General features: G+C 55.3%; 113 protein-coding genes, 6 pseudogenes and 1 riboswitch (1 of these 120 only partly in view). Of the genes and pseudogenes, 81 read left to right on the top strand and 38 right to left on the bottom strand.

Features of this window, described 5'->3' with window-relative positions; genetic code table 11:
- Both HMPREF1144_RS07085 and HMPREF1144_RS07080 read right to left on the bottom strand, forming a co-directional pair.
- Nucleotides 1-105 carry the 5' end (the start) of a DUF1349 domain-containing protein gene (locus tag HMPREF1144_RS07085; protein ID WP_227500425.1) on the bottom strand. 459 nt of this gene lie to the left of the window's left edge, so only the first 105 of its 564 coding nucleotides appear in the window; it begins with the start codon at nt 103-105; its stop codon lies off the left edge, out of view.
- An 8-nt stretch (nt 106-113) separates the two neighbouring features.
- Nucleotides 114-713, bottom strand: coding sequence for a dienelactone hydrolase family protein (locus tag HMPREF1144_RS07080; protein ID WP_009652199.1), 600 nt, complete (start codon nt 711-713; stop codon nt 114-116).
- Between the two features lie 209 nt (nt 714-922).
- Between HMPREF1144_RS07080 and HMPREF1144_RS07075 the strand changes: the two are divergent.
- From HMPREF1144_RS07075 to HMPREF1144_RS07055, 5 genes and pseudogenes are all read left to right on the top strand, one after another.
- Nucleotides 923-1,820: pseudogene (locus HMPREF1144_RS07075) on the top strand (LysR substrate-binding domain-containing protein).
- Between the two features lie 98 nt (nt 1,821-1,918).
- A complete protein-coding gene (locus tag HMPREF1144_RS07070) occupies nt 1,919-2,515 on the top strand; it encodes an NAD(P)H-dependent oxidoreductase (protein ID WP_009652175.1) in 597 nt (198 codons plus the stop codon).
- A 21-nt stretch (nt 2,516-2,536) separates the two neighbouring features.
- Nucleotides 2,537-3,337 carry a carboxymuconolactone decarboxylase family protein gene (locus HMPREF1144_RS07065; protein WP_009652211.1) on the top strand — a complete coding sequence of 267 codons (801 nt, stop codon included), beginning with the start codon at nt 2,537-2,539 and terminating at the stop codon, nt 3,335-3,337.
- A 4-nt stretch (nt 3,338-3,341) separates the two neighbouring features.
- Nucleotides 3,342-3,770: a cyclophilin-like fold protein gene (locus HMPREF1144_RS07060; protein ID WP_009652125.1), complete on the top strand. Its 429-nt coding sequence runs from the start codon at nt 3,342-3,344 to the stop codon at nt 3,768-3,770.
- A gap of 232 nt (nt 3,771-4,002) precedes the next feature.
- On the top strand, nt 4,003-4,839 hold the full coding sequence (locus HMPREF1144_RS07055; protein ID WP_004851030.1) for an alpha/beta fold hydrolase: 837 nt from the start codon (nt 4,003-4,005) through the stop codon (nt 4,837-4,839).
- Between the two features lie 41 nt (nt 4,840-4,880).
- Here the strand turns inward: HMPREF1144_RS07055 and HMPREF1144_RS07050 are convergent, their stop codons facing one another.
- Complete coding sequence (locus HMPREF1144_RS07050) at nt 4,881-5,099, bottom strand: YdcH family protein (protein ID WP_009652282.1); 219 nt, start codon at nt 5,097-5,099, stop codon at nt 4,881-4,883.
- Between the two features lie 146 nt (nt 5,100-5,245).
- Between HMPREF1144_RS07050 and HMPREF1144_RS07045 the strand changes: the two genes are divergently transcribed.
- Nucleotides 5,246-6,139, top strand: a complete 894-nt coding sequence (locus HMPREF1144_RS07045) for an oxidoreductase (protein WP_004851026.1) — start codon at nt 5,246-5,248, stop codon at nt 6,137-6,139.
- A gap of 36 nt (nt 6,140-6,175) precedes the next feature.
- Here the strand turns inward: HMPREF1144_RS07045 and HMPREF1144_RS07040 are convergent, their stop codons facing one another.
- On the bottom strand, nt 6,176-6,424 hold the full coding sequence (locus HMPREF1144_RS07040; protein WP_009652204.1) for a hypothetical protein: 249 nt from the start codon (nt 6,422-6,424) through the stop codon (nt 6,176-6,178).
- Between the two features lie 360 nt (nt 6,425-6,784).
- Here HMPREF1144_RS07040 and HMPREF1144_RS07035 point away from each other — a divergent pair, with 360 nt between their 5' ends.
- Genes HMPREF1144_RS07035 through HMPREF1144_RS07005 form a run of 7 tightly spaced genes read left to right on the top strand, consistent with a single transcriptional unit; the run spans nt 6,785 to nt 12,089 of the window.
- Complete coding sequence (locus tag HMPREF1144_RS07035; protein ID WP_004851020.1) at nt 6,785-7,756, top strand: phosphotriesterase; 972 nt, start codon at nt 6,785-6,787, stop codon at nt 7,754-7,756.
- A gap of 9 nt (nt 7,757-7,765) precedes the next feature.
- Nucleotides 7,766-8,506, top strand: a complete 741-nt coding sequence (locus tag HMPREF1144_RS07030; protein ID WP_009652198.1) for a creatininase family protein — start codon at nt 7,766-7,768, stop codon at nt 8,504-8,506.
- Nucleotides 8,499-8,942, top strand: coding sequence for a PTS sugar transporter subunit IIA (locus HMPREF1144_RS07025; protein WP_009652194.1), 444 nt, complete (start codon nt 8,499-8,501; stop codon nt 8,940-8,942). The genes HMPREF1144_RS07030 and HMPREF1144_RS07025 overlap by 8 nt, the downstream gene beginning before the upstream one ends.
- A 25-nt stretch (nt 8,943-8,967) precedes the next feature.
- Nucleotides 8,968-9,255: a PTS sugar transporter subunit IIB gene (locus tag HMPREF1144_RS07020; protein WP_004851015.1), complete on the top strand. Its 288-nt coding sequence runs from the start codon at nt 8,968-8,970 to the stop codon at nt 9,253-9,255.
- A complete protein-coding gene (locus tag HMPREF1144_RS07015) occupies nt 9,252-10,562 on the top strand; it encodes a PTS ascorbate transporter subunit IIC (RefSeq protein ID WP_004851013.1) in 1,311 nt (436 codons plus the stop codon). The genes HMPREF1144_RS07020 and HMPREF1144_RS07015 overlap by 4 nt, the downstream gene beginning before the upstream one ends.
- Before the next feature lie 16 nt (nt 10,563-10,578).
- Nucleotides 10,579-11,319: a sugar isomerase domain-containing protein gene (locus HMPREF1144_RS07010; RefSeq protein WP_009652212.1), complete on the top strand. Its 741-nt coding sequence runs from the start codon at nt 10,579-10,581 to the stop codon at nt 11,317-11,319.
- A 14-nt stretch (nt 11,320-11,333) separates the two neighbouring features.
- Nucleotides 11,334-12,089 carry a GntR family transcriptional regulator gene (locus HMPREF1144_RS07005; protein WP_004851009.1) on the top strand — a complete coding sequence of 252 codons (756 nt, stop codon included), beginning with the start codon at nt 11,334-11,336 and terminating at the stop codon, nt 12,087-12,089.
- On the opposite strand, the gene HMPREF1144_RS07000 is transcribed toward HMPREF1144_RS07005, so the two are convergent.
- Nucleotides 12,086-12,211, bottom strand: coding sequence for a helix-turn-helix domain-containing protein (locus tag HMPREF1144_RS07000; protein ID WP_009652257.1), 126 nt, complete (start codon nt 12,209-12,211; stop codon nt 12,086-12,088). The genes HMPREF1144_RS07005 and HMPREF1144_RS07000 overlap by 4 nt on opposite strands.
- A gap of 195 nt (nt 12,212-12,406) precedes the next feature.
- Nucleotides 12,407-13,462 carry an SDR family oxidoreductase gene (locus HMPREF1144_RS06995; protein ID WP_009652181.1) on the bottom strand — a complete coding sequence of 352 codons (1,056 nt, stop codon included), beginning with the start codon at nt 13,460-13,462 and terminating at the stop codon, nt 12,407-12,409.
- Nucleotides 13,463-13,559: 97 nt separating this feature from the next.
- On the opposite strand from HMPREF1144_RS06995, the gene HMPREF1144_RS06990 reads away from it, so the two are divergent.
- A complete protein-coding gene (locus HMPREF1144_RS06990) occupies nt 13,560-14,447 on the top strand; it encodes a LysR family transcriptional regulator (protein WP_009652248.1) in 888 nt (295 codons plus the stop codon).
- 71 nt (nt 14,448-14,518) lie between these two features.
- Entirely contained in the window at nt 14,519-15,187 is a 669-nt protein-coding gene (locus HMPREF1144_RS06985) for a class I SAM-dependent methyltransferase (protein ID WP_004851003.1), read from the top strand.
- Nucleotides 15,188-15,300: 113 nt separating this feature from the next.
- On the opposite strand, the gene HMPREF1144_RS06980 is transcribed toward HMPREF1144_RS06985, so the two are convergent.
- Complete coding sequence (locus HMPREF1144_RS06980) at nt 15,301-15,537, bottom strand: tautomerase family protein (RefSeq protein WP_004851000.1); 237 nt, start codon at nt 15,535-15,537, stop codon at nt 15,301-15,303.
- Between the two features lie 61 nt (nt 15,538-15,598).
- Between HMPREF1144_RS06980 and HMPREF1144_RS06975 the strand changes: the two genes are divergently transcribed.
- From HMPREF1144_RS06975 to map, 3 genes are all read left to right on the top strand, one after another.
- Nucleotides 15,599-16,066 carry a winged helix-turn-helix transcriptional regulator gene (locus HMPREF1144_RS06975; protein WP_009652162.1) on the top strand — a complete coding sequence of 156 codons (468 nt, stop codon included), beginning with the start codon at nt 15,599-15,601 and terminating at the stop codon, nt 16,064-16,066.
- 113 nt (nt 16,067-16,179) lie between these two features.
- The gene (locus HMPREF1144_RS06970; protein ID WP_004102160.1) at nt 16,180-16,398 is read left to right on the top strand and encodes a ParD-like family protein; all 219 of its coding nucleotides are present in this window, start codon (nt 16,180-16,182) and stop codon (nt 16,396-16,398) included.
- Complete coding sequence (gene map / locus HMPREF1144_RS06965; protein WP_004850994.1) at nt 16,379-17,158, top strand: type I methionyl aminopeptidase; 780 nt, start codon at nt 16,379-16,381, stop codon at nt 17,156-17,158. Before HMPREF1144_RS06970 ends, map begins: the two co-directional genes overlap by 20 nt.
- A gap of 49 nt (nt 17,159-17,207) precedes the next feature.
- On the opposite strand, the gene HMPREF1144_RS06960 is transcribed toward map, so the two are convergent.
- Entirely contained in the window at nt 17,208-18,530 is a 1,323-nt protein-coding gene (locus HMPREF1144_RS06960) for an NAD(P)/FAD-dependent oxidoreductase (protein ID WP_009652250.1), read from the bottom strand.
- Nucleotides 18,531-18,839: 309 nt separating this feature from the next.
- On the opposite strand from HMPREF1144_RS06960, the gene HMPREF1144_RS06955 reads away from it, so the two are divergent.
- The 11 genes from HMPREF1144_RS06955 (at nt 18,840) to HMPREF1144_RS06905 (ending at nt 30,566) form a co-directional block, all read left to right on the top strand.
- Nucleotides 18,840-19,739 (top strand): polysaccharide deacetylase, encoded by a 900-nt coding sequence (locus HMPREF1144_RS06955; protein WP_009652258.1) that lies wholly within the window; start codon nt 18,840-18,842, stop codon nt 19,737-19,739.
- A 68-nt stretch (nt 19,740-19,807) separates the two neighbouring features.
- The gene (locus HMPREF1144_RS06950) at nt 19,808-20,212 is read left to right on the top strand and encodes a nuclear transport factor 2 family protein (protein ID WP_004850988.1); all 405 of its coding nucleotides are present in this window, start codon (nt 19,808-19,810) and stop codon (nt 20,210-20,212) included.
- Nucleotides 20,213-20,277: 65 nt separating this feature from the next.
- On the top strand, nt 20,278-21,861 hold the full coding sequence (locus HMPREF1144_RS06945) for an ABC transporter substrate-binding protein (RefSeq protein WP_042927169.1): 1,584 nt from the start codon (nt 20,278-20,280) through the stop codon (nt 21,859-21,861).
- Nucleotides 21,862-21,981: 120 nt separating this feature from the next.
- On the top strand, nt 21,982-22,944 hold the full coding sequence (locus HMPREF1144_RS06940; protein WP_004120231.1) for an ABC transporter permease: 963 nt from the start codon (nt 21,982-21,984) through the stop codon (nt 22,942-22,944).
- 9 nt (nt 22,945-22,953) lie between these two features.
- Entirely contained in the window at nt 22,954-23,922 is a 969-nt protein-coding gene (locus HMPREF1144_RS06935) for an ABC transporter permease (RefSeq protein ID WP_004120233.1), read from the top strand.
- A 12-nt stretch (nt 23,923-23,934) separates the two neighbouring features.
- A complete protein-coding gene (locus HMPREF1144_RS06930; RefSeq protein ID WP_004120235.1) occupies nt 23,935-24,918 on the top strand; it encodes an ABC transporter ATP-binding protein in 984 nt (327 codons plus the stop codon).
- Nucleotides 24,915-25,949, top strand: coding sequence for an ABC transporter ATP-binding protein (locus HMPREF1144_RS06925; protein WP_004850982.1), 1,035 nt, complete (start codon nt 24,915-24,917; stop codon nt 25,947-25,949). Before HMPREF1144_RS06930 ends, HMPREF1144_RS06925 begins: the two co-directional genes overlap by 4 nt.
- On the top strand, nt 25,950-27,140 hold the full coding sequence (locus HMPREF1144_RS06920; protein ID WP_009652189.1) for an amidohydrolase: 1,191 nt from the start codon (nt 25,950-25,952) through the stop codon (nt 27,138-27,140). It begins immediately after the preceding gene.
- A complete protein-coding gene (locus HMPREF1144_RS06915; protein ID WP_009652261.1) occupies nt 27,140-28,630 on the top strand; it encodes a chlorohydrolase family protein in 1,491 nt (496 codons plus the stop codon). The genes HMPREF1144_RS06920 and HMPREF1144_RS06915 overlap by 1 nt, the downstream gene beginning before the upstream one ends.
- Entirely contained in the window at nt 28,623-29,849 is a 1,227-nt protein-coding gene (locus tag HMPREF1144_RS06910) for an amidohydrolase (RefSeq protein ID WP_009652141.1), read from the top strand. The genes HMPREF1144_RS06915 and HMPREF1144_RS06910 overlap by 8 nt, the downstream gene beginning before the upstream one ends.
- 18 nt (nt 29,850-29,867) lie before the next feature.
- The gene (locus tag HMPREF1144_RS06905; protein WP_004120246.1) at nt 29,868-30,566 is read left to right on the top strand and encodes a GntR family transcriptional regulator; all 699 of its coding nucleotides are present in this window, start codon (nt 29,868-29,870) and stop codon (nt 30,564-30,566) included.
- 332 nt (nt 30,567-30,898) lie between these two features.
- Here HMPREF1144_RS06905 and HMPREF1144_RS06900 read toward each other — a convergent pair whose 3' ends face one another.
- The 6 genes from HMPREF1144_RS06900 to HMPREF1144_RS06875 form a co-directional block, all read right to left on the bottom strand.
- Nucleotides 30,899-32,011 carry a M20 family metallopeptidase gene (locus HMPREF1144_RS06900; RefSeq protein WP_009652265.1) on the bottom strand — a complete coding sequence of 371 codons (1,113 nt, stop codon included), beginning with the start codon at nt 32,009-32,011 and terminating at the stop codon, nt 30,899-30,901.
- The gene (locus tag HMPREF1144_RS06895) at nt 32,011-32,766 is read right to left on the bottom strand and encodes a glutamine amidotransferase (RefSeq protein WP_004850971.1); all 756 of its coding nucleotides are present in this window, start codon (nt 32,764-32,766) and stop codon (nt 32,011-32,013) included. The genes HMPREF1144_RS06900 and HMPREF1144_RS06895 overlap by 1 nt, the downstream gene beginning before the upstream one ends.
- Nucleotides 32,767-32,779: 13 nt before the next feature.
- Nucleotides 32,780-33,859 carry a phosphotriesterase gene (locus tag HMPREF1144_RS06890; protein WP_009652136.1) on the bottom strand — a complete coding sequence of 360 codons (1,080 nt, stop codon included), beginning with the start codon at nt 33,857-33,859 and terminating at the stop codon, nt 32,780-32,782.
- A gap of 3 nt (nt 33,860-33,862) precedes the next feature.
- On the bottom strand, nt 33,863-34,864 hold the full coding sequence (locus tag HMPREF1144_RS06885) for an ABC transporter permease (RefSeq protein WP_009652241.1): 1,002 nt from the start codon (nt 34,862-34,864) through the stop codon (nt 33,863-33,865).
- 18 nt (nt 34,865-34,882) lie between these two features.
- Nucleotides 34,883-35,629, bottom strand: coding sequence for an ATP-binding cassette domain-containing protein (locus tag HMPREF1144_RS06880; protein ID WP_161506311.1), 747 nt, complete (start codon nt 35,627-35,629; stop codon nt 34,883-34,885).
- A 380-nt stretch (nt 35,630-36,009) separates the two neighbouring features.
- Nucleotides 36,010-37,032, bottom strand: a complete 1,023-nt coding sequence (locus HMPREF1144_RS06875; protein ID WP_004850959.1) for a LacI family DNA-binding transcriptional regulator — start codon at nt 37,030-37,032, stop codon at nt 36,010-36,012.
- A gap of 344 nt (nt 37,033-37,376) precedes the next feature.
- On the opposite strand from HMPREF1144_RS06875, the gene HMPREF1144_RS06870 reads away from it, so the two are divergent.
- Entirely contained in the window at nt 37,377-38,330 is a 954-nt protein-coding gene (locus HMPREF1144_RS06870; protein ID WP_004850957.1) for a substrate-binding domain-containing protein, read from the top strand.
- Nucleotide 38,331: 1 nt separating this feature from the next.
- Here HMPREF1144_RS06870 and HMPREF1144_RS06865 read toward each other — a convergent pair whose 3' ends face one another.
- Nucleotides 38,332-39,204 carry a PfkB family carbohydrate kinase gene (locus HMPREF1144_RS06865; protein WP_009652160.1) on the bottom strand — a complete coding sequence of 291 codons (873 nt, stop codon included), beginning with the start codon at nt 39,202-39,204 and terminating at the stop codon, nt 38,332-38,334.
- Nucleotides 39,205-39,230: 26 nt separating this feature from the next.
- Here HMPREF1144_RS06865 and HMPREF1144_RS06860 point away from each other — a divergent pair, with 26 nt between their 5' ends.
- Both HMPREF1144_RS06860 and HMPREF1144_RS06855 read left to right on the top strand, forming a co-directional pair.
- On the top strand, nt 39,231-40,076 hold the full coding sequence (locus HMPREF1144_RS06860; protein ID WP_004850952.1) for a BtpA/SgcQ family protein: 846 nt from the start codon (nt 39,231-39,233) through the stop codon (nt 40,074-40,076).
- The gene (locus HMPREF1144_RS06855) at nt 40,076-40,720 is read left to right on the top strand and encodes a TenA family protein (RefSeq protein ID WP_009652240.1); all 645 of its coding nucleotides are present in this window, start codon (nt 40,076-40,078) and stop codon (nt 40,718-40,720) included. Before HMPREF1144_RS06860 ends, HMPREF1144_RS06855 begins: the two co-directional genes overlap by 1 nt.
- Before the next feature lie 23 nt (nt 40,721-40,743).
- Here HMPREF1144_RS06855 and HMPREF1144_RS06850 read toward each other — a convergent pair.
- Nucleotides 40,744-41,413: pseudogene (locus HMPREF1144_RS06850) on the bottom strand (Tn3 family transposase); the annotation flags it as partial.
- 4 nt (nt 41,414-41,417) lie between these two features.
- On the opposite strand from HMPREF1144_RS06850, the pseudogene HMPREF1144_RS06845 reads away from it, so the two are divergent.
- The 4 genes and pseudogenes from HMPREF1144_RS06845 to lysM form a co-directional block, all read left to right on the top strand.
- Nucleotides 41,418-41,825 (top strand): annotated as a pseudogene (locus HMPREF1144_RS06845) (helix-turn-helix domain-containing protein); the annotation flags it as partial.
- A gap of 221 nt (nt 41,826-42,046) precedes the next feature.
- On the top strand, nt 42,047-42,442 hold the full coding sequence (locus HMPREF1144_RS06840; RefSeq protein WP_042927159.1) for a hypothetical protein: 396 nt from the start codon (nt 42,047-42,049) through the stop codon (nt 42,440-42,442).
- A gap of 198 nt (nt 42,443-42,640) precedes the next feature.
- Nucleotides 42,641-43,201 (top strand): nucleotidyltransferase family protein, encoded by a 561-nt coding sequence (locus tag HMPREF1144_RS06835; protein WP_004850942.1) that lies wholly within the window; start codon nt 42,641-42,643, stop codon nt 43,199-43,201.
- Nucleotides 43,202-43,444: 243 nt separating this feature from the next.
- Nucleotides 43,445-43,894: a peptidoglycan-binding protein LysM gene (gene lysM / locus HMPREF1144_RS06830; RefSeq protein WP_009652149.1), complete on the top strand. Its 450-nt coding sequence runs from the start codon at nt 43,445-43,447 to the stop codon at nt 43,892-43,894.
- 121 nt (nt 43,895-44,015) lie between these two features.
- On the opposite strand, the gene pgtP is transcribed toward lysM, so the two are convergent.
- On the bottom strand, nt 44,016-45,407 hold the full coding sequence (gene pgtP, locus HMPREF1144_RS06825; protein ID WP_009652152.1) for a phosphoglycerate transporter PgtP: 1,392 nt from the start codon (nt 45,405-45,407) through the stop codon (nt 44,016-44,018).
- Nucleotides 45,408-45,813: 406 nt separating this feature from the next.
- Between pgtP and pgtC the strand changes: the two genes are divergently transcribed.
- The 5 genes from pgtC to HMPREF1144_RS06800 all read left to right on the top strand — a co-directional run bounded on the left by pgtC (nt 45,814) and on the right by HMPREF1144_RS06800 (nt 53,344).
- Complete coding sequence (pgtC, locus tag HMPREF1144_RS06820) at nt 45,814-47,034, top strand: phosphoglycerate transport regulator PgtC (protein ID WP_009652245.1); 1,221 nt, start codon at nt 45,814-45,816, stop codon at nt 47,032-47,034.
- A gap of 11 nt (nt 47,035-47,045) precedes the next feature.
- Entirely contained in the window at nt 47,046-49,040 is a 1,995-nt protein-coding gene (gene pgtB / locus HMPREF1144_RS06815; protein ID WP_161506312.1) for a two-component system sensor histidine kinase PgtB, read from the top strand.
- On the top strand, nt 49,030-50,280 hold the full coding sequence (gene pgtA / locus HMPREF1144_RS06810; protein ID WP_009652214.1) for a two-component system response regulator PgtA: 1,251 nt from the start codon (nt 49,030-49,032) through the stop codon (nt 50,278-50,280). Before pgtB ends, pgtA begins: the two co-directional genes overlap by 11 nt.
- A gap of 349 nt (nt 50,281-50,629) precedes the next feature.
- Nucleotides 50,630-51,913: an HAAAP family serine/threonine permease gene (locus HMPREF1144_RS06805; RefSeq protein WP_009652134.1), complete on the top strand. Its 1,284-nt coding sequence runs from the start codon at nt 50,630-50,632 to the stop codon at nt 51,911-51,913.
- A 63-nt stretch (nt 51,914-51,976) separates the two neighbouring features.
- A complete protein-coding gene (locus tag HMPREF1144_RS06800) occupies nt 51,977-53,344 on the top strand; it encodes an L-serine ammonia-lyase (protein WP_009652239.1) in 1,368 nt (455 codons plus the stop codon).
- Nucleotides 53,345-53,416: 72 nt separating this feature from the next.
- On the opposite strand, the gene HMPREF1144_RS06795 is transcribed toward HMPREF1144_RS06800, so the two are convergent.
- Nucleotides 53,417-53,857, bottom strand: a complete 441-nt coding sequence (locus tag HMPREF1144_RS06795; protein WP_009652280.1) for a helix-turn-helix domain-containing protein — start codon at nt 53,855-53,857, stop codon at nt 53,417-53,419.
- 329 nt (nt 53,858-54,186) lie between these two features.
- Here HMPREF1144_RS06795 and HMPREF1144_RS06790 point away from each other — a divergent pair, with 329 nt between their 5' ends.
- The 8 genes from HMPREF1144_RS06790 to HMPREF1144_RS06750 all read left to right on the top strand — a co-directional run bounded on the left by HMPREF1144_RS06790 (nt 54,187) and on the right by HMPREF1144_RS06750 (nt 61,755).
- A complete protein-coding gene (locus tag HMPREF1144_RS06790; RefSeq protein ID WP_004850925.1) occupies nt 54,187-55,044 on the top strand; it encodes a MurR/RpiR family transcriptional regulator in 858 nt (285 codons plus the stop codon).
- Between the two features lie 132 nt (nt 55,045-55,176).
- Nucleotides 55,177-56,520 (top strand): aspartate aminotransferase family protein, encoded by a 1,344-nt coding sequence (locus HMPREF1144_RS06785; protein ID WP_009652219.1) that lies wholly within the window; start codon nt 55,177-55,179, stop codon nt 56,518-56,520.
- Nucleotides 56,517-57,068, top strand: a complete 552-nt coding sequence (locus HMPREF1144_RS06780; RefSeq protein ID WP_009652153.1) for a carboxymuconolactone decarboxylase family protein — start codon at nt 56,517-56,519, stop codon at nt 57,066-57,068. Before HMPREF1144_RS06785 ends, HMPREF1144_RS06780 begins: the two co-directional genes overlap by 4 nt.
- 132 nt (nt 57,069-57,200) lie before the next feature.
- Entirely contained in the window at nt 57,201-57,953 is a 753-nt protein-coding gene (glnH, locus tag HMPREF1144_RS06775; RefSeq protein WP_009652238.1) for a glutamine ABC transporter substrate-binding protein GlnH, read from the top strand.
- A 52-nt stretch (nt 57,954-58,005) separates the two neighbouring features.
- Complete coding sequence (glnP, locus tag HMPREF1144_RS06770; protein ID WP_004137039.1) at nt 58,006-58,662, top strand: glutamine ABC transporter permease GlnP; 657 nt, start codon at nt 58,006-58,008, stop codon at nt 58,660-58,662.
- 2 nt (nt 58,663-58,664) lie between these two features.
- Nucleotides 58,665-59,387 (top strand): glutamine ABC transporter ATP-binding protein GlnQ, encoded by a 723-nt coding sequence (gene glnQ, locus HMPREF1144_RS06765; protein WP_025106350.1) that lies wholly within the window; start codon nt 58,665-58,667, stop codon nt 59,385-59,387.
- Between the two features lie 19 nt (nt 59,388-59,406).
- A complete protein-coding gene (locus HMPREF1144_RS06760) occupies nt 59,407-60,429 on the top strand; it encodes an acyl-CoA--6-aminopenicillanic acid acyl-transferase (protein WP_009652201.1) in 1,023 nt (340 codons plus the stop codon).
- A gap of 543 nt (nt 60,430-60,972) precedes the next feature.
- A complete protein-coding gene (locus HMPREF1144_RS06750; RefSeq protein ID WP_042927187.1) occupies nt 60,973-61,755 on the top strand; it encodes a BPL-N domain-containing protein in 783 nt (260 codons plus the stop codon).
- A 26-nt stretch (nt 61,756-61,781) separates the two neighbouring features.
- On the opposite strand, the gene HMPREF1144_RS06745 is transcribed toward HMPREF1144_RS06750, so the two are convergent.
- From HMPREF1144_RS06745 to HMPREF1144_RS06735, 4 genes and pseudogenes are all read right to left on the bottom strand, one after another.
- A complete protein-coding gene (locus tag HMPREF1144_RS06745) occupies nt 61,782-62,369 on the bottom strand; it encodes a TetR/AcrR family transcriptional regulator (RefSeq protein ID WP_009652159.1) in 588 nt (195 codons plus the stop codon).
- A gap of 238 nt (nt 62,370-62,607) precedes the next feature.
- Nucleotides 62,608-62,709, bottom strand: a pseudogene (locus HMPREF1144_RS33910) (amino acid ABC transporter substrate-binding protein); the annotation flags it as partial.
- Nucleotides 62,704-63,104 (bottom strand): annotated as a pseudogene (locus tag HMPREF1144_RS06740) (ISNCY family transposase); the annotation flags it as partial. The pseudogenes HMPREF1144_RS33910 and HMPREF1144_RS06740, both read right to left, overlap by 6 nt.
- 342 nt (nt 63,105-63,446) lie before the next feature.
- Nucleotides 63,447-64,358 carry a LysR family transcriptional regulator gene (locus tag HMPREF1144_RS06735; protein ID WP_004850911.1) on the bottom strand — a complete coding sequence of 304 codons (912 nt, stop codon included), beginning with the start codon at nt 64,356-64,358 and terminating at the stop codon, nt 63,447-63,449.
- Between the two features lie 153 nt (nt 64,359-64,511).
- On the opposite strand from HMPREF1144_RS06735, the gene HMPREF1144_RS06730 reads away from it, so the two are divergent.
- Nucleotides 64,512-65,711: an MFS transporter gene (locus HMPREF1144_RS06730; protein WP_009652121.1), complete on the top strand. Its 1,200-nt coding sequence runs from the start codon at nt 64,512-64,514 to the stop codon at nt 65,709-65,711.
- 62 nt (nt 65,712-65,773) lie between these two features.
- Here the strand turns inward: HMPREF1144_RS06730 and HMPREF1144_RS06725 are convergent, their stop codons facing one another.
- The gene (locus HMPREF1144_RS06725) at nt 65,774-66,697 is read right to left on the bottom strand and encodes a LysR family transcriptional regulator (RefSeq protein WP_004850908.1); all 924 of its coding nucleotides are present in this window, start codon (nt 66,695-66,697) and stop codon (nt 65,774-65,776) included.
- 170 nt (nt 66,698-66,867) lie between these two features.
- Here HMPREF1144_RS06725 and HMPREF1144_RS06720 point away from each other — a divergent pair, with 170 nt between their 5' ends.
- From HMPREF1144_RS06720 to HMPREF1144_RS06710, 3 genes are all read left to right on the top strand, one after another.
- Nucleotides 66,868-67,911, top strand: a complete 1,044-nt coding sequence (locus HMPREF1144_RS06720; RefSeq protein WP_009652188.1) for an SDR family oxidoreductase — start codon at nt 66,868-66,870, stop codon at nt 67,909-67,911.
- A gap of 104 nt (nt 67,912-68,015) precedes the next feature.
- Entirely contained in the window at nt 68,016-68,735 is a 720-nt protein-coding gene (locus HMPREF1144_RS06715) for an SDR family oxidoreductase (protein WP_042927182.1), read from the top strand.
- Nucleotides 68,736-69,065: 330 nt separating this feature from the next.
- A complete protein-coding gene (locus HMPREF1144_RS06710; protein WP_009652249.1) occupies nt 69,066-70,265 on the top strand; it encodes an MFS transporter in 1,200 nt (399 codons plus the stop codon).
- A gap of 351 nt (nt 70,266-70,616) precedes the next feature.
- Here the strand turns inward: HMPREF1144_RS06710 and HMPREF1144_RS06705 are convergent, their stop codons facing one another.
- Entirely contained in the window at nt 70,617-71,615 is a 999-nt protein-coding gene (locus tag HMPREF1144_RS06705; RefSeq protein WP_009652244.1) for a helix-turn-helix transcriptional regulator, read from the bottom strand.
- Nucleotides 71,616-72,016: 401 nt separating this feature from the next.
- On the opposite strand from HMPREF1144_RS06705, the gene HMPREF1144_RS06700 reads away from it, so the two are divergent.
- From HMPREF1144_RS06700 to HMPREF1144_RS06660, 9 genes are all read left to right on the top strand, one after another.
- Entirely contained in the window at nt 72,017-72,910 is an 894-nt protein-coding gene (locus HMPREF1144_RS06700) for a transporter (RefSeq protein ID WP_009652220.1), read from the top strand.
- Nucleotides 72,911-73,447: a group I truncated hemoglobin gene (locus HMPREF1144_RS06695; protein ID WP_223226625.1), complete on the top strand. Its 537-nt coding sequence runs from the start codon at nt 72,911-72,913 to the stop codon at nt 73,445-73,447.
- 133 nt (nt 73,448-73,580) lie between these two features.
- Nucleotides 73,581-75,095: an amidase gene (locus HMPREF1144_RS06690; protein ID WP_009652184.1), complete on the top strand. Its 1,515-nt coding sequence runs from the start codon at nt 73,581-73,583 to the stop codon at nt 75,093-75,095.
- A 23-nt stretch (nt 75,096-75,118) separates the two neighbouring features.
- Nucleotides 75,119-75,727 carry a nitrile hydratase subunit alpha gene (gene nthA, locus HMPREF1144_RS06685; RefSeq protein ID WP_009652266.1) on the top strand — a complete coding sequence of 203 codons (609 nt, stop codon included), beginning with the start codon at nt 75,119-75,121 and terminating at the stop codon, nt 75,725-75,727.
- 15 nt (nt 75,728-75,742) lie between these two features.
- Entirely contained in the window at nt 75,743-76,396 is a 654-nt protein-coding gene (nthB, locus tag HMPREF1144_RS06680; RefSeq protein WP_009652216.1) for a nitrile hydratase subunit beta, read from the top strand.
- Complete coding sequence (locus tag HMPREF1144_RS06675; RefSeq protein WP_009652131.1) at nt 76,393-76,860, top strand: nitrile hydratase accessory protein; 468 nt, start codon at nt 76,393-76,395, stop codon at nt 76,858-76,860. Before nthB ends, HMPREF1144_RS06675 begins: the two co-directional genes overlap by 4 nt.
- Nucleotides 76,857-77,066 carry a CbtB domain-containing protein gene (locus HMPREF1144_RS06670; RefSeq protein WP_004850884.1) on the top strand — a complete coding sequence of 70 codons (210 nt, stop codon included), beginning with the start codon at nt 76,857-76,859 and terminating at the stop codon, nt 77,064-77,066. Before HMPREF1144_RS06675 ends, HMPREF1144_RS06670 begins: the two co-directional genes overlap by 4 nt.
- Nucleotides 77,067-77,076: 10 nt before the next feature.
- Nucleotides 77,077-77,832, top strand: coding sequence for a CbtA family protein (locus HMPREF1144_RS06665; RefSeq protein WP_009652268.1), 756 nt, complete (start codon nt 77,077-77,079; stop codon nt 77,830-77,832).
- Between the two features lie 4 nt (nt 77,833-77,836).
- The gene (locus tag HMPREF1144_RS06660; RefSeq protein ID WP_009652218.1) at nt 77,837-78,406 is read left to right on the top strand and encodes a histidine phosphatase family protein; all 570 of its coding nucleotides are present in this window, start codon (nt 77,837-77,839) and stop codon (nt 78,404-78,406) included.
- Nucleotides 78,407-78,457: 51 nt separating this feature from the next.
- Here the strand turns inward: HMPREF1144_RS06660 and HMPREF1144_RS06655 are convergent, their stop codons facing one another.
- Nucleotides 78,458-78,829 carry a DUF2255 family protein gene (locus tag HMPREF1144_RS06655; RefSeq protein WP_004850881.1) on the bottom strand — a complete coding sequence of 124 codons (372 nt, stop codon included), beginning with the start codon at nt 78,827-78,829 and terminating at the stop codon, nt 78,458-78,460.
- Between the two features lie 84 nt (nt 78,830-78,913).
- Entirely contained in the window at nt 78,914-80,002 is a 1,089-nt protein-coding gene (locus HMPREF1144_RS06650) for an alpha/beta hydrolase (RefSeq protein WP_198286847.1), read from the bottom strand.
- A gap of 209 nt (nt 80,003-80,211) precedes the next feature.
- Here HMPREF1144_RS06650 and HMPREF1144_RS06645 point away from each other — a divergent pair, with 209 nt between their 5' ends.
- Nucleotides 80,212-81,126 carry an AraC family transcriptional regulator gene (locus HMPREF1144_RS06645; protein WP_004850878.1) on the top strand — a complete coding sequence of 305 codons (915 nt, stop codon included), beginning with the start codon at nt 80,212-80,214 and terminating at the stop codon, nt 81,124-81,126.
- A 73-nt stretch (nt 81,127-81,199) separates the two neighbouring features.
- Here HMPREF1144_RS06645 and HMPREF1144_RS06640 read toward each other — a convergent pair whose 3' ends face one another.
- From HMPREF1144_RS06640 to treZ, 4 genes are all read right to left on the bottom strand, one after another.
- The gene (locus tag HMPREF1144_RS06640) at nt 81,200-81,631 is read right to left on the bottom strand and encodes a VOC family protein (protein WP_004850876.1); all 432 of its coding nucleotides are present in this window, start codon (nt 81,629-81,631) and stop codon (nt 81,200-81,202) included.
- A 186-nt stretch (nt 81,632-81,817) separates the two neighbouring features.
- The gene (gene glgX, locus HMPREF1144_RS06635) at nt 81,818-83,887 is read right to left on the bottom strand and encodes a glycogen debranching protein GlgX (protein ID WP_009652247.1); all 2,070 of its coding nucleotides are present in this window, start codon (nt 83,885-83,887) and stop codon (nt 81,818-81,820) included.
- Nucleotides 83,884-86,436, bottom strand: coding sequence for a malto-oligosyltrehalose synthase (gene treY, locus HMPREF1144_RS06630; RefSeq protein ID WP_009652167.1), 2,553 nt, complete (start codon nt 86,434-86,436; stop codon nt 83,884-83,886). The genes glgX and treY overlap by 4 nt, the downstream gene beginning before the upstream one ends.
- On the bottom strand, nt 86,433-88,220 hold the full coding sequence (gene treZ, locus HMPREF1144_RS06625; protein ID WP_009652252.1) for a malto-oligosyltrehalose trehalohydrolase: 1,788 nt from the start codon (nt 88,218-88,220) through the stop codon (nt 86,433-86,435). The genes treY and treZ overlap by 4 nt, the downstream gene beginning before the upstream one ends.
- A 144-nt stretch (nt 88,221-88,364) precedes the next feature.
- On the opposite strand from treZ, the gene HMPREF1144_RS06620 reads away from it, so the two are divergent.
- Nucleotides 88,365-88,892, top strand: coding sequence for a GNAT family N-acetyltransferase (locus tag HMPREF1144_RS06620; RefSeq protein ID WP_004850868.1), 528 nt, complete (start codon nt 88,365-88,367; stop codon nt 88,890-88,892).
- Nucleotides 88,893-89,008: 116 nt separating this feature from the next.
- A complete protein-coding gene (locus HMPREF1144_RS06615; protein WP_009652281.1) occupies nt 89,009-89,893 on the top strand; it encodes an SDR family oxidoreductase in 885 nt (294 codons plus the stop codon).
- A 53-nt stretch (nt 89,894-89,946) separates the two neighbouring features.
- Here the strand turns inward: HMPREF1144_RS06615 and HMPREF1144_RS06610 are convergent, their stop codons facing one another.
- The gene (locus HMPREF1144_RS06610) at nt 89,947-90,177 is read right to left on the bottom strand and encodes a hypothetical protein (RefSeq protein ID WP_004850864.1); all 231 of its coding nucleotides are present in this window, start codon (nt 90,175-90,177) and stop codon (nt 89,947-89,949) included.
- Between the two features lie 318 nt (nt 90,178-90,495).
- On the opposite strand from HMPREF1144_RS06610, the gene HMPREF1144_RS31090 reads away from it, so the two are divergent.
- Nucleotides 90,496-90,657, top strand: coding sequence for a YqaE/Pmp3 family membrane protein (locus HMPREF1144_RS31090; RefSeq protein ID WP_004102047.1), 162 nt, complete (start codon nt 90,496-90,498; stop codon nt 90,655-90,657).
- Between the two features lie 57 nt (nt 90,658-90,714).
- Nucleotides 90,715-91,155, top strand: coding sequence for an Ivy family C-type lysozyme inhibitor (ivy, locus tag HMPREF1144_RS06600; RefSeq protein WP_004850858.1), 441 nt, complete (start codon nt 90,715-90,717; stop codon nt 91,153-91,155).
- An 87-nt stretch (nt 91,156-91,242) separates the two neighbouring features.
- On the opposite strand, the gene nqrE is transcribed toward ivy, so the two are convergent.
- Both nqrE and HMPREF1144_RS06590 read right to left on the bottom strand, forming a co-directional pair.
- Nucleotides 91,243-91,854: an NADH:ubiquinone reductase (Na(+)-transporting) subunit E gene (nqrE, locus tag HMPREF1144_RS06595; protein WP_009652200.1), complete on the bottom strand. Its 612-nt coding sequence runs from the start codon at nt 91,852-91,854 to the stop codon at nt 91,243-91,245.
- A gap of 120 nt (nt 91,855-91,974) precedes the next feature.
- Nucleotides 91,975-93,510, bottom strand: coding sequence for a cyclic diguanylate phosphodiesterase (locus HMPREF1144_RS06590; protein WP_009652273.1), 1,536 nt, complete (start codon nt 93,508-93,510; stop codon nt 91,975-91,977).
- A 288-nt stretch (nt 93,511-93,798) separates the two neighbouring features.
- Here HMPREF1144_RS06590 and HMPREF1144_RS06585 point away from each other — a divergent pair, with 288 nt between their 5' ends.
- The 3 genes and pseudogenes from HMPREF1144_RS06585 to HMPREF1144_RS33905 form a co-directional block, all read left to right on the top strand.
- A complete protein-coding gene (locus tag HMPREF1144_RS06585; RefSeq protein ID WP_042927147.1) occupies nt 93,799-95,127 on the top strand; it encodes a glycoside hydrolase family 10 protein in 1,329 nt (442 codons plus the stop codon).
- 51 nt (nt 95,128-95,178) lie between these two features.
- Complete coding sequence (locus HMPREF1144_RS06580; RefSeq protein WP_009652206.1) at nt 95,179-95,631, top strand: nuclear transport factor 2 family protein; 453 nt, start codon at nt 95,179-95,181, stop codon at nt 95,629-95,631.
- A gap of 233 nt (nt 95,632-95,864) precedes the next feature.
- Nucleotides 95,865-96,230, top strand: a pseudogene (locus HMPREF1144_RS33905) (TetR/AcrR family transcriptional regulator C-terminal domain-containing protein); the annotation flags it as partial.
- 17 nt (nt 96,231-96,247) lie between these two features.
- Here the strand turns inward: HMPREF1144_RS33905 and HMPREF1144_RS06570 are convergent.
- Nucleotides 96,248-96,808 carry an RNA polymerase sigma factor gene (locus tag HMPREF1144_RS06570; RefSeq protein WP_042927145.1) on the bottom strand — a complete coding sequence of 187 codons (561 nt, stop codon included), beginning with the start codon at nt 96,806-96,808 and terminating at the stop codon, nt 96,248-96,250.
- Between the two features lie 5 nt (nt 96,809-96,813).
- Nucleotides 96,814-97,239, bottom strand: coding sequence for a hypothetical protein (locus HMPREF1144_RS06565; RefSeq protein WP_004850843.1), 426 nt, complete (start codon nt 97,237-97,239; stop codon nt 96,814-96,816).
- A 199-nt stretch (nt 97,240-97,438) separates the two neighbouring features.
- Here HMPREF1144_RS06565 and ykgR point away from each other — a divergent pair, with 199 nt between their 5' ends.
- Nucleotides 97,439-97,540, top strand: coding sequence for a small membrane protein YkgR (gene ykgR / locus HMPREF1144_RS33900; RefSeq protein WP_004850841.1), 102 nt, complete (start codon nt 97,439-97,441; stop codon nt 97,538-97,540).
- A 61-nt stretch (nt 97,541-97,601) separates the two neighbouring features.
- On the opposite strand, the gene HMPREF1144_RS06560 is transcribed toward ykgR, so the two are convergent.
- Nucleotides 97,602-98,744: an alpha/beta hydrolase gene (locus HMPREF1144_RS06560; protein ID WP_009652202.1), complete on the bottom strand. Its 1,143-nt coding sequence runs from the start codon at nt 98,742-98,744 to the stop codon at nt 97,602-97,604.
- A 168-nt stretch (nt 98,745-98,912) separates the two neighbouring features.
- Between HMPREF1144_RS06560 and HMPREF1144_RS06555 the strand changes: the two genes are divergently transcribed.
- From HMPREF1144_RS06555 to HMPREF1144_RS06515, 9 genes are all read left to right on the top strand, one after another.
- Nucleotides 98,913-99,947: a LacI family DNA-binding transcriptional regulator gene (locus HMPREF1144_RS06555; RefSeq protein WP_009652119.1), complete on the top strand. Its 1,035-nt coding sequence runs from the start codon at nt 98,913-98,915 to the stop codon at nt 99,945-99,947.
- A gap of 184 nt (nt 99,948-100,131) precedes the next feature.
- On the top strand, nt 100,132-101,055 hold the full coding sequence (locus HMPREF1144_RS06550) for a sugar phosphate isomerase/epimerase family protein (protein WP_009652232.1): 924 nt from the start codon (nt 100,132-100,134) through the stop codon (nt 101,053-101,055).
- A 14-nt stretch (nt 101,056-101,069) separates the two neighbouring features.
- Nucleotides 101,070-102,242 (top strand): Gfo/Idh/MocA family protein, encoded by a 1,173-nt coding sequence (locus HMPREF1144_RS06545; protein ID WP_009652171.1) that lies wholly within the window; start codon nt 101,070-101,072, stop codon nt 102,240-102,242.
- A gap of 152 nt (nt 102,243-102,394) precedes the next feature.
- Nucleotides 102,395-102,496, top strand: a riboswitch (TPP riboswitch).
- A 69-nt stretch (nt 102,497-102,565) separates the two neighbouring features.
- The gene (locus tag HMPREF1144_RS06540) at nt 102,566-103,261 is read left to right on the top strand and encodes a TenA family protein (protein WP_009652165.1); all 696 of its coding nucleotides are present in this window, start codon (nt 102,566-102,568) and stop codon (nt 103,259-103,261) included.
- Entirely contained in the window at nt 103,258-103,986 is a 729-nt protein-coding gene (locus tag HMPREF1144_RS06535) for an ABC transporter ATP-binding protein (RefSeq protein WP_042927142.1), read from the top strand. Before HMPREF1144_RS06540 ends, HMPREF1144_RS06535 begins: the two co-directional genes overlap by 4 nt.
- On the top strand, nt 103,983-104,723 hold the full coding sequence (locus HMPREF1144_RS06530) for an ABC transporter permease (protein WP_009652193.1): 741 nt from the start codon (nt 103,983-103,985) through the stop codon (nt 104,721-104,723). The genes HMPREF1144_RS06535 and HMPREF1144_RS06530 overlap by 4 nt, the downstream gene beginning before the upstream one ends.
- A gap of 24 nt (nt 104,724-104,747) precedes the next feature.
- Complete coding sequence (locus tag HMPREF1144_RS06525) at nt 104,748-105,683, top strand: ABC transporter substrate-binding protein (RefSeq protein WP_009652215.1); 936 nt, start codon at nt 104,748-104,750, stop codon at nt 105,681-105,683.
- A gap of 307 nt (nt 105,684-105,990) precedes the next feature.
- Nucleotides 105,991-107,376 (top strand): diaminobutyrate--2-oxoglutarate transaminase, encoded by a 1,386-nt coding sequence (locus tag HMPREF1144_RS06520; protein ID WP_009652210.1) that lies wholly within the window; start codon nt 105,991-105,993, stop codon nt 107,374-107,376.
- A 9-nt stretch (nt 107,377-107,385) separates the two neighbouring features.
- Entirely contained in the window at nt 107,386-108,867 is a 1,482-nt protein-coding gene (locus HMPREF1144_RS06515; RefSeq protein WP_161505563.1) for a pyridoxal phosphate-dependent decarboxylase family protein, read from the top strand.
- 186 nt (nt 108,868-109,053) lie between these two features.
- On the opposite strand, the gene HMPREF1144_RS06510 is transcribed toward HMPREF1144_RS06515, so the two are convergent.
- Nucleotides 109,054-109,842: an SDR family NAD(P)-dependent oxidoreductase gene (locus HMPREF1144_RS06510; RefSeq protein WP_009652234.1), complete on the bottom strand. Its 789-nt coding sequence runs from the start codon at nt 109,840-109,842 to the stop codon at nt 109,054-109,056.
- A gap of 116 nt (nt 109,843-109,958) precedes the next feature.
- On the opposite strand from HMPREF1144_RS06510, the gene HMPREF1144_RS06505 reads away from it, so the two are divergent.
- A complete protein-coding gene (locus HMPREF1144_RS06505) occupies nt 109,959-110,507 on the top strand; it encodes a TetR/AcrR family transcriptional regulator (RefSeq protein ID WP_004850815.1) in 549 nt (182 codons plus the stop codon).
- A gap of 2 nt (nt 110,508-110,509) precedes the next feature.
- On the opposite strand, the gene HMPREF1144_RS06500 is transcribed toward HMPREF1144_RS06505, so the two are convergent.
- Nucleotides 110,510-111,253, bottom strand: a complete 744-nt coding sequence (locus tag HMPREF1144_RS06500; RefSeq protein ID WP_004850813.1) for a glutamine amidotransferase — start codon at nt 111,251-111,253, stop codon at nt 110,510-110,512.
- Nucleotides 111,254-111,295: the final 42 nt, after the last annotated feature.

Below are 111,295 nucleotides of genomic sequence, written 5' to 3'. Positions count from 1 at the left end.
CCCGTACCAGGTTTCGCGCCAGAAGTCGGTTTGCGCATCGGTCACTACGCGCAGTTCGCCGTCCTCTTCTGACCATGTCGCGGGTTCGTTAATCCATTGAAATATCTAATGCATCAGGCCTCCTGTCTTTGCTGAATAAGCGTTAAAAACCGCAGCGTGTGTTCGTCCGCCTGCTGCGCAAGGCGCGCATCCCACGCCGGACTGTCGGCATCGCAAAAGCCGTGCTGCGCATTGAACATCCGGCAGGTCACGGAGGGGTATTTCTCCAGCTCGTTTTGCAGGTCGCGGGGATCGAACGCCGGTTCATGGCGGGCGAGAATCACCTGCGTTGGGCACGGAGGCGCCGCATCGCAGTACTGGCGGATCCGTGAACCGTAGTGGCAAACCGCACCGTCGCAGAGTCCGCTTCTGGCGGCCAGCCAGGCTAAGGTGGCGCCCACGCTGTAGCCGATAAGGATTAGCGTGCCGTATTTCGCTCTTAGCTCGGCCAGCAGCGACACGATGGCGGCGGTATCAAATCCGACGTTATCGGAAAAGTGGCGCCAGGCCTGCTCCTGCTGCTCATAGGCGAACGGCGCAGAGTGAGGGAAAAGCGCTGGCGTGTACGCATCGAAGCCGCGGCTGCGCCAGGTCGCGGCGGTTCGCTGAATATGCGCGTTGATGCCGTAGATTTCATGCAGCAGGACGATGGCTTTATCGCAATCAGGTAACATAAATGCGCCTCTGGCGGATAAAATGGGTTTATCTCCGGTCGGAAGGTCAGTTTATCAAGGCTGACGCCTGTAGTATAAACATACCGCCCGGAAGATTGCTCGTGCATCCAGGTCTTTGATTTTCCTGGTCGGATCAACGTCACGATACGCCATCACATCAAAGTAACGTTGTTTTTTCAGCTTAAAGTCTATCCAGTCAGCGAGACAGTATGAATGTAACCCGTGCCGACATGGCCGATCTTGTCTATTTTTTCGCCATCGCCCGCCATCAGAGTTTTAGTAAAGCTGCCGTTGAACTTGGGGTGAGCGCATCGACGCTGAGCCACGCGATCAAGGGATTTGAGGCGCGGCTGGGCGTGCGTCTGCTGAACCGTACGACCAAAAGCGTAACCCTGACGGCGGCAGGCGAGAGTCTGGCCAGCGCGGTGAGCGAGCCGGTGGCCGCCATAGATGGCGCGATTGAACAGCTCAACCAGTTTCGCGACTCGCCTGCGGGACATATTCGGCTCAACGTCGCCGTTGAGGCGGCCACGCTGCTGCTGGCCCCGGTCCTGCCTGTTTTTGCTGAACGTTACCCCGATATTGAGCTGGATATCGTGGCCAGCAACCGCATTGTTGATGTAATGGAAGCGCGGTTTGACGCAGGGATCCGCTATGGCGGAACCGTGCCTGAAGATATGGTGGCGCAGCGGCTGTCCGCCGATGTGCGCTGGGTGGTCGCTGCATCCCCGGAATATCTTGCCCGCTTTGGCGAGCCCCGGCATCCTCACGATCTTCAACAGCACCGCTGCGTCAGTAATCGTCTGGGAAACAACCGCATTTATAAATGGGAGTTTGAACGTGGCGAAGAGCAGCTCACCGTCAAAGTACCGCCGCTGTTAACGGTCGATCTGGCGGAGACGGGCGTGGTGGCCATTCTGCAGGGGTTTGGCGCCGGAACCGCTGATAGCAGAGCACGTCAGCGCAGGGCACCTGCGTCTGGTGCTGACCGACTGGGCCTCATACGGACCGGGATTCTATATCTATTACTCCAGCCGTCATCAGGTTCCCACCGGGCTGCGCCTGTTAATCTCCCTTGTGCGGGAAATGAAGCCGCTCGGTCTGTAGCCCGATTGATGAAAATAACTCACAGCCCCATTCGATAGCGAGGGCTGGCTCCTTCTTATTCCGCGCCTTACCCTGTGGCAAAAGAGAAGGAGAGCTTGATGAACTATTCGCACCGCTGTATTCCCGGTCTGTTCTGGCTTTTGGCCGTCACCGCGTTTCTGTTTAGCTTTACCTCTACCAGCCGCGCCGCAGAGGCTAACACGCTGGTTATCGTCTCTCATCCGTATCCTGAGCAATCGGTCATGACCAAAGGTCTTGAGGCCGCAGCGCAAAGCGTACCCGGCGTGACCGTACGCAATCTCGAGGCGCTTTACGGTTTTGATACCCGAAATATCAATGCCAATGAAGAGCGACGGCTCATGCGGGAACACTCGCGCATCGTGTTTATCTTCCCGACCCACTGGTTCAACATCACCCCGATGATGAAGGCCTGGCTGAACGATACCTGGGGCAGCGTAGGGCCGGGAGTATGGCAGGGCAAAGAGATGCTGATTGTCACGACGGCCGCAGGCGGTGACACGACATACGGCGAGACCGGGCGAACGGGCGTCAGCCTGGCCGACGTCTTTACGCCAATGAAGGCCAGCGCGCTGCATGCGGGAATGACCTGGCTGCCTCCGCTGGTTTTTCAGCGCGCCAGCCGCGATCAACTGCCTGAATACCAGCGTCAACTGGTGGAAAGGCTGAAGAATTAACGTGCCGGGAAGGTGTTCAGGATGAAAGCTCTTATTGCCGTAGCTGCAATGTCGTTAATGCTGGGCGCGTCAGCCCTGGCAGAAGAAAAAAGAGGTGAAAAAATGGCTCCACGTAGTCCATCCGTATTGTCCGCTGAGGATATTCAATCCGTCGCGCCGGCGCTTGCCCGTTTCGGCAGCGAGGTGCTGATAGGGGATCTCTGGCAGAGAACAGAACTCTCGCGTCGCGACCGCAGCATCGTGACCGTGGCGATTCTTATCGCCCGTAATCAGCCGGCGGAGCTAAAACATAACGTTGAGGTTGCTCTGGATAACGACGTCACGGCGGCTGAAATCTCAGAGATCATCACTCATCTGGCTTTTTATTCCGGCTGGCCCAACGCGATGGCCGCCGTTGCGGTGACGAAAGATATTTTTGTCGCGCGCGGCATTGGCCGCGAGCAGCTGGCTGCTGCCTCCCCGCAGCTGCTCCCTCTTAATCAGGCGGTGGAAAACCAGCGTTCAACAACCGTAGAACAGAACTTCGGCACGATTTCCCCTGGACTGGTAAAGTTTACGACTCAACCGCTGTTTCTTGACCTGTGGCAGCGACCGGGGCTGAAGCCGCGCGACCGCAGCCTGGTCACGGTCAGCGCGCTGATTGCCGCCGGGCAAAGCGCGCAAATTGGCTACCACCTTAACCGGGCGATGGATAACGGCCTCACTGCGCAAGAGGCGGGGGAGATCGTTGCGCATGCCGCTTTCTATGCCGGCTGGCCAAATGCCTTTTCAGCGGTAGCGGTGGTGAGTGAAGTCCTGCGCGCTCGTCGCCTGGCAGGGTGAGGGGATGTTCAACTCTCTTGGCGCCACGCTATTGATTTTTATTGCTACGATGGGGGCGGCATTTGCCGTCGGGCGGGAGAACGCGGTGAAGATTCAGTTTGAGTTCAATGGCGCCACGGTTGTCGGCTCGCTGGATGAGAGCGCAGCGGCTAATGAGTTCCTGGCGCAGCTGCCGATGACGGTGAAGCTCGAGGATTATGGTTCCACGGAAAAAATCGCCTGGCTGCCGACGAAACTGCACCGCGCGGATTCTGGCGCATCAATGACCCCACGGCGCGGCGACATCGCCTATTACGCGCCGTGGGGCAATCTGGCCATTTTTCGCAAGGATTTTCGCCACTCCCCCGGGCTGATAAGCCTCGGGCGGATAGAGGAGGGACTCGCCGCGCTCGACCAGGCGGGAGCCGAAACGATAACCATCCGGCGTTATTAAGTTCGTGCTGCGTTAAATTTTCCTTTCTGCATGCTTAAGTGGGCTGTTTACAGCCCATTTGTCGAATTCTCTTCGCATCTCCGGCATCACAAAAATCATCTACACTTTTTCTGCGCATCACTTTCAAACCTGACGAGACACGCTCGTTAAGGCTGAGTATCCGACCTTTATACCCGACCCACTGCAGGCGTCAGGCCCGCAGCCTTGTTTTCTCACGAGAGGAGTTTGTAACATGGCATTTGTGACAACCAAAGACGGCGTCAATATCTTCTTTAAAGACTGGGGCCCGAAGGAGGCGCAGCCGATCGTATTTCATCATGGCTGGCCCTTAAGCGCCGATGATTGGGATAACCAGATGCTGTTTTTCCTGGCAGAAGGGTTCCGGGTGATTGCGATTGACCGACGCGGTCATGGTCGTTCAGATCAGGTGAGTGACGGTCACGATATGGATCATTATGCCGCCGATGCCTCAGCGGTGGCGGAGCATCTGGATCTGCGTAACGCCGTGCATATCGGGCATTCCACCGGCGGCGGGCAGGTCGCGCGCTACGTTGCGCAGTATGGCCAGCCGCAGGGGCGCGTGGCTAAAGCGGTGCTGATCAGCGCGGTTCCACCGCTTATGGTAAAAACGGAGAACAATCCGGGCGGTACGCCAATCGAGGTATTTGATGGTTTTCGCAAAGCGCTGGCCGCCAACCGCTCTCAGTTTTATCTCGACGTGGCGTCCGGGCCGTTCTACGGCTTTAACCGTGATGGCGCGGAGGTGTCCCAGGGCACAATTCAGAACTGGTGGCGGCAGGGCATGACCGGTAGCGCAAAAGCGCACTATGAGGGGATTAAGGCGTTTTCTGAAACTGACCAGACCGAAGATTTAAAAGCCATTACGCTGCCGGTGCTGGTGATGCAGGGCGATGACGACCAGGTTGTGCCTTATCAAAACGCCGCGATACTGCAGGATAAGCTGCTGCCGAACAGCCAGCTAAAAATTTATCCCGGCTTTCCGCACGGTATGCATACCTCGCACGCCGATGTGATTAACGCCGATCTGCTGGCGTTTATTCGCTCGTAAACTGGTGCTATAAGAAGGCCGCCATCCGACGGCCTTATCGTTTACATCAGGCTTTCATGCTGGAGGATTTTGAGCATTTCGTCCTTCAACATAAGTTTTTCTTTCTTCATCTGTACAAGCTCGAGACTGTATCCTTTGCCATCGACTCCTTCTATGCGGGAAATGTCGTGATCGAGTGCATTATGTTTTTCGAATAGCGACTGAAAGCGCGGATGCGTGGTTTTCAATCGAGTAATCAGCTCTCTGTATTCTGGAAACATGTACCTTCCTTGTTGATGGTGAAAAGTGTGTACGCTGACACACACATTCAGATTACCCATATGAATAAAATGGTAATGCGAACGAAGTCGCGTTTATGTTACGTACCAATGAAATCTCAGGGGCCGGAAGCGGCCTGGAGGCATAGATGACAGTTGAAGAACCCGCCGTTGCGCTGATCGGTCCAGGCGCAATTGGTACCACCATCGCCGCGGCGCTGCACGAGGTTGGCCGTACGCCTCTGGTATGCGGCCGCCGCGCGCACCCGCAGCTGTCGCTGCGTTTTGATGGCGGAAATATTGTGGTGCCGGGGCCAGTCTTGACGGAACCGGCCTCGGTCGCTGCGCCGTACGACCTGGTATTTGTGGCGGTAAAAGCGACACAAATTGCGGCTATTGCACCGTGGCTGCAAGCGCTGTGTCACGATCGAACGGTAGTCTGCGTACTCCAAAACGGCGTTGAACAAAAAACGCTATTCGCGCCGTACGTGGCGGAAGCGGACGTGCTGCCATCGGTCGTCTGGTTCCCCGCCCAGCGTGAACCTGAAGCGTCAGTCTGGCTGCGGGCAAAACCGCGCCTGACGCTGCCGGATGTTGAGGGGGCCGAGCGGGTGCGGCACGCGCTACGGGACACGCGCTGTGAAGTGGATATCAGCGCGGATTTTCTCTCCGTTGCGTGGCGTAAACTGCTGCAGAATGCGGTCGCCGGTCTGATGGTGCTGGCGGGGAGGCGGGCAGGGATGTTTGCCCGCGACGATATTACGGCGCTTGCTTTAGCCTATTTGCAGGAGGGGCTGACGGTGGCGCGCGCCGCAGGCGCCAGCCTGGACGACGGCGTGCCGCAGGAAATTCTCACCGGTTTTCACCGTGCGCCTCCGGATTTAAGCACTTCAATACTGACGGATCGCGAGGCCGGGCTGCCGCTTGAGTGGGATATTCGCAACGGGGTTGTTCAGCGATATGGCCGTATTCACCATATCCCCACGCCATTAAGCGATGTGATTGTGCCGCTGCTGGCCGCCGCCAGCGACGGGCCGGGCTAAAGGCGCGGGACGCCGGCGTGATAACGTTCCCCGGGATCAGATTGATTCCGCCAGCCGGTCGACAACCACTTTGCCGCTATTATCAAACTGGGTGATGCGGTAATTCACGCAATAGGAACGGCGGGTGGTAAATTGATTGAATAACGCCACCCGGCCTTTTTTATCACCATTTTTATTCACAATAATCCATTCGGTGACGTCCGTTGAATTCGCTTTACCGCTGCAGGCGTCCTGTTGTTCGACCAGACGATCCTCTTTTTCTACCTTCAAAAAATCACGTAACATTTATTTATCTCCGCTCATCATTGTTTTTAACAATACTCTCTTTATCGATTCATTCAATTAAACATTTTAATCAAAGCTATGGATTATTAGTCAGGAATGCATTGGCTTTGTGAGTGTGTATCCCATTGAATTTAAGTAACATAAATTTAATTAACTCACCTGGGGTACGTATTTTTTTCCATGAGTAACGGTTTTTTTATCCCGAATCTATTTATGTGACAACGTCACATAAATGTTAATGTCGACCTACCTCACAGATAAGAATTTAATATGATTGATGCGAACCTGATCACTTGACTGGTCAAGTGGGGCGCGCCTATGTTGAAAGCACCTTCTTATCCGTTCCGGGGAGCAAGAATCATGGGAATCATTCGAACGTTAAACGGGGATATTTCCGCTAATCAGCTGGGCGTCACCTACAGCCACGACCATATTTACTGTATTCCGCCCTATTGGGCAGAGCGTCAGGATGATGATTTGTTACTCGACGATCCGCAGGCTTCAGAGCGTGAATTAAGCGACTTCCGCCGGGCGGGTGGTAACGCCATCTACGACGCCACCGCGCCGGATTATGGCCGTCAGGCCGCAGCCGTCGCCGCCATGGCGCAGCGCCAGCAGCTGCACATTATCGCCACTGCGGGTTTTAACAAAGGTTTTCTGTGGAGCAGCAAGCGGCCGGGCTCCGCGCAGACTTTCGCCGAGTGGATTGCACATTCAGACGTTGATGAACTGGTTGAGCACGTCTGTCGCGAGGTCACTGAGGGGATAGAGGGCACCGAACATCGGGCCGGCGTGGTGAAGTGCGGTACCGGCTATAACGCCATTTCCCCTCTGGAACAAAAAACCATGGAGGTTATCGTTCGCGCCCAGCAGCGCACCGGGGCGCCGATGCACAGCCATACGGAAATGGGGACGATGGGACTCGAGCAGGCGCAGCTCTTCAAAAAATGGGGGCTGGATCTCTCCCGCTTATGTTTTGCTCATATGGATCGTAACCCCGATCCCTGGCTGCACCGTCAAATCGCCAACACCGGGGCGTTTCTCTCTTTCGACGGTATCAGCCGCATAAAATATCATCCCGAGCACATCCGTACCCAGGCCATCCTGGCGCTCTGCCAGCGCGGTTATCAAAAGCAGATCTTAATCGGCGGCGATTTTGCCCGTAAATCCATGAGCGCGCATTACGGCAAAGGGGGGCTGGGGCTGAAATTTATCCTTAGCGACTGGCGGCCAAGATTCATTGACGAGGCCCGGGAAGCCGGGTTTGACGGCGAAGCGCTGCTGCATGATTTCTTTGTCGACAACCCGGCGCGTTACCTCGCTTTTGCCTGAGGAGATGTTATGAAGCTGTATCGTTTAAATGAAAGCGAGGCCCGGCGGGCGTTACAAAAGGCGCGGATCGCCTTACTGCCGCTCGGCGCCGTCGAGCCGCACGGCGACCACCTGCCGCTGGATACCGATAACCTGCTGGCCGAGCGGTTTTGCGCGCTGCTTGATGAGCAGCTGGGCGAGTGCGCCCTGAGCCTGCCGGTTGTTTCCTACAGCCAGGTCTGGTCCCTGCGCGGCCACGCGGGCGCGATTGATATCGGTCATGAACGGCTGACATCGCTACTGGTGTCGCTGGCGGAAAACATGGCCAGCTACGGTATCACCACCACGGCGGTGATTAACGCGCATTACGGCAATTTTGATGCGATGAAAGCGGCCTCCCGGCAGCTAAAAGAGCAGGGTATTACCTTGCTTAGCTATAGCTGGGCGGGGATGGAGGAGGAGGTAAAACGACGGCAAACCACTGCGGTGGCTTACCCCGGCTATATGCATGCTGATGAGGTCGAAACCTCGCTGATGCTGGCGCTGGCGCCGGAGTTCGTCACCATGACCAACGCCCGCGCGCACTATCCGGCTTTCCCGAACAATTTTCGCTATCAGCCGATACCCTGGACCGAGTTTTCTGACTATGCGGTGCTTGGCGATCCGACTGCCGCCAGCGAAGAGAAAGGGCGCGCGTTCGTCCAGCGGTCGCTGGAGACTACGCTGGTTTCCATCCGCCAGCATTTAGCGCAAGGAGCCTCTTATGATTGATCGTCAGGCAATACGTGTAGACTGCCCGGCCGCTACCCCTGAGGAGGCCATCCGCGAGGCGGGGAACGCGCTGTGCCGCGCGGGAGCCTGTAGCCCGCAATACGTCCAGGCAATGGTCAATAGCTACCGCGAGCTGGGCCCCTATTTTGTCATTGCCCCCGGGCTGGCGCTGCCGCATGCCCGCCCGGAGCAGGGGGCGTTGAAAGCGCAGATCAGCGCGGTCAGGCTGCGTGAACCGCTGGCGTTTGGTCATGCGGAAAACGACCCGGTGCAGGTGGTGCTGGGGCTTTCGGCAACCAGCAGCGATGCCCATATCCACCTTATCCAGCATATCGTGACCGTACTCAGCGATGAAAATAACCTGCATACCCTGATGCATTCGAACGATCCAGAACAACTTTATCGGCTGTTAGCCAGCGGCTCGCAGCGTTTGTAGCGTGATGAACACGGAGTGAATAGCGATGAAAATTCTGACAGTCTGTGGTTTAGGTATGGGCTCCAGCCTGATTTTAAAAATGAACGTTGAGGCGGTGTTAAAACAGCACGGGATTCAGGCCTCCGTGGAACATATGGATGTCTCTTCCGCCGCTTCGGCCAACGCCGATGTGGTGATAACCAACGCAGAGCTGGTGGACAACCTTAAGCATCTGTCCTGTCCGGTGGTGGTGGTGAACAACTATATCGATAACGCCGAAATCACCGCGGCGCTGACCCAGGCGAAAATTCTGCCCGCAGGAGAGCCGTCATGAGCGAGTTTCTTGGCGTGCTGCGCTGGATCACCATCAATATATTTGGTGAAGCGTCGATCTTAATTGGCCTGATTGTGCTGCTGGGGCTGGTGCTGCAAAAGAAATCGCTGGCGGACATTGTGTCCGGCACCCTGAAAGGCATTCTGGGCTTTCTAATCATCGGCGCTGGGGCCGGGATTATCGTCTCCGCGCTGCTGATATTTCAGCCGATCTGGACCGAAGTTTTCGGTCTCAGCTCAATGAACCTGACCAATATTATCGGCCAGGCGCGCTTCAGCGAACGCTACGGAAGCAGCGTGACCATCGCCATTGCCGGCGGATTCGCCATCAATTTGCTGCTGGCCCGGCTGACGCGCTTTAAATACATCTACCTGACAGGACATATGATGTTCTGGACGACGATGATCTTTGCCGGGGTGATGGTGAACACCGAGCCCGCTATTTCAGCGGTGCAGCTGACGCTGATGCTGACGGTGATTATGGGGCTCTACTGGACCCTACAGCCCGCGCTGGTTCAGCCCTGGGTGCGAAAAATCACCGGCAACGACAACGTGGCACTGGGGCATACTTCCGCCTCCGTCGCGCTGCTGGGGGCAATTTTTGGCCAGATTTTCGCCCGCAACAAAATCAGCTCCGAAGATATCAAAGTCCCTAAAAAGCTGGGTTTTCTGCGCGACTCCAACGTGGTGACGGCGTTGACCATGGCGCTGCTGTTCTTTATTGGCACCTTTATTCTGCAGATTAAAGGTACGCCGAAAGCGGCGGAGATCCTGGCGCAATCCGGTGACCTGAGCTTCTACATCTATGCCCTCAAACAATCGCTGATGTTTACCGGCGGCATTGCCGTCGTGCTGCTCGGGGTACGGATGTTTATTGGCGAAATGGTGCCGGCGTTTAACGGCATCGGCTCGCGGCTGGTACCCGGCGCAAAACCGGCGCTGGACTGCCCGATACTGTTTAACTTTGCGCCAAACGCGGTGGTGCTGGGGTTTGTCGGCGCTTTCGTCGGCTCGCTGCTGTGGTTGACCCTGATTGGCCGCTATACCGGCTACGTTTTTATTCCCAGCATGATTGTGATCTTCTTTCATGCCGGTACGGCGGGGGTCTTCGGCAATATTACCGGAGGCTATAAAGGCGCTCTGCTGGCGGGGTTTATCACCTCGACCGTGGTCGCCTGGGGGCAGTATTTCTGCGTCACCGGTTTTATCGACAATACGATCCCGGATACCGCGCTATGGGCAGGCGACAGCGATATGTTTGTCCTCGCGCCAGTCATTCATCTTTTGACCCGCCTGCTGGCGTTCTGATATCGGGAGGAAGTCTATGAGTCAGGCCCTGAAACAGTACTACAGTCAGATCCGCCAGAAGCTGGCTTTTCTTGAACAGCGCCCCGATGAACTCACCCGGGCGGCGGAAATCATGTCCCACAGCATTATGGGGCAGCGCAACATCTTCGTCTTTGGCGCCAGCCACGCCGGGATCCTGGCGGAGGAGATGAGCTATCGCGCGGGCGGCCTGGCCATCATCAATCCGCTTTTTACGCCTGCGCTGATGCTTAACGTCAGGCCGTTAACCCTCACCAGCGCGGTGGAAAATGTGGAGCACCTCGGTCGGGTACTGGTGGAGCAGTCGCCGCTAAGGGCTGAAGATACGCTGCTGATCCATTCGGTGTCGGGACGCAACGCGATTACCATTGATGTCGCGCTGGCGGCGAAAGCCTGCGGCGCAAAGGTTATCGCGATTACCAGCCTGGCGACGGCGGCGCGCGTGACGTCGCGCCACTCCAGCGGCAAGCTGCTGGTGGATGTGGCCGATATCACCATTGATAACCACTGCGAGTATGGCGATGCGGCGGTGAGCCTGCCGGGGATGGCGCAAAAAGCCGCGCCGCTCTCCACCATTATGGGCGCGACCATTGCCAACAGCCTGGTATTACGTATTTGCGAAATCATGCTGGAAAATGCGCGCACGCCGCCCATTCTCGCCAGCGCAAACATAGACGGTAATCAGGAGATAAATCAGGATATACTTAGCGCTTACAGGAGCCAGATACACTACCTCTGAGTTGGAGCACAAGTATGTTTGAGTCGGATGGACTCCCTCTCTATTTAAGGATAAAAGACGTTATCCTGCAGCGGATCCTCTCTTTTACCTATGACGATAAACTCCCGGGCGAACTGCTGCTCGCCGGGGAGTTTAAGGTCGCGCGCGGTACCATTAAACAGGCGATAGATTCGCTGGCCAGTATTGGCATGGTGTACCGCGAACAGGGTAAAGGGACCTTTATTAACCGCGATGCGCTGCAGAAATACTACACCGACCTCCCGGACGTACTGACGACCTTTGCTCCGCCGGGCGAGATAGCCGTGGAAGTTCTGTCGCTGATTTCGACCATGGCCGACCGCCAGGTGGCGGAGCAAATGGGGCTGGATTTAGGCTGCCAGCTGATGCGTCTGGAGCGGCTGTTAGTGCAGGGCGACCGGCCGGTTGGCCATGTGCTGACCTGGCTTAATGGCCGTATCTATAACGATCTGAGTCACGTGGACGGCAGCCGATCGCTGTATAAGCAGCTGCGGGAAACGTTCGGCTACTCGCCGGCCAACGCCACGGAACGCTATACGCCGGTGTGCTGCGATAGCCGCACGGCGGGATTGCTCAATATTGAACCCGGCCAGGCTCTGTTTCGCATTGAGCGCGTCGCCCGCGATCTGGATGATGTGGTGCTTGAATACAGCGTCACGCATACCCTTGACGCCAGCCTGTCGCTGCAAATCGCCACCAGCCAGAGCAGCATGAGCCAGCAGTGGGCCTGCACGATCGAGAAAGGGCGTTAATCCGCCAGCCAGGCGAGAATATCGCCTGGCTGGCACTCCAGCGCCTGGCACATTTTTGCCAGCGTATCGAAGCGGATACCTTTCTGTACCCTGAAATCATCAGAAGCATAAGGATGCTGCAATTTGGAGTAATATCATCCACTACGTTTTGTATTTATACGCAGAAAATGGTTGGTAAATCATGATGCCGGGAGAACCCGGCTTTTTTACGTCCTGGAATAATCATTACCCCAGATACCAGGGCGCGCGAGGAAGAGGCGAAAAACTGAATCGTGGGTTGCTCGCGCGACGCCGGCTGACGGTTAAAGCATGCTGATTCAGGGGATAATCCGCGCGGCTCTCAGCTGAGCGAACAGGCGGAAAAACATGTCGTCGGTGGCCTGCATTTCAGTGAAGCCCGCCCGGCGAAGTTTGCTGCCATCGCCAAACATGTCGTAGTTCCAGCCAAAGACGAAATCAGCAAATTTACCGTCGCTGAGCCTTAAGATGTCCGCTTCCACCAGACTCTGCCCGGCCAGTTCGCGCCAGTACGCGCGGTAATCCACAAACAGCTGGTGCAATGACACTCTGACCGGCGGGGCGGATGCCAGTTCAAACCAGCTCGCGATGCGCGGCCACAGCTCGCACCAGCGCCAGATGTCGCCGTTATTGACGTTGAACGCCTGGTTTTGCGCCGTTGGCGAGGTCGCGGCCCAGAGCGTGGCATCAGCCAGCAACCCGGCGTCCGTATGATCGACGATGCTGTGCCAGGTTTTTTCCGAACCGGGGAAACGCAGCGGTAGATCCTGCGCTTTACATAGCGAAGCATAGATCGCGATGCTGAGTGCGAGATTCATGGCGTTGCCGGGCACCGTGCTGCCGACCACGCCCGGCCTGATCGCGTTCCAGTGCCACGTTTTTCCGCGCTGGAAATGGCTGAGCCAGGTGAGCTGAGCGGCGTTAAATTCGGCCCCGGGTACGCCGGGATCGCTTTCACGCGCCGGGGTTTTGAACGGACCAAGATGCGCGCCGTACACTTTGTATCCCTGCATCAGGCTTACCGTCCGTAGCGGTGCGGTTTGCTCGATGTTGCTGACCAGGTTGCGCAGCATGGTGACGTTCGGTTCAACCATTTCCGCCCAGTTCCCGGCGTTGGCCCATGCGCTGTAAAAAATGTGGGTGACGCCGTTGAGCGAATGCAGTTTTTGCGCGCTGTGCTGCGCATCCAGTAAATCGACATGAATAAAGGGGATGTTTTCCAGGTGGGGCGATGCCTGGCGGCTGAGGCCGATAACCTCCCAGCGATTGCGTAACAGCGTTTTCACCAGCTCTCTGCCAACAATGCCGCTGGCGCCGGCGACCAGGGCGATTTTGGGTTGCGGTATCTTATTCACGTTGCTTCTCCAGGATGGGTGACAGAGGCAGTGTGGTATATTATTTTTTTCACGCATATCCCGTAAAACTGATGGTACTTATAAGCAGAATCATTAAATGAATAATAAGCTCAACGCCATTGCCACCTTCCTGCGCGTAGTAGAAGCGGGATCCTTTTCAGCGGCAGCCCGCCAGTGCGGGATGAAACAATCCGCCGTCAGTCAGCAGATCGCGGCGCTTGAGGAGGAGCTTGGGGTGGTGTTGCTGCACCGAACGACGCGTGCGATGGCGCTGACCGAGCAGGGAGAAAGTTACCGGCGCGATATGCAGCTTTTGCTGGAAGCCATGCATGAAGCGGAAAGGCGCTTACAGCCAACCGATCGCCAGTGGCAAGGCCGGGTACACGTGCAGCTGCCGAGCGGTCTGGGGCAGCTCTTTTTGCCGCATCTGCTGGCGCTGCAGAAAATGCACCCCGAGCTGCGTCTGACGCTTTCCCTTGATGACCGCATTGCCGATCTGGTTGCTGAAGGGGTGGATGTCGCGCTGCGGTTGAGCAGTGAACCGCCGCCGGGGAGTGCGGCGCGTGTGCTTGCGCGTATTGAAACTGCACTCTTTGCCGCCCCCGGTTTTAAAACGGTGCATGCCGTTAGCGAGCTGGCCGCCCATCCGCACGTACGTTTCAGCGGCATCGCGCAGGACGCGCCGCTGCGGCTGGTCTCGGGTGATAAAACGGTCGATGTGAAAGTCAATACCGTGTTTCGGGCTAACACCAGCGAAGCGCTGCTGCAGGCGCTGGAGTCCGGTATTGGTATCGGTGGCATGCAGTTTCCCCTCGCGGCCCACGCTTTGCATTGCGGCAGGCTGGTACCGGTATTACCCGCCTGGCGATTACCCGATCGCGTTCTCTATGCGGTCTATCCTGACGCTCGCTTTATCCCACCGCGGGTAAGAAGTATTATCGACGTGATTGAACAATTGCTGCCTGCGATGACGGAGCGTGTCTGACGGTTGGTTTTTCTCCTGCCTCTAACGCGCGTAAAGTGACGAGCGTTGCTGCTGACAAAGGCGTCTTGACTATGAACCGCTATGAAAAAGAGTATCGGCAGTTGCTGGCAAATGGCGCTATCGCCTGGGCTGGCGAAGGTTATTCCCGGGCCAAAGAACAGCAGGAGCGCGTTTTTAGCTGGCTTCACTTACAGCACTATTTCCCACAACCCGGCGCGCCTGTCCTTGAGCTGGGGTGCGGGAATGGCGCGATGGCCGCGCAGTATTTTGCGGAACGAGGCTATTCGGTGTGGGGGGTAGATTGGTCCGCAACCGCGATCCGCTGGGCAGAAAATCGTTTTCAGCAAGCGGGGCTCGCGGCTCAATTTTTTGTCGGGGATGTCTGCCATATTCATCAGTGTCAGGATGCGACCTTTGAGCTCATTGTTGATGGCAGCTGTGTGCATTGCCTGATTGACGATGCCCGGCATCTTTGCTTTGCGGAAGTCAGAAGATTGCTCAGGCCGGGAGGACGGTTTGTCATCGGTTCCATGTGCGGAACTCCGCGTCATCCGGAAGACATGGCTGCTTATGATCCCATTCGCCATCATTTGCTCAAAGAGGGTCAACCCTGGCGTACGCTGCGGCCGCTCCAGGCTCTCCTGGAAGAGATCGGCGATGAACATTTTGATGTGCTTGAGGTGAACGTCAATGAGAACCCATGGTGGGATCATGCGACCGTGGTATGTTCCGTAAAATAAGCCCCGGAGAGTCGGTTTATGGCCGTTTTTGAGCATGCGTCGGGCGGCGTAAAAGCGGACATAAAAGTTGTCCGCAATTTCCCGCAGGGATGACGCGTTAAAACGCCATCAGGTTATGACGCCTTAGGCGATGAGAATTTTGCCGCGATCGCTTCAGCGGTGGGCTGCATGCCGCCCAGACTCCACTGTTCCGGCTCATGTTCATCAATGCGAACCCAGACTGAACGACGGAACTCGGGGTCGCCTTTCCCTTCAATTTCGACAATCAGATCGGTCATGCGGCGTAAGAGCTCTTTTTTTTGCTCCGGGTTCATAATTCCTTTAATGGTTTGTACATTGACGAAGGGCATTGTATTCTCCTTAGTAATCTAGGTCTAAAATTCATACTCAGATTAGAGAGCGAAAGCGAACATGTCAAAAAATAATTCAGTTCCGTACCTGTTACCGGAGCTTTGCGGACTTTCTGCGGCGGCGGGAATCCTGGGAGATCAATGGGTTTTGTTGATTTTAAGAGAGGCTTTATACGGCGTGACCCGCTTTGAAACGATCCGCTCGCATACAAAAATGCCTAAACAGACGCTGGCAAACCGGTTAAAGAAAATGACGGAACTGGGGTTACTGAGCAAAACGCCTTATCAGGAAGAAGGAGCACGCGAACGTTATGAGTATATCCTTACGCCAAAAAGCCGCAGTCTGGCGCCGATCCTATTTTCCCTGATGGCGTGGGGACATAAAAATATCCTGCATGATGAACCTCATATTGCGCTGATAGATAAAGAGAGCGGAGATTTCGTCCACAATGCATTTGTGACGACGAAAGGCACCGTTGTTGAACCTCGGAACATCCAGATAGTGGCTGTGAACGTTAACCAGCCGTAGCGCAGGTGATAAAAACCGCAACCCCGTTTTCTGCTTTCTGACGGCAAAGGTTGTCAGCTTGATCGCGGTGGCGTAATATACGAAACATATATAAAACATTACGGTACGTATAAATGGGCATTGTAAAAATTTCCGACCTGCTGCACGACGATATTCGTGACGCCAGCAAGGCGATGTCGCGTTCGGTCAACGCCCAGGCGGAGTACTGGATCCGTCTGGGTATGATGAGCGAGCTCTATCCCGAACTTAACCATCAGCAAATTAAGCTGATGATGCTCAAGTCCGGCTCTGATCGCTTGCTGGAGGTTATCAATGCTATCAATTCCCATTAAGACCGCGGACGAGCTGGCCAGACAGCGCCGCGCAGGTGAGCTGCTGGCCTCGGTTTTCGACATGCTGGATACCTTTATTCAGCCCGGTATCTCCACCATGGCCATCAACAACCGGGTGGAGGATTTTATCGTCAACGATCTGCATTCGCGCCCGGCCAGCAAAGGGCAATATGATTTCCCCTATGTGCTGAATACGTCGATCAACGAAGTGGTTTGTCACGGTATGCCAAAGGAGAGCGAGCATCTGAAATCCGGCATGATCGTGAATGTGGATATTACGCTGGAAAAAGAGGGGCTGATTGCCGATTCCAGCAAAATGTATCTGATTGGCGAGGTTTCACCGCTGGCCCGTCGGCTGGTGCAGAAAACCTACGAAGCGATGTGGAAAGGGATCAAGGTCGTCAGGCCGGGCGCGACGCTGGGCGATATCGGCCATGCGATCCAGACTTATGTCGAAGGCAACGGCTACAGCGTAGTCAGGGAGTACTGCGGCCACGGCGTCGGCAGAGAGATGCACGAAGATCCCCAGGTGCTGCATTACGGCATACCCGGAACCGGCGCCGTGCTCAAGGAGGGGATGGTGTTTACCATTGAACCGATGGTGAACCAGGGCGATAGCCGGATTAAAACCAAAAAAGATGGCTGGACGGTGGTCACCCGCGATAAAAAACTGTCCGCTCAGTGGGAGCACACCGTCGCCGTCACCGCGGATGGATTCGAGGTCCTGACCCTGCGTAAAGATGAAGCGATCCCCGAGTAGCCCAAACAACAGGTTTCACGCCCGGGCAGTGAAACCTGTCAGACAGCGATTACGCGGGCATCTCTTTGCGCCCCACATAACGCTCTTTCCATAATGCGCCCGCCACCCCGATATCGAGGAATGGCGAAGGTGGCATAACGTTCGCCTGGCCGAGCGACTGCATCGCGGCAATCAGCGGGTTGTCCTGGCCCATCGCCAGATCGGCAAGCAGCGTCCCGGCGATAGTCTGTTTGGATACGCCGGCGCCGTTACAGCCCCCGGCGGTCCAGATCTGCGGCGCAAGACGCCCCCAGACCGGCGCGCCGTTGCGGGTGACGCTGATGGTCCCGGACCAGGTTCGCTCCAGCGGCACATCCTGCAGCTGCGGATAGGCCGCGTGGAAAAGCGCCAGATGCTGGCGCGCGGCGCTGGCGGTCTGTCCGGCGGTAATCACTCCCCGCAATGCCGGATCGACATGCTGGCGGACCAGAAAACGATGATCGTGGGTATAGCGTAGCGTGGCGCCGGCGATCGCGTTGACCGGCGTTAATCCCCAGCTTTCCATTGCCGGCAGACGCTGGCGCTGTTCAGGGGTGAGCGGGGCGGTAATGCTGGCGTAGGTCGCCATTGACGCCTGGCGGCTCACGGTGGGCGAGAGTTCGCGGGAGAGCGCGTTGGTCGCCAGCATCGCCTGGTCGGCGCGGATCGTGCCCTGCAGCGTCGTCACCCTGACGCCGCCGTTTTCCTGGCGCATAGCCAGCGCCGGGGTTTGATGGTAAACCGTGACGTTTTCCGGCAGATGGCGCGCGAGGCCCGCAATCAGTTTCGCCGGGTTCACCAGAATACAGCCGGGGGTGTAAATTCCTTTGCTGTAGAGGCGGGTTCCCAGCTTCTGGTACAGCGCTTCGCCGTCCAGCAGGCTGTAAGGCTCCTGCATCAGCTGCAGGTTATCCACATACTCCTGCATAATGGCTTCGCTTGACGGATCTATCTGGCAGTGGTATTTCCCGACGTTGTCCCATTCGCAGGCAATCTGGTGCTCGGTCACCGTTTCATCGAGCAGGCGGATCCCCTCCTGGAGCAGGGCGCGGTAATCCTGCGCTTTTTTCAGCTCGGCGGTAGAGCTGCCGATATTGTGCGGCAGGCCGATGATAAAGCCGGAATTTCGCGCCGAGGAGCTGGTCGCGGCGCATTCGGCGTCGATGAGCACGATGTTCAGCTGCGGATTGAGGCTGGCCAGCCTGCGGGCAAAGCTTACGCCGGCATAGCCGGAGCCGATAACCACCCAGTCAGCTTTAATGTCGCCGCTCAGCGAGGGCTGTCGATAAAGATCTTCTTCATTAAGCGGCCATCCCACCTGATTTTGGTTGAAAGGCACTGATGCAAATCTCACGGTTAATCTCCCTGTGGAAAAAACACCTGCAGGGCAGGTGTGAATAAGCTTGCCGTTCTCCGTTTTTACTAACGGGATAATGAATCGGCAACAACAGTATCGCGATCAGGCCAGCCTCTGGATAATCAGTACGCTGAATAATAGTCGCCTGGGCAACAATTCCGCAGAATAACAAGGAACAAGACAAATAACACCACTTCCTCTGCGGGTATGAAATCTTCTCATTTTGCATTCATTGCTAGCAATAATGCTATCTTGGTACAGATGTTGCTGCTAATCAGCTATCCCCCCTGAACAAGAGATATCGCTATGCCGACACCTGACATCCTCTGGGAGCTTAACTATCACCAGCGTTTCCCGTGGCGTTCTGCCGCGGATACTTCGGCAGTCAGCTGGCCGGAAGGGAAACGGCTCGCACTGTATGTGGCTATCAACCTCGAACACTTCGCATTTGGCTGTCAGGAGGGAGCGAAGCTCTCACAGGCGGCAAATCAACTCGATATTCTCAACTATAGCTGGCGAGATTACGGGAACCGGGTTGGCGCCTGGTATTTGGCCGATCTGTTTGCTGAACTGACGATTCCACCTGCGGTTATCAGTAACACGGCCATTCTGGATTACTGCCCGGACCTTTTGTATCGGTGGCTTTCGCTGCCCGGAAGCGAACTGATCGCTCATGGGCACACCAACTCTCAGCGCCAGGGCGATCTGGCCCCGGCGGATGAAGAACATCTGATTAGCTACTGCCAGAAGCGGTTGAGTGAATTTCAGGGTAAACCGGTTGCGGGGTGGCTCTCTCCGTGGATTTCTGAGAGCCACCAGACTCCCGATTTTCTTCACCGCCACGGGTTCAGCTATAACCTGAACTGGGCGCACGACGATATGCCGACCCCCATGCAAACCGCCAGCGGAACGTTACTGTCGGTACCTTATCCGCAGGAAATCAACGATATTCCGACCATCATTCCCAACGGCGTCTCCATCGAGACCTTTTGCCGGATGGTAGAGGATCAGTTCAGCGAGCTCCACCAGCGTAGCCGCCAGCAGCCGCAAATCATGGGCATTGCGCTGCACCCCTATATCGTTGGCCAGCCTTTCCGTTTTTATCACTTAAAGCAAACCCTGACGCGACTGATCGCCCAGTGCGATGACGTCTGGCTAACCACTCCAGGTGACATCGCCGCGCGCTATCTGTCACAGGCTTCATAACGAAGCAAGGTTTGCACCGTAAACGCACCAATTGAACCTTAGCAGTGCATTTCATTGAGGAGAGAAGAATGACAAACGTACATGAGCAGGCCGTTGAGATTGTAAAAAATTTCCTGGAGGCGTCAATGGCGCCGGACCCCGACCGCGCCGCTGCGCTGATGGCGGAAAACGTGCAGATCACCTTTACCGGTAAGCGGCGGATGGCTCGTGTCCATGAGGTCACCGCGTTTAATGCTGACCGTTACCGCTGGGTTAAGAAACAGCCCGGCGAATTCGAATGGATGGCGAAAGGTGACGATCACACGGTGATCTACTGCACCGGTACCCTCTATGGTTGCTGGCCGGACGGACGTGAGTTTGAAGGAAACCGCTATCTTGACCGCTATGAAGTGAAGGGCGGGGAGATAACCATGATGGACGTCTGGAATGACAGCGCCGAATGGATCCTTGCGCATCAATTGCAGAAAAAATAAACGACCTGGCATCGTTATTGCAATTGCTAGCAATGTTATTAGCAAACAATTCGAGTGGGGGCATGATGAAAAAAATAGTGTTATCGCTGCTGGCTGTAAGCGTTATCGGACTGATGAGTCAGCAGGCGAGCGCGGAGAATGTGGTTCGCTGGGCGACCGATGCCGACATCCCAACGCTGGATCCGGATGCCTACGCCTCTACCAAGGCATTAACCTTTCAGAACCATATCTATGAAGCGCTGGTGCAGCGCGATGATAATTTGCAAATTCAACCGTGGCTGGCAACCAGCTGGCAGCAGACCGACGATACGACAATTCGTTTTAAGCTGCGTGAAGGCGTCAAATTTCATAATGGCAATGACTTTACCGCCGATGATGTTGTCGCTTCGGTTGCCCGGGTGACCGACCCTGCATCAGGGATCCGCGCTAACGCTTCGACGATTAAGGATGCCGTGGCCGTCGACAAATATACCGTCGATATCCATCTGGTGAAGAAAACCGGTATCGCGCTGAATGAACTGACCGGCGTGATGATCATGGATAAAGAGTGGCTGGCGGAGCACAACGCACTCAAGCCAACCGATATCAGCCAGGGAACGGAGGGGTACGCTACCAATAACACTAACGGCACCGGGCCATTTATTCTGCAAAGCCGCCAGCGGGATACCCAGATGGTGCTGGTGCGTAACCCGAACTGGTGGAACGCGGCCCACGGCGGCAACATCGATAAAATTATTTTCAAACCGGTGACCTCCGACGCTACGCGCCTGTCAGGGCTGCTGGCGGGAGAGTACGACCTGGTGACGTCGGTCCCGCTACAGGATATTCCGCGCCTGCAGAGCAATTCCCGGATCAATATGCAGATCAGCCCTTCGCTGCGGGTGGACTATTTAAGCCTCAATATGCGCGATAAGCTCAATGCTAAGAATGACAAAGCCGAGAACCCGCTGAAAGATTTGCGTGTCCGCCAGGCTTTGCTGATGGCGATTAACCGCGAGGCGATTACCCAGAAGGTTATGCGTGGGCTGACAAAACCCACCAATAACTATCTGGCGCCGGATATTCCGGGTTACAACGCCGCCAGCAGTCCGGATATTCCGTTTGATCCGCAAAAAGCCAGGGCATTACTGGCCGAGGCGGGGTATCCAAACGGGTTTAATCTGGCCTTTGATTGCCCTGAGGGCACCTATATTAATGCGGCGCAATGGTGCCAGGCGGTACAAAGCTTCTGGGCAAAGATTGGCGTGAAAACCAACCTCAACGTCCATCCAGCCAGCGTCTACGATCCGATTCTGGTCAATGGCCGTACCGACGTGGGGGTGTTAGGATGGGCAAACCTGCCGATTATGGACCCCTATAGCGTCGCAGTTCAGCTATTGCATACTAACGATGGCAAAAATATGGGCACCTTTAATATTCCGCGCTACAGCAATAGCGAAGCCGACAAGCTTATCGATCAATCGGTCGGTGAGCTGGATAATAAAAAACGTATTGCGCTACTTAGCCAGGCGGTGGCAATTGCCAATAAAGATTTGCCTTTTTTACCGATGCATTTCGAACCTGTGGTATGGGCACTGAGTAAAAATCTACAATTAAAACAGACGCCAGATAATGTACAGCGCCTGTGGTACGCTAACGTTACACCATAATTAATTTTTGTTGCTCGTTTATTCATTGGGGATAAACATCTTCGGGTTGCCTGCTGGGTAATTCGATGGCGTCGGTCCCCGTTTCTCAGCGCAGACATTTATTTTTATCCGGAGGCAATAATGTTCTTTTTATTGCGTAAGCTGTTTCAGGCTGCGATGTTACTGGCCGGCGTAGCGCTGATCTCGTTTATTCTGTTTCAGTATCTTGGTGACCCGGTGGCAAATATGCTGCCGGAAAGCGCCACGGAAGTAGAACGAATGCAACTACGCGCCAGCCTGGGATTAAATGATCCGGTTTTTGTGCAGTTCTTACATTATCTTTCCCGTTTACTTCACGGTAATTTCGGCATTTCATATTACAACCAGGTATCCGTCTTTCAGCTGATCATGGAGCGACTGCCGGCCACGCTGGAACTGGTGTTTGTCGCGGTCATAATATCGCTGGCAGTCGGCTTTCCGCTTGGCGTTTGGGTCGCCATTACGCGCAATAAACTATTGCGTGAGGGGGTGCAAATTCTCTCGTTGATTGGGGTTTCGCTGCCGTGGTTTCTTATTGGCATTATGCTGATTATCGTGTTTTCAGTATGGCTAGGTTGGTTTCCCTCCAGCGGCCGCGGTGAAACCGTTAAAATAGGTTTCTGGTCGACCGGTTTGCTGACCGCATCAGGCTGGCGCTCGATTGTGCTTCCGGCGCTTTCCCTGGCGCTGTCGATGATTACCATCATTATGCGTCTGGTACGAACAGAAATGCTGGAAGTGATGAAGGCTGATTATATTAAATTTGCGCGCGCACGCGGTATTGAGAATTACCGTATCTGGTTTCGCCATGCGCTGCGTAATGCCTTATTGCCGGTTGTCACGGTAATTGGTTTGCAAATTGGTGGGCTAATCGCCTTTGCAATAGTTATTGAGACCGTTTTTCAATGGCCGGGTATGGGACTATTACTTATTCAGTCGATCAACTATGTCGATGTCCCGGTGCTATCCGGCTACCTATTATTCATCGCTCTGATATTTATTATGATAAATACCATCGTCGACCTGCTTTATTATCTGATTGATCCCCGTATGCGTGCGCAATAAGGAACCTTGATGCAAACTCGTCATTATTCAAATACGACGGCCGGGCAAAAACTGGCTCCCCGAATCGCAGCGCGCTGGCGTGCCTTTATTGATAGCGATTTTTTATGGCTCTTCTGGAAAAGTAAAAGCGCGGTCATCGCTTTCACCTGCTGTATGTTGATTTTACTTTGCTCATTATTCAGCCACTGGATTGCGCCGCATAATGTTTTTGATACCGCTGGTTTTGACTTAATGGATTCAGAACTACCGCCCGCGTGGATGAGTGGCGGCGATCCCCGCTTCTGGTTGGGCACCGATGTTCAGGGGCGAGATATACTCTCCCTGATGCTTTATGGGCTGAATATTTCGCTGATTATCGGCGGCCTGAGCGTTCTGGCTTCGGTGGCTATTGGCGTGGGGTTGGGGGTACTGAGCGGGTATTTCGGCGGCATCGTGGATACGCTGATCATGAGGTTTGCTGACGCTATGCTCAGTATTCCTACCATCATGTTCACGCTACTGGTCAGCGGGGTGGCTCGCGTGGCAATTCCGAAAGAGTATATCGGCCATTTTGCCCCGGCTATCCTGATTGGCGCTATTGCTCTGACCGGATGGATGCAGTACGCCCGCACGGTACGCGGCCTGACCTTGCTGGAGAAAGGGCGGGAATATGTTATGGCCTCTCAAATTAGCGGCGGCAGCCATCTGCATATCATGCTGGCGCACATTGTGCCCAACGTCATGCGCCCGGTGTTGGTGATGGCGACCCTACATCTGGGTGTCGCGATTCTCACCGAAGCCACCATGTCATTTCTCGGCGTCGGAATGCCTCCAGACCAGCCTTCGCTGGGAACACTTATTAATGAAGGCAATCAGTACCTCTTTTCCGGGCAATGGTGGATCGTTCTGTTCCCGGCCACGCTGTTGGTCATACTTTCGCTGGCGTTTAACGTTCTCGGCGACTGGTTGCTCAACGCGCTCAACCCTAAGCTGCGCTAAAGAGGAAAGATAATGACGGCTTCTCCACAGGCGTTACTGGAAGTGAAAAATTTGAGCATTGAATTCCTGCATCGCAAAGGCAACCTCCAGGCGATTCATGAGTTGACGCTATCGATGCAGCCAGGAGAGATCCTCGGTATGGTCGGCGAGTCGGGCGCGGGGAAATCCCTGACTGGTGCGGCGATTGCCGGGTTGCTGCAAAGTCCCGGACGCATTCGGGCGGGTGAAATCTGGTTTGCCAATCGACGCATCGATAACCTTGACGAAGAAGCCAGGCGTCTGCTGCGTGGTAAGGCAATAGGCTGTATTTTTCAGGATCCGCTCACCAGCCTGAACCCGGTTTTGACCATCGGGCAGCAACTGATAGAAACCATTCGTACCCATCTTCCTTTATCGGCAAACGAGGCGCGGGAGCGCGCGGTTTCCCTGCTTACTGAAGTGGGAATTAATAGCCCACGTCAGCGTATCGATCAATATCCACACCAGCTCTCGGGTGGAATGCGTCAGCGCGTGGTCATTGCGCTGGCGCTGTGCGTTGACCCGCAACTGGTGATTGCCGATGAACCGACCACCGCGCTGGATGTATCGGTGCAGGCTCAGGTTCTGGGCGTACTGCGTCGTTTGTGCGAACAGCACGGCACCGCCGTGATGCTCATTACCCATGATATGGGCGTGGTGGCGGAGGTGTGCTCAAGAGTGGCGGTGATGTACGCCGGGCGGATTGTTGAAACCGGACCGATCGCGCAGGTGGTTCGTCATCCTCAACACCCCTACACCCGGGGATTGATTCAGTCCATTCCATCAATGAGCGAGCGTCGCGAATACCTGACGCAAATTGATGGCGCGATGCCGCGTCTGAATGCGCTGCCGCAGGGCTGCGCTTTCCATTCACGCTGTCTGCATGCCAGCGCGCAATGCCGCGACCACCAGCCAAAGATGCAGCAGCGACACCAGGCTGAGTTGGCCTGTTTTCATCCGCAAGGAGAACCGCTATGAACGAGCCGTCGGGCCTGGCCCCGGAAGTTGTGACCATTCGCGACCTGCATATTCGCTTCAATCTGGGGCGGGAGAAAAAAACGTCGCTGTTTCGTCCGGCGGCGAAAAAAACGCTGCATGCGGTACGCGGTATCAGTCTCTCTATCCGTCAGGGAGAGACGTTCAGCATCGTGGGCGAGTCGGGGTGCGGAAAATCGACAGTCGCCCGTGCGCTGGCCGGACTCTATCAACCTGCCTCCGGTGAAATAAACTATGCCTGGCGCAGCCCGCAAATGGCTGGAACTGCGGGGCAAAATGGCACCCAGATGATCTTTCAGGATCCCTATGCCAGCCTGAATCCGCGCTGGCGCATCGCCCGTTCGCTGGCGGAACCGCTGGTGCTGGCGAAAAAGGTCGGTACCACGCGCCAGGCTCGGGAATACTGCGGCGACCTGCTGACCCAGGTTGGTCTTTCCGCCGGCGATCTGGATAAATTTCCCCATGAATTCTCCGGCGGCCAGCGCCAGAGGATTTCCATTGCCCGCGCGCTGGCAACACAGCCAGGTTTTCTGATTTGCGACGAACCGACATCGGCGCTGGATGTGTCGGTTCAGGCCCAGGTGCTCAACCTGATGCGCAAACTGCAACGGGAAAACGGCCTGACCTACTTTTTTATCAGCCATAATATGGCGGTGATCTCCCATATCTCCGACAGGGTCGGCGTGATGTATCTCGGGAGATTGGTTGAGCAGGGCAGCGTAGAGGAGATCTTCACCCATCCGGCGCACCCTTATACGCGCATGTTGATGGCAGCTATCCCACAGTTTGATGCGCCATCCAGCGCGCGCGAACCGATACGCGGAGAAGCGCCCAGCCCGCTGGCGCCACCGCCAGGCTGCGCGTTCGCACCGCGTTGCCCCTATGCTAAACCGCTGTGTCACCAGGCCATGCCGCCCGCGCACAGCCTTAGCGATAATCATCAACTGGAATGCCATTTCCCGATCGAAGTGATGGCCGGTTCCGCCTCTATTCCACTTGCGAAGGTATCGTAGATGACCACCATTTTGCTTAAAGGCGCCACGCCTTTTGACTCCTCTTCACCCGTTGACCTGCTGCTTGAGGAGGGAAAGATTGCCGCCCGAGCGGCAGAGCTGGAACCTCCTGAAGAGGCGAGTGTGGTTGACGGCCGCGGTTATCAGGTCTTTCCCGGTCTGGTGGATGGTCATGCGCATCTGGATAAAACGCTGCTGGGACGTGAGTGGTACGTCAACGACATTCCGCGCGATCTGGCGGCAATCATTGCCAACGAACGCGCCTATCGGCATGAACGAATGCCCGATGCTCAGATCCAGTCCGAGCGTATCGCCCGGCGAGGTATTGCCGCGGGCACCTCGTTTATTCGTACCCATGTGGATATTGATAATGAAATTGGCCTGGCCAATCTTGAAGGGGTGCTTGAGACTCGCAGAATTCTGGCGCAGCAGGTCGATATCGAGATTGTTGCTTTTCCGCAAAGCGGTATTTTGCAAAACCCTGGCAGTGAAGCCCTTCTGGATCGGGCGCTGGAAATGGGGGCGGATCTGATCGGCGGTCTGGACCCGTGCGCTTTTGACCGCGACCCGCAGCGCCATCTGGATATCATTTTTAGACTGGCCTGCCAGCATAATAAAAAAATCGATATTCATCTGCACGAACGCGGTGAACTCGGCGCATTTAGCCTTGAGCTGATCCTGGCGTTTATCCGCCGTTATCAGAAGCAGAATGCGGTCACCATCAGCCACGGTTTTTGTCTGGGGATGCTGGAACCCGCTCGTCAGCAGCGATTTGCCGAAGAGATGGCAGAGCTGGGCGTCAGCGTTGCAACAACCGCGCCTGCCGATATTGCCGTGCCGCCGTGGGAACTGCTCGATAGCGTAGGGGTTGCGATATGCGCCGGGAATGATGGCGTACGCGATACCTGGAGCCCTTACGGTAACGGCGATATGATTCAGCGGGCAGTGACTATGGGTCTGCGTTACCGCTGGCGTAAAGATAGTGAAATCTCGCGCGCCGCCCGTAGCGTGACCCACGGCGGCGCGCGGGTCATGGCGCTGGAACATTACGGACTTGAGCCTGGCTGTCGCGCGGACCTGGTACTGATCCCCGGTCGCAGTATGGTGGAAGCGCTGGTGGAAGCTCCGCGCGAGCGGAAAGTGTTTAAAGGCGGCGTGCTGGTAGCGGAAAACGGGGAGTGCCTGTTTTGATGAGTGAGAAAATAACGCGTATTTGCGCCGCCTGGGTGGTGGGTTACCGCGAGGGCGATCACTGCCTGTATGCCGACGGTGAAGTGGTCTATCAGGGAGATAAAATACTCTTTGTTGGCCACGATTATCCGGGCCCTGTTGATGAAGAGATTCACGTTGGCAACAGTCTGGTTGGCCCTGGTTTTATAGACCTGGACGCACTGGGCGATTTAGATACCACCGTACTGGCGTTTGATAACCAGCCTGGCTGGCAAAAAGGACGGATCGTTGCGAATGACTGGCGACGCCGCGACCTGTATACCCGCGAACAGCTCGATTTCGCCAAATGTTATGCTTACAGCCAGCTACTGCGCAACGGGATTACCAGCTTTGCGCCAATAACGTCAATTCTCTATCGCCAGTGGGCGGAAGATTTCGACGAATATCTTTATGCGGCGGACGTCGCCGAGTCTCTCGGCGCGCGCGCCTGGCTCGGCCCGGCGTTTATGTCCGGATATTATGTCACCGATGCCGCAGGGCACTTCAGCCGTCGGGAAGACCGCGTGCAGGCCAGACGCGGCCTTGATGACGCACAACGCTTTTTCCTGCGTTTGCAGCAGCGTGACGTTCCGACAATCAGCGGAATGCTGGCGCCGGACAGAATAGAAGGCGGCGATCCGCAGTGGCTCAGCGAACTGGCCGGATTGGTGCATGAGTTAGGCTGCCCGACGCGTCTGCACTGCTGTCAGAGTGAGCTGGAAATCAACGAAATTGCTCGCCGCTATAATGGCAAGAGTTCGCTGGAGGTACTGGAGGACGCCGGGCTGTTAAACCGACATATGCTGTTACCACACGGCCAGTATCTGGGCGGTGCTGAGCCCAGCGCGCCACGAATAGTGCAGGACATTGAGCGTCTGGCGCGTTCCGGGGCGACGGTGGTTTCCTGTCCGCTGGTATCCGGGCGTCATGCAAAATATCTTGAACAGTATCCGCAGCTTAAGGCCGCTGGGGTCAATATGGCGCTCGGCACCGATACATTCCCGCCGGATATGTTCAGCAATATGCATCTGGGTACGATCCTGACGCGAGTCGTGACCGGCGACATGTCAGCTGCCAGCAGCGCCGATTACTACCGCATGGCCACCCTTGGCGGAGCGCAGGCGCTGGGGCGTGACGACCTGGGGCGGCTCGCAGCTGGCTGCCAGGCGGATATGATCGTGGTGGATCTGACGCAGCCCGCATTAGGTCAGATATTCGACCCTATCGCCGCGCTGGTGCTCAGCGGCAACGGGCGCGATGTTAGCGGAACAATCATTGCCGGGCGTAAGGTATATTGGGAGGGCCGTCTGGTTCAGGCGGGTTATGACCTCGCGGAACTGCATGCTGAATCGCAGCGCGTTTTTGCCCATCTCCTGGACAGCTACCCGGAACGTACGGTTAACCACCCGCCGCTTACCGAAATTGTCCCGTCTACCTTTCCTCTCTGCCTGCGGAGGCACGCCGATGAATGAGCGCTATTTATTGACTAACGTTCGCCTTGAGCAGGGCTTTATTCGTCGTCAGGGCGTTGTGCAGGGAACCGAATGCGCAGAGTTTACCCTCGATATTATCGATGGCAGAATTCACGCGCTCTACGCCGGTACGCAGCACCTGCCAGACGTTGCTGCGCAGGACGGCAGAGGATATCTGATGCTGCCGGTTACCCGCGATGAGCATATCCATCTGGATAAAACCTTTTATGGCGGTCCATGGCGAGCGGCGCGGGAGAACGGGGCGCAGGACATCTTTGAGATGATCGCTCTTGAGCAGGAGATACTGCCCGAGCTGCTACCGACCTCGGTACAGCGTACCCACGCGCTTCTTCAGTTATTACAGCAGCAGGGCACAACTTATGTTCGCAGTCATTGCAATATCGAGCCGGTAAGCGGCCTGCAAAGCTTGCGGCATTTGCTGGAGGCGTTGGCACCCTGGAGGGAGCAGTTACAGTGTGAGATTGTGGCGTTCCCGCAGCACGGGCTATTGCGTTCAGGCTCGCTGTCGCTGATGCGCAAAGCGCTGGCGATGGGGTGTGAGTGGGTCGGTGGCCTGGATCCGTCAAAAGTCGATGGCGATATGGTCCGTTCGCTGGAGGCGACCCTGGAACTGGCCGTCGAAGCGGGAAAGGGTATTGATTACCATCTGCATGAGGATAAATCCACCGGCATTGCCTGTATCCGCTATTTACTGGATGCCCTGGAGCAGGAGCCGGTGCTGCGAGGGAAGCTGACGCTGAGCCACGCTTATTGCCTGGCGCAAATTGATCGCGAGGAGCTTAGCGAACTGGCAGGCAGGATGGCGGCGCTTGGCGTATCGCTGGCGACCTGTCTGCCGATAGGCAAGGATGTCATGCCGCTGCCGTTTTTGCGCGAGCGCGGCGTACGGTTGTTAAGTGGTACTGATAGCGTTATCGATCACTGGTCGCCGTTTGGTTCGGCCAGTATGCTGGAAAAAGCGCATGACTGGGCGCGGCTTTATACTCGCGGCACGGAGTTTGAGCTAAGCCGGGCGCTGGCTATCGCCACCGGCAATTGTTTACCTTTAGCCGACAGTGGCGAGAGGGTATGGCCGAAACTCAACGATGAGGCCAGTTTTATCTTGTTGAATGCTGCCTGTTCGGCGCAAGTTGTTGCGCGCTTGCCTGCCGTTGAGGCAGTCTACTTTCGTGGGAAAAGAGTCTGGATCAGAGAGTAAACCAGGGTAGAGAACGAAATGAGTGAAAAATTGACGCCGAAGCAGCGTGAAGTGAATCGGGTGGTGGAAGCGCTCACCCAGGCTATTGGGCAGCATAAGCTGCGTCCAGGGACGCGTTTGATCGAAGCGCAAATTGTTGAGGCGCTACAAGCTAACCGTAATCATGTGCAGACCGCGCTTCAGCGGATGGCAGGCCAGGGGATTGTGACGATTGAACCGAATTACGGGGCAATGGTTGCGCGGCCAACGGCAAAGCAGGCCCGCGAGGTCTTTATTGCCCGTAACGCCATCGAGTGCGCGATTATGTCCTGCATCACGCCGGAGAAAATGGCGCTTTTCGCCGAAGAGATCGCCTGTCAACAGCACAACGAGCACCAGTCGCTGCACGCGCAGGATCGGCGGCGTATTGTTTATGAGCTGGGTGCATTCCACGAGCTGATGGCAAGAATCGCTGATAATGACGTGCTGCGCGATATCCTGAATAATTTAATGGTGCTGAGTTCGTTGATTGTAATGCTCTATCAGCAGGATGTGACGACGCATTGTCAGTGCGATGAACACAGCAATATCATTGCCGCGCTGAAGGCCGGGGATTCGCTTCGCGCCCAGGATCTGATGCGAGAGCATCTTAACGACCTACTGCAGCAGCTCAACCTGGACGAAACCCCGCAGAATTTTATGACGCTGTCGCAGGCGCTGGAGATGGGGGAAGGGTAATTCGAGAGAAATGCATGTCCCCATTGAGGTGATGATGTGGCGTCGTTTCCGGCGTTCTTCGCTAAATCAACATAGTTCTTAAAAAGAATATTCAATATGCTGTGTCATGCTAAATTGATAATAACGTCAATATGTTATTCAACCTTCCTCTGAAATGATCTGCTAACTTTAATAATTTTCACGGACATGGTAATGCCTCCTTGCTGGTGATGATGCGTTTCTGACGCGAGACGGTTATCCTCTGTTATTCCGCGATATTATTCAAACGCCGATCGCATGGCATGCGCTTTAAAGTGACAGTGTCACTCATGCTTTGTCTTCGCCGCGGGCGGCTACCCCATCCAGTCGCGGATAATGTCTCCATATAGCTGCTCAGCCTCCTCCAGCCGGCTGAGCAGGCAGTACTCGTCGGTTTGATGGGCCATAGACGGCTCGCCGGGACCGAGAATAATACAGGGTGGTTCGGCCAACGCAGGCAGCAGCAGCGAGGCGTCGGTAAAGTAGGGCACCACGCGCGGTTCAATCGGCTTGGCGTGCAGCGGCTGGCAGCGCTGATAAACCTGCTTAATCCACGCATGATCCTCCCGGCTCAGTACGGCGGGCAGGTCGACCAGCGTGGATACCGTGACGCTTTCGCCAAGCAGCGTGGTCAAGCGCTGCCGGATAGTGGCGTGCTGTAAATTGGGCGCGCTGCGGATATCGACATCAAAACGCGTGCGGTCCGGAACGGAGTTAATATTGAGTCCGCCTTCGATGCGTCCAACGTTGAGTGTGGGCTGCTTCATCAGCGGGTGCGCCGCGCCAGGGGAAAAATGCTGAATCTTACCCAGCGCATCCGCCGCCAGATAGATAGCATTAATCCCCAGCTCCGGCATCGCGCCGTGGGCGGTCTTTCCCCGCGTTTCGCAGCGTAGCCAGAGCGCGCCTTTATGGCCGATAACCGGATAGTTGGCGGTGGGCTCACCGACGATCAGCGCCCCCACGTCCGGCAACGTCGCGGAGGCGATCAGCGCCCGTGCGCCGTCGCAGCCGGTCTCTTCTCCGCCGGTAATCAGCAATACCGCGCCGCGTCCGGCGAGGATCGTTTCCCGCTGATGAACGCAGGCGACGGCAAACGCCGCTATCGCCGCTTTCATATCGCTGGACCCGCGGCCATAAAGACGCCCGTCTTCTATCTGCGAACCGAAAGGATCGTACTGCCACCGGGCATTTCCCAGCGGCACGGTATCCAGATGACCGGTAAAGGCCAGCGGTTTACCGGTCTTCGCCCCGGGCAGCCTGGCGATAAGATTGCAGCGTCCCTCGCCGAACGACGACAGCGAAACCGCAAAACCGCGATCGTTAAGCCAGTCGGCGAAGAACCGCATGCAGTCAGCTTCGCTGCCCGGCGGGTTGATGGTGTTAAAGCCCAACAGCTGCCTGGCGAGCTCAAGGGTGGCGGCCATCAGCGACGTTCCGTCAGCCAGTCAAGGCAGTTAATCCACAGCTGGCGATAGCCGGGCCATTGAGCAAACTCTTCCGGCAGCCAGTGTGCCGACATATCGCTGGTCCACACCAGCGAGCGACCCTGTTGATATTCGCGAATAGCCAGCAGCGGATGACCGGTACCGGCCACGGTCGCCAGCAGTTTGCCCTCCGGATGCATTTCGACTTCGTTATAGCCCAGCAGCCACGGCCATTCGCCCGGAATATCGTTGAACAGGGCGTGGGACTCCGTCACTTCGGCATAGCAACCCTCCGGGGTTTCAATGCGATCGTCCCACGCCAGGCAGCGGACCGGCAGCACTTTCTCCACCGCGGTATGGCGATAGCGCGCGCCGCCGTTAATTCCCTGGAAGCTGTAATAGCCGCCAATCATCATCAGCGAGCCGCCGCCGGCCACGTAGTCATGCAGTAGCGTCAGACGGTTGGCGGTTCGGCGGCTTTTCAGCCAGGTGTCCGGATGCAGCAGCAGCGTATTGGCGCCAATATCCGACAGAATAATCGCATCCCACTGCTTTAGCGCTTCCAGCGTCAGCGGAAAGTCTGTCGCCGCCGCGTGGGCGGGCATGTAGGTAATGGCGTAGGCGCTGTCAGCGAGCGCGGCCAGAAAATCCGTCGCGCCGGTATGCCAGGTGGCGGTCGCGAACTGATCGAAGCCTTTAACGTGCGTTGAGGTGCTGGTCCAGGATTCACCGACCAGTAAGATTTTTTTCTGCATTATGACTTTCCTTTTATCCGCCAAAGACCCGTTGGGGATTTCCAATCATCAAGGTTTCAAGCTGTTCGCCGCTGATGCCGTGGCGCCGCAGGCGGGGAACAAAATGCTTGAGTATGTAGCCGTAACCGTGGCCGCCGTAGCGGGTGAGCATGGTTTTCAGGAAGACGTCCTGCGACAGCAGTATTTGCTGGATATAGCCGTCGTCAATCAGTTCGCGAATCGCGCGGGCGTTCTCTTCGTCGGAGGGCGACTGCGCCGACTCGTCGGCGTAGTAATAGCTCATGCCGATCATGTCGTATTCGAGAAACGCCCCGCGCTGCGCCAGCTCCCGCTGGTAGCGCTTATCGGCAAAGCTGGGATTCATATGGCACAGGACGGTATGGCGTAAATCTGCGCCTTCCTGTTCGAGAATATCCAGCACCCGATGGCCCAGCCGCTCCCAGCCGGGCAGATGGACCTCGATCGGCACGCCGGTCGCGGCGCTGGCCCGGCCCGCAGCGCGCAGAGATTTCTCCTCATCCGGCGTAAAGCGGCTCGAGATACCGATTTCGCCGATGAGCCCGGCAAGCACTTCCGGTTTCTCCTCCGCGCCGCCCAGATCGTAAATCAGCCGTTCGGTCAGCTGTTCGACGCTGCTGGTTCTTACCCACTCGGGGTGAGACGGTTCCAGATAGAGGCCGGTGCCCATAATAATGTTCAGGCCGGTCAGGCGCGCGATGCGCGCCAGCGCGTTGGGATCGCGGCCGATACCGATATTGGTCGGGTCGACCACCGTTTCTCCGCCAAGGGCGCGATATTTCGTCAGCTCTTCAATCGCGACGTCGACGTCAAACAGCTGGCAGTTATCGCGACTCATCAACGGGTTCAGCGACAGTTCGCCGAGGTTTTCCATTTTCACCGGCATTTCGGCAAGATGGCGATCGCTACAGCAGCAGGGCGGTACCCATTTGCCGGAGGCATCCAGCAGAATATGCTCATGCATCAGGGTAACCCCCATTTCGCTAATCGGCAGCGGGCCAAGCACCGTCATCACGTAACCGCTGCTGACGCCAAGCGGCAGCGGGGTGGGGTGGCGAAAAATTGATCCTTTCATCAGCTATCCTTTTGCCGCGGAGCGCGTGGGGTTGAGAATGCGGGTGTTCAGCCAGATCGCCAGCAGGATAATGGTGCCGGTGGCTATCTGGGTGTAAAACGGCGAAATATGCGACAGGATCAGCCCGTTCTGAATGACCGCAATCGACAGCGCGCCCAGCAGCGTACCGATAATGGTACCGAAGCCGCCAAACAGGCTGGTACTGCCGAGCACAACGGCAGCAATAACCTGCAGTTCAAAGCCTTCGCCCTGGTTGGAGGAGCCGCTGCCGAGGCGCGCGGTAATGATCATCCCCGCCAGCGCGGCGGCCATCCCGCTGATGATATAGACCTTCATGGTGACCGCTTTGGTATTGATGCCGCTGCGTCGCGCCCCTTCGGCGTTAGCGCCGATAGCGGTCACGTAGCGGCCAAAACGCATATGATTGAGAACAATATGCCCGATAAGCAGAATCATAATGCCGATCAGCGCGGGCATGGGGATACCGACTACCCACGCGCGTCCTATAAAGGTAAACAGGCTGTCAGCCGGAACCGGAATCGAGTAGCCCTGGGTGACCAGCAGCGCGATGCCGCGAACCACGGCCAGGGTGGCGAGCGTGACGATAAACGCCGGAATGCCTTCATAGGCGATAAAGAAGCCGTTGATGGCGCCCACCAATCCGCCGAGCAGCAGGCCGCCGAGCAGTACCACCGGCCACGGCAGCCCCCAGTTATTCAGGGCGATAGCGGAAAGCGCGCCGACCAGCGCGAGGGTGGAGCCCACCGACAGATCGATACCGCCGGTGGTAATGACCAGGGTCATCGCCGTCGCGACAATCAGCAGCGGGGCGCTCTGACGGATGATGTTGAGCCAGTTGGTACCGGTGAGAAAGTTGCTGGTGATCAGCGAAAACACCACGCAGCAGAAGACAAAAAAGAGCGCGATGCTGACCACGCCGGAGTGGTTATGCAGCAGGCGGCGCGGCAGCGAATGCTGGATCATGCGGGAGCTGCTTAAGTTCATGATACTCATCCTGTTACCTCAATGTGCAGCCGCAGAGCGGGCGGTGAATTTTTCGCCCACAATCAGGTTAACGATATCGCTCAGGCTGGTGTCGGACACCCGTCGGTCGGCGACGTTGGTACCTTCATACATCACCATGATCCGGTCACAGACCAGGAACAGGTCCTGCAGGCGGTGGGTAATCAGAATCACGCTCACCCCACGAGCGGAAACGCGGCGAATAAGCTCCAGCACCGCTTCGACTTCCGCGACGGCCAGCGCGGCGGTGGGTTCATCCATAATCAGCACCTTCGGGTCAAAGGCCGCCGCGCGGGCGATGGCAATGGCCTGGCGCTGGCCGCCGGAGAGATTTCGCACCAGCAGCCGGGTATCGGGAATGGAGATCCCGAGCCCTTTTAGCATCTCCCTGGCATCGGCGTGCATTCTCGCCTCATCGAGGAAGGGGATACCGAGGAGTGATTTCATCGGCTCGCGGCCCATAAACAGATTGCCCGCGACGTCGACCGTGTCGCAGAGCGACAGATCCTGATACACCATCTCGATATGGCAGCGGCGCGAATCGGCCGGGTTAGTAAACTGCTGCTGTTCACCGTCGATACGAATCGTGCCGCTGGAGGGGATCACCGCCCCCGAGAGCACTTTGGTCAGGGTGGATTTCCCCGCGCCGTTATCGCCCACTAAGCCCAGCACCTCGCCCGGAGCCAGCTCAAGGTTGACTCCGCGCAATGAACGTATCGACCCGTAGGTCTTGGTGATATTGATCATCTCCACCCTTGGCGGGGTAGTTTGTGGCTGCTGCATCTGATAACTCCCATCGCTGTTGCCGGGAAAATGTTCGCCATCCTGCGGGAGAGATGCTATCCGACACGGTTTACATGCTAGTAAACCGGTTTACCTGCGGAATAGAGCACTCGCCAGCACAGTCAGGACAAACGCTATGTAAGATATTTGTTCGCCAGTAAGAACATTGCAGCATCCGTGCCAGGGCAGGAACAACACAGCAGCCCTGTGATTTAACCTTATGTAATAAATAGAGTTTATTCATTACGCTCCGGTAAACCGGTTTACTGATTATAGTGAATAAAATGTTAATTGATCGTTTTTTGCGCCAAAAGTGGGCGCTTTTGCGCCATTTTGGGATGTGCTTAACAGATCTTGATCGAGTCGCGGCCAATCCACTCTACCGGCAGGCGGGTTTCCGCGGGGATATCCCGATCGTCATTAAGGAGACGCATCATGATGTTTACCGCGGTGCGGCCCAGTTCCCGGGCGGGCTGGCGGATAGTGGAAATCCGCGGCTGGGTAAAATCAGCATAGTTGGCGTCATCGAAGCCGACTAACGATAGTGCCTCCGGCGCCTGGAGCCCGCTGGCGCGCAGACCGTCGAGCAGGCCGAGCACCAGATAGTCGCTGGCGGCGAAGACGGCGGTCGGGCGAACCGGCTGGCTGAAAAGAGTCCGCAGCGCCTGCTGGCCAAACTCGCGCTGGTAGTCACCGTACATCACCCATTCGGGTGGCCAGCTCAGGCCGGCCCGCTCCATCGCGGTGCAGAAGCCCTGATAGCGCTCGCGTACGCTCATCAGTTTGTCCGGGCCGCCGACGAAAGCGATATGTCGATGCCCGGCGGCGATCAGTTTTTCGGTGGCGATCCGCCCGCCCTGGACGTTATCGGCAAACACTTTCGGCACCTTACTGCCGGGAATATCTTCATCCAGCAGGACAATGCGTTCGTGACGCTGGACTTCTTTGCGCAGCAGGCCGTTATCAGGGCGGTTGGTGGTGAACAGCAGGCCGTCGACCTGGCAGGTATCCAGCCAGCGGATAAACTGGCACTCTTTTTCCGGGTTATTGCGGGTGATACACAGCACCAGGCTGTAACCGCTGGCAGAAGCGGCCTCTTCGGCGGCATCGGCCAGTTCGGCAAAGAAGGGGTTGGTAATATCGGGGAGCACCAGGCCGAGCGTTTCGCTGCCGCCTTTGCTAAGACGGCGTGCCAGGCTATTGCCGCGATAGTCCAGTTCGCGAATGGCGGTTTCAATGCGATCGATGGTGTCCTGCGGTAGCACTATGCTGTTGTTCATATAGCGCGACAGGGTCGCCTTCGACAGCCCCGCCAGCTTTGCCACATCGGATAACAATACGCGTTTTATACTCATTTCCTGCGCCATTTCTGCCAGAATCGGCTATCTGTAACATAGTTAAGCGCGGTGGATACAGCAATTTCTCTGTTAACAATAACCGGAAATAAATGCTTGACAAATTTTAATCTGCGGAGAATTGTATAGGCAGTTTACCGCATCATCCGGGAAGTCATTCCCAAACCCGTTTGATTCATTCCAGTCGCGCACCGACACGGACCGGTTGCCGGAATGAAATTAAGCAGGTATCCGCCGAACGGTCGATGATTGTTCTGGCAATATAGACGATATTTGCCCGCCAAAAAATAAACCCTCTGCGTTCGCATGCGGCGCGGAACTCTGCTGGCTATCAACTATTCCCGACGAGGATACTGATGATGTTATTTCACACCGGAAAACTGCGTTTACTTGCTGTCGCCACCACGATGCTGGCATCAATGAGTTTTATTTCTGCCGCCGGCGCCGCCGGTCCGACTTATGCGCTGGTCCAAATCAACCAACAGGCGCTGTTCTTTAATCTGATGAATAAAGGCGCACAGGATGCGGCCAAAGCCAGCGGCAAGGATTTAGTGATTTTTAACTCTAATGATAATCCTGTGGCGCAAAACGACGCGATAGAAAACTATATTCAGCAAGGCGTTAAAGGCATTCTTGTTGCCGCTATCGACGTTAACGGGATCATGCCCGCAGTTAAAGAAGCCGCCGCTGCAAACATTCCGGTGATTGCGATTGATGCCGTATTACCGGCCGGGCCGCAGGCGGCTCAGGTCGGCGTTGATAATATCGAAGGTGGCAGAATTATTGGTCAATACTTCGTGGACTACGTGCAGAAAGAGATGGGCGGCCAGGCGCGGCTGGGTATTGTCGGCGCGCTGAACTCGGCCATTCAGAACCAGCGGCAGAAAGGGTTTGAAGAGACGCTGAAAAGCAATCCGAAAATTACCATCGCTAACGTGGTCGACGGCCAGAACGTACAGGATAAAGCAATGACCGCGGCGGAGAACCTGATTACCGGCAACCCCGATCTGACGGCGATCTATGCCACTGGCGAACCCGCTCTGCTGGGCGCTATCGCCGCCGTGGAAAACCAGGGGCGCCAGAAAGATATTAAAGTCTTTGGCTGGGATCTGACGGCGAAGGCGATTTCCGGTATTGACGGCGGCTACGTCACCGCCGTTCTGCAGCAGGACCCGGAAAAAATGGGGGCCGAAGCCCTGAACGCGCTGAACACTATCACCTCAGGTAAAACCGTGCCGAAAACCATTCTGGTTCCGGCCACGGTGGTAACCAAAGCGAACGTCGATACCTATCGTTCGCTGTTCAAGTAGGTCAGCGCGCGCCGTTCACGGTTAACAGAGCGGTGAGTTCGTGGCCGTCGGGAAACGCGCTGAGCGTCCCCCGGCGGCTAACGGTAATGGCGGCAGCGCGGCTGGCGTGCGCCAGCGCCAGCGCATCCGGCTCGACGCCGCGCAGGATCGCGGACGCCAGCATCACCGCAAGGAACGTATCGCCCGCGCCGGTGGTGTCCAGCGCCTCCGCGGGGACGGCGGGGCAAAACTGGCGCTGACCGGCCTGAACCAGCCAGGCGCCTGCCGCGCCCTGGGTTACCACTAAGGTTTTCACGCCGTAAGGCTTAAGCTGCTCGGCCTCGGATTCATTGACCACCGCGATGTCGATGAGCGGCCACAGATGGCGAAAGTCAGGATTGACAGGCGAGGGGTTGAATACCGTTGTCATACCGCGGGCTTTGGCGTACTGGAACAGCGCCCGGGTTTTATCCAGGGAGAAATTGCCCTGCTGTAGCAGAGTATCGCCCGCGGCGGCCTCCGCCATATGCGGAATAATATCATCAAGGCTGAACGTATCGGCTGCGGCCGTCGTGGTAATGATGGCATTGTCGCCATCAGCGCTATTTAAAATAATCGAGGTGTCGCTATGTTGATTGAAATGGCCGTCGGGTAGTAGCGTCAGTGGTTCATTTTTTATCTGCTGACGGATCCATTCGCCGTTGCTGTCATTTCCCGTGGCGGCAATTAATCGCGTGTCGATTCCGCAGCGGGATAATATAATCGCCTGATTCGCGCCTTTACCGCCGATATCCTGCGAAACTTTAATGCCGTGAATGGACGCGCCTTTTTTCGGTATATCCGGAATGGACCAGGTTTCATCTACGGTAATATTACCAGTAACGTAAACACGCATAGTGTTCCCTTAACAGGATGGATAAGATGGTTGCTATCTCAGCAGAAAAAACGAATGCAATACAAGCTATTTTTTCACGTAATAAAGTTGTTATTGGCGTTATTCATTGCGATCCTTTTCCCGGCACGCCGAAATATCGAGGGAAATCAGTCTCCGGTATTGTTGAGCGTGCACTTCGCGATGCCGAAAATTATATTTCGGGCGGCGTTCACGGCCTGATTATTGAAAACCATGGTGATATTCCTTTTTCCAAACCTGAGGATATCGGTCATGAAACCTCTGCGCTGATGGCGGTGATTACCGAGAAAGTTCGCGAGCGTTTTGGTGTGCCGCTGGGCATTAATGTCCTGGCGAACGCGGCGATCCCGGCGATGGCGATCGCCCTGGCGGGCGGGGCCGATTTCGTCCGCGTAAACCAGTGGGCCAACGCCTATATCGCCAACGAAGGATTTATTGAAGGGGCGGCCGCTAAGGCGCTGCGCTATCGCAGCATGCTGCGCGCTGAACATATTCGCGTCTTTGCCGATAGCCACGTCAAGCACGGTAGCCACGCCATCGTTGCCGATCGTTCGATTCAGGAACTCACGCGCGACGTGGATTTCTTCGAGGCCGACGCGGTGATTGCGACCGGCCAGCGCACGGGCGATAGCGCAACGATGGAGGAAATTGACGAGATCCGCGCGGCGACGGAGCTACCGCTGCTGGTGGGCTCCGGGGTGACGCCAGCCAACGTGAGTCAGATCCTCGGGCGGACCCAGGGGGTTATTGTGGCCAGTACGATGAAGGTCGATGGCGTCTGGTGGAACGATGTTGAGCTGGCCCGGGTGAAGCATTTTATGTCGGTCGCTCAGGCCGCGCTGGAGGAAGCATAATGGAAGCGTTTAGCGAACGCCTGCTGCGCGAACATCAACCGGCGTGGCAGGCGATGCAGCAGCACCGTTTTGTGACTGATATCGAGCAGGATCGTCTGCCGACAGCCGTCTTTAACCGCTATCTGGTGTTTGAGGGCAACTTTGTCGCGACGGCAATCGCGATTTTTGCTCTCGGGGTTAGCAAGGCGCCGGGTATTCATCAGCAGCGCTGGCTTATTGGCGTCCTGAATGCCCTGGTTGATACGCAGATCGCGTGGTTTGAACAGGTGTTATCAGAACGGCGGATAACTCCCGCTGATTATCCGGACGATCTGCCCGGGGTGCGGCACTTTCACGACGGCATGCTGCGGACGGCCCGGCAGGGAAGCTATGAGCAGATCGTTACCCTGATGTTCGGTGCGGAGTGGATGTATTATTTCTGGTGCCGACGGGCGAGCGAACATCGCCAGAGCGATGCTGACGTGCGTCGCTGGGTGGAAATACACGCGGAGGACGAATTTTATCAGCAGGCGTTCTGGCTGAAGAACGAACTCGACCGCTGCGCCATGGCGCTGAGTGAAAGTGAAAAGCAGGCGCTGTCGGCGCTTTACGGTGATGTGCTGCAGTGGGAAATTGATTTCCATCACGCTGCGTACGAAGCGTAGCCGCGAGGTGAATAAGGGGTCATTTCGTGGTACAGCAAGCCATCTAGCACATGGGTTGAATACCTGACCCGACTGATTATACAGGTGTAAAACGGGCTGTATTGATCCGATATATGGGTATAAAACTGACGTCCAGGCTCCTGCCCATATTTCGGGTTAACCTGCCCTGCGTAGCTGCCTGAGCTGCTTGTTCTGAAATTCTGTCCATCTGATGATGACGTTGTCCCGTCTCCCCGGAATGCCGCCAGTGGTCTTTTCCCCTGCGCGTTTACCAGCTCTGCAAGGGCGGCTGAATAGGTTTCGTCGCGGATGTACCATGGCTGGATATCTTCCATTGATGATTTGGTGCTTCCTGGGCTTTTGGTCAGACCAATATTGACGCCATTCGCAAGGATGGTGGTGAGGAGCTGGCGGGTATCGGGATGGATAATGTCATTTTTTATATGCGAAAAATGTCGGGTAAACGTCGTCCAGCTGTTTACCTCATCGAGAATTTCCGTGATTTTAGGGTGCGGTAGCATGCTGTAAACCAGCTCTGGCAGCTGTGAAACCTGCACCGGGACGCAGTTATCCAGCGGGGAGACTTTTACCCCCCCTGTCAGATATTTCCATATCGGGCAACTCATCAAGGGCAGCCATGGCATTGACCTCTTCAAGTCTGGACTGAAGCAGGGGCATACGGCTGGTAATGTACCGGATGAGGCTGAAAAAGCAGATCGAGCAACACGTGCTGCGGATTGTCAGCCTGGATGTACCCACCTCATAGCAGGTTCTGTCAGATAAGGAGCCTTCGCAGGCTGACCCAATAACCCGCGCCGTGATAACCGACATCAATGACATACTTATCGACCTGATGGCCGCGATGTCGCATAAGGACTGGCTGGGCCGCCGCCAGCGACAAAAGCAGGGAATTGAACGGGCGCATACACTGGGTAAATACCGGGGAAAGCAGGCCGATAAGGAACGGTATCATAAAGTCCTGTACTACCGGCAGGTCAAGAAACTGAGCATCCGTGAAACGGCAGATGCGACAGGGTACAGCCCCTCCCAGATATGCCGCATTCAGGCACAGTACCGGCAACCAGAAGCCGAAGATTTTGGTTAAGTTGTGATTGTTGTATGATGCCGGTGAGTATAACCGCCTATATATTGAGGGATTAATAATGGCAAGTGCAATGGCCTGATTGGGTGATAAAACGAGTTACGGAGAAATCATTTCAGCGACTGCGTCCTGGTTTGAAGGAAGTAAAGCAATAGCCCGGACCGGCGACAAGGCATCATGCAGTAAATTTTTGGAGGGATGGTTTTTAAACTATTAAAATAAACATGAGGAAGATATTTTTTGTTTTATCTTTACTTTTACTTTCCGCCTGTTCGTTACAGGCAGAATTTACTCCAGAAGGGGAGATTCTTAATGATGCAATTGTTGGCACTCCCTACTATAACCAAATAAATATATTTGGCGGAATAGTTCTTTCTTATGATATTTATGGTAAGCAGGTCATTGCAGGAGATATTCATCCAGATAATTTAGGTCTCCACCTACAGTATTGTGATGATGATGAATTCAATAATTGCATCCAGATTAGAGGGATACCAACAAAAGCAGGTATAGTTAAAGTACGAGTACATGGCGGCTTAGGTGGCGGAATGCTTTCAAAATCAGGCGATTTCGACAAAACCTACACTATCACGATCAAGGATTCAGAAGGCTCTTCTTAAGATCGTTTGAGAGGAGCTATCAGCATCGCTCATCGGGATACGAAAATCCGCTCAGAGAGCGGTTTTCTCACATCTAAATGGTTAAAACGTAAAATAATTTTCGATATCCAAACTGACCCCAATAACAGGGGGCGCCTGAAGCGGCGCCTCCTGAACGCTGATACACTTAGCGGACCGATCGCAGTTTACAGGGAAACCATGAAATATCAGGACCTCTTACAAAGCGTGTTGTTAAACGACCCGATAAGAATGAACGCGCTGTACGCCGTTCAGACGCTGGAACTCAGCGATGGCTGGATTGGCGCCGGCTTTGTCAGGGATGCGGTCTGGGATCATCTGCACGGCTACGGGCAAAGGCCAGTTTCGGGTGATGTGGATGTTGTCTGGTTCGACGCGAAAAGCGGCAGCGCCGCCGACGATAGGGCGCTGGAAGAGAGGCTGAGCCAGCAATCATCCGCCTTTAACTGGTCGGTGAAGAATCAGGCCAGAATGCATCAACGTAACGGTAATAAACCTTATCACTCCACGGAGAATGCGTTGCTGTACTGGCCTGAAACGGCGACGGCTATCGCGGTCAGAATGGGACGTTCAGGGCTTATTGAGGTTATTGCGCCCTACGGGCTGGACGATCTGTTTGCACTCCGTCTGCGGCCCACGCCGGTATTTGCGCAGCATAAGCTGGCTATTTTCAGCCAGCGCGTCGCGGAAAAACGCTGGCTGCAGCGCTATCCAGGCCTGCAGCTGATTGTCCCGACCTGAGCCGTTTTCGCCATCACTGCGGCTTAACGCTTATTTCATGTCATATCCCTGGGCAGCGTGCAGACTTTCCTGCCATGTCAGGGCAAATATCCTGCACGTTGACGCTTATTGATTATACTTTGATGGCAGGTTGTGCTGCTTCAGGCGGTTGCCGCTCTGGGGTAGCAGAACCGACATCCTGGAAATGGGCTTAACCGGTCTGATGATTATTTGATCGTGAAACAGTAATGGAGGTATGGAACGATGGGATTATTGAATTTTGTGAAAGAAGCGGGCGAGAAAATATGGGACGCCGTCTCCGGCGGCAGCAAGGAAGATAAGGCCGACAAGCTGAAAAAACATATTGATGGTCTTAATCTGCCTGGTGCCGAAAAGGTTAATATTGATGTTGCGGACGACGGCACCGCGACGGTTACCGGCGATGTTGGTTCGCAAGAAGATAAGGAAAAAATTCTGGTGGCGGTAGGTAACGTCACCGGCGTTGGCCAGGTTAATGACAGCGTGAAGGTGGCGCAAAGCGGGGCGGAAAGTCGTTATTATACGGTGAAATCTGGCGACACCCTGAGCGCCATCTCTAAAGCGATGTATGGCTCTGCTAATGAGTATCAACGTATTTTTGAAGCCAACAAACCGATGCTGACGCATCCCGATAAAATCTATCCGGGCCAGGTGCTGATTATTCCGGCGAAGTAAGCGCTGAATTCCTTGGGGAGCAGCAGGCCATTGGCATTTTACGCGGCTAAAACGGCATGCCGGTGGAATTAACCTCAGGAGTGCCAGCAGGCTGGCACTCTCCTTTGCCGGGTTCAGGCCCTTATTGTGCGTCGGCCAGCGCCAGTTCGGCTTCTTGCTGTTGCGTGTTCTTACGCTGTTGCTCAAGCTCCAGCGCGCCGCGATGAGAGAGGTAGCAGAACAGAATGCAGCAGACGATCCCGCCCATCAGCAGATAGAACCCGCCGTGCCAGCCCATTTTATCCACCATCACGCCAAACAGGCTGGTGCCTAACGATGCGCCAAAGATGTAGCTCATAAATCCGCGCAGTCCCACGGCGGAGCCGACGGCAAAGCTGGGCACAATTTCCATGGTCTGCACGGAGGCCAGAAACTGCGGCACGTAAATCAGGCAGCCCACGATCGCCGCGAACACCGTCACCATCAGCAGGGATTCGCTTTTCCAGTAGCCGATCAGGCAGACAAAAATCAGCGCCATACAGATCATGGCAAGCGGCATGCGCCGTCCTTTGAACAGCTTGTCGGAGAGCCAGCCCGCCAGCAGGGTCGACGGAATCGCCGCCCATTCAAAGAACAGGAACGCGACGCTCATCTGCTCTTTGGAAAAATGTTTCACCGTCAGCAGATAGATAGGCAGCCAGCTGATCATGCCGAAACGCACCATATAGACAAACACGTCCACAAGGGAGACATACCAGGCGTTTTTGTTGCGCAGAACGTAGGTGCAGAAGATCTGGAATGCGCTCATATTCTCCGGCGCTTTTACCGCGTGTTTAGCGTTAAGTACGACCTTTTCTTCCGGCATCATCTCTTCCAGCGCAGGCAGTCCTTCCTCGCGCGGCGAACCTTTACCGAGCGCCAGTACGCTGATGGCGAACACCACCGCCACGCAGGCCGGGACAATGTAGCTGGCGCTCTGCCAGTGCTCGGTACCGAGAATCGCAAATGCGGCGCCGACGATCGGGGCGACAATCCCGCCGCCGACGTTATGGGAAATGTTCCAGAAAGCCCCCACGCGACCGCGCTCCCGGCGAGGGAACCAGTTAGCGATGGTGATAAAAGAAGGGCCGACGCCCATCCCCTGAAACAGACCGTTCAGAACGACCAGCGCAGCGAAGATCCAGAACGCGGTGCTGAACCCCAACCCGACGTTGACGATCGCGCACAGCACCAGGCCGCAGGCCATAAAGACTTTCGGACTGGCTTTATCCGCCAGGCTGCTCATAACGCCTTTGCTGATCCCGTACGCAATGAGCATACAGCTGCTGAGCAAACCGATCTGGGTGGCGCTCAGATCTAACTGCTCTTTCAGATAAGGCGTGGATAAGGTGAAATTGTTGCGCACAATATAGTACGCCAGATAACCCAGAAATACGCTTAGCAGCGCCTGCATGCGGTAGCGGCCATAAGTTGCCTGAATTTTCTCAGCCGGCACTTTATTTGCCGACGGCCCCTTTTTTAATATTGATAACATGTCGTCACCTGTATTTTATATTGATATGAACATCAGGAGTATTCGACATGAAGAATGAAATAAGTGGTCAGAAAACTCAAATCGTCAAAATGGGTCAAAATTGACTCAAACTGATGAATTCAGGGGTTATTTTTAACGCATTGATCATCAATGAAATAGCGAATAATTAATTTTCCGCTGATTTTATGTCAGGCGTGTGCGGATATTAACAAATTCCACATTCATTATCTGGTAATGTTTGCTGATATTCCCGGAGGCCAGCGCGGCTATTTCGAGGCTAGCGGTGATTAATCCGCCAGGCGTCATAAACGGGTAAGTTTTGTCTCAACGCTCTTTTTTCGGTATTTCAATATTTATGAACGGGATCACAAACATGTTTCTGCGGTGGAGTCGGGCACCCGGCATAATGCTCGCGTTGCTGCTGCTGGCCGCCGGATTCAGCGCCTGTGCGGCGCAGGGTAACGAACTGGTGATGGCGACAACATTTTCCCCCAGCGCCACCGCGTGGATTATCGCACGCTGGCAAACGGAGCCGGGGTCGGTGATGATTCGCACCCTCAACCGCACCAGCGCCTCGCTGGAACAGCTGCTTGATACGGCAAATGCGGAGAACGTAGATCTGGTCCTGACCTCATCACCGATGCTGCTGCAGCATCTTCAGGAGCATCAAAAGCTGGCGCCGTTCAGCGGCGCGCCGGCGGCCAGTCAACGCCTGGTGCCGGAATCCATCCGCGCCACCTCCGTTGCCGTGGCGATGTCGGGGTTTGGCTTGCTGATTAACCGCTCGGCGCTGGCGACGCGGCATCTGCCTGCGCCAGCGGACTGGGACGATCTCACCGATCCCCGATATCAGGGGGCGCTGCTGATGAGCAGCCCGTCGCGCTCGGACACCAATCATCTGATGGTGGAGTCGCTGCTGCAACAAAAAGGCTGGCTTAAGGGATGGCAAACGCTGCTGGCAAGCGCGGGAAATCTGGTGACGATTTCATCCCGCAGCTTTGGCGTGGCGGATAAGATCAAAAGCGGGCTGGGCGTAGCCGGTCCGGTGATTGATAACTATGCCAATCTGTTGCTGAACGATCCGCACCTTGCCTTTTTCTATTTTCCGCAGTCGGCGGTGTCGCCTACCTACGTTGCGGTGCTCAAAAATAGCCAGCACGCCAACGAGGCGCGGCGGTTTATTCGCTATCTGCTGAGCCCGGAAGGCCAGCGGATCCTCGCCGACGCGAATACCGGGAAATACCCGGTGACGCCGCTGACGGCAGGCAACCCACGGGCGGCGCAGCAGGCGGTGCTGATGAATCAGCCGCCGCTGAACTATCGCCTGATCCTTAAGCGTCAGCGTCTGGTTCAGCGGATGTTTGATACGGCGATCAGCTTTCGTCTCGCCCAGCTGAAAGATGCCTGGCGAGCGCTGCACAGCGCGGAGGCTCGCCTTAAGCGTCCGCTGCCCGAGATACGCGCGCTGCTAACCGGCGTACCGGTCGATCCGGCAAGCAGCGAGGATGAAGCCTGGCTGGCTAAGTTCGATAATAAGAGCTTTGCGGAGCAGCAAATGATGGAGTGGCAGCTCTGGTTTCTCAACAACCAGCGGCAGGCGATCAATAAACTGGAAGAGCTGAAATGATGGCCCGTTCCATACTGCAACGTCTGCGGCAAATCAGTATCAGCAGCAGCCTGCGCGGGGCATTTCTGATGGGCGCGCTGCTGACGCTGATTGTCAGCAGCGTCAGCCTCTATTCATGGCATGAGCAAAGCTCGCAGATACGCTATTCGCTGGACGAGTATTTTCCCCGCATCCACTCTGCTTTTCTGATTGAAGGCAATCTCAATCTGGTGGTCGATCAGCTGAATGAATTTCTGCTGGCGCCGAATACCACGGTGCGCCTGCAGCTGCGTAACCAGATTATTCAGCATCTGGATAAAATCGAGCGGCTGAGTCAGGGCTTGTCACCCGCGGAACGCCAGCAGCTGGCGGTGATTTTACAGGACAGCCGCGCGCTGCTGTCGGAGCTGGATCGCGTGCTCTACAACATGTTTCTGGTACGCGAAAAGGTGGGGGAGCTCTCGGCGCGTATCGACTGGCTGCACGATGATTTTACCACTGAGCTGAATTCACTGGTGCAGGACTTTACCTGGCAGCAGGGAACGCTGCTCGATCAGATAGAAGCCCGCCAGGGCGACGCGGCGCAGTACCTGAAGCGTTCCAGAGAAGTCCAGAACGAACAGCAGCAGGTCTATACGCTGGCCCGCATTGAGAATCAAATCGTTGACGACCTGCGCGACAGGCTTAATGAACTGAAATCCGGAAATGATGACGGCATGCTGGTGGAGACGCATATCCGCTATCTCGAAAACCTGAAGAAAACGTCGGATGAAAATATTCGCGCGCTGGACGACTGGCCGAGCACGATCACCCTGCGACAAACGATAGATGAGCTGCTGGAAATCGGCATGGTGAAAAATAAGATGCCGGATACCATGCGCGACTACGTTACCGCGCAAAAAGCGTTAGTGGATGCCAGTCGCGCCAGAGAAGCCACGCTGGGGCGCTTCAGGACGCTGCTTGAAGCCCAGCTTGGCAGCAGTCATCAGCAAATGCAGATGTTTAATCAGCGTATGGGACAGATTGTCCGCGTGAGCGGCGGGTTGATTCTGGTGGCGACGCTGCTGGCGCTGCTGCTGGCGTGGGTGCTGAATCATTATTTCATCCGATCGCGGCTGGTGAAACGCTTTACCGCGCTGAACCAGGCGGTGGTGCAGATTGGTTTAGGCCGGACGGATGCCACCATTCCGGTTTATGGCCGGGATGAGCTGGGGCGTATTGCCGGTTTGCTTCGCCATACGCTGGGTCAGCTTAACGCGCAAAAACACCAGCTTGAACAGGAGATTGGCGAGCGAAAAACGATTGAGGCCGATCTTCGCGCCACCCAGGACGAGCTGATCCAGACCGCTAAACTGGCGGTGGTGGGGCAGACGATGACCACCCTGGCGCATGAGATCAACCAGCCGCTGAACGCGCTGTCGATGTATCTGTTTACGGCAGGACGGGCGATTGAGCAGGGACAGACGGCGCAGGCGCGGGCGACGTTAAGTAAAGCGGAAGGGTTGATTAACCGCATTGACGCGATTATCCGCTCGCTGCGTCAGTTTACCCGCCGCGCTGAACTGGAAACGCCGCTGCATCCGGTTGATTTGCGTCAGACGTTTACGGTGGCGTGGGAACTGCTGGCGATGCGCCATAAGCCGCAGCAGGGGACGCTGGAGATACCGGATGAAACCGTCTGGATCCGCGGCGATGAAGTGCGGGTTCATCAGGTGCTGGTCAACGTACTGTCGAATGCGCTCGACGCCTGTCCGAACGCGGCGAAAATAACGGTGAGCTGGCAAATCCACGGCGACACCCTGTGCGTGTTGATTGCCGATAACGGTCCCGGCTGGCCTGCGGCCTTGCTACCGTCACTGCTGAAGCCGTTCACCACCAGCAAAGATGTGGGGCTGGGGATAGGGCTGTCGATTTCTGTTTCGCTGATGACGCAAATGGAAGGGACGCTGTGCCTGGCGTCGACGTTAACGCGCAATGCCTGCGTGGTGCTGCAATTTAATTTAACGGATGTAAATGATGTTGAGTAATGAGTGTTCGATTCTGCTGATTGATGATGATCGCGACGTGCTGGATGCCTATACGCAGCTGCTTGAGCAAGCGGGTTATCATGTCCACGCCTGCGATAACCCCTTTGATGCGCGGGCGTGGGTGCACAAGGACTGGCCCGGCATTGTGCTGAGCGATGTCTGCATGCCCGGCTGCTCCGGCATCGATTTGATGACGCTGTTTCATCAGGATGACGAGCAGCTGCCGATTCTGCTTATCACCGGGCATGGCGACGTACCGATGGCGGTGGATGCGGTGAAAAAGGGGGCCTGGGATTTTCTGCAAAAGCCGGTCGATCCGGGAAAGCTGCTCTCGCTGGTGGACGCCGCGTTGCGCCAGCGGCAAGCGGTGATCGCGCGTCGCCAGTACGGCCAGCAAAAATTACGGGTTGAGCTGATCGGGCGCAGCCAATGGACGGAACAGTATCGCCAGCGTTTACAGCAGCTGGCAGAGACGGATATTGCGGTCTGGCTTTACGGCGAAGCGGGAACCGGGCGTATGACCGGCGCGCGTTACCTGCACCAGCTGGGGCGTAACGCCGAAGGCCCTTTTATCTACTGCGAACTGACTGCGGCCAACGCCCATAAGCTGAATGACGCGATCGCGCAGGCGCAGGGCGGAACGCTGGTATTAAGCCACCCGGGGCACCTGACTCATGAGCAACAACATCAGCTGGTACAGGCGCAGAGCCATGAGAAGCGACCTTTTCGCCTGATTGGTATCGGCAGCGCTTCGCTAGTGGCGCTGGCGGGCAGTAGCCAGATCGTGGCGGAACTCTATTACTGCTTCGCGATGACGCAAATTGCCTGCCTGCCGCTGTCAAGGCGGCCTGATGATATCGAGCCGCTATTCCACCACTATTTGCAAAAAACCTGTCAGCGGCTGAATCATTCCGTCCCGGAGGTGGACAGCCATCTGTTAAAAGGAATGATACGTCGGGCGTGGCCGAACAACGTCCGCGAACTGGCGAACGCTGCCGAACTGTATGCGGTGGGGGTATTACCGCTCGCGGATACGGTGAATCCGCTGATGCACGTCGGCGAGCCGACGCCGCTCGATCGACGTGTTGAGGACGTAGAGCGGCAGATCATCACCGAAGCGCTGAATCTCCATCAGGGGCGCATTAATGAAGTGGCGGAGTATCTGCTTATTCCGCGTAAAAAACTCTATCTCAGAATGAAGAAATATGGCCTGAGTAAAGAGCACTACAAGGGCTTTTAGCGAAAATTGAGGGGGAGGGCGTTTATTTCCTTGCCCCTGATTTTTGCGTTTTATTAATCGTATGACAAATAGTGGTTGTTATCTCTGCACGTGAATTATATAAATATCCGGCAAGTTAGGTACACCCATATAAATAATAACGTATTAAAAGTGATACTTTAAAAAATAATAATATTTCAGTACTAATTTTGATGCGTTAAAAGATGCCACTATAAATCAGGTTATGTGATCGCTGTTAGTGAATCAGCATAGTTGCATTTTATAAAATAGCCAAACAAACACAGCGTTTTTATTACCTGAATCAGAGTCAAATTAATTTGACCCTACTCTATATTACTGAGGCCATATTATGGAAACCGTTCAAAATACCCTCGTTGCTCGCGAGAGCAGCGGCTGGAGAAAAAGTGATACCGTGTGGATGCTGGGCCTGTACGGTACCGCAATTGGTGCAGGGGTGCTTTTCCTGCCAATTAACGCCGGGGTTGGCGGTTTAATTCCGTTAATCATCATGGCCATTCTTGCCTTCCCGATGACCTTTTTTGCCCACCGCGGTTTAACCCGTTTTGTCCTGTCGGGCAAAAATCCGGGAGAAGATATTACCGAAGTGGTGGAAGAACATTTCGGCACCGGTGCAGGTAAGCTTATCACGCTGCTTTATTTCTTCGCTATTTATCCGATTCTGCTGGTTTATAGCGTTGCTATTACCAACACCGTCGATAGCTTTATTACTCACCAGCTTGGTCTGGTATCTCCGCCGCGCGCTATTTTGTCGCTGATTTTAATTGTCGGCATGATGGGGATTGTCCGTTTTGGCGAAAAAATGATTGTTAAGGCCATGAGCGTGCTGGTGTTTCCGTTCGTGTTCGCGTTGATGGTATTGGCGCTGTATTTGATCCCGCAATGGAACGGCGCGGTACTGGATACGCTGTCGCTGAGCAGCGCTTCGGCAACGGGAAATGGTCTGTGGATGACTCTGTGGCTGGCCATCCCGGTCATGGTCTTCTCCTTCAACCATTCGCCGATTATCTCCTCTTTTGCGGTGGCTAAACGTGAAGAATATGGCCAGGACGCCGAGCGCAAATGCTCCCGTATTCTGGGCTTCGCCCACATCATGATGGTGCTGACGGTGATGTTCTTTGTGTTCAGCTGCGTACTGAGCCTCTCCCCGGAGAACCTGGCGGAAGCGAAAGCGCAGAACATCTCCATCCTCTCATATCTGGCGAACCACTTTAACGCGCCGGTGATTGCCTGGATGGCGCCGATCATCGCGATGATTGCAATTACTAAATCCTTCCTCGGCCACTACCTCGGCGCGCGTGAAGGCTTCAACGGCATGGTGATTAAGTCACTGCGCGGAAAAGGGAAATCGATCGAAATCAACAAACTGAATAAGATCACCGCGCTGTTCATGCTGGTGACCACCTGGATTGTTGCCACCCTGAACCCCAGCATCCTGGGGATGATTGAAACGCTGGGCGGCCCGGTCATCGCGATGATCCTGTTCCTGATGCCAATGTATGCCATCAACAAAGTACCGGCCATGCGCAAGTACAGCGGCCACATCAGCAACGCGTTTGTGGTGGTAATGGGACTGATTGCCATCTCCGCTATTTTCTTCTCTCTGTTCAGCTAAGTTTTCAGTGCCGCCTGTCACCGGCGGCGCATCCGTTTTGCTATGTAACCGCGTGGGTGCCATATGATTAGCGTTTTCGATATTTTCAAAATCAGCATCGGACCGTCCAGCTCACATACCGTTGGGCCGATGAAAGCGGGTAAACAGTTTGTTGATACCCTGCAGGAAAAAGGCCTGCTGCATAAAGTGACTCGGCTGGTGGTGGATGTGTATGGTTCCCTCTCATTGACGGGTAAAGGTCACCATACCGATATCGCCATTATTCTTGGTCTGTCAGGGTATCTACCGGATACCGTTGATATCGACGCCATTCCGGGCATTATTCGCGATGTCAACACCATGCATCGTCTCTGTATTGAAGAGGGCCAGCGCGAGATACAGTTCCCGGTGGCGGAATGCATGCGCTTTCACAGTGAGTTTCTGCCGCTGCACGAAAACGGGATGAGCATTACGGCGTTTTGCGATGGCAAAATCGTCCACTTCCAGACTTACTATTCCATCGGCGGCGGTTTTATCGTCACGGAGGAAAACTTTGGTAAGAACCTGGAGGAGGAGGTTGATATTCCGTTTCCGTTCTATTCTGCCCGCAACCTGCTGGCGCACTGCCAGAACAACTGCCTGTCGATTTCCGCCGTGATGATGAAAAACGAGATCGCCCGCCACGGCCGGGAGAACGTTGAGCAAAATATGGCGAAAATCTGGGAGACCATGAGAAACGCCATTAACCGGGGGATGAATACGGAAGGTATTTTACCGGGGCCGCTGAAAGTGCCGCGCCGGGCTTCTGCGCTGCACCGCGTGCTGGCGCCGCAGAGCCAGTCGATTACGCCACTGAGCGCGATGGATTGGGTCAATATGTTCGCCATGGCGGTGGGGGAAGAGAACGCGTCGGGCGGGCGAGTGGTAACCGCGCCGACCAACGGCGCCTGCGGCATTGTCCCGGCGGTACTGGCCTATTACGATCGTTTTATCAAAGAGGTGACGCCGGAAATCTATATGCGCTATTTCCTGACGGCGGGCGCGATAGGCATTCTGTACAAAATGAATGCCTCCATTTCCGGGGCTGAGGTCGGTTGCCAGGGCGAAGTGGGCGTGGCCTGCTCGATGGCGTCTGCCGGACTGGCCGAGCTGCTGGGTGGCAGTCCGGAGAAGGTGTGCATCGCCGCGGAGATCGGCATGGAGCATAACCTCGGTCTGACCTGCGATCCGGTGGCCGGCCAGGTGCAGGTGCCGTGCATCGAGCGTAACGCGATTGCGGCAGTGAAGGCGATAAACTCGGCCAGTATGGCGATGTACCGGACCAGCGATCCGAAAGTCTCACTGGATAAAGTTATCGAAACGATGTTTGAGACGGGTAAAGACATGAACGCCAAGTACCGTGAAACCGCCCGGGGCGGTCTGGCGATTAAAGTCGCGGTGTGTGAATCCTGAGTCCCCTAAAAGCCGCCTGCCTGAGCCGCAGGCGGTTTTCTCTTCCCTGATCTTTAAATCATCTGAAACCTGTTAGCTTTTTTTCTCGCCGTCGGACGGCGTAAAAGACCACACCACGCTGTTAGAAGCCGATGAGGTGTACCATTCGTTAATCGTGGCGTCAGCCTCGTTGGTCTGGGCAGCGGCGGGCAATTTCTCTTTTGGCTGATGCGTTTTTTTCCGAATACGGATACGGGAAGGGGGACCGGCATTGAGCTGCGCCTTAAATGTACGCATGTGCGAGTCAAATAAAATCGACTCCAGCTGGTGCAGACGATCGAGACCGCGCAAAATACCAATCAGCGTACTGAGGGTAACGGATTCGCCTAATTCAACGCGTTTAATGGTTGCCGCGCCGACCTGAGCGCGTTCGGCCAGCTCAATCTGTGACAGGCCCAGCTGTATACGCGTTTCTTTAATTCTTCGGCACAGTTCAGAAATAATTTCACTGTCGGGCATGGTACTGAAACGCATCTTAATTCCTCTACTGCGTAATAAAACCTGACTAATTATTTAGCAAGCCAATTTATAAATAAAGCGAATAATTTCTCTTTTGCGATAGCGGCGACAATGTTTTTTTCCAATGCCATCAAAGAGTTGGGTAGACGCTCGTTCCTGCGAATCCCGCGGTTTCAGGCGCCGAATAAAGAGGCTTCGGATCAATCGCCTGGGGCGATACGCCGTGGCGCAGGGATGAGCCTCCGTCTCTGCCATAATGCAATTACGGCGAATTATGGTTATATATATCCCTTTCTGCGGCCCGGTTTCGCCGCAGCCACTCTTACGGATGATAACGATACGCCATGAATCTTCGTGAAAATATTGTGAGCCAATTCAGCCTGCTGTCGCCCGAACTCCAGCGCGCGGCGGAATTTTCCCTGCAAAATGCCAACCAACTGGTGGTGCAATCAATGCGCGCCTTCGCCACGGAAGCCGGCGTTAAGCCTGCCACGCTGCTACGCCTGGCGCAGCGTCTGGGCTATAACGGTTGGCGGGAGCTGAAAAGTGCATTTATCGACGATCTTGGCTTAGGAAATGATACATATGTATCTAAGGCTGAAAAATTGATCGCGAAAGGAACGCAGCCCGCGCTGTACGAAGAGGTGTTCCTCGCGCATCAGGCCAATCTGGCATTCACTCAGGCAGAGAATCAACACGCTATGCAGCAAGCGGTTACGTTGCTGGATGAAGCGAAGCAGGTCTATATTTGCGGCTTCCGCGCCAGCTTTCCTATCGCCTGGTCGTTGTTTTATGTCTATCGATTGTTCAGTCGCCAGGTATCGCTGATTGACGGGCTGGCCAGTAATATCGAAGTCTTCACCCGTGAGATCAACGCGGAAGACTGCCTGCTATTGACCAGCTTTTCTCCCTATTCCCGCGAATCTCTCGACGTTCTCAATGCAGCCAGGCAGGCCGGGGCACGGATTATCGCCATCACCGACTCACCGGTTTCGCCGCTGGCGCAAACGGCGGACTGCACGTTGCTTTTCTCCCTCAGCAGCCCCTCTTTTTTCCCTTCGATAGTGTCCGGTATGGGCGTCGCCGAGTGTTTGCTGGCGATGTTGGTTGCCCGCCACGGTAGGGAGGCGGTGAATAAAATTGAGAGCGCAGAGCGTTATCTGCAACGCTCCGGGGCGTATGTGATGCCCGATAAATCCTGATAAATGATTCATTTGCTTTTATCATAAGAAAATTAAATACATTTGAATCATTATTGAATTGACGAGATTCAAATGGATCCTGCAAGATGCTTTCAACTTACGCGAAAGCGATTTCTAAAGCAGGATAAAAGCATGAGTCAAATCATTCACCGCAGCCTCCGTACCACCCCGGCAGTGGCAGTCAGTGCCCAGGGCGCTTACATCACCGACGCCAGTGGTCAACGCTATCTGGACGCCTGCGGCGGGGCGGCGGTTTCTTGTCTGGGTCATGCCCACCCGGATGTGCTGGCAGCGATGCACCGGCAGATCGATCGGTTGGCCTATGCCCACACCAGCTTTTTCACCAGCGATACGGTGGAACAACTGGCAGAGCAGCTTGTCCGCACCGCGCCCGGTTCCCTGAACTATGCCTATTTCGTCTCCGGCGGATCGGAAGCGGTTGAAACGGCGCTGAAGCTGGCGCGCCAGTATTTTGTGGAGATCGGGCAGCCGGATCGCACGCTATTTATTGCCCGTAAACAAAGCTACCACGGCAATACGCTGGGTGCGCTGGCCGTTGGCGGTAACGAGTGGCGCCGCCGCCAGTTCGCGCCGCTGCTGATGGATGTGGTGCGCGTGTCGGCCTGTAATGAGTACCGTGACCGTGAGGCGGGTGAAAGCCAGCAGCAATATACTGAGCGCTTACTTGGCGAACTCGAAGCGGCAATTCTGGACGCCGGGCCGGAAAAAATTATCGGTTTTATCGCCGAAACGGTGGTTGGCGCAACCACCGGCGCAATGCCGCCTACGCCGGGTTATCTGCAAGGCGTTCGTCGGCTGTGTGATAAATACGGCATTCTGTATATCGCCGATGAGGTGATGTGCGGCATGGGCCGTACCGGCACGTTGCACGCCTTTGAACAGGATGGCGTTGTCCCTGACATCGTGACCATCGCAAAAGGTTTAGGCGGGGGTTATCAGCCCATTGGCGCAGTGCTGGCCAGTGAGCAAATCGTCGCCGCGCTGCAAGCCGGTAGCGGAATGTTCCAGCATGGTCACACCTACATCTGCCACCCGACAGCCGCAGCGGCTGCGCTGGCCGTGCAGCAGGTTATCGAGCGAGATTGTTTGCTCGAGCAGGTGCAGCAGCAGGGCGCGTATTTGCAGCAGGCGCTGCATGATGTGCTCGGAGGATTACCGTATGTCGGTGATACGCGCGGTCGCGGTTTGTTCGCCGGCGTGGAGCTGGTAAGCGATAAAGAGCGCAAAACGGCATTCGATCCGCTGCTGAAGCTGCATGCGGCTATCAAAGCGCAGTGCATGGCGCACGGGCTGCTGGTCTATCCGATGGGCGGAACCATTGATGGCCAGCGGGGCGATCATATTCTGATTGCGCCGCCGTTTATTGTCAGCCGGTCGGAACTCGATTTCGTGGTGGATACCCTGCACAAGGTCATCAGCGAAGAGACGCATAAACTGATGAGACGTCAGCCATGAATCGTTTACCTGCGCTGTCAGAACAGCAGTGGAGCGATGAACAACGCCAGCTTGCGGAGGAGATTATCAACGGGCCGCGCGGCGCGCTGCTGCCGCCGTTTGAACCGTTGCTGCGCAGCCCGGAACTGATGGCCCATGCGCAGCGAATGGGGGAGTATCTGCGCTACCGCAGCGCGCTGGGGCAGCGGTTGTCAGAACTGGCGATCCTGCTGACCGCGCGTCACTGGTCGCAGTCGGTTGAATGGGCCATTCATGCGCCAATAGCCAGGGAAAAAGGGATCCCGGCGCAGGCGGTGCAGGCAATTAATGAACGGCGTCAACCAGAGGCGCTGGCGGCTGATGAATGGGTGGTTTACCATTTTTGCCAGCAGCTGCATCAGCATAAAAAAGTCAGCGATGATATCTGGCAACAGGCAATCGATCTCTGGGGGGAAAAGGGCGTTGTCGATCTGATTGGCATCAACGGTTATTACAGCTTTCTTTCAATGATTATGAACGGCGCGCAGACGCCAGTACCCGACACCAGGGATTTTATTCTTCCCGCATAACTAATTCGCACGCCTTCATTTTTATATCGCGTGCGAATGTAGGGATACTGTTTTTATTCTCAACGCCAATATCAGTTTTAGGGTATTGCGCGAAAACTCCTGTCTGCTGTCTTAATTACGCTGAGGATTATTATGTCTGCATTATTGAAAAAATTAAAGATTACCCTGGCACTGGTTGCCTGTTCGGCGAGTTTTGCCGTCATGGCACAAGATAAATTATTAGTCGGTGTGGATACTGCCTTCGTTCCCTTTGAATTTAAACAAGGCAATAAATATGTTGGTTTTGATATCGATTTATGGGAAGCCATTGCGAAGAAAATGAATGTCAGCTACGAATTACGCCCTATGGATTTTGGCGGTTTAATTCCTGGGCTGCAATCGCGTAATTTAGATGTGGCAATGGCCGGGATCACCATTACCGATGCTCGCAAACAGGTCGTTGATTTTAGCGACGGTTACTACGATGCGGATCTCCTAATGGCGGTGAAAAGTGGTGATAATTCCATCACCAAATTCAGCCAGCTGGCCGGTAAAAAAGTGGGGCTGAAGCAGGGCACCGCCGCGGCCAGTTTTATGAAATCAAAATATAAAGCCGACTATGTCGAATTTCCCAATATTGATAACGCCTATCTCGACCTGCAGGCAGGCAATCTGGATGCGGTCGTTCACGACTCCCCGAACGTACTCTACTACGTGAAAACCGCAGGTGGCGGTAAGGTAAAATCGACCGGAGAAACGGACAGCATTCTGCCGCAGAAATACGGTTTTGCCCTGCAGAAAAACAGCAGCCTGACGCCGAAGGTCGATGCCGCGTTAAACGCATTACGCGCGGATGGCACCTACGACAAGATTTATTTCAAATGGTTTAACAAGCAACCTAAATAATCCCCGCCGGGCCGGGTAACCCCGGCCAGAACCAAGAGTAATAGACCGCATTATGAATTTCGAAACGAAATATATATGGGAATCGCTGCCGCTATTATTACAGGGGCTGCAGCTGACAATATTGATCTCTATGGTCGGTTTGGCGGGCGGCTTTATCATCGGTCTGCTGGCAGGAGTCTGTCGTGCACTGGGAGGCGGCATCGCGAAAACGTTATCATTAATTTTTGTCGAGCTGATTCGCGGTACGCCAATTATGGTACAGGTGATGTTTATCTATTTTGCCTTGCCAATGATTCTGCCTGTTCGTATCGACCCCATCACGGCCGCGATGGTCACCATTATTATTAACTCCGGCGCGTATATTGCGGAAATTACGCGCGGCGCAATTTTGTCCATCAATAGAGGATTTAAAGAAGCCAGTCTTGCGATGGGATTATCGCAGCGCGCAACGTTATGGCACGTGATTATGCCGCTGGCCCTGCGCCGCATGATCCCGGCATTGGGTAACCAGTGGATTATCAGCATTAAAGACACCTCGCTGTTCATTGTTATCGGCGTCGCGGAATTAACGCGCCAGGGGCAGGAGATCATCGCCGGGAACTTCCGTGCCCTTGAGGTCTGGACAGCGGTAGCCCTGATTTATCTTGCCGTCACCCTCTGCCTGAGCTTCCTGCTGAAGCAACTGGAGAAAAGGATCCATATTTTATGAGCATGGTTGAATTTAGCGCGGTCGCTAAACATTTCGGCACCACTCAGGTGCTGCACGATATCAATCTGAAAATTGATGCCGGTGAAGTGGTCGTGATTATCGGTCCTTCAGGTTCAGGTAAATCGACGCTGCTGCGTTGTATCAACAAGCTGGAAGAGATCTCCTCCGGCACCTTGCTGGTTGCCGGAATGCACCTGACCGATCCTCACGTCAACGAGTGCGAAATCCGCCGCGAAGCGGGGATGGTATTCCAGCAGTTTCATCTGTTTCCGCATCTGACGGCGCTGGAAAATGTGATGTTTGGGCCTATCCGTGTACGCAAAATGAGTCAAGCGGCAGCCCGTGAACAGGCGCTGGCGCTGCTGGAACGTGTCGGCCTGGGCGAACGGGCCGAGCACTATCCGTCGGAGCTTTCAGGCGGCCAGCAGCAGCGCGTGGCTATCGCCCGCGCGCTGGCGGTGAAACCGAAAATGATGCTGTTTGATGAGCCAACCTCTGCGCTCGATCCGGAGTTGCGCCATGAAGTATTAAAAGTGATGCGTTCACTGGCGGATGAAGGGATGACCATGATTATAGTGACGCACGAGATTGGCTTTGCGCGCGATGTGGCCTCTCGATTGATTTTTATCGATGGTGGAACCATTGCTGAAGATGGCCCACCTGATATCCTGCTGAATGCCAGTAGCAATCCGCGCCTGAAAGAATTTTTACAGCACGTTTCATGAACATAAGTGAATCCATCACATGAAGAAAATCGACATCAGTGGTTCCCCGTTTGAGATTGGCCTGCGCCTTGGCGAGCTTGGCCGTGAAGCATGGCATCAGAAATTGATCCTCACGTCATTGTGGCAAACGGTGATGACCCTGCAGGCATCCCCTGAGACCCGGATAATGCGCGCCGAGGTGCAGCGGCATTATCCGCACATCTGGCAGGAGCTGGAGGGGTTGGCGCAGGGGCTGGAGGCCACTGTTGATCAGGTCTTTGCCTGGAACTGCCGTGGCGATCTGGTGCGCTCAACGTCGGATGGCTGTACGACGGTGGCCGGGGTAAACGCCGCAGGCGAGCGGATTATCGCGCACAATGAAGACGGTTTTCCTCAGTTACGGAATGAATGCTTGCTGGCTACCATTACTCCGAGTCGCGGACTGAGCTTTACGAGTTTTGCCTATCCGGGGTCGATTTGCGGCCACACCTTTGCGGTGAATGAAAAAGGTATCGTTAACACGGTGAATAACATCCGTGCAGTGCATCGTCCGCAGGGATTACCGCGTCAGATCCTGGCTCGCGCCTCGCTGAATGCGAACACTCTCGACGAGGCCATCACTATACTTACCGGCCAGCCGAGATCCGGGGCGTTTCACCATACGCTCGGGCAGCTGGGCGATGCGCGGCTGTTCAGCGTTGAGGCCACCGGGCAAGGCTGCTCCGTTCTACCCCTGACGACGATGGCCGGGCATGCCAATCATCTGGTGCATGCGGCACTGGCTGGCGTTGAGCAGATCGTTACCGACAGTTCAGCGTCGCGGCAGTTACGCCTCGTGCAGTGGTGCGAAACGCAACCTCCGTTTGACGCCGCGGCGGCAAAAGCCATTCTCTCAGATACCCATGACGCCGAACTGCCAATTTACCGGCTGGCTGCGGACGATCCAGATGAGGAGAACACCCTTGCCACGGCAGTTTTCACCCTCGATGCCAACCACGTCAGGTGGCAAATTTTCGACATTAACCGCGACGATGCTAAATTTCAGGGAGAAGTGCGTGGGTGAGATAGCCGGCCGCAGGTCATAAAGGGCAGGGTAGTACCGTTGGCCCGGCGTTCGATAGTACCGTCCGGATACTGCCCGCTATTGGCGTCTTGAGCGATGTCCTGAAGCGCGGTATCCGGAATTTCAGGTTTGCGTCTTTATACGATTCGGGCCATCGCCGTTTCTCATCTGCCTCGTACTCGCCGATGCATACTCTCACGGACATATCACGAAAAAAAAATGTCTTGTTCAGTTAAGTATGGCTTTCAGGACAGCGCCTGTTAATTAGCCCTTATACCTTAGTTGATGATTTCAAGGATACTGCTGTTTCTGCTTTTTTATCCTGTCGTATGTCGCCTGCATCTCACTAAAAAATTTATACAACTTTGTCGGAGTTACACTTTTTTACGTATTAACTTTTTTTTGCTGCGCTTAAAAACGCTTGACAAAATCAACGCCAAAGTTAAATTTGAGCGACCGCTCTAATTTTATGCCATGCATTTAGAATGGTAAAAATGGTTCTTAATGATTTACAAAACACTCTATGACAAGGGGAATAGCGTAATGCCACTTTTTTTCCAGGAAACTCAGTTGAAGAGAGCAAATATGATTACCCTTGCTCTGGCTTTTACTTTCTCTATTTTTTCCGCACCAACCTTAGCAAATGCCTCACCATCAAAAACTTATCGCATCGCTGTTTATAGGGGAGACGCCGGGTGCGCGGGGTGTTCAGAAATGGTGGTGAAATCGCTCGTCGGTACTGGCCTGCCGCTGAACATCGCTTATGTGGGTGAAAAAGAAACGCTGAAAGTGAATGAGCAAACGCTTAAAAAATTCGATATCTACATTCAACCCGGCGGCGGTCAGGATATACCCGGTTCTTATGACATCATTGGTGATGATGGCGCTGAGGCTATCCGTCAATTTGTGAAAAGCGGCAAAGATTTTATTGGCATTTGCATGGGTGCGTATCTTGCCGATAAAGACTGGATTGGGCTCATTGATGCTCCCCTTGAGTCAGAAGTGGGAAGACCTGGTTCACGCGCCTATGATGAGGGGGATTACACCTTGCAAGTGAAATGGAATAATAAACAGGAACCTTTTTACTATCAGGATGGCCCCTATCTGAATAACACAACCTCAAACGCTGGTTTCCAGGCGATAGCTTATTACGACAATGGCGATGTCGCTATCGCCAGATATAAATATGGGGAAGGATATGTCATATTATCAGGGCCTCACCCTGAAGCTGATGAGACATGGATAGATGCCCGAGTTGCGGGTAACACCACAGCGGAAAGTAAAATGAAACGCATTTTAAGCTATCTGGACATAAACAAGCGCTAATTTCAACTGCGGGCTTTTCATGCGCTTCAGAAGGGTTTACCAAGGATTTTAAAAGAAATCTCATATATTTCATTAAGAAAAGTGGTTCTTTTTTCTTTTGAATAATCGAGGATCAGCAAACTCGAGTATCCATCTATTAATGCATTTATTTGTCTGGCGGATACCGAAGCGTTTATCGAGAAAAACTCGCCCTCATTAATTCCGGAGTCGATGATTTCTTCGAGTATATTGATCCATTGCAGTGATTGATTATGAACCAAATTAGCATAATCATCGTCACGCGCGGCCATCGGCCAGAGTTCAAGGTAGAGCAGCCAGTGCGCTGATGGCGCATCAGGTAACAGCGTTTTGATATACAGCCTGACCCTGTCAGTTGGGCTCATACTTTCCGAGGCCTTAAACGTTGCATGACATTCCTCTATGTCATTATCAAACATATATTTTATGGCCGATTTTTTTAATGTTTCCCAGTTACTATAATAATGATAGATGTGGCTTCTGGAAATATTAAGCTTTTGTGTAAGATCGCGGGTGGAGACATTGTTGAATCCTTTTTCTCTAAAAAGCTGCAGAGCGGCTATCTTTATTAATTCCGAAAAATTTGTTGCTTTCAAAATTTAACCTTCATAGTGCGTAAAATTATCGTGTCGCAGAAAACGCTCTATCATTGCTCTGCACCTAATCAACAGCCAAATTTACTACACAGTCATGGCCAGAGGCAATAACTGGGTTTTACACAGGACGGTGAACGTTACCATCATGGCGTGGCGGTTTCTTACATCTGCGATTGTTCCCTGAACGATTTCCGAGAGGTGTTCGTAGGTAGGGCAGGGAAGCCAGCATGGTCAATAGCGCGTCGAAAGAAGGGATATTCGCCGCCGTGACCAGCCTGAAGCGGGTCGCATAATCTTTGGCCGCTTCGTAGTCGAGGAACATGGCATCGAGCGTGCCATCAATCTGGATCAACTCACCACAACAGGCAAGACGATAACGTGGCTGCTGAATTTTCGGCGCACGTTGTTTGAGGGGGATCCAGAGACCGGCTTTAACCATAAGCGACCGGACAGTTTCTTTCTACAGGTGGACATCGTGCAGTTCTGCAAGCTTTTCACACGCCAGCATCGGCCAAAGTCGGTATAGCGATCTCGGATTATATTGAGCGCGTACTGTGCAAAACCATCAGGCAACTGATTATTGCTGGGGTTTCCTCGACGGCGGTTAGCCATACCAGGCGGGCCAGATTCACGGTAACGCGACAGAAGACGTCGGCACTGACGAGCGAAGATATCCAGGCGCTGCGCGGCCATCTGCGTTGTCAGTTGCCGGTCGACAAAATGGGTTAACTTCATCCAAAGTAAAAAACTGCGCTGAATGGGCCATGAGCAGAATCCCGGGATGGTTAACTGAGTTCTGATCAAAACCGCGTAATCTTGCTGCCTCTATCTTGGTGCGCATAATGTATATTATGTTAAATCACCTACTGTGGTAAATAAGTTCATAAGACACTCCCACTAACTGATAAATCAATACGTTATGATTTAGGATAGCCATCTCGTTTCTTGCACAACCTCCATAGGTCTATTGCTTCATGAACTTCGATAGTTCCCATAAATTCATAGGGTTAAGTCCCCATTAATCCTTCGTTTCTTGCATTATGTTTAAGCGCTATTTTCTTCATAAGTTCATAAACTCTACTCTTGCGTTAATCTGAAATTTTTCTGCGCAAATATTTGTTCAACCATGAAATCGATAAACACGCGTAATTTTGGAGACAAATACTTGCTCGATGGCCAGAATAATCTGAGTGTTCCATGATGCTCAGTATGTTCGTCCAGTACGGTAACAAGCTCTCCTTTGTCTATCGCCTCCTGAACCATAAAGTCCGGCAGACAAGCTATACCCAGCCCGGCCCTGGCAACATCCAGAAGAGCCGCTGAAGTATTGCAAATCATTGAAGTAGGCAGGACTAAATCTGCAATTTCTTCCGTTTGCTTAAACGGCCAGGGTTCAAACTTACCCGAACTGGGAAATCTGTGCTGAAGGCATGCGTGGTTGACAAGCTCACCCGGCTTATCAGGGGTACCTCTCAGGGCCAGATAACCCGGAGAGGCAACAAGATGCAGCCTGTACTGTCCCAGCGATCTGGACATCAGCCTCGAATCATGAGGCTCTCCGAAGCGCATAACAACGTCGAACCCTTCCTCGATTACGTTTACAACCCGGTCGGAGAAATGAACATCCATTTCAACTGCCGGATAACGATGCATGAAGTCAGTCAGTGCTGGCATAACCAGCATACCAACCAGAGGCAGGCTGACACGCAGTTTGCCTCTGGGGGCCTGCTGCGTTTCTGATAGTTCAAGCTCTGCCGCCTCTATTTCACTGAGGATCCGACGACATCGCTCCAGAAAAAGGCCCCCTTCTGCCGTCAACGTAACGCTACGAGTGCTTCGATGAAAAAGACGAACGCCAAGACGCTCTTCCAGCCTGGATATGCTTTTCCCCACCGCTGATGGCGTGACGCCCAACAGTCGACCAGCCACAGAAAAGCTCCTTGCTTCTGCCGCCTGTACAAAAATATCTATGCCGCTCAGCTGTGCCATAACACACCTTATTTGTGAAATTAAATCTCAAATGTTATGAACAATAGCATTATTGTCTCAGGAATAGAATGCAGTAAAAATAGTCACATTCAGCAATTACACGGCTGTAAGTGACCTTCCAGGGGCTTATGGCAACAAACCTGAGGCAATAATATGTCCTGTTCATCCATAACCCGTTCTGGAGCCACAAGCGCACGACTCCCTCTCATACCTCTGCTGGCGCTTGCCCTGGGCGGGTTTGTTACAATACTCACCGAGGCTCTTCCTGCGGGTCTGCTGCCACAAATCAGTTCCGGGCTGAATATCTCTGAGGCAATGGCTGGCCAGCTCGTCACGATTTATGCCATAGGCTCTCTTCTGGCCGCGATCCCGTTAACCGTGATGACCCAGGGGATGCGTCGTCGTCGACCGTTGCTGATAACGGCGATGGCCGGATTCGTGGTTGCCAATACGATCACCGCTTTTTCGGACAGCTATTTTCTTACGATGAGTGCCCGCTTTGTTGCCGGTATCGCGGCAGGATTACTTTGGGCATTATTACCCGGCTATGCTTCCCGGATGGTTTCTGAAAGCCTTCAGGGAAGAGCCATTGCCATTGCAATGGTTGGGACTCCTCTTGCGCTTTCGCTTGGCGTACCGGCGGGGACTTTCCTTGGCAACCTGGTCGGGTGGAGAATGTGTTTTGGCATTATGAGCATAATGGCGTTGTTACTCGTGCTATGGATTTATATCCGTGTCCCGGACTTCCCGGGTCAGAAGAACAGTCAGCGCCTTCCGTTACATCGTGTTCTGGGCGTTGCGGGAGTGCGTCCGGTACTGCTCGCTGTGCTCACCTTCGTTCTGGCACATAATATCCTGTACACCTATATCGCCCCGTTTATCAATGCGTCAGGTATCGGGGGGCAGACCGACATTGCTTTGCTTCTCTTTGGGATCACTTCGTTATTGGGTATCTGGGTGACAGGCATGTTTATCGATGCGCACCTGAGAGGACTGACGCTGGGTAGTACCGTTCTGTTCGCCCTTTCAGCCGCCGCTCTGGGTGTGGCCAGTCACATACCGGCCGTAACCTATGCGTCGATTGCGGCATGGGGACTGGCCTTTGGCGGTGCAGCAACATTCTTCCAGACGGCAATGGCAAAAACGGCTGGTGATGTCGCTGATGTGGCCCAATCCATGGTTGTGACCGTCTGGAATACCGCCATTGCAGGAGGCGGACTGATTGGCGGATTACTGCTCAATCATATGGGCGTGGCTGCGTTTCCTCCGGCGCTTCTCATATTACTTGCTGCCACGTTTATTATTGTATTTATCGCCCGCAAGCACGGATTTCCGCCAATTAGCCGGAACTAAAACCCTTCACCTCTACTCTTCTGGACAAATCATCCCGGAGAGTAGAGCCTGCTGGCGCTCAGTTAATCAGGTTTCCTGTTTTCCACACCGGATCCTTTCGCATAAATATCTGGCTCGCGGATATTTTTAATTAAAAAGTCAATAAAGACCTTAACCCGGGGAGGCACATGTTGTCTGTGGGGATATATGGCGTGAAGAGGCGCAGCCTGAGACTGATACTGCGGAAGGATCTGACAGAGCCTTCCGCTTTCGATATCTTCCGCAACGTCCCAGATCGATTTCAGAGCAATACCATGCCCATCGAGCATTAGCTGACGGATAACCTCTCCGTCATTTGACGTGAACGGAGAGTTAATTCGTACGGAGAGGTCTCCCAGCGACCAGTCGACCGACGACTCGGTACCAGAGTGCAGACAGCGATGTCTTATAAGTTCATGAGGCGATGCCGGAACGCCATGAACCTGCACATACTCCGGGGAAGCACAAAGGATACGATAATTATTTGCCAGCGGTCTGGAGACATAGGACGAATCTTCAGTTGCGCCGTAACGTATCGCCACATCCATGCCTGAAGCCACGAGATCCAGCACCGTATCTGTCAGTTTTAAGTGGATCGACAGATCCGGATACATAGCGCCAAACTGGGCCAACAATGGGGTAATCCTTCGACGGCCTAATGATACCGGTGCGGTCACACGTAAAACACCCGCAACTTCTCTGCTGTTTTGCCTGAGCATGTGCTCCAGCGTTTCCAGATCGCCAAGGATCCGCACAGCCTGCTCGTAAAGCAATCCCCCTTCCTCCGTAAGCGACTGTCGCCTTGTGGTTCTCTGCAACAACCTTACCCCAAAGACGTTTTCAAGCTGACGCATTTTTCGGCTCGCCGCAGGCAAAGAAATGTTATGCGCGCGGGCTGCCCCTGAGATCGAACCTTCCTCAATCACATCAATAAAAAAGCGTAAAAGCGCGAAGTTCTCAAAAGCCATTTTAGTTACCAATTGGGTTAACAATCTATTGCATTATAGGTCAATTGTTATTCTTCATGGTAACTATAAAATTAAGCATACCAATCTTAACCGGCGCTTTGCATTGGACGGTAATCCAAACAATTTTCAAAAATGAATGCGCTGTTTGTAACAAGTACTGAGGAAATCAGATGAGCAAAAAACACGTATTGATCGCGGGAAGTAGTGGCATTCTGGGGCGAGCAGCCGTTCAGACATTTGAAAACGCCGGATGGGATATCACTACCCTCAGCAGGAGTGACAACAGCGACACGCTGAACGATCACGTAGCAGCTGACCTGCTGGAACCGGAGTCGCTTAAGGCAGGAGCCCATTATTTCAAAACGGTTACGCATCTGGTGTATACAGCACTTAAGCCTAATTCAGATCCTGCTGCATCGGCAGACGAAAATGCGGCGATGCTGGAAAACCTTGTTGCAGCACTGCGCAGTGCCGATGCTCCGCTGGAGAGAATTATCTTCATTCAGGGAGGAAAGGTTTACGGTGCTCAGTTTGGCGTTTACAAGACTCCGGCGAGGGAGAGCGACAGCCGCCATTTTCCGCCAAATCTCTATTTCCGCCATGAGGACTTTGCAATCTCATTGCAGTCTGAGGGTATAAAATGGACAGCTTTACGCCCTGATATCATTATTGGTCACTCGCTGGGCTCGCCCATGAATCTCGGGAACCTCATTGGCGTATACGGGACGCTTTGTAGGGAAACGGGGACGGCAATGAATTTCCCTGGACCGGAAGCTGCCTATCGCAATGCCCTGATCAATATTACCAGCGCTGAAGTTATTGCAGAGGCCGCACTCTGGGCTGCTCAGCAGGGGGCCGACGGTGCCTATAACATCACTAACGGAGATATCTTCCGCTGGGCACATGTCTGGCCAAGACTGGCGGATTTTTTTGGTATCGAAGCCGGAGAGCCGCAACCGATCTCACTGGCACAGCGCGTGCCAGCCCTCAGTTCTGTATGGCGCTCTGTGGCGCAGAATAAAGCACTCATTGAACCTGACGTAAACCGTATCGCTCTCGGCAGCTTTGGTGATTTCATTTTTCATGTTCAGAACGATGCCATTTTCGATGTGACTAAAGCGCGTCAGGCGGGTTTCACCGGCATGACCCGCCGCTCTGATGATGTGCTCATAGAACATCTTGAAAATATGCGCAGGCTGCGGCTGATCCCCTGAAAACCAACATCGTGGCTTAGCTCTGAAGACCCGAAATTTAGCTAATCCGCAGTCGCTTCGGCGAAGGTCAGGCAACAAAATACGTAATGTTAACGAGGATAATCATGACAAATCATTTCACGGATAAAAAAATTCTGGTCGTTGGAGGCAGCTCCGGGATTGGCGAGGCAACAGCCCGGGCTTTCGCAGAAGCCGGAGCACATGTCACTATTGCATCACGGAATCTTTCTAAGCTTCAGTCGGCAGCTTCCCGTATCGGTCATCATACCGAAACGGCAATACTGGATACTGCTGACGACTCAGCTGTACAGCGTTTCTTCAGGGAAGCCGGTGGCTTCGATCACGTTGTGGTAAGTGCGGCCCAGACCCCGACCGGGCCTGTGCGTGAGCTGCCCCTTGATGATGCACATCAGGCCATGAACAGTAAGTTCTGGGGCGCTTACAGGGTAGCAAGACACGTGCAGATAAACGAAGGGGGTTCGTTGACCTTTGTCTCAGGCTTTCTGAGTGTCCGGCCTTCAACGCCGGTTTTACAGGGGGCAATCAATGCAGCCCTGGAAGCTCTGGGCCGGGGGCTTGCTTTGGAACTTGCCTCATCTAAAGTCAGGGTCAATACAGTCTCTCCGGGTCTCATCGCCACCCCTCTGTGGGATGGTGTGGAGGAATCTGCCCGGCAGTCTATGTATGAAAAAGCAGCGTCAACACTTCCCGCCAGGACGCTGGGTCTGCCTGAGCATATAGCTGAAGCTATCCTCTATGTTGCCGGAAACCCTTATGCTACAGGTTCAACCGTTCTCATCGATGGCGGTGGCGCTATAGCCTGAGTTACCCTTTTCCTGTGGGAAAAATAATATTTCTTCGTTTTTATTTTGTTGTTGATTTAATATTTCAAGTCCATTCAACGTGTTCTTTTTATAATCAGCAGGCACGGATGCCCTTATTATGAATAAGCCATACCAAGTATGGCTTTTATTAATTATGCATTACCTCAGGAACGATCTTCGAATTCTGATATTGCCTGTTGACACAGGGAAGGTGCGCAGGTAACCTTTGCGGCAGACATTTCGGGCTCTCCGGATTGCGTAAGCGTTAACGTCAACCAACGCACCATTTGCGATAACACAAACGTATCGTATTTGCTGGGTTGACTTTATATGTCTGTCATTTCAGAAAAAAACACGCTTGCAAAAAACACGATTTATTCTTTAACCTTTCTGGGTGTGCTGTTAATTGCATCCAACTTAAGGGCACCCATTACTGCGCTCGGGCCAGTAATCCACGAAATTGCAGCCTCATTCAATCTCACCAGTTCTGCAACAGGCTTGCTCAATGCCCTGCCCTTACTGATTTTTGGACTTGCGTCACCTTTCGCCCCCCTGCTGACCCGAAAAGTCGGCCTTGAGAAGGCATTGCTGGCTGCTCTTGTTCTGATTACCCTGGGATGTATCGTCCGTTCTCTTATGGGCTTGTCCGGACTCTGGGTCGGGACATTTGTGATAGGCCTGGGTATAGCCATTGCTAACGTTCTTGTCGTTCCGCTCGTTAAAAGAGATTTCCCGTCACATACTGCACGCTGTGTCGGGCTCTATGCGGCAACGATGGCGCTTACAGCAGCATTTTCCAGCGGCGTTGCTGCCCCACTTTCCGCGCTCAGCAATGCCGGATGGCGACTGTCTACGGGTATCTGGGTTATCACCGCCCTTCTGGGCTTAGTTGTATGGTTCAGAGTTTGTGCCGGTGCGACTCAGGAGTCTGTCACTGTCGTTCAGGCACAGACTCCCGTTAAGCGGTCAGTGTGGCGTAGCTCTGTTGCATGGCAGGTTTCGATGTTTATGGCTCTGCACACCATGGTGTTCTATACGCTCATTGACTGGTATCCATCAATGGCAGTTGAGCATGGGGTCAGCGCGTCGACAGCAGGCTATCACCTGTTTCTGTATCAGGCCATTGCCGTCATTGCTAATTTGACAACTGCCGCGTTTATTTCACGCCTTAAGGATCAACGCCTCCTTGGCCTCATTTGTTCACTGTTCATTACAATCGGAGTGGCAGGGATTCTTTTCAAACCGGCTTTTTCTGCTGTGTGGCTGCTGTTCGCAGGTGTAGGTGCGGGAATGTCTATGGTCACCTGCCTCACGCTCTTTGGGCTGCGGACTCGTGAACACAGCCAGGCAGGTCAGCTATCCGGCAAAGCGCAATGTATCGGCTATTTGATTGGTGCTCTCGGCCCCTACCTTGCGGGCATTATTCGCGGCCACTCACTGAACTGGGACTCAGTACTGCTCTGCATACTTGTCGTTACGCTGGTACAGGCCTATTTTGCATGGCATGCCGGTAAAGACAGATTCATTTGAATATAATGGGTAAAGATAAGACCTCCGGGTAACCGGAGGTTTTTTCTTAATGTTAGTTCATGAAGCGCCAAGGAAGGCAGTCCTTAACTTAAAAATACTAAATTAAAACAATTAGATATTTCATACATGCTACGTGAACCTGATTTTTACACAACATAAGTTAAATGAGATCAAAGAAACCCAGTCTGCCGCAATTCGCCCCTATACTCTTACCTTACCCGACGTTGGGCCGGGATATTCAAATCATTTCCCGTCGCTAAAGCACTAACGCCATCTTGTCATCCACCTGCCGCTGCAACGCCTGGGAGCGCCTTCCGTCACGCGCAGCGCTCACTCATATCGCGCAGAGACTCAAGAGTCTGACCCGGTGTGCCTGTTCGATGGCGTCACTCCCTGCTGCTCTTTGGGCAATAATGAGCGAGGCGAGATGCCAAAGGCTTTGCGGAAGGCGTGGCTGAAATGAGAGAAATCGGAGAAGCCAAAATCCAGCGCCGCCTGGGACACGCTACTGACTCGTCCGCGTTCGAGGGCCTCTCGGCTCGCTCGCAGCCTCTCCTGCCAAATCACGGCCATCGGCGTTTTTTTGTGGCGAGCGAAAGCACGCGTGACGGTGCGAATGGAAACATGGTGCGCCCGAGCCAGGCTCTCAATGTTCAAATCTGGATCGACAAGCTGCCGCCGAATGTAAATCATCATCCTGGCGTACAGATCGCGCTCAGCACTCACGTTATCCAGATCCTGCAATTCCAGACTCAGCACCAGCAGATCCAGCATCGTCTGGGAGAAACGGCCAGAAATATCTGGGTTGTCCAGACACGCGGGCATCGCTGTCGCCTGACGCAGCATTTCACGCAGTGGAATCACGCCGGGCCGACTGTCGTCCAGTACCATAGCGGTGAGCGTTTCAATCCTCGGCAAACGACAACTCAGCAGATGCCGCGGGATCCTCACCAGGTGGTTATCGCCCCCACCCAGACTGAAACTGAACGTCTGCGCGGCGTCGTATAACACCAGACTATCCGCCGCCAGCGCCGCCTTGCGCCCTCCCTGTTCAAGCTGGCCGTACCCGCCTTGCATATAGCCTAGCCACAGATCGTCGTCTGGCCCCTGCCTCAGATAACGTGCGGTGCGTTCCCAGCGGTGCAACGGCGCGGACAACGAACAGATATCCACCATCCCCATCCCGCGTACCGCAAGCCGGGCGTCAAAGTCGACCCCAGCCATGGGCACGCTGGCGGCCGGAATGCAGTGACGCAACACCACGTCGTTCCAATACTCGAAGCGGCGCGACTCGGCAACGCCAGTGGTCGAATAGTGGGAGCAGACCGCAGACGGCATGATGCTATTCATAATTGCTCACCTCGCACCTTGATTCCCGCATCAATAACAGACACGGGTTCACAGACAGCAACTATCGTGCCAGCACACAGATTTCCCCTCCGTCTCTCACGAGCATCTGCGCTAAGGCAGCGGAAATAGCGCTGACATTCCGTCGATGCGCCAGGCGTCCCACGTCGCGAATGGCGTCAAAAAAGCGAGAACCGCACTCAAGGCGTGCACATCTGCGCTACGACGGAGCATCACGCTATGGGCCTTTTCAGCCTGCCCGCCCATTGTCCTTGCCAGCCAAACGACTGTCCTTATGAAACAAGTACGCAGCAAATTTCTCCCTAATATCTGTAACCGTAAGGTCTTCCGGCCACGTTGGTACCGGGAAATAAACAAGAGATATCAGACATGAGGGTAACGTTATGACTGTTAGTGGCACCACGTCTCGTATCAGCCTGGTCGCCTGCACGCTCTGGCTGGCGACGATCCCGGCCCATGCGGTCGATCTCAACTCACAGGATCTCATCCCGGCTCCTGCCGGTACCGATGCCATTCTGGCGTATTTCACCTACGCCACGCGAGACAGCTTTACCCCCACAGGTGGCGGCGAAATTAAGCAAGGCACCGGGCTGGACTCCTTCGTCAGCATCTTTCGTTACGTCCACTATATGGATGTGGGGGGCTTCACGGTCGCGCCGCAGGTGCTAATGCCCTACGGACGTCTTTATAACGGCTCCCTGGGCGGTGCCCGCCTCGATTCCGCCAGCGGCCTGGGCGACCCCATTCTGGCCGCCCCGGTCTGGCTGGTGAACAACTCCAGCACCACCTTCGCCCTCGTGCCCTACCTGTACGTCCCTGCCGGTTCCTACGATGCCGGGCGCACGCTCAACGTCGGTGAGAACCGCTGGAAGTTCGATCTCCAGCTTGGCGGCGTGCAGCAGCTTGGTAACGGTTTTGCCACGCAGCTGTCCGCTGATGCGATGTGGTATGGCGACAACGACGATGCCACAGGCATCCGCACCGGTCGCCTCAAACAAGACAACACCTATCAATTTCAGGGCTGGGTAAGCTGGACGCCGCCCGCAGACAGCACCTGGACCGTCTCCGCCGGTTACGCCAAATTGTGGGGCGGTAAGCAGCAGATCGACGGCGTCGAAAACGGACAAGCGACGCGTTCGGATCAGGTAAGGCTGGAATTGTCGAAATTCATCACCCCCACGGTGCAAGTGCAGGGCTTGCTCCAACGCGATATCAACGTCGATGGCGGTTTTAAGGAAGATCTCCACACCACCCTGCGCGTGATGAAACTGTTCTGATTGAACAGAGACCTATGCACCCCCTTCCACTCACATGTTACGGAGAAATCCACCATGAGCGAACAGCAGCAAAAGCCGTCTCTCTATGAACGTCTCGGCGGGTATGACGCCGTCTACGCCTTCGCAGGCGAAGTGTTGAAGACCTGTATGAAGCATCCCGACATCGGCCATATCTGGGCGCACGTGTCCGAGTCTTCATTTCAGAAAGAGCATATTAACTTCGTCGATTTCTTGTGCAAGCACTGGGGTGGCAACACCGTCTATCGGGGACGAGATATGGTGACCGCGCACCGCGGCATGGGGCTGACCGAGGTGCACTGGAAAGCCGTATTCGAGTCTATCAACGAGTGTTACGAAAACTTCAATGTGCCGCAGGATATTCGTGAAGAGGTCAACGCTTTCCTGACCCAATTCAAGCCCGCGGTCATCGGCAGTCCTTCGTATCGCGACGTGGTGCTCTCACACCCGGACATGGACGTGACCAAAGGCATGAAAAGTGTCGGTATCCACTGGCCTGAAGCCGATAAGCCGTCTTAACACCTTACGGAAACCCGCTGGCTGCGCGGGTGTCCATTTCAGCCAAACGACTGACCCGGATAACCAAGTCAGGATGGCATTCCGGGCTTATGTTCAAGACAGGCGCATGAGCAAACACAGAAAAGGAAACAACATGGCTATTCAACGTCCCACTGCCGAACAACTCCAGGAGCTTGCCAGTCGGCTGCATATCAGCCTGACGCCGGCGCAGGCCGAGGAATATCTGGCGGTGATGCAGGCTAACTTCGACGCCTACGATCTGATCGACTCCCTTCCCGACGATATCCCGGAGGTCCGCTATCCGCGTGCCGCCGGCTATCGTCCGACTGGCGACGAAAATCCGTTCAATGCCTGGTATTACAAAACGGAGGTAAGAGGTGCAGCGACTGGCGCGCTGGCCGGGCGGACTATCGCCCTGAAAGACAATGTCTCGCTCGCCGGCGTACCGATGATGAACGGCGCCTCCACGCTCGAAGGTTTCGTCCCATCCTACGACGCAACCGTGGCCACCCGCCTGCTGGATGCCGGGGCGACGATTCTCGGCAAAGCCACCTGCGAGCACTTCTGCCTCTCCGGCGGCAGCCACACTTCTGACCCGGCCCCGGTGCACAATCCCCATCGTCATGGCTATTCCTCCGGCGGTTCGTCCTCCGGCAGCGCCGCACTGGTGGCGGCTGGCGAAGTGGACATGGCGATAGGCTGCGATCAGGGCGGTTCCATCCGTATCCCTTCCGCCTTCTGTGGTACCTACGGCATGAAACCGACCCACGGTCTGGTGCCTTACACGGGCATCATGCCGATTGAGGCAACTATCGACCACGCCGGTCCCATCACCGCCAACGTGCGCGACAACGCGCTGATGCTGGAAATCATCGCAGGAAGTGACGGGCTTGACCCGCGTCAGTATGCGCCCGTCGTAGAGACCTATACCGCCGCCCTCGGAAAGGGTGTGCGCGGCCTGAAAATCGGCATTCTGACCGAGGGATTCCAGTTGCCGAATATGGACCCGCAGGTAGAAACGAAGGTGCGGGACGCCATCGCCCGCCTGCAAGCGCTGGGCGCCGTCGTTAGCGAAATTTCCGTGCCGGAACACAAGCTGGCGGGCGCGCTTTGGTCGCCTATCGGCTGCGAAGGTCTGACCGCCCAGATGATGCACGGCAACGGCATGGGTTTTAACTGGGAAGGCCAGTACGACGTCAGCCTGCTGGACAAACACGCGCAATGGCGCGACAGCGCGGATGCCCTCTCCCCGTCGCTCAAAGTTTGCATGTTCGTCGGCCAGTATGGGTTAGAGCGCTATAACGGTCGCTACTACGCCAGAGCGCAGAATATCGCGCGTCGGGCCCGCGCCGGCTACGACCGGGCCCTGAGCGATTTCGACCTGCTGGTGATGCCTACCGTGCCTGTCCTCGCTCAGCCGATACCAGGCCCGGACTGCTCTATCACCGAATACATCTCGCGCGCTTTCGAAATGATCGGTAACACCGCTGCGCAGGACATCACCGGTCACCCGGCCATGTCTATCCCCTGTGGCATGGTCGACGGACTCCCGGTAGGCATGATGCTGGTAGGACGTCATTACGCTGAAAACACGCTCTATCAGGCCGCCGCCGCTTTCGAAGCCTGCGGTGACTGGCGGACGTTTTAATCTTAACTCTCGGGAAGCCTAAAATGAGCCATAAACACGACCACGACCATACCCAACCCCCCGTTGATATCGAGCTACGTGTCCGCGCACTAGAGTCCCTGCTGCAGGAAAAAGGCCTAATCGACCCGGCTGCGCTGGATGAGCTGATTGACACCTACGAGCACAAAGTCGGCCCCCGAAACGGCGCACAGGTTGTAGCCAGAGCGTGGAGTGACCCGGAATACAAACGTCGACTGATGGAAAACGCCACTGCCGCTATTGCTGAACTGGGTTTCTCCGGAATACAGGGCGAAGACATGCTGGTCGTGGAGAACACGCCGGACGTGCACAACGTCACCGTTTGTACGCTGTGTTCCTGCTACCCCTGGCCGGTACTGGGTCTGCCGCCTGTGTGGTACAAATCAGCGCCCTATCGTTCGCGTATCGTCATCGACCCGCGCGGCGTTCTCGCCGAGTTCGGGTTACACATTCCAGAAAACAAAGAGATTCGCGTCTGGGACAGCAGCGCCGAGCTGCGCTATCTGGTCCTGCCTGAACGTCCGGCAGGCACGGAAGGCTGGAGCGAAGCGCAGTTGAGCGAACTCATCACGCGCGATTCGATGATTGGCACCGGTGTGGTTAGCGCACCATAACGAAAGGAGAAAACCATGAACGGGATACATGATCTGGGGGGGATGCACGGCCTTGGCCCGATCCCTACCGAGGAAAACGAGCCCTATTTCCATCATGAGTGGGAACGCCGGGTATTTCCTCTGTTCGCCTCGTTGTTCGTCGGCGGACACTTTAACGTCGATGAATTTCGCCACGCCATCGAACGTATGGCGCCGACCGAATATTTGCAGTCGAGTTACTACGAGCACTGGCTGCATGCATTCGAAACGCTGCTGCTGGCAAAGGGGGCGATCACCGTTGAAGAACTGTGGGGTGGCGCGAAGCCTGCCCCCTGCAAGCCTGGCACACCTGTGCTGACGCAGGACATGGTGTCGATGGTGGTCAGCACCGGCGGGTCTGCTCGGGTCAGTCACGATGTTGCGCCCCGCTTCCGGGTGGGCGATTGGGTACGAACGAAAAATTTCAACCCGACCACCCATACCCGCCTGCCACGCTACGCACGCGATAAAGTCGGTCGCATAGAGATCGCTCACGGTGTGTTTATCACGCCAGATACTGCGGCGCACGGGCTGGGCGAACATCCCCAGCATGTTTACAGCGTCAGTTTCACCGCGCAGGCGCTGTGGGGAGAGCCGCGCCCTGACAAAGTGTTCATCGATCTGTGGGACGACTATCTGGAGGAAGCATGAATACGGTAACACAACACGATTACGCCGCCCTCGGGTTACCGCGCGATGAGGAAGGGCCGGTGTTCGATAAACCCTGGCAGGCAAAAGCGTTCTCCCTGATAGTCCATCTCCACCGGGCCGGGCTGTTCCCGTGGGCAGAATGGGTACAGACATTCAGTAAAGAGATCAACGCGGCGCCGGCGCAACCGGGTGAAAGCGCGAATGATGCCTACTATCGTCAGTGGACGGCGGCGATGGAAAACATGATGACGGCACTCAACCTGACGGTGCCGGATGAAATCAGCCGACGGACGCAGGAATGGCGCAAGGCGTATCTCAACACGCCCCACGGCCAGCCGATTGTACTGGCGAACGCCAGTTGCCCGCCGGCACATAGCCATTATCACCTTTCGCCGGGCGTGCCGGTCACGGTGAGTCCGGCACTCTCTACCAACAGCAAAATCGATAATGGAGTTACACCATGAGTGATATCACCCTTAATGCCCACACCCCGGCTGCTCCCATTCCTGTCGCGAAACTGTTGCCCTGGGCGCTGTTCACCGCCCTGCTGGCGCTGCTGGCCATCTATTTCGTTGGCGCAGAACAAGGCGCAACGTCGATGTTTTCCGGCACGCAGGTGCATGAATTCTTCCACGACGCACGTCATCTGCTGGGCTTTCCCTGCCACTGAGGAGGCGGAAATGATTGGCAAACTGTTATTTAAAGGGATGATGGCCGGCGTTCTGGCCGGGATGGTGGCATTTGCCTTTGCACACCATTTCGGCGAGCCGCAGGTCGATCGCGCGATTGGCCTTGAAAAAAGCATGTCAGCTCACGCTCACCATCACGGCGCGTCAGCAGACGGCGAAGAAGAAGAGGTGTTTAGCCGACAGACCCAGTCCGGAATTGGCCTGATGACCGGCATGGCGCTGTTTGGCGCCGCGCTGGGCGGCGGTCTGGCGCTGGCCTGGGCCTTTAGCTACCAGCGCTTCGGACCATCGGACCCGCGTGTGCTGGCGTTGTGCCTGGCGCTGGCCGGCTTCCTGGCAATGAGCCTGATGCCAGGTCTGAAATACCCGCCCAACCCTCCCGCAGTTGGCAACCCGGAGACCATCGGCTATCGTACCGGGCTCTATTTCGTCATGATGTTGCTTTCTATAGGCATCGTCATCGCGGCCGCGTGGTTATCGCATCAGCTCACGCCGCGCCTCGGCAGAGGGAATGCGATGATGTGGGCAACGCTGTTCGCCGTGGCGCTGATGCTCGTGGTTTGCGCCCTGATGCCGACAGTGAACGAAGTCTCCGACCACTTCCCGGCGGACCTGCTATGGCGTTTCCGTATAAGTTCCTTCGGCACGCATCTGGTGCTCTGGAGCGTCATCGGCGTGGCTTTCGGTGCTTTAGCCGAACGCACGCCGACGACACACGAACATCGCCCGGCCTTCCGGCGCGGTTAACAACATGAGAGCGTCGCTAACGCTGATTTGTCAGGGAGAAACGGCAGCCTCCAGAGGTTCACACTTTCCCTGTGATGACCCTCTGGAGGCGCGGGAGTGGCAACGGGCGCGCCAGTTACAAAGCAGTGTCGCCCGTTATCACCGCGTCTGGTTCGCCCCGGACGCCGCCGCCAGGCAAACCGCCGCCGCGCTCTCTTTACAGGGTACGGCAGTGACGGAACTGGCGGAACCCGACTACGGCATCTGGGCCGGTCGGACAGTGCGTGAGGTGATGATGCAAGACGCCGAAGCGTTCCAGGCCTGGCTGGAGGGTGCCGCTCCCCCGGGCGGAGAGTCACGTGCTCAGCTGCTGGCGCGCTGTGGCAGCTGGCTGGCTAAACACGTCGATATTCGAGGTCGCCACTGTGCCATTGCGCCTGCCGCCGCAATCCGCGCCACGATCGTCAACGTTCTCGGCGCCCCGCTTCACTCATTTGCGCGTATCGACATCCACCCGCTGAGCATCATCGAATTGCGCAGCGACGGACGGCGCTGGCATTTGTGTTTATTGAAGGGCCACATAAATAGTGAATAGACCACGTTCAGCCAGCGGACGGACGTCTGTCACATTTCTGCAGCATGGCATTCACGAAGGTAATATCTCAACCGTGGCCGCTCTGGCGCGAGCTCCCGTCATTGCGGAAACATAGCTGCTGCCAGAATATTTTATCTGGTAGGCCCGATCGATTTTACTTTCAAGAGCCGGGTCCGCGGGTTTTACGAACCGCACGTCGTATTCCTGTCCGATAGCCACTATCTTACCCGCCCGTTGAGACAGTGCTGCCTGATACCATTTTGAACGGATACCGCTATAGGCACGGACGAAAAGCCGGTTATCCACCGTCACTTCCCAAATCCATGTTGGCGTGCCGGTGGTATTCATATCGGGACGGTACGGCGCGATTTTCAGGTCGTCCGCCGCATCTATTTTTGCTAAAAGCTCGCGGTTCCAGAGCATAAACCTTTCCTCTTTTTTATACGTTATTTCGTATATTATAAAGTTGATAACACTGCGCCGGAGAATATCGAACGGTGTTATGATTTATTTATTAAGGTATTTATTAAAAAATGCCGTGATATTATCAAACGGAATCTTATTCATGCGATCATATAAATCAACATGGGTGGCATCTTTCACAATCAGAAGCTCTTTAGGCTGATTTGCCGCTTCATATGCCGTTTTAGAGAAATAAAGCGAATGTGCTTTTTCGCCATGAACAAACAGGATTGGGCGCGGAGAGATTTCCTTAATATACGTCATCAGCGGGAAATTCATGAAGGCCATCGGCGTTGTCACGGACCATGAGTTTCCGGAGTTGACGGCACGTGGATGATATCCGCGCTTGGTCATATAGTAGTCCGCGTATTCCACGAGGAACTGCGCTTCACCGCCCTTCAGTTTATTGTAGGCTGGCTGATAGGCCGGTTGACCGTTTGCCGCATCGTCCCAGCGCTGAAGGCTCATCTTCTCAAGCGCCTGCTCGCGTTGCACCGGCGTTACGCTGTCATTGTAGCCCTTTGACATCACGCGGCTCATATCATACATGGTGCTGGCAACAACCGCTTTTACGCGTTTATCCACGGCAACAGCGTTTAGCGCGATCCCCCCCATACCGCAGATACCGATGACGCCGATACGTTCACGGTCCACATAAGATTGCAGCCCAATAAAATCGACGGCTGCCATAAAGTCTTCGGTATTAATATCAGGTGACGCGATATTGCGCGGTTCCCCACTGCTTTCGCCAGTATACGACGGATCAAATGCCAGCGTCACAAATCCGCGCTCGGCTAAGGTTTGCGCATAAAGACCTGAGGCCTGCTCTTTTACCGCGCCAAAGGGTCCGGAAATAACCAACGCGGCAAGCTTCTTGTTTCCGCGATCTTTAGGAAGATATACATCTGCGGCCAGCGTAATGCCGTAACGGTTTTTAAAAGTCACTTTTTGATGATCCACTTTGTCGCTCCTTGGGAAAGTTTTATCCCACGTCTGAACCAGATGGACTGAAGAGTCTGCTGTGTCTTGTGCAGTCTGGGCGACCGCAGCTTCTGCTGTAATCAGAGCCATTGCTCCGGCAAGGAGTGCTCTATTAAAAAAGCGCGTTGAAGATTTTAGCGTCATGATAGTCATACCTTCATTGAAATTGGATGCAGATTGGGTTGTAGTCAGCGCCTCATTTCGGTATGCCTATTTTGGATGTCGCTATTGAAATCTGTTATTAAAATACTCTGCATTATTTGCCTGATCCTATTAACATGATGCCAAAGCGTGTATTTCACTTTTCATAACGGGTAAGTTAACGACGTCGTACAGACTTAACAAATATGAGGCGTGACGGAATGATTTCAGACAAATCGGTTGAGAGACGACTCGGCGAGCTCTCCCGGGATATTGCTCAGCGCACGCCCGGCACCGGTGATTTCCCCACCGCGGTTGAAGGGCTGGAACTCTTCCGGCGGAACGAACCCGCCCCTCCGGTGAGCTGCCTGGTTCCTCCCAGTATCGTCCTGGTGGCCGATGGCGCGAAGATCATGTGGGTTGGCGGTGAACCTTATGAATATAATACGGAAAAATTCCTGATCACGTCCCTCGACTTGCCAGCCAGTTCGGAGGTGTTACAGGCATCGCCATCACGGCCCTGCGTCGGTGTCGCCTACAAACTTGACCAGCGCGTGCTAATGGAATTAATTGCCCAGGGATGCCTGCCGCCAGTCAAAAAACCAGATGCGGGAACGGGGGTCGGTATAGGAACCATGACTGATGTTTTACTGGAGCCTTTCTGCCGCCTGCTTTCACTGCTGGACGAACCTGAAGCCATTCCCGTTCTCGGCCCGTTGATTCAGAGGGAGATACATTACCGGCTGTTGATGAGCGATCGGTCCGATCGTCTCAGACAGATTGCAGCAGTCGACGGCCATGGCTACCGTATCGGTAAAGCTATCGACTGGTTAAAGACCAATATTGCTTCGCCTCTGCGTGTCGAAGAGCTGGCAAGCCGCGTGCAAATGAGCACGCCCTCTTTCCATCAACATTTCAGGCAGCTTGCGGGAATGAGCCCGCTCCGGTATCAGAAATGGTTGCGTCTCAATGAAGCCAGGCGACTGATGCTGAATGAACATTACGATGTCACCACAGCAGCCTATGCTGTCGGCTACGAAAGCTTATCTCATTTCAGCCGGGAATATACGCGGATGTTCGGGGAATCACCCAAGAGGGATATTACTGTGCTGAGAACGTCTGCCGGTAAGATTTAATGCCCGCTGAAGACGCATATAACCCTTCACGAACATCGGTAACCTGACCCGTTCTCCGACCGGAAACGCAGGTCTAACAAGACGTCCCTATGGCGTCAAGCCCGACACGCTGTCCGAATGACAGTTCCAGGGTATTTCCGTCAGGGTCTGCAAAGAAAACATAATAGCCAACGGGATCGCCCAGATATTCCGGTTCTTTCCTTAATACACCCTCAGCGATTGCCATCGCGGTTTTACGATCAATTTCCTCGCGCGTCGCGCAGGCAATGCCAAGGTGCCCAAAATTACCTAGAGGTGTATCAGTAACGTTATCCGCCTGGACCAGAACCAGCGCAAAGGGGCGTGTACGATCGCTTAACCATGCAACCTTGCGCGCATCCGGGAGACCTGGTTCGCGCAAATGTATAACCTCCATGCCAGCATAGCGGCGGTAGAAGGCAATACTTTTATCCAAATCTCTGACCATAAACGCAACATGTGTGAATCCTACATCAATCTCTTTCATACTCGGAGTAGCTCCCTGTTGGCTCGTGGCTGGTATCATAAAAGCTCAAGTTAACTTTGGGTCAACGTACAAATTAAGCTCTACAGCCCCCCAATCTTTGTAGCTTCACCATTGCCCGCTTTCCGGGTCGGCCATCCATTCCTGTTTAAAAGAAACCCGGCATTCCACGCCGGGTTTATCTGGACCCTAAGGCCGTCTGAATAGCGCAATGCTGCGCCCGGCCAGAATAAAATCAATCGTCTCGGTAATGATGACGCCGTCCGTTTTTTCTTCAGCGGTCGACAGCTCAAGAACCCAGCCGCCTTCGCCAAACTGCGGGATCTGGAACGGAACATCGCCCTCAAAGGGATTGAACAGCATCAGCACGTCATGCCAGATGCCCTCCTCCTGTTCAAGATCGGGTCGGCTGATGGCGAGACCTAACGTCGAACCTTCATCCCATTGTTCAGATTGCTGCAGACCGCCGCCGGCGTTAAACCAGCGTATCTCGAGCCCGTCACGCCAGCTTTCACGGCGTAAAAGCGGTTGCTCCGCACGCAGTGCTATCAGACGCTGGGTGAAATGGCACAATGCATGGTCCTGCTCGGACAGTGCTTCCCAGTTGATCCATGAAATCTCACTGTCCTGGCAGTAGCCGTTATTATTGCCCTGCTGAGAACGGCCAAACTCATCGCCGGCCAGCAGCATCGGCGTACCGTGGGAGAACAATAACGTGGTCAGGAAATTCCGCTTCTGGCGTTCGCGGACGGCGACGATATCCTGGTTTTCCGTCGGGCCTTCTTCGCCATAATTGCAGGATCGGTTGTCATTATGCCCGTCGTTATTGTCCTCACCGTTGGCTTCATTATGCTTCTCGTTATACGAAACCAGATCGTTCAACGTGAAGCCGTCATGGGCGGTAATAAAATTGACGCTGGACCACGGACGACGGCCGCGTAAATCGTACAGATCGCCGGAGCCCAGTAAACGGGCGGCAAAGTCGTTGGAAACATTATCCCCCTTCCAGTATTCCCGCACCGTATCACGATATTTATCGTTCCACTCGCCCCAGCCAGGCGGAAAACCGCCGACCTGATAACCCCCAGGACCAATATCCCAGGGCTCACCAATCAGTTTAAGCTTCGATAAAACCGGATCCTGAGTTATCGCATCGAAAAACCCGCCTCGCGGATCGAACCCTTCGGGTTCGCGCCCGAGAATGGTCCCCAAATCAAAACGAAAGCCGTCGACGTGCATGGCTTGAGCCCAGTAACGTAGCGAATCCATGACCATCTGCAGCACCCGGGGATGAGAGGTGTTCACCGTGTTCCCCGTCCCGGTATCATTTATGTAATAGCGATGCCGATCCGGCATCGTCCGGTAGTAGGAAAAATTATCGATGCCTTTAAATGAGAGCGTCGGTCCCAGCTCATTGCCTTCCGCGGTGTGGTTATAAACCACGTCAAGGATCACTTCGATACCGGCATCATGAAATGCGCGCACCATGTCACGGAAGCCCGCGATACCCTCGGGTCCGTAGTAACGGGACGCGGGAGCGAAGAAGCCCAGCGTATTGTAACCCCAGAAGTTTTTTAGCCCTCTGTCGAGCAGATGCCGATCGTCCGGAAACCAGTGTACGGGAAGCAGCTCAACGGAAGTGATGCCCAGGCTCTTGATATAATCGACGGAAGCCTGATGCCCAAGCCCCTCAAATGTGCCGCGCAGCGCCTGAGGAAGCGCCGGATTAAGCCGGGTAAAACCTTTGACATGGGTTTCGTAGATAACCGTCTTCGGCCAGGGTACATTGGGACGGTTTTCCCCCTGCCAGTCGAAGGCATCCGGGTCGATAACCTTACATTTTGGCGTAAAGGGCGCGCTATCGCGTGTATCAAAGCTCAGGTCTTTCTCCTCATGGCCCAGCTCGTAGCCGAAATGCGCATCGTTCCATTCAATATCGCCTTCCAGCTCCCGCGCGTAGGGATCGATAAGCAATTTATGTGGATTGAAGCGATGGCCGTTCTCCGGATCGTACGGCCCATAAACCCGATAACCGTATAAGGCTCCGGGCTGCAGACCGGGTACGTAGCCGTGCCAGATTTCGTGTGTATATTCAGGTAGTTCAAGCCGGGCTATTTCCGTTTTTCCGCAAGGATCGAATAAGCACAGCTCAACCCGCTCAGCGTGCGCTGAAAACAGCGCGAAGTTCACGCCCTTTCCGTCAAAATTAGCCCCCAGCTGCTGGCCGTCACCGGGCTCTATTCCAAACGCTTCTTTCATTGTCCCTGTTCCTCTCCACTTTTCTTTTCACTAATAAGCGTCACTAACCACCCCGTTGCTGACGCCAGATCGAGCGCCTCTTCGACAAGACGGTTTTCGCCGGTTAACGCATCGCGATAACGTCGTCCAGCCAGATCTTCGGGTATGGCTACCGCAGTGTTGCTCCACAGCCTGGCCGGTGAATCAGCCAATCCGTGCGCCGCGACGTCAAAGGCCAGGCGAGGAACCACCACGATAAGGGCCTCCTCGTCGTTGATGCGCGCGTAGGCGATAAGATTCTCTTCCCTGTCACCGGTGACCTTTAATGGTACCCAGTCACCATAATGGAAGAGCGCGGAATGCCGCTGCCTTAACCTGAGAAACGACGCGGTGACGTACTGCTTCAGCTGCCCGTCTCGCCATGCGTTTTCGCTATTAAACAACTCAGGGCCTTCGCTATCGAGGTTATGCGCCAGGACGGCGAAGTCAGGTTCACGTCGGTTATCCGGATCGACAAGGCTGAAGTTCAGCGCCTCGCTCCCCTGATAAATATCCGGTACGCCGGGCGCGGTCAGTTTGATGACCGTCTGGCTGAGGCTGTTCACCAGGCCGGCACGGATAAAAGGCTGCAGGGCGGTGTGAAAATCGTTGAGAAAGAGCGAATTATCCGCAGCGAACAGCTGTTGCGCATAGTTCAGCACAACGCTTTCATAGCTTTCATTGCTGTCGATCCAGTCGGTTCTTTGCTTGGCCTCGCGCAGCGCTTTTTCCATAAAAGCAAGAAAACGCGTCTCGAGTTCTTTCAGCCCTGCGGTATCGTCGGGCAGCAGCGTTGCAGGCCACACGCCGGCGAGCGCCTGATAGATCATCCACGTATCCGCCGCGTTCGGCGCCGTACCGTCGTTCAAAAAACGCACCTGGGTTTGATTCATCTGACGCCAGCGTGCAAGGTTTTCCGCCCACAGCTGCGGGGCTTCCGTTAGGGTGTAAAGCCGGGCGCGCGCATCTTCCCCGCGTTTAGTATCGTGCGTCGACGTTCCCAGCAGCGCGTCGGGCTGGCGGGCAAGACGAATGCGCATCTCCTGGTGAAAACGAGAGAGAGAAAAAGCGCGAGGAGTAGGATCGGCCCCGACTTCGTTCAATGCCAGGTCGAGGTTATGGCGAAAGAACAGCGTATCCTCGACCGATTTAGCCATCAACGGCCCCGTCAGCTGCTGAAAGCGGGTTCTGAAGAGTGACGCGGTGTCGAGGCTACTTTCGTGCAGATTGCCGGTCAGGATGGCGATAATGACCTCAAGCGCCCTGGCATCGGGTTTGTCTTCCCTGGCGTTCACCTGGTCAACCACCCGGTTTAACAGCGTAATATCGCCTGCGGTCAGCCCTTCGGCGGTGCCGTAGGTACGATAGACCGGGAAGGCCAGCAGCAGTTCACGCAAAGCATGGCGCAGCGCGTCGCTCTCAACCGCCATGCTATTACGCTCCGCCAGTTCGGTGGCCAGCCGCAATAAGGTGGTAAATTCGCCCTCAAAATTGCGATCTACCATCAGTCCTTTCGCCTCGCGCAACGCGGTATGGCGATCTATCGCTCCGCCGAGCGCTTCATCATGAACCTGCTGCAGCTGATCGAGGTTATTGTCATCCACCAGCACTTCCGCCAGCGAAGCGATAAACTCATATCCTGTGGTGCCGGAGACGGGCCAGTCGGCGGGCAGCTGCTCGCCTTTGGCAAGGATTTTTTCCACCGTAATGTAGCACTCTGGCCCGGTTGCCTGGCGCAGGCGCTGTAAATACCCCAGCGGATCGGCAAGGCCATCGATATGGTCAATACGCAGACCATCGACGATGCCAGAATGCACCAGTTCAAGAATAAGGCGGTGGGTGTCGTCAAACACAGCCGGGTCTTCAACCCGGACGCCAATCAGGCCGGTAATTTCAAAAAAGCGCCGCCAGGAGAGTTGCCTGGGTGCCTCCCGCCAGGACATAAGCCGCCAGCTTTGCGCCTCGTGCAGCGCCAGAATGGCGTCGCGATCCGGGGATGTTAGTAGTTGCTCACCTGTCGCCAGGGTTTGAGGATTCAGGGGCCAGGCCTGGTCATAGTAGACGAACGCCGGCTTCCCGGTTTCCGGATCGCGTTTTAGCGCGAGCGCCCCGCTCTCCAGCTCTGCCTCAAAGGAATCCCCCAGAAACGGCAACGTAACGTGACGCGTCCAGTCAATATCGAAATAATGGGCCCAGGCGCTGTTTTTGCCCTGCTCGATGACGTCACGCCACCAGCGATTCTCCAGCGAGGTCGCCATATGGTTGGGAACAATATCCAGAATCAGGCCAATTTGCGCGTTTCGCAGCGCCTTCACCATCCGGTCAAACCCTTCGCGGCCCCCGATGGCGGGATCGATCTCGTTAGGATCGGTAATATCATAGCCATGGGTTGACCCGCTGGTTGCCGTAAAAATCGGCGAGGCGTAAAGATGGCTGATACCCAGGTCTTTGAGATATGGCGCCAGCGCCGCCGCGCGATCGAAGGTCATGCCGTTACGGAACTGAATACGATAGGTTGCGGAAGGGATCATGATGAGGCTTCTCCATGTGCAAAACGGACAACAATACTGTTTGGCGATAACGCCTCCTGCCGCTCCGGCCAGCTAAAAATGACCTCGCCCGGTATTTCCGGCATCGCGGCCCGCTCCTCGCCGATATTCAGCGCCACGGAGAGCGTGCCGCCGGGGAATTGCCAGCTCACCGCCAGCGCCTGCGCCGCCGCGTGCAGGATCATGCCCTCCGCGGCCCCTCCCGCCGCGAGCAGCGGGACGATGTAGCGATGGCGCAGCTGGATAAGGTGGCGCGTGAAGCGCAGCCAGGCTTTCCCCTCCTCGCTTGCCGCCTTCTGCCAGTCGAGCTTAGAGCGGATAAAGGTCCGGGGATCGTTCGGGTCAGGGACTGATGCATCGTGTCCCGCGTGCCCGGCAAACTCTTTAGCCCGCCCTTCCCGCACCGCCTTCGCGAGGTCGCCATGAAAGTCGGTAAAGAACAGAAAGGGGTTCGTCTCCGCAAACTCTTCGCCCATAAACAGCAAAGGAATGTGGGGCGACAGAAGCAATACCGCGAGCAGAACGCGCGTTTTCCCGGCGCCGGCAAGGGAAATCAGCCTCTCCCCCTGCGCACGGTTCCCGGTCTGATCGTGATTCTGAATAAAGTCGACAAAAAACTGCGGCGGCTGAGCGGCGCAGTCCACGCCGCGTGGTTTTCCGGTTTGCGCAGAAAGCTCACCCTGATAGACAAACCCTTCGGCCAGCGCCCTTGCGACATTCTTTGCCGGCTGATGCGCAAAATCCTGATAATAGGCGTGCGTTTCGCCGGTCGCGAACACGTGGGCGGCGTTATGAAAGTCATCATTCCACTCGGCGGTAAAGAGCGGCGTCTGCCCGTTCTCATCGCGCGGATGGAGGAAAATCACGTTCCGGCTATCTTCAGTGGTGAGGTGGATATGGCGGTCGGGAATAGCGGCGCGGATATGTTCGGCTATTTCTATCAGTACGTGCCTGGCGGAGCGATCTTCAATCTGATCGATAGCATCAAAGCGCAGCCCATCGAGCTGGTATTCGGTCAGCCAGAACAGCGGCGCCTCGGTAATATATTGCCGCACGGCCTCGGTTTCATAGGCGATAGCGTTACCCCACGGGGTCATCCGGTCCTGATGAAAAAAGCCCGGCGACAGCAGAGAGAGATAGTTGCCTTCCGGGCCAAAATGGTTCAGCACGATATCGAGAACCACCGATAGCCCTAACCCGTGGGCGGCATCAATAAAGGCGTGAAAATCCTCCGGTGCGCCATACGCTGCGTGCGGCGCATAGAGTAATACGCCGTCGTAACCCCAGCCGCGAGAACCGCCAAACTGGGCTACGGGCATGACCTCTATCTGGGTGATCCCCAGCTCCGCCAGATAAGGCAGCTTTTCGATGGCGGCCAGAAAGGTGCCATCCGGCGTAAAGGTGCCCGGATGAAGTTCATATATCACGGTTTCTTCCCACGGACGTCCTTTCCAGCCAGCGTTAACCGGCTGAAAACGCCTGGGGTCGATGACCACCGAGGGGCCGTTAACATCATCGCGTTGCGCGCGCGACGCCGGGTCCGGAATGCGCGTGCCGTCGGCTAAACGGAGCATATATTCATCACCATGCTTTACGCCGGGGACGTCAATCTGGAACCAGCCCTCTCCCGCGGTGTCCATCGGAATATCCCTGCCCGTCAGGCTCAGCGTCATCGTTTTTTGACCTTCGGCCCAGACGCGAAAGCGGACCGTGTCCGCGGCAATGAACTCCGCCCCCCAATGTTTTTTAAATACTCTGGATTCCATCAAATATCCTCAAATGACCTGTGGAAAATGCGGCATGAATATAAGATTAGACCAGGTTTAAACGCGTGCGCTGTTGATGGCGAGGCTGTTATTTTTAAAGACGTTGTCTATGATTAATAAATCGCTTAAAAAACAAGGAATGCTATGCAGATTCGTAAAGGACTAAATTCCGACCTGACTCGTCTGGAATATTGTGATTTTTCCTTCACCGTCAGCCAGATTGCCACCGGCCCCTTTGTCAATAATAATCTGAAAATTGAAACACTTCCCAGCGCTTATAATAAAACCTATGAACTGGACATCCAGACGCTGGAAAACCACTGCATTAATCCGGATGCTATATTTTTAATCGCGGAGACCGACGCGGGGCAAGTGGCCGGATTTATCACCGCTTCCTTGCTCTGGAACAAATTTATTTCCGTGGATTATATCGCCGTCGAGTGCTCACAGCGCAGAACGGGCGCGGCCAACAAGCTTATGGCGGCAGCTCATATATGGGCACGGAGCATGAGCGCGGCGGGATTAAAACTGGAAACCCAGAACGTCAACGTTCCCGCCTGCCTTTTCTACCGAAATTATGGCTTTACCCTGGGCGGATACGATCGTTATCTCTACAGCGCGTTACCGGAAAAAGATGAAATTGCGCTGTTCTGGTATTACATGCTGACTTAAAAGCCAGGTAAAAAATTCCTGGTTTTACGATGTTAATTATTCCTGGTTTACGCTTTTTTTATCGCCCAAACGCAGTCATTGACTAATCTTAAATTTCATTTATTAAGGAGGCCGGTATGACAACAGGAAATAACCCAACGCTACACTATCCACTTCCGCCGTTTGTCGAGCAGCCGCAGCAGCCCCCGGGGCTGGCATCCGAAATGAAGCCCCTTCCCGATCACGGTGAGACCAGCTATACCGGTTCCGGAAAGCTGGCGGGGAAAAAAGCGCTGATTACCGGCGGTGATTCAGGGATTGGTCGGGCTGTCGCGATTGCCTACGCGCGGGAAGGCGCGGATGTCGCCATTGGCTACCTGCCGGAGGAGGAGTCCGACGCGGCTGCCGTTATCGCGCTGATCCAGGCCGAGGGAAGAAAAGCCGTCGCCATTCCCGGCGATATTCGGATTGAATCATTTTGCGATACCCTGGTTGAAAAGGCGGTCGCTGAGCTGGGCGGGCTGGATATTCTGGTTAACAACGCCGGCAGGCAGCAGTATTGTGAATCCATTGAGGCGTTAACGACCGCCGCGTTTGACGCCACGTTTAAAACCAACGTTTATGCGCCCTTCTGGATAACCAAAGCCGCGCTTCGGCATCTCTCTCAGGGGGCGGCGATCATTAACACCTCTTCCGTGCAGGCGTTTAAACCCAGTGAGATCCTGCTGGATTATGCCCAGACCAAAGCCTGCAACGTGGCGTTTACCAAATCGCTGGCTAAGCAGCTTGGTCCGCGCGGTATCCGCGTTAACGCCGTGGCGCCCGGCCCGTACTGGACTCCGCTGCAGTCAAGCGGCGGCCAGCCGCAAGAGAAAGTTCAGCAGTTTGGTGAGGATACGCCGCTCGGGAGACCGGGACAGCCGGTCGAGATTGCGCCCCTTTACGTTCTCCTCGCCTCAGATGCCTGCTCGTACGCTTTCGGTCAGGTCTGGTGCTCAGACGGCGGTACCGGCGTCGCATAAAAGAAGCGCTCGCCGCTGTCGCGCGCTGTTCCAGCTCGCCGCAGCGGCGAACGCTAGCCGCAGAGAAGAAACTGGATGAGGGTAATCAGCAAATAAAAACCGCAGACGATTTGCAAAACTCTCCAGCCCCACCTGAAATAACGCCACTGATAACGCTCCCTGGCATTCGCCTGCGCAATAGCGGGTTCCAGGACCTGCTTTTTCTGCTTCCTTCTAAGCATGCTCCAGCCCCACCCGACAATGGTCAGGATGACGATAACTTTATAAAGGATAATGTTGTCCATGCCGCCGCCATTTCATGATGGGATAAATCTCCCCGCCAGTGTAGCGCACTTCCCGCCTCGTTACCTGCATTCCTTATTTACGTTTAAATGCGTTTACGATGGAACACTCTTGCTTTGTCAGCGTTGCTGACGCAAGCATCACCCTGGAATAATCTTATATATGTCAGAAAGGTGAATTGGGGCTTTTCTATTTATTAAATATGTAGTATCGAGGCGCGGATAATATTAGCAGTCTTATTATTCAAAAAGTTAAAATTTGCAAAAACAGGCGCAACCGCTAAAATAATTATGAGCTAACTCTCTTAACAGGGAGATATTATGGGTTTTTGGCGAATTGTGTTGACGATTATTCTACCCCCGCTTGGCGTACTGCTGGGTAAAGGGTTTGGTTGGGCGTTTATCCTCAATATTATTTTAACGATCCTCGGCTATATTCCAGGCCTTATCCACGCTTTTTGGGTTCAGACCAAAAACAGCTAATCAGAGCCATTATCACCGGTAATCAAACGGAATCAGAGAGTTCGCAGGAGCAATTTTATGCTTAAACACTTAACCGCTATCGCTTTTCTGGCTGCATCCACCCACGCCATGGCGCAAACCGATATGACGCTGGACGGTCTGGCCAAAAAGGAACCGGCAGCCTTTAGCCAGATGGTTAAAGGGCATAACCTGCCCGCCTGGATAAAGTCCGGCGGCACGGGCTCGCCTGCCCGGACGGTGAAGCTTGGCGCCGAGGTCTATCAGGTACTCAGCGTCTGCAAGCCCCACGACTGCGCAGCGGAGCGCTTCGCCGTGCTGTGGTCGGAAAAATCCGGACAGATGTCCGGGCTTTATTCCGCCGTTGACGAAAAAACCGCCCAGGAGACACTGACCTGGCTGAATGTTAGCGATGAGCGCTCTATCGATGGCAAGACGGTGCTCTTTGCCGCCCTGAGCGGCAGCCTGGAGAACCATCCGGATGCGTTTAACTACCCGTAGTAAACGCTGAGGCAATAATTTCGCGCCTTCTGCCGTACAACCCCAGGGTCTGGACGGCAGAATATCTCCCCCGACGTTCAGCGCAGCCTACAGCGAGATGCCGGCGAACGACATAAACCCCAGCGACATTAAGCCGGCGGTAATAAATACGCTGCCTAAACCGCGTAAGCCTTTCGGCATATTGGCATATTTCAGCTTTTCACGAATGCCAGCCAGCGCCACAATCGCCAGCGCCCAGCCAATACCGCATCCGGTGCCATAAGTCAGTGATTCAAGGAAGCTGTATTCACGCTGTACCATAAAAATCGTCGCGCCGAAAATGGCGCAGTGGATAGTTAACAGCGGCAGGAACGGCCCCAGAGCATGGTTTAACGCGTGGAAATATTTGTCGATCACCATTTCGAGGATCTGCACCAGCGCCGCAAGAACGCCGATAAACGTGATGAAATCGAGGAAGCTCAGGTCAACCCCTTCGATCAGGGCGTTCTCTTTCAGCAGGTAATGGTAAATCAGGTTGTTAATCGGCGTCGCAATGGCCAGCAGCGCCGTCACGGTTACCCCGAGGCGAAATGCGACATCGATTTTTTTGGAGATTGCGAGAAAAGTACACATACCGAGGAAAAAATTGAGCGCCATATTTTCAACGAAAACCGCGCGGATAAAAATATTGAGATGAGATTCAAACAAGACAACCTCCATGTTGTTGAGTTGTTTCTCAATAATGTCAAATTTTCAGCTTCAGCGGGTCATTATTACTCGGTTTTGCCGAGTCGATCACCTTTTAATTTCCTGTGTTTTGCGTGGGCAAGAGCGTCACCTTTAGCGCCTTCCTGACTCGCTAAACGAGCGAGGAAGCATCTGGATAAACGCATTGACCGGCACCGGTTTAGAAAAGTAATAGCCCTGATAGAGGGTAATCCCCATATTTTTGAGCATCGTGAGCTGCTCCTTATCCTCGATGCCCTCAGCAATAATCTGGCAATGAAACTTCCTGGCCAGATTAACCATATTCTTCACCACCAGCGCGGAAGCCGTGTTGGTCACAATGTTGAGGGTAAAGACCTTATCGATTTTGATAATCTCAGGATTAAATTGCTGGATGTAGCTGTAGTTCGCGTAGCCGGTACCAAAATCATCCAGCGAAAACTGGACGCCGATACGCCTGAGTTTGTCCGTCACCGCTGATGTTTGCCGGGTATTTTCGATCGACTCCCGCTCGGTTATCTCCAGAACAAGGCGGACTTGCGCCTCTTTCATCTGCTGGATAAACGTCAGGCACAGGGTCACTATTTCGTCGTCCTGAAAGTTTACCGAACTGGTGTTAAAGCAAATAAACAGCCCTCCAGGGATAACGGATTGATGGCGCCGAAGCTGGCGGATCACCTCGGCAAAGCAAATCGCCGTCACGTCTTTAATCAAGCCGGTCTGCTCTGCCACGGAAATAAATTTATCCGGCGCAATAAATCCCTGCTTCGGATGTTCCCAGCGCACCAGCACCTCACCGCCGATAACCGCTCCGCTGTCATTGTTGATAATCGGCTGAATATAGGGCTTGAGCTGCTTCAGTTCGATAGCCTTTCTGAGCTGATACTCAATCGTATTACGGTAGCGAAGGTAGTTTCTGAATAAAAAGGTGAGCAGCAAGGAGGCCAGAATAATGGCGACAAGCTTGTGTTGCTCATAGCGGATAAACGCACCGACGCCAGAGGCGTAGCCGCGGTCGGCAATAACCGAATAAGTAAACAGCTCAGAGGCCAGGCGCACGGGAACCTTGATATGCGGCGTCGCCGTCACTTCCCCTTTGCGGGTCATTATACGATCGCCAACCTGAAGATAGAGATGCGCATCGCCATCAAGAACGGTCAGAATGTTGTATAAATAATAGCCGTCAACGCCAACCAGAATCGTATTTCCCCGCTCATCCTGTTCGCTGTAAACCATCAAGGGATGAAACGGCGTGATTTCGCTGCCGCTCAGCAGGCGCAGAGCGCCATGCGTATACTGGCGGCGATCGAACTGAAATTTACGCCCGCCAAAAACCGAGGTGCAGTATATTTCGTTATCCTTACCTAAATTCACCGTGCGCACATCGGGAATGGTGGCCACCAGCGTGCGCAGCTCCGTCAGGACATTCTCGCTACAGCTTTTACCATAAAAAGGCTCAGCCAGATCGGCTGCCTGCTCCGCATGGGAGACGGTCACATCGAGGCTGGCTATCGCCTGCTGCAGGCGCGAATGGATATCTTGATCCACCTTTTGTTGCATTTGCCAGTAGCAAAGCCCGGTGCCCAGGCTCAGTAGCGCAATCAGAAATAGGAGTATCCACAGACGATGGCGTGATGATGAATAGTTCATTGTGCTAATCCAGTTTGACTCGCCGGAAAAGGCCAAAGGTCAATTGTTTGGCCAAATTTTAATAAATCCTGTTTATACTCGCCCTGAACCGATCAAGTTTTAATGCATATCAATGATATATCATGGCAAACCATTGCGCGGCGAAGGAGACGTTTTCTTCGTCTGAGGTTTGCGTGCTTATGCCGCCGCATCTGTAGCTAAATGATTGACTTAAAGCCGAATGATTGACTTAAAGCCGAATAATACGAAAATGACTCTTTTGTGCGATGACCAGAAAAGCTGGCAAATATGATGACGATCCGCTCTCGTAAGTTTATTCTGAACAAGGTGAAAATATCCGCGGTAGCTATAGCTACCGCGCTGCTGTTGGCCCACTGCGGTAGCAAACCGCCCGTTTCTCTTGTCACGCCCATGCCGCCCGCGGCCCGCCAGCCGACGTTACCCAAAAGCCAGGAGCCGGTGCGCGGCGTCTGGCTGACGACAGTGTCGCGCCTCGACTGGCCGCCGCTGGAATCCGTCAACGGCGGCATTAGCGCCGAACGGCGCATCGCCCTGCAGCAGCAGGCGCTGGTTGCCAAGCTGGATAATTTAAAAAGCCTCGGCATTAACACCGTCTTCTTCCAGGTGAAACCGGATGGCACCGCGCTCTGGCCATCGAAGATTCTGCCGTGGTCCGATATGCTGACCGGCAAAATCGGTGAGGATCCGGGCTACGATCCACTCAAGTTGATGCTGGATGAAGCCCATAAGCGCGGCATGCGCGTTCATGCCTGGTTTAACCCCTATCGCGTCTCGGTTAATACGCGTCCGAAAACCGTCACCGAACTGAACAGCACGCTGTCGCAGGTTCCCGCCAGCGTATACGTCCTGCACCCTGAGTGGATTCGCACCTCCGGCGATCGCTTCGTGCTCGATCCGGGCATCCCGGAAGTGCGCGACTGGATCACCAGCATCGTGGCCGAGGTTGTGGAACATTACCCGGTTGACGGCGTCCAGTTCGACGATTACTTCTACACCGAATCACCGGGATCGGCCCTTAACGACAACCGGACGTTCCAGCAGTACGGCCAGGGCTTTGCCGCGAAAGCGGACTGGCGGCGGCACAACACGCAGCTGCTGATTGAGCAGGTTTCCCGCACCATCAAGCAGCTGAATCCCGATGTTGAATTTGGCGTCAGTCCGGCAGGCGTCTGGCGCAACCGCTCCCACGATCCGGCGGGTTCAGATACCCGCGGCGCAGCGGCCTACGATGAGTCGTATGCGGATACCCGCCTCTGGGTCCAGCAGGGATGGCTGGACTACATCGCGCCGCAGATTTACTGGCCTTTCGCCCGCGACGCGGCCCGCTACGATGTGCTGGCAAAGTGGTGGGCTGACGTGGTGAAACCCACCCATACCCGCCTCTATATCGGCGTGGCGCTGTACAAAGTTGGCGAGCCATCGAAAAACGAACCTGACTGGATGATTAGCGGCGGCGTGCCGGAGCTGAAAAAGCAGCTTGATCTGAATGAATCCATGCCGCAAATTCAGGGCACGATTTTATTCAGAGAGAATTACCTCAATCAGCCGCAAACCCAGCAGGCCGTTAACTACCTGAAAAGCCGCTGGGGAAGCTGATGCACTCACCTGACAGGCCAGGCGCCTGGTATCAACCCCACCGGAGGATGTATGTTGAAAAAAACGATCGTCGCCTTTGCCTTATTCTGCGCTCTGACGCCCGCCGTTTTTGCGGGCAACAGTGAAAATGAACAGCTGAATAAAAAGAATGTGATTGATTTTTATAATAAAGCGTTAAATGACAAAGACTTTGCCGCCGCCAGACCCTATCTGGGAGACCGCTACGTACAGCATAACCCGATGGCGAAAGACGGCGTTGCAGGCTTTGAGCAATTTATCGCCTTCCTGAAGAACAAATATCCCGACTCGCACAGCGACATTAAGCAGGCGTTTGTCGATGGCGATCATGTGATCCTGCACGTTGAGGTCACCGGTCGCGAGCCGGGCGTGACGCGGGCAATTATCGATATCTTCCGCGTCGACGAGCAGCATAAAATCGTTGAACACTGGGACGTGACCCAGAACGTTCCGCAAAAAACCGCCAGCGGCAACGGCATGTTTTAAATCCTGAGCAGTCGTTTCCTGCTCATCCCCCCTCGCTTTCCCCGTTACTCTTTGTACAGATGAACGCTTGTTTAAACAGTTTATTTACTTTGCTGTAAAGTAAATAAACTAGCGGAGTGAATCTGATGATTAACAAAGAAGGTACTCTCTACCGGCGCCGGCGCTTCCAGCCAGCGTGAGATTGGCGCCGCGGTGATCGGCGGTATGCTCACCGGGACGCTGCTGACCTTGCGTTTGCGAAAGTGGTGCAACAACACTTTTATGCGCCGGAGAATATTCACTTTCAGCGCCTGCTGATCCAGGTGCTGGTGCAAAAGCCCGAGCTTTACATCACGCTCGAACAGCGCCCCTCAGGCCGCGTATTGCAGGCGCTGAGCGATATCCTGGCGCAGAAACAAGACGAAGGTCTGCTGACCCTCAGCGACCCGTAGCTCCAGGCGACGGCGTTTCTCGGCGCGATTATGGGCTATCCGCTGCCGGGAGCCTTAATTGCGCAAAATGCGCTGGCGGCAGAAACGCTTGAGCCTCTCGCCGAATGCGCGATTAGCGTGTTCCTTACGGCCTGGGACTATAAGCCATCATCATCCGGCGTCCTGTGAAAGGAGCCGGAATACGCCTAACCGGCCAGCAGTTCATCGTACAGCGCGCGCAGGCGGGTGCGAAGGTAGAGTACCGCTTTATGCTTACGTGAGAGCAGCGCCTGTTCGCTGACGCCGGACTCCTCTGCCAGCTCCCGGTAGCTGTAGCCATGCAGTTCGGTTTTCTCAAAGGCTTCACGCTGGGCAGGCGGTAGCTCCGAGAGCGCCTGACTTAACTCCTCCCAGAGCAGCGCTTTCAGATACTCATCCTCCGGCGTTTGCGCAACGCCAAACAGCGTTTCGGCCAGCTCATCCTCGGGAAAATCGCCCTCTTCCTCCTCGCTGAAGCCGCCCGCCAGCGGCAGCTCGCGCTTTTTTCTTGCCCTGTCGGTCATCTCGTTACGCGCCGCCCGGAACAACCAGGCGGCGATATTCTCCACCGGTTGCTCGACGCGAATGAGCTGATACGTCACTTCCTGCAGGATATCGTCCGCCTCATCGCGCAGCGGGGTCCGTCCGCGGATAAAAGCCTTCAGCCGCGAACGGCAGGCGTTGAGGGCGGAAACAAGCCGTGACTCCGCCACGATGCCGTTTTTCATTGTGTTCACTCGGGATCCGCGTTTTTAGCCGGACTCTCTTGCTGCGGCCCATGCTCGCCGCGGCGGTCGCGCCAGCCGCAGGGGCCGTGATGCCCGCGGCGGCCGAAGCGCTGAGCAAACTCCTCGCGCTGCTCGGGGCTCATGTTCATCCAGCGTTCGTGCATCCGACGCCGGGCGTGCCCCATGCCAAACATGCCCGGCCGAAAACCGAGGCCGCCGAACAGGATCCGCGACAGCGCCAGAATCCCTAACGCCTGCCAGAAACCGATGCTCTTCACGCCAAGAATTGCCGGCAGCAGCGCATTCCACAGCGACATTACCAGCAGCCCAAGAATGGCGATTAGCGCCACGCCGATAATAAGCGGTTTTGCCATTCTGTGACGGCCAAAGCGCTGATGGTGGTGCTGACCGTGCATATCGAAATCTCTCATCTTCTGTTTTCCTCATAATGCTCGTGAATATTAGCCTGTGCTGAGGTAGACGAATGAGCGGACAAAATATTGCTAACAATATTTAAAAATCGACACGCTTTATTTGTATGACAAATATTTTTTATGTGATCTCCATCACCTACATGCAGGCGCGACGGCGGTAACGTTACCCGGTGATTCATTGAAAAAAGAGGAAATTATGAACGCGGTAAAATCACTAAAAGCCGACTGGGCGATTATTACGCTGATGATTGTTGTCGCCGTCGTTATGTATGGCTATCTGCTCCCCAAATACTGGTAATCAACGCCATACCTGTGCTGAACCGCCCCCTTGCTCAGGGCGGCTCATCATCCCTTCGCCGCTACCGCTTATCGTTGAGCGTCTTAATCAAAAACGGCACCGAGTCGCGTAAAGACGGGTTAACCGTACCGCTATGATCCAGCCCCTCATAAATATGCACGTCCGCACGGGTTCCCGCGCTTTTCACCGCGTCCGCAAAGCGTTTTTGCATCGCCGTCGGCACATTAATATCCGCGCTGCCAATACCGATAAACACCGGGTGAGCGATTTTCAGCGTCGGGTAGAGCATGGCGCCCACGCTGGCGTTTAACAGCGAATCCACCCCCGGCTTCAGGGCGTTAGCCGCATTCAGACCGGCCTTCATCACTTCATCGTTGAGCGGCGTAATGCATAAATTGTTCGCCTCTTTCAGCAGCGGCAGCGCTTTATCCTGGAAATAATCAGCCGGATTAAGCTGCGGGTTGCTATCGGCAGCCGAGAGGTAAATATAGAAAATATAGGGTATTTTCGGGTCGCCGCCGCTCGGCGCTTTGCCGCCTGCCGGCGGAAGAATGTCGGCTGCGGTGGTCCCCTTCTCAAAATACGGCGTCCCGGTCAGCACCGTTGCGCGAACATTCAGCTCCGGCGCGTAGTGGGGTTGATATCCGGCGCTGGCGAACGCGGCGTGCGCGCCCTGCGACTGTCCGACCAGAATGAGTTCATTTTTCAGCGGGAACTGTTTCAGGGCGGCGCGAACGCTATCAAGCACGCTCCACGCTTCGCCGCGGGCATTAAGATAGTGGTGCAGACCAGACGAACCCAGACCGGCATAATCCGGCGCGACCACCGCGTAGCCCAGCGACAGCCAGGTGTTCAGGTACTGCTTATCGCGATCGCTGCGCGGGTTTAACGACGGCGCACAGTGATTAGCCACGCCCACGGTACCGTGTGCCCAGACCACGACCGGCCATCCCCCTTCCGGGGTGGCGCCAAACGGAATAAAGACCGCGGCGGTATCTTCGCGGGCGGTTTTGCCGTCCACGCCGCTGCGGGAGGGATAGCGCAGGAGATACTGCTTTGCCGCTTCGCTTAAGCCATTTCCGGCGCTGAGCGGAGAGACCGCGTCGCTATTATCGGCGGCGGCGCTGGCCGGGACCGCGCTCATGGAGATCAGTAGCAGCGCAGAGGTGGCGGCGAGGAATTTTTTTGAGAGGGAATACGTCATAACATCCTGTTCCTGAGTGGGGATGCACTTAGTGTAGACCCTGGCGGTTGAATATCAGGTCAATGAAGCCAGTGCGGCGAAATGATTTTCCTTAAGTCTGACCCGCTTCGCTGTTTGCCTGTCACTATAATGATAGTTTTTTATCAGTACCCTCAAAGGAAGAGAATCATGTCAGCAAAAAAAGTCACCATGGCGGATATCGCCAAAGAGGCCAGAGTCGGTATTGCGACGGTGGACAGGGTGCTCAATAAACGCACACCCGTGAAAGAGAGCACCGAACGTAAAGTGCTGGAATCCGCGCGGCGCTTAGGCTTCGCGCTGGAGCAATCCCGCTATCGGCTGGCGGCGGATCGGCCGGCGGTTGCCCTCAGAATGGGCTTCATTCTGCTACAGCAGTCACACTCGTTTTACCATCAGCTGGCGCAGGCGCTTGAGCAGGCGGCGTTACCGTGGCATAGCCCGGCGCAGGCCCCCGCTTTTCTGCATTATGATATTAGCGCCATCGACGATATGGCCGCCGCGATCGCCCGCCTGAGCGATACGGTCGACGTTATCGGTATTGTCGCGCTGGATAATCCGCTTATCCGCCATGCGGTCGTGCAGGCCATCGAGAAAGGCGTCAGTGTCTTCACCCTGCTCTCCGATATGAGCATCCCGCAGCGTAACGGCTATATCGGGCTGGATAACCAGAAAGCGGGCCGCACCGCCGGTTGGGCGGTGGACAGGCTGTGCCGCGACGACGGGGAAATTGGCATTATCGTCGGCGATAACCGGTTTATTTGTCAGGAAAGCTGCGAGATAAGTTTCCGCTCCTACCTGCGTGAACAGGGCAAAGGCGATCGGGTGCTTGAACCGGTGCGCAGCCACGAACGCGCCGATATCGCGCGCCACGTTACGGAAGAGATGCTGCAACAGTACCCCGATCTGAAAGCCATTTACGCGCCCTGCGGCGGCGTGGAAGGTATTGTCGCCGCCCTGCGCGCGCGCCAGCGCCAGCATCAGGTCACCCTGATTTGTCATGGCCCGGTGGAGAGCGGCGAGCTGGCGCTAATTGACGGCACTATCGATCTCATGCTTACCCATCGGCTTGACGAATTTGCCGCCGCCACCATCAACGCGTTTGTCCACGCCGCCAGCCAGCCGCAGGCGGCGTTTATCAACGCTCTGCAGCCGTTTGACCTCCTCACTAAGGAAAACCTCTGATTGCCGCAGGCGCGGGTAAAGTCGCCGCGCCCCGCTTCAGCGCTTCGTTTGATAAAAAACCATCATTTATGATATCAAAATAAACCTTGAATCCCATCAAAGAATTTAAATTTCATCATTGTTGGATATGAAATTTTCATTCAATACTGGTCATGTTTTCTCCTCATCTGAAAAGGAAGCCATCATGACCATACATATTGCCAACGCGCCGTGCAGCTGGGGCGTCGATGATCCCAAAAACCCTTATCTGCCGCCGTGGTCCAAGGTACTGGAAGAAGCGGCGACCGCCGGTTATAAAAGCATTGAACTGGGCCCGTGGAGCTATCTGCCGACCCGGGCCGATGAACTCAGCGCAGCGCTGAATAAACAGGGGCTGTCGCTGGTTGCCGGAACGATCTTCGACGATCTGGTCAGCGAAGAGAACTTCGCGAATATTGTCGAACTGACGCATAACCTCTGCCGCAACCTGTCGCAGGTGCCGTCGGCGGAAAAGACGCCGGGCAACCCCTTCCAGCCGCCTTATCTGGTCATTATTGATTTCGGCAATCCGCAGCGGGCGAAATATGCCGGGCGCGGCGAGCTGGCTCCCCGCCTGTCACCCGCCGACTGGCAGCGGATGGTCGACCACATTGTGACCATCAGTCGACTGGCGTGGCAGGAGTACGGCGTTCGCCCGGTTATCCATCCTCACGCCGGCGGCTGCATTGAGTTTGCCGATGAAATCGATCTGCTGGCGGCGCAAATCCCCCATGACGTAGCCGGTTTATGTCTCGACACCGGCCATCTCTTCTATTCGGGTATGGACCCCATCAGCTGGCTGGATCGCCATTTTGACCGCCTTGACTACCTGCACTTTAAAGATGTCGACCCGCAGGTGTTCAGGAGCGTGATTTCCCGCGGCATCGACTTCTTCTCCGCCTGCGCGGAGGGGGTGATGTGCCCGCTCGGCAGCGGCGCCATTGATTATCCGGCGGTGCGCGCCTTTCTCGACAAGCGGGGCTATCAGGGCTGGATCACCATTGAGCAAGAGCGCGATCCGCGCAACGTCGAGGGCAGCCTGCAGGCGGTCACGGAAAGCCTGCGCTACCTGCGCTCGGTTGGTTTTTAATCGGGAGAAAACACATGATTAACGGTATGAAACCTGTTGGCCGCTCCTTGCGCTGGGGCATGGTGGGCGGCGGCGGAAGCAGCCAGATTGGCTATATTCACCGCTCTGCGGCGCTGCGTGACGGATCGTTTACCCTGCTGGCCGGAGCCTTTGATATTGACCCCCGGCGCGGGCACGAGTTTGGCCAGCAGCTGGGCGTGGAGGCCGGGCGCTGTTACCCCGACTACCAAACGTTGTTTCGCGAAGAGGCGGCGCGGGAAGACGGCATTGAAGCGGTCTCCATCGCCACGCCAAACAACACCCACTACGCCATTTGCCGCGCGGCGCTGGAGGCCGGACTGCATGTGGTCTGCGAAAAACCGCTCTGTTTTACCGGCGAAGAGGCCGATGCGCTGGTGGCCCTGAGCGAAAAACAGCGCAAAATCATCGGCGTCACCTACGGCTACGCCGGGCATCAGCTGATTCTGCAGGCGCGGCAGATGATTGAACAAGGGCTGCTGGGCGAGATCCGCATCATCAATATGCAGTTCGCCCACGGTTTCCATAACCAGCCGGTAGAGCAGGATAACCCCAGCACCCGCTGGCGGGTGGACCCGAAATTTGTCGGTCCCAGCTACGTGCTGGGCGATCTGGCCACCCACCCGCTGTTCCTGGCGGAGACCATGGCGCCGAAGCTTAATATCACTCGCCTGATGTGCTCCCGCCAGAGCTTTGTCAAAAGCCGCGCGCCGCTGGAGGATAACGCGCATGTGCTGATGGAGTACGACAACGGCGCCGTAGGGTCGATGTGGTGCTCGGCGGTCAACAGCGGCTCAATGCACGGACAGAAAGTCCGCATCGTCGGGGAGAAAGCCAGCCTGGAGTGGTGGGATGAACAGCCGAACCAGCTGCGCTACGAAATTCAGGGCGAGCCGGTGCGCATCCTCGAACGCGGAATGTCCTATCTCGATCCGCTGGCCCTGCAGGACGACCGGATCGGCGGCGGCCATCCCGAAGGGCTGTTTGAGGCCTGGTCGAATCTGTATCGCCGTTTTGCCATCGCCATGGATGCGACCGACCGTCGCGACGCGGCTTTGCTGGAAAACTTCTGGTATCCGGATGCCAGAGCCGGGGCGCTCGGCGTGCACTGGGTCGAGAAGTGCGTACGTTCAGCGGACAGCGGCGCCAGCTGGGTAGAATTTCACTGATCCTTTGATAATACGCGCCCGGCAAGGCATCCGCCGCCGCCGGGCTACCACGATGCACAAAGTCCTTTCTCGCGACACTCACGCGTGACAACGTCACCTTTCCCCATAAAATTCACAGCATTGTAATCAAAAAGGGAATGTCGTATAACAGGGGCCAAACCGAGGGGTGTCCCGTGAGGGCTGAGATGGCGTAAGCCGAACCCTTTGAACCTGATCTGGGTCATGCCAGCGAAGGGACGGGTCGGCATTTCCGCCAGTTTTGCGCCATTGCCTGTTCACACTTCTTTCAGCACGCCCGGATCTCCCTTTTTTCAGGAGGTCCTGTGATTCTTCCCGCGTTTACCCAGGGTATTTATGGTCGTCTGCGTCAGCAGGCCGGCGCCGACTGGCAGCACTACGTCGCCCACCCCTTCCTGCGCCAGCTCGCCGACGGAACTCTGCCCGAGCCCGCATTTCGCCGCTATCTGACGCAGGACTATCTGTTTCTGATCCACTTCGCCCGCAGCTACGCCCTGCTGGTCAGCAAGCTGCGCACCCTGGCGGAAATGCGCGCTGCCGCCGCGTCGATGAACGCCATTCTCGACGAACTGCCGCTCCACGTTGGCTACTGCCGGGAATGGGGGCTGGATGAAGCGACGATGGCCGCCGAAACGGAAGCCGTGGAAACCGTCAACTACACCCGCTACGTACTGGACATCGGCCACTCCGGCGACGCGCTGGATCTGCTGGCGGCCTTGATGCCCTGCGTGGCCGGCTACGCGGAAATCGGCCTCAGCCTGCTGCACGATCCGGCGACCCACTTAGCTGACAATACTTACGCCTCGTGGATCCGCAACTACGGCGATAAGGGCTACCTGAACGGCGTCAATAACGCCATCGGCCTGCTGGAAACCCTCTGGCGGCAGCGCGGCGGCGAGGCGCGTTTCGCTGAACTCAGCGCTATTTTCACCACCGCCACGCGTCTGGAGGCTAACTTCTGGCAGATGGGCCTCAACGCCGTCGCGGAGTGCCAGGCGTGACGGCTCCCGGAATTGAGGTGCGCGGCCTGGGCCTGCGCTTTGGCTCGCGTCAGATCTTTGACAATCTGACGTTCACTATCCCCGGCGGCCAGTGGATATCGCTGCTGGGGGCCAGCGGTGCCGGAAAGACCAGCCTGCTGCGTACTATCGCCGGGCTGGCAAAAGCCACCGCTGGTGAGGTTCGCGCCAGCGACGGGCAGCCAATAGACAAACGGCTGGCGTGGATGGGGCAAAAAGATCTGCTGTATCCGTGGTTAAGCGTGCGCGACAACGTCTCGCTTGGCGCGCGTCTGCGCGGGGAACGCGTGGACCATCGGCGGGTTGCCGCGCTGTTACAGCAGGTTGGCCTTGAACACTGCGCCGGCGACCGCCCTGCCGCCCTCTCAGGCGGCATGCGCCAGCGTGCGGCGCTGGCGCGTACGCTCTACGAAGACCGGCCCATCGTGCTGATGGACGAGCCCTTTTCCGCGCTCGACACGATTACCCGCACGCGCATTCAGACCCTGGCCGCCGGGCTGCTGGTAAACCGCACCGTCGTGCTGATCACCCACGACCCGATGGAAGCCTGCCGCCTGAGCCACCGTCTGCTGGTCCTTTCCCCCGCTCCCGGCGGGATTGACGACGGGCATCACCTCTCCGGCATGCCGCCGCGCGCGCCGGATGACCCGGCGCTGTTGGCCAGCCAGGCGGAGCTACTGCAACAGCTCATAAGGGCTAACGGATGAGCGCAAAACTGTTTCGCGCCGCCGTGGTGTTCTGCGGCCTGCTGCTGCTCTGGTGGCTGGCGACCCGCAGTGGCATTCCCGCTTTCCTGCTGCCTTCCCCCTCGGCGGTGGCAAGCGCTCTGTGGGTCAACCGCGCGTACCTCGGCGAACACACGCTGATCACATTGAGCGAGATCCTCAGCGGCCTCGCGCTCGGCGTTCTGCTCGGCGTGATCCTGGCGCTGAGCATGATTGTCTCGCCCCGCCTTCAGCGCTGGCTGATGCCGCTGGTGCTGACCAGTCAGGCGATCCCGGTTTTCGCCCTTGCCCCGCTGCTGGTGCTGTGGTTCGGTTTCGGCATGAGCGCTAAGGTCATGATGGCGGTGCTGGTGATTTTCTTTCCCGTCACCTCGGCGTTTTTTGACGGTCTGCGCCGGGTTAACCACGACTATCTCGATCTGGCGCGCACGATGGGGGCCTCTTTTGGCGCACAGCTGCGCCACGTTCGCCTGATGGCCGCCCTTCCGGCCCTCGGTTCCGGCCTGCGGATGGCGGCAGCCGTCGCCCCCATCGGGGCGATCATCGGCGAATGGGTCGGTTCAGCCGAAGGATTGGGCTACGTGATGCTTAACGCCAACGCCCGTCTGCAAACCGATATCTGCTTTGCGGCCCTGTTTATTCTGGTGCTACTGACCGTCCTGCTCTGGCTGGCGGTGGATGCTTTCTTACACCGGCTGATTAACTGGACGCCGGAATAACGCTCTTAAATATAAGGACTAACCATGCATAAATGTGTTTATGCCGGTATGACGCTTGCCGCGCTGTTCAGCGGTCAGGCGCTGGCCAACGAGAAACTCACCCTGGTGCTGGACTGGTATATCAATCCCGACCATGCGCCGATCCTGGTGGCCGAACAGATTGGCGCCTTTAAAGACGCAGGGCTGGACGTCAACATTGTGCCGCCGTCCGACCCGGCGCTGCCGCCGCGGCTGGTCGCCGCCCGCCAGGCGGACCTGGCGATTACCTACCAGCCGCAGGTGCATTTTTTTGCTGATGAAGGGCTGCCGCTGGTCCGCGTCGGCACGCTGATTAATTCGCCGCTGAATACGGTGATCGCGCTGGATAAAAACATAAAATCTCCCGCCGATCTGCAGGGCAAAAAAGTGGGGTATTCGGTGAGCGGTATCGAACAGGCGACGCTGGCCACCATGGCGCAGCATGCGAAAATCGATCCCAAAAGCATCAAGCTCATCAACGTGAACTTCCAGCTGACCAGCGCCCTGCTGGCCGGACAGGTCGACGCGGTCATTGGCGGCTATCGTAATATCGAAGCGCTGGAGCTGAAGCTGCAGGGGAAAGTTCCGCAGGTGATGAACGTTGAGGATTACGGCGTACCGGCCTACGACGAGCTGGTGATTGTCGCCAACCGGGATGAAGTCCACGCGGCGAAAATCAGGGCCTTCCTCAAGGCGCTGCAAAAAGGCGTCGCTTACCTGCGCGCTCACCCGCAGGAGACCTGGCAGGCGTTTGCCGCCGCGCATCCCGAGCTCAACACCGAACTGAACAAGCAGGCATGGCTGAAAACCCTTCCTCTGTTTGCCAGCGATCCGGCGGCGCTGGATAAACCACGGTATGAAGCTTATGAACAGTTTTTATATAACAATAAGTTGGTGAAAAAAGTCACACCTTTAACAAATTATGCGGTTGAGCTGCATTGAGTCATGCCATTGCTGGCGGAAACTTTTCGCCAGCAATGCCTGCGCGGCAGTATTAAAAAACGAGAAACTTCCTCACTAATAATTACAATTTTAAAGGTCTTTTATCCTTTAAAACATCTGATTTAAATCAAATGGTTACGTTGGTTTTTACCTGTGTAAAAATAACGTAAATATACCTTAATCAATAAAACGTTGAATGCGTATCTAAAAAGCCATATATTGTGCCCGCTTTAATGCATGGCGATTCAATTTCTTACACCAATTTATTCAACCAGCGCTCAACCGTAACGCTGGTTGTGGGAGTGATATGATGACGGATAAAGTCCGTATTGATACTTTAGGCGCAGATTTATTAGATGCAAACAACGATACCTTTTTGGCCCGTCAGGCTGAATTCGAATCGAATGTCAGGAGCTACCCGCGCAAGCTGCCCCTTGCGATTACCAAAGCGGAAGGCGTCTGGCTGACCGATGCGGATAATAAACAGTATCTGGACTGCCTTGCCGGCGCAGGTACTCTGGCACTCGGCCACAACCATCCTGATGTGCTGCAGAGCATCCAAAGTGTCATTACCAGCGGCTTGCCGTTACATACTCTCGATCTGACCACTCCGTTAAAAGATCGCTTTTCTGAATACCTGCTCTCCCTGCTGCCGGGCGAAGGCAAAGAATACTGCCTGCAGTTTACCGGTCCGTCCGGCGCTGACGCCGTGGAAGCGGCGCTGAAGCTGGCGAAAAAATACACCGGCCGTTCTTCTGTGATCAGCTTCTCCGGCGGCTACCACGGGATGACCCACGGCGCGCTGTCGGTCACCGGCAACCTGTCACCAAAAGCGGCGGTTAACGGCATGATGCCGGAAGTGCAGTTTATGCCTTACCCGCACCAGTATCGCTGCCCGCTGGGTATCGGCGGTGAAGCCGGCGTGAAAGCGCTGACCTACTACTTCGAAAACCTGATCAATGACGTCGAAAGCGGCGTGCGTAAACCGGCGGCGGTGATTCTTGAAGCCGTTCAGGGTGAAGGCGGCGTCAACCCGGCTCCGGTCGAGTGGCTGCAGCGCATCCGTAAAGTGACTCAGGAACACGGTATTCTGCTGATCATCGATGAAGTTCAGGCTGGCTTTGCCCGTACCGGTAAATTCTTCGCCTTTGAACACGCTGGCATTGAGCCGGACATTATCGTGATGTCGAAAGCCGTTGGCGGCGGTCTGCCGCTGGCCGTTCTCGGTATCAAAAAGCAGTTCGACGCCTGGGAACCGGGTCACCATACCGGCACCTTCCGCGGCAACCAGCTGGCGATGGCCACCGGCCTGACCACCCTGCGCCACTTGAAAGACAATAACATTGCGGATAAAACCGCCGCTCAGGGCGAATGGCTGAAAGGCAAGCTGGCCGAGATGCAGAAACGCTATCCGGTTATCGGCCACGTTCGCGGTCTGGGCCTGATGATCGGCATCGAGATCGTTAAACCGAACGAAGCGCCGGACCACATGGGCTGCTACCCGGCGGATGGCGAACTCTCCGCGCTGCTGCAGAAGAAATGCTTCGAAGCGGGTCTGATCCTCGAGCGCGGCGGCCGCCACGGCTGCGTACTGCGTCTGCTGCCGTCCCTGCTGATCAGCAACGCTGAGCTGGAAATTTTCTTCGACAAATTTGAACAGGCCCTGCTGGCCGCCGGCGTAAAACCGGTCTGAGTGGAGTAAGTGACCGCAATGTCCAAGTTGAATCCGATTCTTGCTGGTTCCGCGCAAAGTATTGATGCCTACCAGCAAGCGATCGCCCAGACCAGCCAGGCGGTAGCGCAGTGGCTGCAGCAGCCTGAAATGTATCAGGGGAAAAGCGTTGACGAACTGCGTGAGCGCATCACCCTTGATTTCAACGAACAGGGTCTGGGCAACCAGGCGGCGATTGAACGTGCGATCGAGTACTTCCTGAAAGACAGCCTGTCGGTACATCACCCGCAGTGCGTGGCGCATCTGCACTGCCCGAGCCTGGTGATTAGCCAGGCGGCGGAAGTGCTGATTAACGCCACCAACCAGAGCATGGACTCCTGGGACCAAAGCCCGTCAGCCACCATCATCGAGATCAAGCTGATTGAATGGCTGCGCGCTCAGGTCGGCTACGGTGCCGGCGATGCGGGCGTTTTCACCAGCGGCGGCACCCAGAGCAACATGATGGGCCTGATGCTGGCGCGCGATGCCTTCTTTGCCCGCCGGGGTCATTCCATCCAGCAGGATGGTCTGCCGGGCGATATTCGTCAGTACAAAGTGCTGTGTTCAGAAAACGCCCACTTCTCGGTGCAGAAGAACATGGCGCTGATGGGCCTCGGCTACCGTTCCGTGACGCTGGTGAAAACCGACGAATTCGCGCGGATGGACGTGGCGGATCTGAAAGCGAAAATCGCCGAGGCGCAGGCTAACGGCGAACAGATTATGGCGATCGTCGCCACCGCCGGCACCACCGACGCCGGGGCAATCGACCCGCTGCGCGAGATTGCGGCCGTCGCGGCTGAGCACCAGATCTGGCTGCACGTTGACGCGGCCTGGGGCGGCGCCCTGCTGATGTCCGAGAAGTATCGCGATCGTCTGGACGGCATTGACTTAGTGGACTCCATCACCCTGGATTTCCACAAGCAGTTCTTCCAGACCATCAGCTGCGGCGCGTTTCTGTTAAAAGAAGCCCGTCACTATGAGCTGATGCGCTATCAGGCGGCCTATCTGAACTCCGAGTTCGATGAAGAGCACGGCGTACCGAACCTGGTATCCAAATCGCTGCAGACCACCCGCCGCTTCGACGCGCTGAAGCTATGGATGGGTCTGGAAGCGCTGGGCCAGAAGCAGTACGCGGAAATCATCGACCACGGCGTGACGATGGCGCTGAACGTGGCGGATTACGTCGCAACGCAGCCGACGCTGGAGCTGGTCATGCAGCCGCAGCTGGCGAGTGTGCTGTTCCGTTCACGTCCGCAGCAGATGGCGGGCAGCGACGATGCCGCGATCGCCCTGCTCAACCAGCGGGTTGGCGATGCGCTGCTGGCTTCCGGTCGCGCTAACGTCGGCGTGACTGAGCACAACGGCGTCACCTGCCTGAAGCTGACGCTGCTGAACCCGATCGTGACGTTAGAGGACGTGAAGGTGCTGCTGAGCCTGGTAGAACGTACCGCCCAGGAGCTGCTGGCGCAGTAAATTTGTTTTCGCATTAACCTTGAAAGCCGATAACTCACCTTATCGGCTTTTTTATTGGTTATTCGCCCTCAACTTGTGACGTTGTCACGATTTTTCCCGGTGCGTGGTATCTGCGCCAAGCGTGACATGGCGGGATGTTGTCGCACCGTGTATCGACTCTCCTTTCCGATACACGGTGCGACAAACTCACGATCGGGCCAGGTAACGGGCCGCGGGTTCAGATTGCGCAAAGCCGGGGAGCAAGGCCTGACGCGTCGCGTTCAGCGCCTGCCACTGCGTTTCATCATGCAGCGGCGGTATGGTCACCGATTCGCGGCGGTCGAACCCCACCAGGGCGGCATCCACCAGTTTATCCACCTCCATGACGCCGGGAATGGTATCCACGTCTTTGCCGCTGTGCTGCCAAATCTCGGTGCGCGTTGCCGCCGGCAGTACCGCCTGAACATATACGCCTTTCGCGCTCAGCTCAACGTCGAGCCCCTGCGAGAGAAACAGCACAAAGGCTTTCGTGGCGCCGTAGACGGTCAACCCCATTTCCGGACCCAGCCCAACGACCGACGCAATGTTGACTATCGCCCCCTCTCCGGCCTCGGCCAGACGCGGCGCGATGGCGTTCGCCAGGCGAGCCACAGAGGTCACGTTGAGGGTAATCAGGCGAGTGATATCGTCACTGCTCTGGTGAAGGAAATCACCGGGAATCGAGGTGCCGGCATTGTTGACCAGAATCCCAATACGCGCGTCTTCCCGCAGCCGCTGCTCCACGGCGGCGATGTCGCTATCCTGGGTTAAGTCGGCCTGCAGGATGTCGACCTGAACGCCGGTTTCGTCGCGCAGCCGCTCGGCCAACGCCGTCAGGCGCTCGTGATTACGCGCGACCAGCACCAGGTCGTGGCCGCGGCGGGCAAAACGTTCGGCATAGACTGCGCCAATTCCGGTCGATGCGCCGGTTACCAGCACCGCTGATTCACTGCTCATAGGTGTACTCCTCAATTTATACATGATGGTCATCATGTATAATGGCACGGGCTGGGTATGCTGTAAATAATGTTATATGATGGTCATCATAAATATTTTCGCAGCAGGACGACGCCATGAGAGTGAGCAGAAAACAGGTTGAAGAGAATAAGCAGACAATCCTGACCGCCGCCGGGCGGTTGTTTCGCGAGCGGGGTTTTGACGCGGTCACGGTCACCGATATTATGAAATCAGCCGGTCTGACCCACGGCGGATTCTACGGCTACTTCAAATCGAAGGATGACCTGATCGCCCAAACCCTCGCGGAACTGAAGATAGAGAACGACGCGGCGAAAAACGACGTCGTCGCGCAAATCGAGCGTTATCTTTCCCCCGAACATCGGGATAATTTTGCCAGCGGCTGCCCGCTGGCGGCGCTGGCGGCGGAGACCATCCGCCAGTCCGAACCGGCACGTGACGAAATGAGCGCGCGGCTGCAGCGGCAGATAGCGCAGCTCAGTGAAGCGATGGATGATCGGGACGCTGAAGCCAGCCGCCGCGCGGCGATTGGCAGCTGGTCGGCCATGGTCGGCGCGTTAATTCTGGCGCGGATGACCGCGGATTCAACGTTTTCCGACGAAATCCTCGGTGAAACGGCGGCCTGGCTCGCGGAAAAACAGCGCTGAGGTTAAGCCGGGTTCAGGTCTGGCTGCAGGTAGCCTGCGACAAAGCGGGTCAGAATCGCCGAGGCCACCGGGCTCTCCACAACGTCACGACTCAGCCTGTCAGGGTCAACCCCCTCGTTGCGCAGCGCCGCCTGGCGGAATGCGATCAGCGAGCGGGCAATCGCCGGGGTGATCTCCGGATGAAACTGCGTAGAAACGGCATGCGCGCCGTAGCGTACAATCTGGTGAGGATCGTGCTGCGACGAAGCCAGCACCTTCGCCCCTGGCGGTAATCGGGTGACCGTTTGCATATGCGTGAGGTGCGCGCTGAACGGCGCCGGGTGGTCAGCCAGCAGACGATCCGCCAGGCCGTGTGCGGACAGCGAAATGGTTTTACTCCCGGCTTCGCGTCCGGCTGGATGGTAGTCCACCTCACCCCCCAGGGCATGCGCCATCAACTGATGCCCGTAGCAGACGCCAAACAGCGGCATCTCTATCGCCATCGCCTCGCGGATCCAGGCCGCGGTCATTTCACTCCACGGCAGGCGTTCGGTCACCATATCCCAGGAGCCGGTAATCACCGCGATGGTCGCGTTATCCGGCGCGGGAAGCGGCTCTCCGGCATAGACGCGCGCCACGCTGATTTTTTTGCGCCACGGCGCCAGCAAATTGCCAAACCAGAGGGGAAGATCGCCGTGGTCGGAGACGATTTCATCCGGCGGAGTCCCGGTTTGTACAAGAAGAAGCGTATTTCGGCTTAACGACATCAGAGCGCCTTTTTTCACAGCAACACAGAACGCTACTATGAG

This window comes from Klebsiella sp. OBRC7 (assembly GCF_000293135.1).
GTDB classification, from domain to species: Bacteria; Pseudomonadota; Gammaproteobacteria; order Enterobacterales; family Enterobacteriaceae; genus Klebsiella; species Klebsiella michiganensis.
Note: the sequence above shows the minus strand (reverse complement) of the source record. Positions and strands in the feature narration are given on the sequence as shown.

Excerpts from the sequence above, each read along its gene's own strand:
- HMPREF1144_RS07080 (WP_009652199.1), bottom strand. The coding sequence starts at position 713 with ATGTTACCTGATTGCGATAAAGCCATCGTCCTGCTGCATGAAATCTAC.
- HMPREF1144_RS06790 (WP_004850925.1), top strand. The coding sequence starts at position 54,187 with ATGAATCTTCGTGAAAATATTGTGAGCCAATTCAGCCTGCTGTCGCCC.
- HMPREF1144_RS06530 (WP_009652193.1), top strand. The coding sequence starts at position 103,983 with ATGAGCGCAAAACTGTTTCGCGCCGCCGTGGTGTTCTGCGGCCTGCTG.
- HMPREF1144_RS07040 (WP_009652204.1), bottom strand. The coding sequence starts at position 6,424 with ATGTTACGTGATTTTTTGAAGGTAGAAAAAGAGGATCGTCTGGTCGAA.
- glnH (WP_009652238.1), top strand. The coding sequence starts at position 57,201 with ATGTCTGCATTATTGAAAAAATTAAAGATTACCCTGGCACTGGTTGCC.
- HMPREF1144_RS06510 (WP_009652234.1), bottom strand. The coding sequence starts at position 109,842 with ATGAGCAGTGAATCAGCGGTGCTGGTAACCGGCGCATCGACCGGAATT.
- HMPREF1144_RS06880 (WP_161506311.1), bottom strand. The coding sequence starts at position 35,629 with ATGATCAATATCACCAAGACCTACGGGTCGATACGTTCATTGCGCGGA.
- HMPREF1144_RS06860 (WP_004850952.1), top strand. The coding sequence starts at position 39,231 with ATGGTTGCTATCTCAGCAGAAAAAACGAATGCAATACAAGCTATTTTT.
- HMPREF1144_RS06785 (WP_009652219.1), top strand. The coding sequence starts at position 55,177 with ATGAGTCAAATCATTCACCGCAGCCTCCGTACCACCCCGGCAGTGGCA.
- HMPREF1144_RS06650 (WP_198286847.1), bottom strand. The coding sequence starts at position 80,002 with ATGACTATCATGACGCTAAAATCTTCAACGCGCTTTTTTAATAGAGCA.
- HMPREF1144_RS06645 (WP_004850878.1), top strand. The coding sequence starts at position 80,212 with ATGATTTCAGACAAATCGGTTGAGAGACGACTCGGCGAGCTCTCCCGG.
- HMPREF1144_RS07035 (WP_004851020.1), top strand. The coding sequence starts at position 6,785 with ATGGGAATCATTCGAACGTTAAACGGGGATATTTCCGCTAATCAGCTG.
- HMPREF1144_RS06750 (WP_042927187.1), top strand. The coding sequence starts at position 60,973 with ATGCCACTTTTTTTCCAGGAAACTCAGTTGAAGAGAGCAAATATGATT.
- HMPREF1144_RS07005 (WP_004851009.1), top strand. The coding sequence starts at position 11,334 with ATGTTTGAGTCGGATGGACTCCCTCTCTATTTAAGGATAAAAGACGTT.
- HMPREF1144_RS06985 (WP_004851003.1), top strand. The coding sequence starts at position 14,519 with ATGAACCGCTATGAAAAAGAGTATCGGCAGTTGCTGGCAAATGGCGCT.
- glnQ (WP_025106350.1), top strand. The coding sequence starts at position 58,665 with ATGGTTGAATTTAGCGCGGTCGCTAAACATTTCGGCACCACTCAGGTG.
- HMPREF1144_RS06780 (WP_009652153.1), top strand. The coding sequence starts at position 56,517 with ATGAATCGTTTACCTGCGCTGTCAGAACAGCAGTGGAGCGATGAACAA.
- nthA (WP_009652266.1), top strand. The coding sequence starts at position 75,119 with ATGAGCCATAAACACGACCACGACCATACCCAACCCCCCGTTGATATC.
- HMPREF1144_RS06580 (WP_009652206.1), top strand. The coding sequence starts at position 95,179 with ATGTTGAAAAAAACGATCGTCGCCTTTGCCTTATTCTGCGCTCTGACG.
- HMPREF1144_RS06520 (WP_009652210.1), top strand. The coding sequence starts at position 105,991 with ATGATGACGGATAAAGTCCGTATTGATACTTTAGGCGCAGATTTATTA.
- HMPREF1144_RS06730 (WP_009652121.1), top strand. The coding sequence starts at position 64,512 with ATGTCCTGTTCATCCATAACCCGTTCTGGAGCCACAAGCGCACGACTC.
- HMPREF1144_RS06640 (WP_004850876.1), bottom strand. The coding sequence starts at position 81,631 with ATGAAAGAGATTGATGTAGGATTCACACATGTTGCGTTTATGGTCAGA.
- HMPREF1144_RS06705 (WP_009652244.1), bottom strand. The coding sequence starts at position 71,615 with ATGAATAGCATCATGCCGTCTGCGGTCTGCTCCCACTATTCGACCACT.
- HMPREF1144_RS07020 (WP_004851015.1), top strand. The coding sequence starts at position 8,968 with ATGAAAATTCTGACAGTCTGTGGTTTAGGTATGGGCTCCAGCCTGATT.
- glgX (WP_009652247.1), bottom strand. The coding sequence starts at position 83,887 with ATGAAAGAAGCGTTTGGAATAGAGCCCGGTGACGGCCAGCAGCTGGGG.
- HMPREF1144_RS06805 (WP_009652134.1), top strand. The coding sequence starts at position 50,630 with ATGGAAACCGTTCAAAATACCCTCGTTGCTCGCGAGAGCAGCGGCTGG.
- HMPREF1144_RS07030 (WP_009652198.1), top strand. The coding sequence starts at position 7,766 with ATGAAGCTGTATCGTTTAAATGAAAGCGAGGCCCGGCGGGCGTTACAA.
- HMPREF1144_RS06940 (WP_004120231.1), top strand. The coding sequence starts at position 21,982 with ATGTTCTTTTTATTGCGTAAGCTGTTTCAGGCTGCGATGTTACTGGCC.
- HMPREF1144_RS06615 (WP_009652281.1), top strand. The coding sequence starts at position 89,009 with ATGACAACAGGAAATAACCCAACGCTACACTATCCACTTCCGCCGTTT.
- HMPREF1144_RS06560 (WP_009652202.1), bottom strand. The coding sequence starts at position 98,744 with ATGACGTATTCCCTCTCAAAAAAATTCCTCGCCGCCACCTCTGCGCTG.
- HMPREF1144_RS07045 (WP_004851026.1), top strand. The coding sequence starts at position 5,246 with ATGACAGTTGAAGAACCCGCCGTTGCGCTGATCGGTCCAGGCGCAATT.
- HMPREF1144_RS07025 (WP_009652194.1), top strand. The coding sequence starts at position 8,499 with ATGATTGATCGTCAGGCAATACGTGTAGACTGCCCGGCCGCTACCCCT.
- HMPREF1144_RS06955 (WP_009652258.1), top strand. The coding sequence starts at position 18,840 with ATGCCGACACCTGACATCCTCTGGGAGCTTAACTATCACCAGCGTTTC.
- HMPREF1144_RS06545 (WP_009652171.1), top strand. The coding sequence starts at position 101,070 with ATGATTAACGGTATGAAACCTGTTGGCCGCTCCTTGCGCTGGGGCATG.
- HMPREF1144_RS06935 (WP_004120233.1), top strand. The coding sequence starts at position 22,954 with ATGCAAACTCGTCATTATTCAAATACGACGGCCGGGCAAAAACTGGCT.
- HMPREF1144_RS06855 (WP_009652240.1), top strand. The coding sequence starts at position 40,076 with ATGGAAGCGTTTAGCGAACGCCTGCTGCGCGAACATCAACCGGCGTGG.
- HMPREF1144_RS06890 (WP_009652136.1), bottom strand. The coding sequence starts at position 33,859 with ATGAAAGGATCAATTTTTCGCCACCCCACCCCGCTGCCGCTTGGCGTC.
- HMPREF1144_RS07010 (WP_009652212.1), top strand. The coding sequence starts at position 10,579 with ATGAGTCAGGCCCTGAAACAGTACTACAGTCAGATCCGCCAGAAGCTG.
- HMPREF1144_RS06620 (WP_004850868.1), top strand. The coding sequence starts at position 88,365 with ATGCAGATTCGTAAAGGACTAAATTCCGACCTGACTCGTCTGGAATAT.
- HMPREF1144_RS06735 (WP_004850911.1), bottom strand. The coding sequence starts at position 64,358 with ATGGCACAGCTGAGCGGCATAGATATTTTTGTACAGGCGGCAGAAGCA.
- HMPREF1144_RS06500 (WP_004850813.1), bottom strand. The coding sequence starts at position 111,253 with ATGTCGTTAAGCCGAAATACGCTTCTTCTTGTACAAACCGGGACTCCG.
- HMPREF1144_RS06920 (WP_009652189.1), top strand. The coding sequence starts at position 25,950 with ATGACCACCATTTTGCTTAAAGGCGCCACGCCTTTTGACTCCTCTTCA.
- pgtA (WP_009652214.1), top strand. The coding sequence starts at position 49,030 with ATGTTGAGTAATGAGTGTTCGATTCTGCTGATTGATGATGATCGCGAC.
- HMPREF1144_RS06840 (WP_042927159.1), top strand. The coding sequence starts at position 42,047 with ATGAGGAAGATATTTTTTGTTTTATCTTTACTTTTACTTTCCGCCTGT.
- HMPREF1144_RS06720 (WP_009652188.1), top strand. The coding sequence starts at position 66,868 with ATGAGCAAAAAACACGTATTGATCGCGGGAAGTAGTGGCATTCTGGGG.
- lysM (WP_009652149.1), top strand. The coding sequence starts at position 43,445 with ATGGGATTATTGAATTTTGTGAAAGAAGCGGGCGAGAAAATATGGGAC.
- HMPREF1144_RS06550 (WP_009652232.1), top strand. The coding sequence starts at position 100,132 with ATGACCATACATATTGCCAACGCGCCGTGCAGCTGGGGCGTCGATGAT.
- HMPREF1144_RS07050 (WP_009652282.1), bottom strand. The coding sequence starts at position 5,099 with ATGTTTCCAGAATACAGAGAGCTGATTACTCGATTGAAAACCACGCAT.
- HMPREF1144_RS06725 (WP_004850908.1), bottom strand. The coding sequence starts at position 66,697 with ATGGCTTTTGAGAACTTCGCGCTTTTACGCTTTTTTATTGATGTGATT.
- HMPREF1144_RS06585 (WP_042927147.1), top strand. The coding sequence starts at position 93,799 with ATGATGACGATCCGCTCTCGTAAGTTTATTCTGAACAAGGTGAAAATA.
- treZ (WP_009652252.1), bottom strand. The coding sequence starts at position 88,220 with ATGGAATCCAGAGTATTTAAAAAACATTGGGGGGCGGAGTTCATTGCC.
- HMPREF1144_RS06670 (WP_004850884.1), top strand. The coding sequence starts at position 76,857 with ATGAGTGATATCACCCTTAATGCCCACACCCCGGCTGCTCCCATTCCT.
- treY (WP_009652167.1), bottom strand. The coding sequence starts at position 86,436 with ATGATCCCTTCCGCAACCTATCGTATTCAGTTCCGTAACGGCATGACC.
- glnP (WP_004137039.1), top strand. The coding sequence starts at position 58,006 with ATGAATTTCGAAACGAAATATATATGGGAATCGCTGCCGCTATTATTA.
- HMPREF1144_RS06900 (WP_009652265.1), bottom strand. The coding sequence starts at position 32,011 with ATGGCCGCCACCCTTGAGCTCGCCAGGCAGCTGTTGGGCTTTAACACC.
- nthB (WP_009652216.1), top strand. The coding sequence starts at position 75,743 with ATGAACGGGATACATGATCTGGGGGGGATGCACGGCCTTGGCCCGATC.
- HMPREF1144_RS06700 (WP_009652220.1), top strand. The coding sequence starts at position 72,017 with ATGACTGTTAGTGGCACCACGTCTCGTATCAGCCTGGTCGCCTGCACG.
- HMPREF1144_RS06655 (WP_004850881.1), bottom strand. The coding sequence starts at position 78,829 with ATGCTCTGGAACCGCGAGCTTTTAGCAAAAATAGATGCGGCGGACGAC.
- HMPREF1144_RS06980 (WP_004851000.1), bottom strand. The coding sequence starts at position 15,537 with ATGCCCTTCGTCAATGTACAAACCATTAAAGGAATTATGAACCCGGAG.
- map (WP_004850994.1), top strand. The coding sequence starts at position 16,379 with ATGCTATCAATTCCCATTAAGACCGCGGACGAGCTGGCCAGACAGCGC.
- HMPREF1144_RS06975 (WP_009652162.1), top strand. The coding sequence starts at position 15,599 with ATGTCAAAAAATAATTCAGTTCCGTACCTGTTACCGGAGCTTTGCGGA.
- HMPREF1144_RS06930 (WP_004120235.1), top strand. The coding sequence starts at position 23,935 with ATGACGGCTTCTCCACAGGCGTTACTGGAAGTGAAAAATTTGAGCATT.
- ykgR (WP_004850841.1), top strand. The coding sequence starts at position 97,439 with ATGAACGCGGTAAAATCACTAAAAGCCGACTGGGCGATTATTACGCTG.
- HMPREF1144_RS06885 (WP_009652241.1), bottom strand. The coding sequence starts at position 34,864 with ATGAACTTAAGCAGCTCCCGCATGATCCAGCATTCGCTGCCGCGCCGC.
- HMPREF1144_RS07070 (WP_009652175.1), top strand. The coding sequence starts at position 1,919 with ATGAACTATTCGCACCGCTGTATTCCCGGTCTGTTCTGGCTTTTGGCC.
- HMPREF1144_RS06905 (WP_004120246.1), top strand. The coding sequence starts at position 29,868 with ATGAGTGAAAAATTGACGCCGAAGCAGCGTGAAGTGAATCGGGTGGTG.
- HMPREF1144_RS06610 (WP_004850864.1), bottom strand. The coding sequence starts at position 90,177 with ATGGACAACATTATCCTTTATAAAGTTATCGTCATCCTGACCATTGTC.
- HMPREF1144_RS06590 (WP_009652273.1), bottom strand. The coding sequence starts at position 93,510 with ATGAACTATTCATCATCACGCCATCGTCTGTGGATACTCCTATTTCTG.
- HMPREF1144_RS06925 (WP_004850982.1), top strand. The coding sequence starts at position 24,915 with ATGAACGAGCCGTCGGGCCTGGCCCCGGAAGTTGTGACCATTCGCGAC.
- HMPREF1144_RS31090 (WP_004102047.1), top strand. The coding sequence starts at position 90,496 with ATGGGTTTTTGGCGAATTGTGTTGACGATTATTCTACCCCCGCTTGGC.
- HMPREF1144_RS06555 (WP_009652119.1), top strand. The coding sequence starts at position 98,913 with ATGTCAGCAAAAAAAGTCACCATGGCGGATATCGCCAAAGAGGCCAGA.
- HMPREF1144_RS06865 (WP_009652160.1), bottom strand. The coding sequence starts at position 39,204 with ATGCGTGTTTACGTTACTGGTAATATTACCGTAGATGAAACCTGGTCC.
- pgtP (WP_009652152.1), bottom strand. The coding sequence starts at position 45,407 with ATGTTATCAATATTAAAAAAGGGGCCGTCGGCAAATAAAGTGCCGGCT.
- HMPREF1144_RS07060 (WP_009652125.1), top strand. The coding sequence starts at position 3,342 with ATGTTCAACTCTCTTGGCGCCACGCTATTGATTTTTATTGCTACGATG.
- HMPREF1144_RS06690 (WP_009652184.1), top strand. The coding sequence starts at position 73,581 with ATGGCTATTCAACGTCCCACTGCCGAACAACTCCAGGAGCTTGCCAGT.
- HMPREF1144_RS06970 (WP_004102160.1), top strand. The coding sequence starts at position 16,180 with ATGGGCATTGTAAAAATTTCCGACCTGCTGCACGACGATATTCGTGAC.
- HMPREF1144_RS06665 (WP_009652268.1), top strand. The coding sequence starts at position 77,077 with ATGATTGGCAAACTGTTATTTAAAGGGATGATGGCCGGCGTTCTGGCC.
- HMPREF1144_RS06570 (WP_042927145.1), bottom strand. The coding sequence starts at position 96,808 with ATGAAAAACGGCATCGTGGCGGAGTCACGGCTTGTTTCCGCCCTCAAC.
- HMPREF1144_RS06800 (WP_009652239.1), top strand. The coding sequence starts at position 51,977 with ATGATTAGCGTTTTCGATATTTTCAAAATCAGCATCGGACCGTCCAGC.
- HMPREF1144_RS06835 (WP_004850942.1), top strand. The coding sequence starts at position 42,641 with ATGAAATATCAGGACCTCTTACAAAGCGTGTTGTTAAACGACCCGATA.
- HMPREF1144_RS06715 (WP_042927182.1), top strand. The coding sequence starts at position 68,016 with ATGACAAATCATTTCACGGATAAAAAAATTCTGGTCGTTGGAGGCAGC.
- HMPREF1144_RS06525 (WP_009652215.1), top strand. The coding sequence starts at position 104,748 with ATGCATAAATGTGTTTATGCCGGTATGACGCTTGCCGCGCTGTTCAGC.
- HMPREF1144_RS06760 (WP_009652201.1), top strand. The coding sequence starts at position 59,407 with ATGAAGAAAATCGACATCAGTGGTTCCCCGTTTGAGATTGGCCTGCGC.
- HMPREF1144_RS07055 (WP_004851030.1), top strand. The coding sequence starts at position 4,003 with ATGGCATTTGTGACAACCAAAGACGGCGTCAATATCTTCTTTAAAGAC.
- HMPREF1144_RS06870 (WP_004850957.1), top strand. The coding sequence starts at position 37,377 with ATGATGTTATTTCACACCGGAAAACTGCGTTTACTTGCTGTCGCCACC.
- pgtC (WP_009652245.1), top strand. The coding sequence starts at position 45,814 with ATGCTCGCGTTGCTGCTGCTGGCCGCCGGATTCAGCGCCTGTGCGGCG.
- HMPREF1144_RS07065 (WP_009652211.1), top strand. The coding sequence starts at position 2,537 with ATGAAAGCTCTTATTGCCGTAGCTGCAATGTCGTTAATGCTGGGCGCG.
- HMPREF1144_RS06875 (WP_004850959.1), bottom strand. The coding sequence starts at position 37,032 with ATGGCGCAGGAAATGAGTATAAAACGCGTATTGTTATCCGATGTGGCA.
- HMPREF1144_RS06895 (WP_004850971.1), bottom strand. The coding sequence starts at position 32,766 with ATGCAGAAAAAAATCTTACTGGTCGGTGAATCCTGGACCAGCACCTCA.
- HMPREF1144_RS06990 (WP_009652248.1), top strand. The coding sequence starts at position 13,560 with ATGAATAATAAGCTCAACGCCATTGCCACCTTCCTGCGCGTAGTAGAA.
- HMPREF1144_RS07015 (WP_004851013.1), top strand. The coding sequence starts at position 9,252 with ATGAGCGAGTTTCTTGGCGTGCTGCGCTGGATCACCATCAATATATTT.
- HMPREF1144_RS06565 (WP_004850843.1), bottom strand. The coding sequence starts at position 97,239 with ATGAGAGATTTCGATATGCACGGTCAGCACCACCATCAGCGCTTTGGC.
- HMPREF1144_RS06505 (WP_004850815.1), top strand. The coding sequence starts at position 109,959 with ATGAGAGTGAGCAGAAAACAGGTTGAAGAGAATAAGCAGACAATCCTG.
- HMPREF1144_RS06950 (WP_004850988.1), top strand. The coding sequence starts at position 19,808 with ATGACAAACGTACATGAGCAGGCCGTTGAGATTGTAAAAAATTTCCTG.
- HMPREF1144_RS06915 (WP_009652261.1), top strand. The coding sequence starts at position 27,140 with ATGAGTGAGAAAATAACGCGTATTTGCGCCGCCTGGGTGGTGGGTTAC.
- HMPREF1144_RS06910 (WP_009652141.1), top strand. The coding sequence starts at position 28,623 with ATGAATGAGCGCTATTTATTGACTAACGTTCGCCTTGAGCAGGGCTTT.
- HMPREF1144_RS06660 (WP_009652218.1), top strand. The coding sequence starts at position 77,837 with ATGAGAGCGTCGCTAACGCTGATTTGTCAGGGAGAAACGGCAGCCTCC.
- HMPREF1144_RS06710 (WP_009652249.1), top strand. The coding sequence starts at position 69,066 with ATGTCTGTCATTTCAGAAAAAAACACGCTTGCAAAAAACACGATTTAT.
- HMPREF1144_RS06945 (WP_042927169.1), top strand. The coding sequence starts at position 20,278 with ATGAAAAAAATAGTGTTATCGCTGCTGGCTGTAAGCGTTATCGGACTG.
- HMPREF1144_RS06795 (WP_009652280.1), bottom strand. The coding sequence starts at position 53,857 with ATGCGTTTCAGTACCATGCCCGACAGTGAAATTATTTCTGAACTGTGC.
- HMPREF1144_RS06675 (WP_009652131.1), top strand. The coding sequence starts at position 76,393 with ATGAATACGGTAACACAACACGATTACGCCGCCCTCGGGTTACCGCGC.
- nqrE (WP_009652200.1), bottom strand. The coding sequence starts at position 91,854 with ATGGAGGTTGTCTTGTTTGAATCTCATCTCAATATTTTTATCCGCGCG.
- ivy (WP_004850858.1), top strand. The coding sequence starts at position 90,715 with ATGCTTAAACACTTAACCGCTATCGCTTTTCTGGCTGCATCCACCCAC.